Annotated in this window: 74 protein-coding genes, 1 tRNA gene and 2 pseudogenes (1 of these 77 running past the window's edge); 35 read left to right on the top strand and 42 right to left on the bottom strand. The window is 61.2% G+C overall.

Features of this window, described 5'->3' with window-relative positions:
* The 5 genes from J1G35_RS15705 to J1G35_RS15685 form a co-directional block, all read left to right on the top strand.
* Window positions 1-551, top strand: the 3' portion of a protein-coding gene (locus tag J1G35_RS15705; RefSeq protein ID WP_223015390.1) for a GNAT family N-acetyltransferase. The gene continues 43 nt to the left of window position 1, outside the view; 551 of the gene's 594 nt are visible here — the last part of the coding sequence; its start codon lies off the left edge, out of view; the stop codon is at window positions 549-551.
* Between the two features lie 490 nt (window positions 552-1041).
* On the top strand, window positions 1042-1758 hold the full coding sequence (locus J1G35_RS15700) for an MgtC/SapB family protein (protein ID WP_053139854.1): 717 nt from the start codon (window positions 1042-1044) through the stop codon (window positions 1756-1758).
* Window positions 1759-2027: 269 nt separating this feature from the next.
* On the top strand, window positions 2028-2657 hold the full coding sequence (locus tag J1G35_RS15695; RefSeq protein ID WP_053139853.1) for a response regulator transcription factor: 630 nt from the start codon (window positions 2028-2030) through the stop codon (window positions 2655-2657).
* Between the two features lies 1 nt (window position 2658).
* Window positions 2659-6273, top strand: a complete 3615-nt coding sequence (locus J1G35_RS15690; protein ID WP_223015389.1) for a transporter substrate-binding domain-containing protein — start codon at window positions 2659-2661, stop codon at window positions 6271-6273.
* A gap of 134 nt (window positions 6274-6407) precedes the next feature.
* Complete coding sequence (locus tag J1G35_RS15685) at window positions 6408-6830, top strand: chemotaxis protein CheY (RefSeq protein WP_223015388.1); 423 nt, start codon at window positions 6408-6410, stop codon at window positions 6828-6830.
* Here J1G35_RS15685 and dkgB read toward each other — a convergent pair.
* Complete coding sequence (gene dkgB / locus J1G35_RS15680) at window positions 6827-7645, bottom strand: 2,5-didehydrogluconate reductase DkgB (protein WP_223015387.1); 819 nt, start codon at window positions 7643-7645, stop codon at window positions 6827-6829. The two genes, J1G35_RS15685 and dkgB, sit on opposite strands and share 4 nt — an antisense overlap.
* A gap of 171 nt (window positions 7646-7816) precedes the next feature.
* A complete protein-coding gene (locus tag J1G35_RS15675) occupies window positions 7817-8893 on the bottom strand; it encodes a 3-deoxy-7-phosphoheptulonate synthase (protein WP_223015386.1) in 1077 nt (358 codons plus the stop codon).
* Between the two features lie 614 nt (window positions 8894-9507).
* Between J1G35_RS15675 and J1G35_RS15670 the strand changes: the two genes are divergently transcribed.
* Together J1G35_RS15670 and J1G35_RS15665 are read left to right on the top strand one after the other, a co-directional pair.
* Window positions 9508-10257, top strand: coding sequence for a carbon-nitrogen hydrolase family protein (locus J1G35_RS15670; RefSeq protein ID WP_223015385.1), 750 nt, complete (start codon window positions 9508-9510; stop codon window positions 10255-10257).
* Entirely contained in the window at window positions 10258-10689 is a 432-nt protein-coding gene (locus J1G35_RS15665; RefSeq protein WP_053139842.1) for a GNAT family N-acetyltransferase, read from the top strand.
* A 34-nt stretch (window positions 10690-10723) separates the two neighbouring features.
* On the opposite strand, the gene J1G35_RS15660 is transcribed toward J1G35_RS15665, so the two are convergent.
* On the bottom strand, window positions 10724-10963 hold the full coding sequence (locus J1G35_RS15660; protein WP_053139840.1) for a DNA-binding protein: 240 nt from the start codon (window positions 10961-10963) through the stop codon (window positions 10724-10726).
* 81 nt (window positions 10964-11044) lie between these two features.
* On the opposite strand from J1G35_RS15660, the gene J1G35_RS15655 reads away from it, so the two are divergent.
* The 5 genes from J1G35_RS15655 (at window position 11045) to J1G35_RS15635 (ending at window position 14757) form a co-directional block, all read left to right on the top strand.
* Window positions 11045-11410, top strand: coding sequence for a helix-turn-helix transcriptional regulator (locus J1G35_RS15655; protein WP_053139838.1), 366 nt, complete (start codon window positions 11045-11047; stop codon window positions 11408-11410).
* Window positions 11411-11561: 151 nt separating this feature from the next.
* Window positions 11562-12203 (top strand): UvrY/SirA/GacA family response regulator transcription factor, encoded by a 642-nt coding sequence (gene uvrY, locus J1G35_RS15650; RefSeq protein ID WP_032886613.1) that lies wholly within the window; start codon window positions 11562-11564, stop codon window positions 12201-12203.
* Between the two features lies 1 nt (window position 12204).
* Window positions 12205-14028 carry an excinuclease ABC subunit UvrC gene (gene uvrC / locus J1G35_RS15645; RefSeq protein WP_053139836.1) on the top strand — a complete coding sequence of 608 codons (1824 nt, stop codon included), beginning with the start codon at window positions 12205-12207 and terminating at the stop codon, window positions 14026-14028.
* Window positions 14029-14060: 32 nt separating this feature from the next.
* Window positions 14061-14621 carry a CDP-diacylglycerol--glycerol-3-phosphate 3-phosphatidyltransferase gene (pgsA, locus tag J1G35_RS15640; protein ID WP_027603207.1) on the top strand — a complete coding sequence of 187 codons (561 nt, stop codon included), beginning with the start codon at window positions 14061-14063 and terminating at the stop codon, window positions 14619-14621.
* 60 nt (window positions 14622-14681) lie between these two features.
* Window positions 14682-14757, top strand: a tRNA-Gly gene (locus J1G35_RS15635).
* A gap of 178 nt (window positions 14758-14935) precedes the next feature.
* On the opposite strand, the gene J1G35_RS15630 is transcribed toward J1G35_RS15635, so the two are convergent.
* The 6 genes from J1G35_RS15630 to J1G35_RS15605 form a co-directional block, all read right to left on the bottom strand.
* Complete coding sequence (locus tag J1G35_RS15630) at window positions 14936-16294, bottom strand: hypothetical protein (protein ID WP_262417304.1); 1359 nt, start codon at window positions 16292-16294, stop codon at window positions 14936-14938.
* Entirely contained in the window at window positions 16291-22599 is a 6309-nt protein-coding gene (locus J1G35_RS15625) for an AAA domain-containing protein (protein ID WP_223015384.1), read from the bottom strand. The genes J1G35_RS15630 and J1G35_RS15625 overlap by 4 nt, the downstream gene beginning before the upstream one ends.
* A gap of 14 nt (window positions 22600-22613) precedes the next feature.
* Window positions 22614-23258 carry a 4Fe-4S single cluster domain-containing protein gene (locus tag J1G35_RS15620; protein WP_223015383.1) on the bottom strand — a complete coding sequence of 215 codons (645 nt, stop codon included), beginning with the start codon at window positions 23256-23258 and terminating at the stop codon, window positions 22614-22616.
* 2 nt (window positions 23259-23260) lie between these two features.
* Entirely contained in the window at window positions 23261-25093 is a 1833-nt protein-coding gene (locus J1G35_RS15615; protein WP_223015382.1) for an AAA family ATPase, read from the bottom strand.
* Between the two features lie 398 nt (window positions 25094-25491).
* Window positions 25492-26439, bottom strand: a complete 948-nt coding sequence (locus J1G35_RS15610; protein ID WP_223015381.1) for a toll/interleukin-1 receptor domain-containing protein — start codon at window positions 26437-26439, stop codon at window positions 25492-25494.
* Between the two features lie 816 nt (window positions 26440-27255).
* A complete protein-coding gene (locus J1G35_RS15605; protein ID WP_347709456.1) occupies window positions 27256-27495 on the bottom strand; it encodes a hypothetical protein in 240 nt (79 codons plus the stop codon).
* 517 nt (window positions 27496-28012) lie between these two features.
* Between J1G35_RS15605 and J1G35_RS15600 the strand changes: the two genes are divergently transcribed.
* The gene (locus J1G35_RS15600; protein WP_053139834.1) at window positions 28013-28915 is read left to right on the top strand and encodes a LysR family transcriptional regulator; all 903 of its coding nucleotides are present in this window, start codon (window positions 28013-28015) and stop codon (window positions 28913-28915) included.
* A 25-nt stretch (window positions 28916-28940) separates the two neighbouring features.
* Here the strand turns inward: J1G35_RS15600 and J1G35_RS15595 are convergent, their stop codons facing one another.
* From J1G35_RS15595 to J1G35_RS15545, 11 genes are all read right to left on the bottom strand, one after another.
* A complete protein-coding gene (locus J1G35_RS15595) occupies window positions 28941-30296 on the bottom strand; it encodes a fatty acid--CoA ligase family protein (RefSeq protein ID WP_223015380.1) in 1356 nt (451 codons plus the stop codon).
* 24 nt (window positions 30297-30320) lie between these two features.
* Window positions 30321-31511 (bottom strand): cytochrome P450, encoded by a 1191-nt coding sequence (locus J1G35_RS15590; protein ID WP_223015379.1) that lies wholly within the window; start codon window positions 31509-31511, stop codon window positions 30321-30323.
* A 2-nt stretch (window positions 31512-31513) separates the two neighbouring features.
* A complete protein-coding gene (locus tag J1G35_RS15585; protein ID WP_053139828.1) occupies window positions 31514-32188 on the bottom strand; it encodes an HAD family phosphatase in 675 nt (224 codons plus the stop codon).
* Between the two features lie 24 nt (window positions 32189-32212).
* Window positions 32213-33232 (bottom strand): ketoacyl-ACP synthase III, encoded by a 1020-nt coding sequence (locus J1G35_RS15580; protein WP_223015378.1) that lies wholly within the window; start codon window positions 33230-33232, stop codon window positions 32213-32215.
* The gene (locus J1G35_RS15575) at window positions 33229-33483 is read right to left on the bottom strand and encodes a phosphopantetheine-binding protein (protein WP_053139823.1); all 255 of its coding nucleotides are present in this window, start codon (window positions 33481-33483) and stop codon (window positions 33229-33231) included. The genes J1G35_RS15580 and J1G35_RS15575 overlap by 4 nt, the downstream gene beginning before the upstream one ends.
* Window positions 33484-33512: 29 nt before the next feature.
* Window positions 33513-34217 carry an SDR family oxidoreductase gene (locus tag J1G35_RS15570; RefSeq protein WP_223015377.1) on the bottom strand — a complete coding sequence of 235 codons (705 nt, stop codon included), beginning with the start codon at window positions 34215-34217 and terminating at the stop codon, window positions 33513-33515.
* The gene (locus J1G35_RS15565; RefSeq protein WP_053139819.1) at window positions 34207-34512 is read right to left on the bottom strand and encodes a hypothetical protein; all 306 of its coding nucleotides are present in this window, start codon (window positions 34510-34512) and stop codon (window positions 34207-34209) included. Before J1G35_RS15565 ends, J1G35_RS15570 begins: the two co-directional genes overlap by 11 nt.
* Before the next feature lie 25 nt (window positions 34513-34537).
* Window positions 34538-35338: an AfsA-related hotdog domain-containing protein gene (locus J1G35_RS15560; RefSeq protein ID WP_053139817.1), complete on the bottom strand. Its 801-nt coding sequence runs from the start codon at window positions 35336-35338 to the stop codon at window positions 34538-34540.
* Window positions 35339-35343: 5 nt separating this feature from the next.
* Window positions 35344-36075, bottom strand: a complete 732-nt coding sequence (locus tag J1G35_RS15555; RefSeq protein WP_347709455.1) for an alpha/beta fold hydrolase — start codon at window positions 36073-36075, stop codon at window positions 35344-35346.
* Window positions 36076-36472: 397 nt separating this feature from the next.
* A complete protein-coding gene (locus J1G35_RS15550; protein ID WP_223015375.1) occupies window positions 36473-37666 on the bottom strand; it encodes an MFS transporter in 1194 nt (397 codons plus the stop codon).
* Window positions 37667-37689: 23 nt separating this feature from the next.
* The gene (locus tag J1G35_RS15545) at window positions 37690-39243 is read right to left on the bottom strand and encodes an MFS transporter (RefSeq protein ID WP_223015374.1); all 1554 of its coding nucleotides are present in this window, start codon (window positions 39241-39243) and stop codon (window positions 37690-37692) included.
* Window positions 39244-39386: 143 nt separating this feature from the next.
* Here J1G35_RS15545 and J1G35_RS15540 point away from each other — a divergent pair, with 143 nt between their 5' ends.
* From J1G35_RS15540 to J1G35_RS15530, 3 genes are all read left to right on the top strand, one after another.
* Complete coding sequence (locus J1G35_RS15540) at window positions 39387-40310, top strand: LysR substrate-binding domain-containing protein (protein WP_347709454.1); 924 nt, start codon at window positions 39387-39389, stop codon at window positions 40308-40310.
* Window positions 40311-40548: 238 nt separating this feature from the next.
* Window positions 40549-41067: an isochorismatase family protein gene (locus J1G35_RS15535; RefSeq protein ID WP_053139809.1), complete on the top strand. Its 519-nt coding sequence runs from the start codon at window positions 40549-40551 to the stop codon at window positions 41065-41067.
* Between the two features lie 117 nt (window positions 41068-41184).
* Window positions 41185-42369, top strand: coding sequence for an MFS transporter (locus J1G35_RS15530; protein WP_223015372.1), 1185 nt, complete (start codon window positions 41185-41187; stop codon window positions 42367-42369).
* A 69-nt stretch (window positions 42370-42438) separates the two neighbouring features.
* On the opposite strand, the gene J1G35_RS15525 is transcribed toward J1G35_RS15530, so the two are convergent.
* The 8 genes and pseudogenes from J1G35_RS15525 to J1G35_RS15490 all read right to left on the bottom strand — a co-directional run.
* Window positions 42439-43173 carry a UTRA domain-containing protein gene (locus tag J1G35_RS15525; protein WP_223015371.1) on the bottom strand — a complete coding sequence of 245 codons (735 nt, stop codon included), beginning with the start codon at window positions 43171-43173 and terminating at the stop codon, window positions 42439-42441.
* An 81-nt stretch (window positions 43174-43254) separates the two neighbouring features.
* Window positions 43255-44628, bottom strand: coding sequence for an LLM class flavin-dependent oxidoreductase (locus J1G35_RS15520; RefSeq protein WP_223015370.1), 1374 nt, complete (start codon window positions 44626-44628; stop codon window positions 43255-43257).
* Between the two features lie 114 nt (window positions 44629-44742).
* Entirely contained in the window at window positions 44743-45336 is a 594-nt protein-coding gene (gene pnuC, locus J1G35_RS15515) for a nicotinamide riboside transporter PnuC (protein WP_223015369.1), read from the bottom strand.
* A gap of 87 nt (window positions 45337-45423) precedes the next feature.
* Window positions 45424-47571 carry a TonB-dependent siderophore receptor gene (locus tag J1G35_RS15510; RefSeq protein ID WP_223015368.1) on the bottom strand — a complete coding sequence of 716 codons (2148 nt, stop codon included), beginning with the start codon at window positions 47569-47571 and terminating at the stop codon, window positions 45424-45426.
* A gap of 127 nt (window positions 47572-47698) precedes the next feature.
* Window positions 47699-48571 (bottom strand): rhodanese-like domain-containing protein, encoded by an 873-nt coding sequence (locus J1G35_RS15505; RefSeq protein WP_223015367.1) that lies wholly within the window; start codon window positions 48569-48571, stop codon window positions 47699-47701.
* The gene (locus J1G35_RS15500) at window positions 48568-49680 is read right to left on the bottom strand and encodes a phosphotransferase (protein ID WP_223015366.1); all 1113 of its coding nucleotides are present in this window, start codon (window positions 49678-49680) and stop codon (window positions 48568-48570) included. Before J1G35_RS15500 ends, J1G35_RS15505 begins: the two co-directional genes overlap by 4 nt.
* Window positions 49677-50597 carry an ABC transporter substrate-binding protein gene (locus J1G35_RS15495; protein WP_223015365.1) on the bottom strand — a complete coding sequence of 307 codons (921 nt, stop codon included), beginning with the start codon at window positions 50595-50597 and terminating at the stop codon, window positions 49677-49679. Before J1G35_RS15495 ends, J1G35_RS15500 begins: the two co-directional genes overlap by 4 nt.
* A gap of 176 nt (window positions 50598-50773) precedes the next feature.
* Window positions 50774-51010 (bottom strand): annotated as a pseudogene (locus tag J1G35_RS15490) (XRE family transcriptional regulator); the annotation flags it as partial.
* Window positions 51011-51393: 383 nt separating this feature from the next.
* On the opposite strand from J1G35_RS15490, the gene J1G35_RS15485 reads away from it, so the two are divergent.
* From J1G35_RS15485 to J1G35_RS15475, 3 genes are read left to right on the top strand one after another with little or no spacing between them, the layout of a single operon-like run.
* Window positions 51394-53394, top strand: a complete 2001-nt coding sequence (locus J1G35_RS15485; RefSeq protein ID WP_223015364.1) for an ATP-binding cassette domain-containing protein — start codon at window positions 51394-51396, stop codon at window positions 53392-53394.
* A gap of 14 nt (window positions 53395-53408) precedes the next feature.
* Window positions 53409-54458 (top strand): glycine betaine ABC transporter substrate-binding protein, encoded by a 1050-nt coding sequence (locus J1G35_RS15480; RefSeq protein ID WP_223015363.1) that lies wholly within the window; start codon window positions 53409-53411, stop codon window positions 54456-54458.
* Window positions 54455-55375 carry a homocysteine S-methyltransferase family protein gene (locus J1G35_RS15475; RefSeq protein ID WP_223015392.1) on the top strand — a complete coding sequence of 307 codons (921 nt, stop codon included), beginning with the start codon at window positions 54455-54457 and terminating at the stop codon, window positions 55373-55375. Before J1G35_RS15480 ends, J1G35_RS15475 begins: the two co-directional genes overlap by 4 nt.
* A 71-nt stretch (window positions 55376-55446) precedes the next feature.
* Here J1G35_RS15475 and J1G35_RS15470 read toward each other — a convergent pair whose 3' ends face one another.
* The gene (locus tag J1G35_RS15470; RefSeq protein ID WP_223015362.1) at window positions 55447-56031 is read right to left on the bottom strand and encodes a thioesterase family protein; all 585 of its coding nucleotides are present in this window, start codon (window positions 56029-56031) and stop codon (window positions 55447-55449) included.
* Between the two features lie 393 nt (window positions 56032-56424).
* Window positions 56425-57159 (bottom strand): SDR family oxidoreductase, encoded by a 735-nt coding sequence (locus tag J1G35_RS15465; RefSeq protein ID WP_223015361.1) that lies wholly within the window; start codon window positions 57157-57159, stop codon window positions 56425-56427.
* Window positions 57160-57373: 214 nt separating this feature from the next.
* Between J1G35_RS15465 and J1G35_RS15460 the strand changes: the two genes are divergently transcribed.
* The 6 genes from J1G35_RS15460 (at window position 57374) to J1G35_RS15435 (ending at window position 63531) form a co-directional block, all read left to right on the top strand.
* Window positions 57374-58291 (top strand): AraC family transcriptional regulator, encoded by a 918-nt coding sequence (locus J1G35_RS15460; protein WP_223015360.1) that lies wholly within the window; start codon window positions 57374-57376, stop codon window positions 58289-58291.
* Window positions 58292-58449: 158 nt separating this feature from the next.
* Complete coding sequence (locus J1G35_RS15455) at window positions 58450-59361, top strand: LysR family transcriptional regulator (protein WP_223015359.1); 912 nt, start codon at window positions 58450-58452, stop codon at window positions 59359-59361.
* 106 nt (window positions 59362-59467) lie between these two features.
* Window positions 59468-60397, top strand: coding sequence for a hydroxymethylglutaryl-CoA lyase (locus J1G35_RS15450; protein WP_223015358.1), 930 nt, complete (start codon window positions 59468-59470; stop codon window positions 60395-60397).
* Between the two features lie 24 nt (window positions 60398-60421).
* On the top strand, window positions 60422-61612 hold the full coding sequence (locus tag J1G35_RS15445; protein ID WP_223015357.1) for a CaiB/BaiF CoA-transferase family protein: 1191 nt from the start codon (window positions 60422-60424) through the stop codon (window positions 61610-61612).
* A gap of 12 nt (window positions 61613-61624) precedes the next feature.
* Window positions 61625-62149 (top strand): gamma carbonic anhydrase family protein, encoded by a 525-nt coding sequence (locus J1G35_RS15440; RefSeq protein WP_053139775.1) that lies wholly within the window; start codon window positions 61625-61627, stop codon window positions 62147-62149.
* Window positions 62150-62214: 65 nt separating this feature from the next.
* On the top strand, window positions 62215-63531 hold the full coding sequence (locus J1G35_RS15435; RefSeq protein WP_223015356.1) for an MFS transporter: 1317 nt from the start codon (window positions 62215-62217) through the stop codon (window positions 63529-63531).
* Window positions 63532-63643: 112 nt separating this feature from the next.
* Here J1G35_RS15435 and J1G35_RS15430 read toward each other — a convergent pair whose 3' ends face one another.
* Window positions 63644-65347: an ABC transporter ATP-binding protein/permease gene (locus J1G35_RS15430; protein WP_223015355.1), complete on the bottom strand. Its 1704-nt coding sequence runs from the start codon at window positions 65345-65347 to the stop codon at window positions 63644-63646.
* A 224-nt stretch (window positions 65348-65571) separates the two neighbouring features.
* Here J1G35_RS15430 and fhuF point away from each other — a divergent pair, with 224 nt between their 5' ends.
* A complete protein-coding gene (fhuF, locus tag J1G35_RS15425) occupies window positions 65572-66234 on the top strand; it encodes a siderophore-iron reductase FhuF (RefSeq protein ID WP_223015391.1) in 663 nt (220 codons plus the stop codon).
* On the opposite strand, the gene J1G35_RS15420 is transcribed toward fhuF, so the two are convergent.
* From J1G35_RS15420 to J1G35_RS15385, 8 genes are all read right to left on the bottom strand, one after another.
* Window positions 66222-67928: a cyclic peptide export ABC transporter gene (locus J1G35_RS15420; protein ID WP_262417303.1), complete on the bottom strand. Its 1707-nt coding sequence runs from the start codon at window positions 67926-67928 to the stop codon at window positions 66222-66224. The genes fhuF and J1G35_RS15420 overlap by 13 nt on opposite strands.
* Window positions 67925-71743, bottom strand: coding sequence for a non-ribosomal peptide synthetase (locus J1G35_RS15415; protein WP_223015354.1), 3819 nt, complete (start codon window positions 71741-71743; stop codon window positions 67925-67927). Before J1G35_RS15415 ends, J1G35_RS15420 begins: the two co-directional genes overlap by 4 nt.
* A 40-nt stretch (window positions 71744-71783) precedes the next feature.
* A complete protein-coding gene (locus J1G35_RS15410; RefSeq protein ID WP_223015353.1) occupies window positions 71784-80873 on the bottom strand; it encodes a non-ribosomal peptide synthetase in 9090 nt (3029 codons plus the stop codon).
* A gap of 87 nt (window positions 80874-80960) precedes the next feature.
* The gene (locus J1G35_RS15405) at window positions 80961-94895 is read right to left on the bottom strand and encodes a non-ribosomal peptide synthase/polyketide synthase (protein ID WP_223015352.1); all 13935 of its coding nucleotides are present in this window, start codon (window positions 94893-94895) and stop codon (window positions 80961-80963) included.
* Between the two features lie 58 nt (window positions 94896-94953).
* Window positions 94954-98016 carry an amino acid adenylation domain-containing protein gene (locus J1G35_RS15400; protein ID WP_223015351.1) on the bottom strand — a complete coding sequence of 1021 codons (3063 nt, stop codon included), beginning with the start codon at window positions 98014-98016 and terminating at the stop codon, window positions 94954-94956.
* 110 nt (window positions 98017-98126) lie between these two features.
* Window positions 98127-99173 carry a TauD/TfdA family dioxygenase gene (locus tag J1G35_RS15395; RefSeq protein ID WP_223015350.1) on the bottom strand — a complete coding sequence of 349 codons (1047 nt, stop codon included), beginning with the start codon at window positions 99171-99173 and terminating at the stop codon, window positions 98127-98129.
* Between the two features lie 17 nt (window positions 99174-99190).
* Window positions 99191-102619 carry a condensation domain-containing protein gene (locus J1G35_RS15390; protein ID WP_223015349.1) on the bottom strand — a complete coding sequence of 1143 codons (3429 nt, stop codon included), beginning with the start codon at window positions 102617-102619 and terminating at the stop codon, window positions 99191-99193.
* An 8-nt stretch (window positions 102620-102627) separates the two neighbouring features.
* Window positions 102628-103602 (bottom strand): TauD/TfdA family dioxygenase, encoded by a 975-nt coding sequence (locus J1G35_RS15385; protein ID WP_223015348.1) that lies wholly within the window; start codon window positions 103600-103602, stop codon window positions 102628-102630.
* 257 nt (window positions 103603-103859) lie between these two features.
* On the opposite strand from J1G35_RS15385, the gene J1G35_RS15380 reads away from it, so the two are divergent.
* Both J1G35_RS15380 and J1G35_RS15375 read left to right on the top strand, forming a co-directional pair.
* Window positions 103860-105920: a TonB-dependent receptor gene (locus J1G35_RS15380; protein WP_223015347.1), complete on the top strand. Its 2061-nt coding sequence runs from the start codon at window positions 103860-103862 to the stop codon at window positions 105918-105920.
* Window positions 105921-106037: 117 nt separating this feature from the next.
* The gene (locus J1G35_RS15375; RefSeq protein ID WP_223015346.1) at window positions 106038-107456 is read left to right on the top strand and encodes a diaminobutyrate--2-oxoglutarate transaminase; all 1419 of its coding nucleotides are present in this window, start codon (window positions 106038-106040) and stop codon (window positions 107454-107456) included.
* Window positions 107457-107575: 119 nt separating this feature from the next.
* On the opposite strand, the gene gspJ is transcribed toward J1G35_RS15375, so the two are convergent.
* A complete protein-coding gene (gene gspJ, locus J1G35_RS15370) occupies window positions 107576-108181 on the bottom strand; it encodes a type II secretion system minor pseudopilin GspJ (protein WP_223015345.1) in 606 nt (201 codons plus the stop codon).
* Window positions 108178-108639 (bottom strand): type II secretion system minor pseudopilin GspH, encoded by a 462-nt coding sequence (gene gspH / locus J1G35_RS15365; RefSeq protein WP_223015344.1) that lies wholly within the window; start codon window positions 108637-108639, stop codon window positions 108178-108180. The genes gspJ and gspH overlap by 4 nt, the downstream gene beginning before the upstream one ends.
* Before the next feature lie 68 nt (window positions 108640-108707).
* Here gspH and J1G35_RS15360 point away from each other — a divergent pair, with 68 nt between their 5' ends.
* Window positions 108708-109139 carry a type II secretion system protein N gene (locus J1G35_RS15360; protein ID WP_053139745.1) on the top strand — a complete coding sequence of 144 codons (432 nt, stop codon included), beginning with the start codon at window positions 108708-108710 and terminating at the stop codon, window positions 109137-109139.
* Between the two features lie 6 nt (window positions 109140-109145).
* Here J1G35_RS15360 and gspI read toward each other — a convergent pair whose 3' ends face one another.
* The gene (gene gspI, locus J1G35_RS15355) at window positions 109146-109532 is read right to left on the bottom strand and encodes a type II secretion system minor pseudopilin GspI (RefSeq protein WP_053139743.1); all 387 of its coding nucleotides are present in this window, start codon (window positions 109530-109532) and stop codon (window positions 109146-109148) included.
* Between the two features lie 137 nt (window positions 109533-109669).
* Here gspI and gspG point away from each other — a divergent pair, with 137 nt between their 5' ends.
* The 6 genes and pseudogenes from gspG to J1G35_RS15325 all read left to right on the top strand — a co-directional run.
* Window positions 109670-110119 (top strand): type II secretion system major pseudopilin GspG, encoded by a 450-nt coding sequence (gspG, locus tag J1G35_RS15350; protein ID WP_053139740.1) that lies wholly within the window; start codon window positions 109670-109672, stop codon window positions 110117-110119.
* An 8-nt stretch (window positions 110120-110127) separates the two neighbouring features.
* Window positions 110128-111051 carry a type II secretion system minor pseudopilin GspK gene (gene gspK / locus J1G35_RS15345; protein ID WP_223015343.1) on the top strand — a complete coding sequence of 308 codons (924 nt, stop codon included), beginning with the start codon at window positions 110128-110130 and terminating at the stop codon, window positions 111049-111051.
* Window positions 111048-112187 (top strand): type II secretion system protein GspL, encoded by a 1140-nt coding sequence (gspL, locus tag J1G35_RS15340; protein ID WP_223015342.1) that lies wholly within the window; start codon window positions 111048-111050, stop codon window positions 112185-112187. Before gspK ends, gspL begins: the two co-directional genes overlap by 4 nt.
* Window positions 112180-112689, top strand: coding sequence for a type II secretion system protein GspM (gene gspM, locus J1G35_RS15335; protein ID WP_223015341.1), 510 nt, complete (start codon window positions 112180-112182; stop codon window positions 112687-112689). The genes gspL and gspM overlap by 8 nt, the downstream gene beginning before the upstream one ends.
* Window positions 112686-115016 carry a type II secretion system secretin GspD gene (gspD, locus tag J1G35_RS15330; RefSeq protein ID WP_223015340.1) on the top strand — a complete coding sequence of 777 codons (2331 nt, stop codon included), beginning with the start codon at window positions 112686-112688 and terminating at the stop codon, window positions 115014-115016. Before gspM ends, gspD begins: the two co-directional genes overlap by 4 nt.
* A pseudogene (locus J1G35_RS15325) lies at window positions 115013-115343 on the top strand (type II secretion system protein GspE); the annotation flags it as partial. The gene gspD and the pseudogene J1G35_RS15325, both read left to right, overlap by 4 nt.

Genomic DNA, 115343 nt, shown 5'->3' with positions numbered 1-115343 from the left:
GTGTGGTTGAGCTGCACGCTACTGACGCGGACGAGTTGCAGCGGTTTTTTGAACGCGCGCCGGATTACTTCATGGCTGTCAACGGCGAACCGGCTACGCCGACCGAGGCTCGCGAGGAGTTGCAGGGGCAATTGCCCACGGGGTGGACGTGCAGCCGAATGTATTGGCTGGGCTATCGCGACGCTGAGGATCAACTCGTCGCGGTGGTGAATATCGCGGCAGACTTGCTGGCGGTCGGCGTCTGGCATATCGGTCTGCTGCTGGTTGATACGCGTCTGCATGGCTCCGGTTTGGCGCAACGACTGCATGCCGACCTTGAGGCGTGGGCGGCCAAAAACGGTGCCCGCTGGTTGCGGCTGACGGTGGTGATTGGCAACACCAAGGCTGAGCGCTTCTGGCCCAAGCTTGGGTATGTACCCGTGCGCACAAGGGGCGGGATCACGATGGGAAGGCAGGTCAACAGGGTATCGATTCAGGTCAAGGCGCTGGCGGGCGGGCAGGTTGATGATTACCTGAGATTGGTGGCACGGGATCGACCCGTGGCACCGTAGCCGCAGATGTGCACAGTCCATCTGTGGGAGTTCAAGCCCCCTCCCACATTCAAGCATCGGCGGCTTCAAGATTGGGGTTCCTGAACCCACCCTGAAGAATCGTCTTGTTCATCACGCGGAAACTTTCCTACGGTTTACTCTCCTTGCATCGGCGCGTAAGCTTCGCGCGTTTTTTTCAATAGCGGAGACCCTCAGTGGGTACTTGTTCGAGTGACAGTTGTCGGCCGGTCTCGGTAACCGGCACCTACTTGGCAAGATAACGCGCATCTATTCCGATGCCGTTGTCTCGCCACACAGCGAGAAACGGCATCCCGGCAGCGGCCAGTCCTGGCCCTTGCCTGATTCCTCTCATTGACGCTGACCAGCACCCGATTCAACTCGGGATGCTACTCACGCGCCTGCCTTTTGCGGTGGGCGCGCCACGTTCGACTGTGCCTGTTCGAGGGGCGCGGTGCGGGCGGGCAGTACCTGCAGGTCATGGAGACTTTTTATGCAAGCAATCAACAACATCAACCTCAATTCCCTGATCGACACCCTGGTCAGCCTTACTGCCGCGTTTATCCTCGGTGGCCTGATCGGCTTCGAGCGCCAGTACCGCCAACGCACGGCGGGCTTGCGCACCAACGTACTGGTGGCGGTGGGCGCGGCGATTTTTGTCGACATGGCCAACCGCCTCGGCGGTGCGGAAGGCGCGGTGCGGGTGGTGGCCTATGTGGTGTCGGGCATCGGCTTTCTGGGGGCCGGTGTGATCATGCGCGAAGAAGGCAATGTGCGCGGTCTCAACACCGCCGCCACGCTCTGGGCGTCGGCGGCGGTGGGGGCGTGCGCCGGTGCCGATCTGGTCCTCGAGGCGTTGCTGGGCACGCTGTTTGTGCTGGCGGCCAATACGCTGCTGCGACCTATCGTCAATAACATCAACCGCCAACCGCTGGATGTGGTGTCAGCGGAGGTCACCAACATCCTGTATGTGATTGCCCGGCGTACCCAGCAAACCGCAGTACTGGCGTTGCTGGAAGCCGAATTGGCGCGCTGCAACTACCCAGCCAGCGATGTCGATGTGCGCCCGTTCGGCACCGAGGAAGTTGAGATCGAAGCCACATTGGCGGTGACCTCGGTCGACGGTGACGAGTTGGACGCACTGGTGGCACGAATTTCCAAGTCGACCCTGGTGGTGCAGGCCTTCTGGAGCCCCAGTACCACGGACTAGCTTCTGGAGGGCTCCGAGGAAAAGTCCTACATTTAATCGAGATTATCCCTTCATTGGAAAAAACACGTGGTTGTTAAGGTTGCGCGCTTGCGCCTATTCAGGAATCAAGGCGTGGCTTCACATGTTTACTGTAGTTTTCAAAAGGAGGGGCCTGTACTGCCTGAGGCGTTTTACAGAGTCATCAGTACCGCTTGTCGGAACTGTTACTTTTCACAGGTAGTGGGGTCTCGCGTGATATGTAAGCGTACTGATCTTCCCAGGGGAGTCTTATGAGCAACAAAGCTTTAATCGTGGATGATCACCCTTTTATACGCGCCACCGTCAAGTATCTGTTGAAGCAGGAAGGCTTCGATACCATCTTTGAAGCGGGTAACGGTGCCGACGCCATGCAGATTGCTCGCGAAGAACGCCCGGACCTGATCATTCTCGACCTGGCGATGCCTAAACTCGGTGGGTTGGAGGTGATCAGCCGGATCAAGGCGCTGGAGTTGCCCTGCAGGATCCTGGTACTGACCTCGTATCTGGCGGTGTTTTTTTCCACTCGCTGCATGCGCGCCGGAGCGATGGGGTTTGTCGCCAAGACCGGTGAACTCGATGAACTGCAAAAGGCGATCAGGGCGATCCGGTCTGGTTACAGTTGCTTTCCCAGCCTGCCCACCAGTTCGGTGCGTCGCGACGACCTGCAGTCGACCGAGCAGGAGTTGGTGGAGGCGTTGTCTGATCGCGAATTGACCGTGCTGCAAAAGCTGGCCCTGGGTCTGGGCAACAAGGATATTGCCGAGGACATGCTGTTGAGCCACAAGACCATCAGTACCTACAAGACGCGACTCAAGGAGAAGTTGCGTATGTCGTCGGTGGTACATCTGTCCAAGTTCGCCCAACGCAATCATCTGATCTGAAATGATCACCCCCCGGCTGGTGAAACGCGCGGCCATCCTGCTGATGGGGCTGTTGCCCTGGGCGGCGATGGCCTTGGAGGAACCGAACAAGCTGAGGCTGCTGGGCCACTCCACCCTTGTGGACCCGTCGGTGGTATTGGACGAAGCCGACTGGCGCTGGCTGCGCGAGCGCCGCACGCTGTCGATGGGGGTGTCGGCTCCCGACTATGCGCCCTTTGACCTGAGCAACAGCGACGAGCTTGAAGGTATCACGGCCGATTTTGCGACGCTGGTCGCCCAGGCGCTGAATATCACCATCGACGTGAAGCGGTACGACACCCGCGATGAGGTAATCGAAGCCCTCAAGGCCGGTGCGGTGGACTTTGTGGGGTCTGCCAATGGGTTTGAGGCGGCCGATCCGGAGCTGGTGCTGTCCCGTTCCTACGCCAATGACCAACCCGCGTTGGTAACGCGCGCCGGGGAGAACCAGGCGTTGAAGGCTGACCTTGCGGGCAAGCGCCTGGCGATGCTCTACCACTACATGCAGCCCAAGGCCGTCGAGGCCTTTTACCCCGATGCGCAATTGCACTTGTTTGCCTCGACCTTCGAAGCCATTGGAGCCGTGGCGTTCGGCCAGGCGGATGTGTACCTGGGGGACGCCATCAGCACCCGCTACCTGATCAACAAGAATCACCTTAATAACGTGCGTATGGCGGACTTTTCCGCATTGGAGGTCAACCCTTTCGGGTTCGCCTTCGCCAAGGACAATACCCGCCTGTTGGGCATCGTCAACGCCGCGCTGGCTGCCGTACCCGCCAACCAGCAGATGGAAATCCTGCGCCGTTGGAGTGCCGGCGGCAGCGGTTTCCTGGAGGCCGAGCAACTGCGCTTGAGCGAAAGTGAACAGCGCTGGCTGGAGAAACACCCACGGGTGAAAGTGGCGGTGCTCGACAAATTCGTGCCGTTGTCTTTTTTCAACGAACAAGAGCAATTCGAAGGGCTTAGCTCCGAGGTGCTGTCACGCATCAGTTTGCGCACTGGCTTGAAGTTTGATGTGGAGCGGGGCAGTTCGCTGCCTCGGCAAGTTGAACAGGCCAGCGTCGGCCGGGTGGACATGCTGGCGGTCGTCACCCCGAGTGTCGAGCGGTCCGAAAAAATCCGCTTTACCCGACCCTATCTGTCCAGTCCCTATGTACTGGTGGTGCGTAGCGATGACGAGCATCTGGTGACCCTGGAAGATATGCCCGGCAAACGCCTGGCGATTATTCGCGGCAGCAGCCTGATCGCGCAAATCAGCCGGGACTACCCAAGCATCGAGTTTGTCGACGTGGAGAACCCGGAGCAGGCCATGGAATTGGTGGTCAAGGGCAGTGCCGATGCGACCGCGGTTTCACTGATCAGCGCGCGCTATATGATCGCCCGCAATTACCGCAAGCGCCTGCGCATCACCAGTACCGTCGGGAATGAGCCTGCACGCATTGCCTTTGGGGTCAATCGCAGCCAACTGGAGTTGTACTCGATCCTCGACAAGGCGTTGTTGAGCATTACCCCTGAAGAAATGGACGAGCTGACCAACCATTGGCGCAGCGAGATCATCATCGAAGACAATTATTGGATACGTCACCGCAACATCATCATCCAGGGGTTTGGCTTGGCCGCGCTGCTGCTGCTGGTCACCCTGGGATGGGTGTTCTATCTGCGTAGCCTGATTCGCAAGCGCACCCAGGCCGAGCGTGCCTTGAGCGACCAGATGCGGTTCATGAGTGTGCTGATCGATGGCACGCCGCACCCGATCTATGTGCGCGATCGCCTGGGGCGCTTGATGGCGTGCAATAACGCTTATCTGGATGTGTTCGGCTTCAAGTTGGAAGACGTCATCGGCAAGACCGTGGTGGAAACCGACACGGGTAACCCACCCCAGGCCCAGTCGTTCCATGCCGATTATTTGCGTTTGATGGAGTTGGGTGAGCCGCAGGTACATGACCGGGTGCTCAAGGTGCCCGGCGGCGAGGTGTTGACGATCTACCAATGGATGCTCCCCTACCGTGACAGCAATGGCAGCGTCGTCGGCATGATCGCCGGCTGGGTGGATGTCAGCGAGCGCCAGCGCTTGCTGGGGCAGTTGCAGGAAGCCAAGGAGGAGGCCGACGCCGCAAACCGTGCCAAGACTACCTTCCTGGCGACCATGAGCCATGAGATCCGTACCCCCATGAATGCGGTGATCGGCATGATCGAGCTGGCCCTGAAAAATGCCGAGCGGGGCTTGGCTGACCGCGATGCGCTGGAGGTCGCGTCGGTGGCGTCACGGAGCATGCTGGAATTGATCGGCGATATTCTCGACATTGCGCGAATTGAGTCCGGGCACCTGTCCTTGAGCCTGGAGCCAGCCAATCTGCACGAACTGCTGGCCTCAGTGGCGCGGGTGTTCGAGGGGCTTGCGCGGGACAAGGGCCTGGTGCTGCAGGTGGAACTCGACCCGCTGATCGACCGGCCGGTGCTGGTCGACCCGCTGCGCTTCAAGCAAGTGGTGTCCAATGTGCTGGGTAACGCGATCAAGTTCACCGCCTCCGGCCAGGTGCGCCTGGGCGCCCACTGTGCTGCGGGTCGGGTCGACGATCAGTTGAACCTGCGGTTGTGGGTGGAGGACACGGGCATTGGCATCAGCGCCGAAGATCAGCAGCGCTTGTTCAACCCCTTTATCCAGGGCAGCAATAACGAACAACCGGCGCGAAGCGGGTCGGGCCTGGGGTTGGTGATCAGTCGTAACCTGTGCGAGATGATGGGCGGTCAATTGCATTTGAGCAGTGTGCTGGGCAAGGGTACGCGGGTGGATGTGATCTTGGCGCTGGCGCTGACCACAGCCGTACCGGTCAGTGCACCGGTGCCGCACACTCCGCCGGCACACGGGTTGAACATTCTGGTGGTGGATGACTACCCGGCCAACCGTCTGTTGCTGAGTAGACAACTGAGTTTTCTCGGGCATCGCATCATCTTGGCCGCGGACGGCGCCCAAGGATTTTCGCTGTGGCAGGCCGGACATTTCGATGGCGTGATCACCGATTGCAATATGCCCTTCAAAGACGGTTACGCGTTGGCGCGTGATATTCGCGCACAAGAGCACCAACTGGGGCTGACGCCATGCCTGATCCTCGGGTTCACCGCCAATGCCTTGCCACAGGAAGCCGAACGCTGCCGGCAAGCAGGCATGGACGGTTGCCTGTTCAAGCCGACCGGGTTGGAGGACCTGCGCTTGGCCTTGGCCTCACGAACCGCCAGCGTTGTGGCGGATGAGGTTGGACTGGCGTTTGACTTGAGCCCGCTGATCACGCTGACGCAAGGTGATAACGACGCGCTCAAGGAGCTGCTGACACCGTTGCTCGGTAGCCTAAGGGAGGACTATGCGCTGTTGTCGCCGCTGAAATCCCAGGTGGACTTTGCCAGGCTCCATGACTTGGCTCATCGCGTCAAAGGGGGCGCGCGCATGGTCAAGGCCCAGGCGTTGATCACCTGTTGCGAGACCTTGGAACGCGTGTGTGAGCGGCGGGACAGCGATGCATTGGGCGCTGCGGTAGATGCGTTAGAAGTGGTCATCGAACAGTTGCATCAGAGCATGGGGCGGTACAGCAATCAGGTTTGACGGTGGAATGTGGTCATTCGGTTGATTTGGGAGAACTCCTACATGAAGGGGGAACATGCCTGATTTTGTCTTCGGGATATGTCTGGAAAATGGGCCTCGCTCACTGACGAGCGCTGACTGCCCAGGGGTTTGCCATGCCGAACAAAGCACTGACCATCCTGATTGCTGATGAACAACACCTGCAACGGTTGTACATCGAAAAAATGCTCAATCAGTTGGGGTATCACCGGATCGTTCCGGTACAAACCTTCGAAGAAGTCCAGATACTCACGGCCATCCCGGCCGAACCCTTCGACGTGCTGATCATCAATGCAGGGCTCACGGCCCATGCCTGCGGGCCCCAGCCCCAGGTGCGCCATGTACTGGTCTACGACCACCTGGATTTGGGCGCGCCCCCGGGTGTAGCGCCGGCGGTGCTGGTGCGGCTGCCCGGTGTGCCGGACAACGTCAATCTCGAACACTTCATGGACATTATCGACCCACCCGAGGCCACTGCCGGCCTGCGGGTGTTGCCGTGGCTGCGCGAATTATCCCGCGCACGGGCGGCCCGGGTTTAGTCCCACTTCGGCGCGATGCCCTTGGGGCTGGTCAGGCGGTGGCCCCGTTCCAGCCCGGCAATGTGCGCCATATCAGCAGCGCTCAGGGTCAGTTGCAGGGCCTTGAGGTTGCTTTGCAGGTTGGCACGCTGGGTTGACGATGGGATGACCGCATAACCCAATTGCATGGCCCAAGCCAGCGTCACTTGCGCCGGGGTGGCCTGATGACGCTCGGCGATCTGCTGGATCACCGGGTCCTTGAGCACTTCACCGTAGGCCAGGGTCATGTACGAGGTGATCTGGATACCGTTGGCGGTTGCGAAATCCACAACGCGCTGGTTTTGCAGGTAGGGGTGCAGTTCGATCTGGTTGGTGGCGATGTTCTCGGCACCCACGGCTGCGATGGCCTGCTTCATCAGGTCGATGGTGAAATTGGAAATACCGATCTGGCGTGTCAGTCCCAACTGCTTGGCTTCCAGCAACTGCCCCATGAACTCGGCCACAGGCACCTGGTCTTGTGGCGACGGCCAGTGGATCAGGGTCAGGTCCAGGTAATCGGTCTTGAGCTTGCGCAGGCTTTCCTTGAGGCTCGGGATCAGTTGGCCTTCAGCAAAGTTGGCGATCCAGATCTTGCTGGTGATAAACAGCTCATCCCGTGGGATACCGCTGTCGGCGATGGCCTGGCCGACGTCCGCTTCATTCTCGTAGATCTGCGCGGTGTCGATAACGCGGTAGCCCAGTTCCAGGCCAGTGCTGACGGAATTGATCACCACCTGGCCTTGCAGGCGAAAGGTGCCAAGGCCGAAGGCGGGGACTTTTTGCGCGAGGGTAGACATCAGTAACTCCAATAGGACTGTAGACAATGGCGTTGAGTATCCCCTCGTCGTTCCTTTGGAAACACCGTCGAATCCGAAAAGGACTCTTGACTGCAGGTCACGAATGGCACGAGTGCCGGACTGTGTCATAGGGCGCTGTACCCGTTGTAGCAGCGCCTTGATCGATCAGCCTTAAGCGCGCAGGCGTTCGGCAGCCGTGCGCAATGATTGCTCGGTGGTGGTCCAGCCCAGGCAGCCATCGGTCACCGACACGCCGTATTTCATCGACGCGCTCAACGGTTGGCAGCCTTCGAACAGGTGGCTTTCGAGCATCATGCCGATCAGCGAGGTGTCACCCTGCAAGCGTTGCTCCAGTACGTCGTTGAACACGGCCGGTTGGCGCAGCGGGTCCTTGCCGCTGTTGGCATGGCTGCAGTCGACCATTATCCGAGGGGTGACCTTGGACTTGGCCAGATCGTGTTTGACCCGCGCCACGCTCTGCGCATCGTAGTTCGGGCCCCGGTGACCGCCACGCAATACCAGGTGGGTGTCGGGGTTGCCTGGGGTCTGGATGATTGCCGGATGACCTTGGCTGTCGACGCCGAAGTGGCGGTGCGGGTGGGACGCCGAGCGCATGGCGTCACAAGCAATCGCGACGCCGCCATCGGTGCCGTTCTTGAAGCCCACGGGCATGCCCAGGCCGCTGGCCATTTCGCGGTGGATCTGCGACTCCGTGGTGCGCGCACCGATCGCCACCCAACTGAGCAGGTCATCGAAGTAGCCGGCGGCCATGGGTTGCAGCAGCTCGGTGGCGACTGGCAGGCCCAGGCGCAGCATTTCGCGCATCAGCTCGCGGGACAGGCTCAGGCCGGCGGCCATGTCATCGCTGCCATCCAGGTGAGGGTCGTAGGCCAGGCCTTTCCAGCCGACAGTCGTACGTGGTTTTTCGACGTAGGCGCGGATGACCAGCAGCATCTGGTCGCTGACGTCGAGGGCCAGCTTCTTCAGGTTGCGGGCGTATTCCATGGCCGATTCCGGGTCGTGGATCGAGCACGGTCCGACAATCACCAGCAAGCGTGAATCTTCGCCATTGAGGATGGCGCGCACGGCTTGGCGATGGGTGTGGATCTGTTCGGTCAGGAACGGGCTGAGGGGCAACTGGTGCTTGAGCTCAAGCGAGCTGGGCAGACGCTGGGTCAGCGCTTCATTGGCGCTGGTCAGGGTGCTGTTCAAGGCAGAGAGGGGCAGGGCGGCGACGGAGGAGTTCATATTCAAGGCTTCCTGGGCAAGCGGCGGGCTGTTCCCGCGCGCTTGGCCTACTGGGGTGTTCGACAATTGGCCGTTTCGGCTACGTGTGTTGGCTTGCCACCAAGAGGTGACCGATCGGAGGCGGCAGGCTGTCCCGAACGGAGCTGGCTAAATCGCCATGCAGTGCAAATGTCGTAGCGGTAATAAGTGGCGTAGTTCATGTCGTGATTCCTTTAAGTGTTCTTGCGAAATTTATGAGGGCCTGAAAAAACAAAACCCCCGGTCGGGGGGCCGACCGGGGGTTAAATTTCTCTGGTAGGCGACCCCTTGAGTAGTGGGCGCCGATTTCAGGTATCAGGCGCGCCAGTGGCTAAACCAATACCCAAAATAAAAGCTGACCAGTGTGCTCGAACCGTTCACACGGGTAGCCGACACCGAGCGCTGGGCGCTGGCAGCAGGGCAAACCTGAGGGTGGGTGAGTTGCAACATGGTGTGTCTCCAAATGATGGGGGGAGCTTACTAGAGGCACGCAGGCAGATTCAATCAGTAATTTCTATTGCGGTGGGGTACTTACGGCTATGGGGTGAGTGCCGATATGCTGGTTGCACTTTGCTACTGATTGCTTGGACGCGACCATGACTGCCTTCACCCTTGCTGCGGCTCAATCCATTTCTATCGCGGGCGATGTCCCTGCCAATATCGAACGGCACCTCGCATTTATGCGTGTGGCGGCGCAACAGGGTGTGCAATTACTGGTGTTCCCCGAATTGTCGTTGACGGGGTATGAGTCATCGCTGGCCGCTGAATTGGCGATTGCGCCAGAAGACAAGATGCTGGCGCCCTTGCGCGAGATGGCGCGAGAACTGCGAATGACAGCGGTGGTGGGGATGCCGATCCGACTCACCCCCCAGGCGGGTGTGTTGATCGGTGCGCTGGTGCTGGGTGCGGATGGCTCACTGGCGGTCTACACCAAGCAGCATTTGCATGCCGGCGAGGAGGTAGCATTCGTCGCGGGGCAGGGCGGTGCGGCCCTTGAGTGGGGAGATGACCGGATTGCACTGGCGGTGTGTGCCGATTTTTCCCACGCCAGTCATCCCCGTGCTGCGGCGCAAGCGGGCGCTACGGTGTATGCCGCCGGGGTGCTGATCAGTGAGGGCGGTTACGCCACGGACAGTGCGTTGCTCCAAGGCTACGCCGCTGAACATGGCCTGCTGGTGCTGATGGCCAATCATGGTGGCCCTTCGGGCGGTTGGACTTGCGCTGGCCGCAGTGCGATCTGGGCCGCCGATGGCAGTCTGCTTGCCGCTGTACCTGGCGTGGGCGATGCGTTGCTGATTGCCCGTCGCGAGGGTGGGCGTTGGGCTGGCCAAGTGATGGCTGTCTAAATGGCATTTCACCTACGCGCGGCGACGGACCAGGACCTGCCATTTGCGCGCAAGTTGACACACGAGGCCATGGCTCGCTACTACGTGCAGTACGGGTTGTGGTGGTCTAACGAGGGCTTCGATACTGCCTGGGCCGGTCGGGAAAACTGGCTGATTTGCCGCGACGACAGGGTCTTGGGTTTTATCAGTCTGAGTCGCGACAGCCGGGCTCTTTATATTCGCGAGTTGCATATGCTTGAGGCGTATCGCGGATTGGGCGCGGGTAGCTGGGTGCTGGAACAGATGGCGCTGAAGGCGCAAGCGTTGGGACTGTTGCGTTTGACCGTATTCAAGACTAACCCGGCCAGAAGGCTCTATCAGCGCATGGGGCTCAGCATTGTTGGTGAGGAAGACTGCTTCTGGCGAATGGAGCGTGTTTGTCGCTCAAGCTAAACAGGCATCACGTTCTTATAAGCGCATACTGGTTTCAGGAGCCTATCTCCTGATCCGTGTTCAGGCCTTTCGCCTCAGCAAGGATGATCCCTTCTTTCATGCCCAAAAGGACCGCTACCTTATGGGCCTCCCCACGCCGTCCCTTTTTGCGCCCAGCGAGCACTTGATAGGTGGTCGCCGGATCAACGCCGTGTTCGCGGGCGAACGCTTGAACTGACTTGCCTTGATGTTCCAGCCAGGCCTTGGCTTGTGCAGCGGTACGGATTCCGGGCATAGTTCAAAACCGTTCAAGTTTGTTTAATAAGAGATGAGTGTGTCACCTCTTGGGGTGTGCCAAATAGGATCATACATCCAAATGAGTGGAATCGGTTCGCGTTTACGGCAAGAAAGGGAGCGACTTGGCCTGTCGCAAAAAGTATTTGGTGAGATCGGAGGCGTTGAAGCCAACGCGCAAGGTAAATATGAAAGTGGAGGACGTGCGCCTAAAGCAGATTACTTGTCTCGTGTCGCCGAAAAAGGTGTAGATGTGTTGTACGTATTGACCGGCGCAGCCACGCCGATTCAACTGGAAAACCTGAGCCAGATCGAAGAAAAAGTCCTCGGGGACTACCGTGCAATGTTCAAGGAAGACCAGGCTGCAATCCGACGCCTGACCTCAACGTTAGCCGAGCATTCGGTTGCGATGAATGGAAAAGCCAAGCCACAGCCCCAGGATTCCTGACGCTTTGCCCAGCAAATTGGGCCATCCGCCGCCCGGCGGGTGGCTGTCGCTTAGTCAATCTCTCTATATATGACGCGTGCAATTAGGTCTGCGCCTCGGTTTTTTGCTAAGGTGTTCAGCAACCTATAAGACCATTTCGCGAGGTGTCTGCTTGATTAGGGTGCTAGTAGTCGATGACCATGATCTCGTTCGTACAGGCATTACACGAATGCTGGCTGACATCGATGGCCTGCAAGTAGTCGGTCAGGCCGAGTCAGGAGAGGAATCCCTGATCAAGGCCCGGGAGTTGAAACCCGATGTGGTGTTGATGGACGTCAAGATGCCTGGGATCGGCGGTCTTGGCGCGACGACCAAATTGCTGCGCAGCCATCCGGACATCAAAGTCGTGGTGGTGACCGTGTGCGAGGAAGACCCGTTTCCGACACGTCTGCTGCAGGCAGGGGCTGCGGGGTACCTCACTAAGGGGGCTGGCCTGGCGGAAATGGTTCAAGCCATTCGCCTGGTGTTTGCCGGCCAGCGATACATCAGCCCGCAGATTGCCCAGCAATTGGCCATCAAATCCTTCCAGCCAGTCAGTGACTCGCCGTTTGATGCCCTGTCTGAGCGGGAAATCCAGATCGCCTTGATGATTGTCGGTTGCCAGAAGGTGCAGACGATCTCCGACAAGCTGTGCCTGTCACCCAAGACCGTCAACACCTACCGCTATCGTATTTTCGAGAAGCTCGCCATCAGCAGTGATGTTGAATTGACCCTGCTCGCGGTGCGCCACGGCATGGTGGACGCCAGCGCCTGACATGAGCACACCGTTTGATCCGAGTGCCTTTCTCTCGACCTGCAGTGGCCGCCCTGGCGTGTACCGCATGTTCGACAGCGAGGCACGCCTGCTTTATGTCGGTAAAGCCAAAAACCTGAAGAGCCGTCTGGCGAGCTACTTTCGCAAGACCGGTCTCGCGCCGAAAACCGCCGCGCTGGTGGGGCGCATTGCCCAGGTCGAAACCACCATCACCGCCAATGAAACCGAAGCGCTGCTGCTTGAGCAGACGCTGATCAAGGAATGGCGGCCGCCCTACAACATTCTGCTGCGTGACGATAAATCCTATCCCTATGTGTTCTTATCCGACGGCAACTTCCCACGCCTGAGCATTCACCGTGGGGCAAAGAAGGCGAAGGGCAAGTACTTCGGTCCTTATCCCAGCGCCGGGGCCATTCGGGAAAGCCTGAGCCTGCTGCAAAAAACCTTTTTTGTGCGCCAGTGCGAAGACAGTTTCTACAAGAACCGCACACGGCCTTGCCTGCAGTATCAGATCAAACGCTGCAAGGCGCCTTGCGTGGGCTTGGTTGAGCCGGCGGAGTACGCCGAGGATGTGCGCCATTCGGTGATGTTCCTAGAAGGACGCAGCAATGCGCTCACCGATGAGCTCTCTGCAGCCATGGAGCAGGCTGCCAGCACCCTGGATTTTGAGCGGGCCGCCGAGCTACGCGACCAGATTTCGCTGCTGCGCCGTGTTCAGGACCAGCAAAGCATGGAAGGCGGCACTGGCGACGTCGATGTGATCGCGGCCTTCGTCAACCCAGGTGGTGCCTGTGTGCACCTGATCAGCGTGCGCGGTGGGCGGGTGCTGGGCAGCAAGAACTTCTTTCCGCAGACCGGTATTGATGAGGAAGTCGCCGAAGTCATGGCCGCTTTCCTGGGCCAGTACTACGTGAGCAGCCCCGAGCGCGACCTGCCGTCGGAGCTGATCGTCAACGTGGTGCACGAAGACTTCCCCACGTTGATCGAAGCGATCCACGAATTGCGCGGTCGCGAGCTGGACATCAGCCACCGCGTACGCGGCACCCGCGCACGCTGGCAGCAACTGGCGGTGACCAACGCCGAACAGGCCCTGAGCGCGCGCCTGGCTAACCGCCAGCACGTCGCCGCACGCTTTGACGCCCTGGCCGAAGTCCTTAACCTGGAAGAGCCGCCCCAGCGCCTGGAGTGCTACGACATCAGCCATTCCAGCGGCGAGGCCACGGTGGCCTCCTGCGTGGTGTTCGGGCCAGAAGGGCCGATCAAGTCCGATTATCGGCGCTACAACATCGAAGGCGTCACCGCGGGCGATGACTATGCCGCCATGCACCAGGCCCTCACGCGGCGCTTCAGCAAGTTGAAGGATGGGGAGGGCAAGTTGCCGGACATTCTCTTGGTCGACGGCGGCAAGGGCCAGCTGTCCATGGCCCGGGATGTGCTCAACGAGCTGGCGGTGCCTGACCTGATCCTGCTTGGCGTGGCCAAGGGCGCCACGCGCAAGGCCGGCTTCGAGACGTTGTACTTGAATGATGCCGCCCATGAGTTCACTTTGAAGGGCGACTCACCCGCGCTGCATTTGATCCAGCAGATTCGTGACGAAGCCCACCGTTTCGCCATTACCGGCCACCGCGCCCGCCGTGGTAAAACCCGGCGAACCTCAACCCTGGAAGGGGTGGCAGGGGTCGGTCCGACGCGACGTCGCGACTTGCTTAAACATTTTGGTGGCTTGCAGGAGCTGTCCCGTGCCAGCATTGACGAGATAGCCAAAGCACCGGGTATCAGTAAAAAGCTCGCTGAGTTGATTTATGCAAGCCTGCACAGCGAATAGAATGCCTTTCCACCTCGTAGCCAGTTGTGCCGATGAATATCCCTAATCTGATTACCGTTCTACGCGTCCTGCTTATCCCGATTTTCATTTTGTTGTTCTATTTACCGTACGAATGGAGTTATTTGGCCTCCAGTTCAGTGTTTGCCTTCGCGGCCGCCACCGACTGGCTCGACGGCTACCTGGCTCGTCGCCTGGAACAGAGCACGCCCTTCGGCGCGTTCCTAGACCCCGTGGCTGACAAACTGATGGTGGCCGTGGCCCTGGTTTTGCTGGTGCAGGAACATGGCAACCTGTGGCTGACCCTGCCGGCAGCGGTGATCATCGGTCGCGAGATCGTCGTCTCGGCCCTGCGCGAATGGATGGCCGAAATCGGCGCCCGTGCCCACGTGGCCGTGTCTAACATGGGTAAATGGAAGACCGCCGCGCAAATGCTTGCGCTGGTCATCCTGCTGGCCAACCCATCGGACTTCTCGTTCTGGGTCCTCACTGGCTACGCCTTGCTGCTGATCGCCGCAGGCCTGACCCTGTGGTCGATGCTCCAATATCTGCGCGCCGCCTGGCCGCATCTGCGCACCACCGTTGAAAAGAAATAAAACTTTTTTGAATCAAGGGGTTGACGGGTGCTGAGGATTCTATAGAATGCGCATCACCAAGCGGGAATAGCTCAGTTGGTAGAGCACGACCTTGCCAAGGTCGGGGTCGCGAGTTCGAGTCTCGTTTCCCGCTCCAAGATTCAGAAAAAGCCACTCAGATGAGTGGCTTTTTTTTGTGCCTGAGAAATACCCGCACTCATTTCGATAGGATGCTTTTGGCTAAAAACGGACCCTGTCTTGGACGTTCAGTTTCCAAGAAGGACACCCTCAAGGGCTGGAGTTCGATTGAGGTCAAGGCGCCTGTAGTTATCGGTTCATTTATGAAGTGTCTTTTGCTGAGCAGTAATTGTTTCTACGCCCGGCTCGGAAATATTCGTTTCTTTAAGTGGGACTTCGCCTACCGAAAGCGCACGCTCGATGAGTAACTCGCTGCCTTTGTCTTTCAATAAGTCCTGCAGTCGCTGGAATTCGCCGCACCAGATGGTTTCAATGTCGCGATCCCGTGCCCTATCGCGATCGCTGCTGAGGGCTACAGCGCGAACCTGCAGGCGGCCATTGTCGGCTTTTCCACCCACTTCCACTCCATAACCGGGGGTAGCGGCTTTGCGCAGTACGACCTTGCCGGTTTCTGCCCAGGCAGTCGCCATGCCTTCGCGCACTTCGTAGCCGAGGCTGGCCAAGCCGCTGAGCACGGCTTCGCGGCGGGCGAGGGCGGCCTGGTCCTGTAAGTGGGAAGCGATAAGCGCTTTACACTGCTCGATCAGTCCGGTAGTTATCGAAAGCTCGGTGTCGGTTGTAAAAGCGCCAATATGATCGAGCAGGGTCGCGTGTTCGATGCCTGTGTAGGTTTTGACTTCGCTGGCCAGATCCTGCAGTTGTTCGAGACACTCGCGTTGGCGTCGGAAGTTTCGGGTGGACGCGGCGAGGTCGAGTACTAGGCTGTCAAGCAGCAGGTTGCGTCGCTTAGCATCGGTTTCCGTTTCAGCTCTTTCCAGTGCCAAGAGGAACGGCGCGGCACATTCAGGGCCTTGCAACAGTTGCAGCTCCACGATGTGGCGGTCAATGCGTAGCAGCCGTACGTCGCGCGTTGCATCCGGTTCCCGGGCCGCAATCCATTCGCGCAGCGAAACCTCGGGTTCGTCGACCTTGAGTTGCTGCGCCAGGGCGCGTTGGGTATCGCTCAGGGTTGGCTCCTCGTTTGCCTTGCTCAAGTGGGCGAAACCCTCGGCCAGCAGACGTTCGGCATCTTCACGACTGGCGCCGCTGGCCAATCGTGAGAGGGGCTCCAGCAAGGCTTGATCGACGCTTTCGGGGTTGGTTTGCAAAGCGTCAAGCAGGGTTTTTGCGTTTTCCTGGACGCGTCGGTCGCGTTGGCGTCGCTCGGCGGCACGAATGATCGCGCGTTCTTCGCGGTTCTCCAGATCACGGCGCAGGTGCTCGATTTCCACTGGTACGGCCTTCTGCAGTTCCGCCAATTGGTCTTCTGCCAGCAGAGCGCGAAGGCGAGCGTGTCGCTCCAGGGAGGCGGAGCGCTCGTGTTCACTGAGCTCACCAAGCCTTGTGGCCTGTGTTTGCCAGCGATTGACAGCGCGCTCCAGGCGTTGCAGGTGGCCTTCACAAATGGCGATGATTTCTTCGCGGGTAACAATGCGAACGACCTTGGGACCACTCATTGGCAGATTTCCGTATCAACTGAAGTAGGGCTGGGTTGCAGCGGCTGCTCGACTTGCATGGCGTGTTTGATTGCTTCACGCAGTCGTGAGCGTTCGCTGTCGCCGCTGTGATACCAGGCTTGCGACGACACACGATGGATGTGCGGGATGGCGCGGTGCAGCACGGACGGGCGCCAAATTTCCCGGGCGCGGGCACGTTCCAACAGATTATGGCAAGGCGCATCGCACTCGATGCCTATTGCGTACAGGCCCGTGTCTGGATTCTCGATGGCGAAATCGAGCCCGAAAGCGTCGCCTTCACTGGCGGGAGCCGCCTGCCATCCCAGGGAATGAATGAATTCACCGACCAGCCTGACAAAACCATCACTTTGCTGACCTTGCTCACGACGCTGGCTGCTGCTGCGGTCGGTCTGCAGGCGCTCCAGCAACTTGGTGCTGTTGCTGAACTCGCCCGAGGAGAGCGCGCGAGCATATTCCAGATAGCCTTGCAGATAGTCTCTCGGGCTGTTGGGGGCGCGGTGCGTGTTTAGCATGTCCGAGATATCGGCGATTGGCATCGACGTGATCATCACCACCTTGCGCCGCGCGCGGGTCACCGCCACGTTCAGGCGTCGTTCGCCCCCCGTCTGCCCCAGTACGCCGAAGCTACGGCGGAATGTGCCTTGGCTGTTGCGCCCGAAGGTGGAGGAGAAGACGATGATGTCGCGTTCATCCCCCTGCACGTTCTCCACGTTCTTGACGAACACCGACATGTCCTCGCCGTCTTCGCTGCGCTCGCGCTCCTGGGCGTAGGCGGCGCGGAACAGTTCATCCTGCTCTGCACGCTGCTCCAAGTGCTCCTCGATGAGGTCAGCCTGCTTGCGGTTGAAGGTGACGACACCTACCGAAGGGCGCTGGTCGTAGGGCTTCTGCCACAATTCGCTCAGGTACTCGACGACCCGTTCGGCTTCCTGGGCATTACTCTGGTTCTGATACAGCCCGCCGACCTGGATCAGCTCCAGCGGCTTAATGCGCTGGATGTTCGCCTGCGGGTGACGGACCGGAACGTTCAGGCGATTGCCATAGAACGAGGCATTGGAAAAGCCGATCAGTTCACGGTAGGCCGAACGGTAGTGGATCTGCAATGTGGTGCTGGGCAGGGCGTTGCGCGCGAGTTGCAGCAGGTCGGGGCAATCCTTGATCTCACGACGGTTCCAAGTGTCTTCGAACGCTTCGCGCTGTTCCTCATCCGCGTCTTCATCAGGTTCGTCGCCGTCAAACACTTCGGCTTCGTCGCTTTCGATGCGACTGGAAAAGAATGCCGTCGGCGGCATTTGCTTCTCATCGCCGCTGACAACAGTGACCTGACCGCGGAACAGGGTCGGCAGGGCGAACTCAACCGGCATCTGCGAGGCTTCGTCATAGATGACAGTATCGAACAGGCCTGCCTTGAGCGGCAGTACACGACTGGCGACGTCCGGGTTCATCAGCCACACCGGACGCAGGCTCATCAAACCGAGGTTACTACCCAGTTCGATGAATTCACGCAGGCGCCGCGAGCGTTTGCCAGTCAGGCGGGTAACATCCTCCCATTGTTTGCGATTGCCCAGGTTATCGAGGTTGATGCCTTTGGCCAGCAGCTCACGATTGAGCAGCCGCATCTGTGCGTCGGCTTGCGCGAGGCTGCCGACTTTGGCGCGGGCTTCGTCCTGGCTGAGCAGCAGTTCGGGATTGGTTTGCTCTACGCGGTGTTTCCAGCCCAGTCGGGCTTCGCGGTTGAGTAGGCGCCGCACTTCGGCTTCAAGTTGCTCGGGTGCAATGCTGTCCAACTGCTCCTGGCGTTGGCGCAGCAGTGCGAGCAATTCTAGGTCGGCTGTCGTCAACTGACCGGCGCGCCCGCGGAATGATTGATAGGCTGCCAGGAAGGGCAGTGCCTCATGCAGACGATCAAGGCTCAGTTGATTGCTCAGGTTGTGTTCGACGGCGTGCTGCAGTTGTCGCACCAACTCATCCCCCAGCCAGTCGCTGAGAGTCTTGAGTTGTTCGAGGCTGGATTGGCGTACGCCATGGCGCATGAGCGAAGCATCAAGATCGCTGAGCAGCGCCTCGAGGTGCTGTTTGTCACCAGCGAGGGCCGCCTCGTCGGCCTGCCGGGAGCGAGGCGATTGCGCCAAGGCCAGCGCCAGTGCCTGGATTTCCAGCAGGTGGCGGATGTCGCTTTTCACGAAGCTGATCAATTCCAGGCAGGCCTGCTTACTCACGGCTTCCAGTTCCAACGCCTGGTGCAGGGTACTCAGCTCGGCGCGCAATGGTCGCCACTGGCTTTCAAGGTGTATGGCTGCCTGTAGGGTTGGTAGTGCTTCAATAACACGGCTTTCCCCCTGGCCCTGAAGGAAGTTGCGCAGTCGCTTGCGCCGCAGTAGGTGCAGCGGATTGATGTTCGCCAACCAGGATCGGGCAGCCATAACCTTGGTACAGTCTTGATCCAGATGCCTGAGGACCTTGTTTTCGAGCAGGCAGAGTGCCGGTGACAAGGCGGGGACGTAGTGGTCCTGATCCAGTTGGCCGAGTTGCTGATCCAGTTGCTGCAGTTCACCGAGAATCGACTCGCCCCGTGGGAGCAGGCCCTCTTCGCGACTACGGAATAGCGGCAGCCAGCGCGCAAGACGCAGACGTTGCTCTTGCTTCAGACCGAGCAGGGTCGTGACATGGGTCGTCATCCAGTGGCGGTACGGCGTGGGGTCGTCGATCTCGAAGCTGGCGGGGTGTGCTTGCAACGTGGCCTGACGGTTGTTTTCGGCCTGAGTGAAACTGCGCAGATTGTCGGTGAAGGTCTGCAAAGTCGCCCGGTCGGCGGCGAACGACTGTAACTGGGCCAATGGACTGCCTTCGTAGCGTGCGGGCAACCACAGGCGAATCAGAGGGGCGCAGCTTTCTTCCAAGCGGGTCAGGCTAGCGAGGTCCAGGGAGGCCAGGCGTTGGCGCAGGGCCGGAAACTCGAGCGGGGCAGGGCCGGATTCCAATTCAATCAGCTCGCCGAGCAGCCTGCGATAACTGAGGCCGGTATTTTCATCCAGGCGATGCAGGCTTTGGTGGAAGCGGTCGAGCTCACCCTCCAGGGCCTCGATGCGAGCCGCGACCTGTTCGCGCTGGCGCTGCCAGCCCTGCGCCTGGCTGCCGTTCGTGAACAGGCTTTCCAGTTGTTCTCGAATACCGCGGATGACGGGTTCTCGGTCGCGGTTGACGTCATTGAGCATGACGATGCGTTGGCCAAGGCCTTCGGCGACCAGGCGTTTGTACACCACTTCAAGCGCCGCATGCTTCTGGCAGACGATAAGCAAGCTGCGCTGGCGGCCGATGGCGTCGGCGACCATATTGACGATGGTCTGGCTCTTGCCGGTTCCGGGCGGTCCCTCGACCAGCAGTCCCGGGCTTTGTCGGGCCTGGATCACGGCCGCTTCCTGGGAGGGATCGCTGGCCACGGTGAAGTAGCGTTGCAGCTCGCCTGGCGGTGCCTCGGGCCCGGTTTCGTCGGCAGTCTTGAGGCGCAACGCCGTTTCCAGACCGGTACCGGCGGGGGACAGAGTTTTCAGTTGGCGCAGGTCTTCTCCGATGGCTTGCCCCATGAAGGTCACGTGAAACAGCACCGCCGCGCAGTCCAGCTCGTCTTGGTAGGGCGCGATCTCCACGGTGCTGGCGGGCAGGTTGCCAAGGGCGCGTGAGCGAATGGTGGCGAGCATGCCGAAGGCATCCATCACATCCGCCGCACGAATTGACGAGCGGCCCAGCAGTTCATCGGCGGTCTTGCGCCAGCGTTTGCATGTTTCGGCGCCGAGCACGCTTTCCAGCGCGGGGTTGAGCCGCACTTCCTCGCGCTCACTGTCGAACGCCAAGGCGGCGTGACCACGAGAGCCCAGCTCCAGTAGCAGCTTCACCGGCCACAGCAGCAGCGGGATAATACGCGTACGCGTGGTGCCGCGAGGGTCGCGATTGAGCAGGAAAGGGAAGCCCAGGTACAGGCCGTCGATGCCGGTGTCGCGTTTGTACAGCGCGCTTTGCCGGTACAGGGCATGCAGGCGCGATTCCAGCTGGCCGTTGAGCTGAAAACTCTCTGGGTCTAGGTTCACTGCCCGGGCATTACGTTGCAGCAGGTGATCGAGCAAAGCCGCGGCCGGACTGCGCTCGCTGTTCAGTTCACTGATGTCGACCCGTGCGGTGGTCTTGCCGATGCTCATACGCACCAGTGGCCCGCGCATCACTGCGGTCACCACCTTCTTCTCGAAGAAGTCGAGGATCTGTGAGACGTACTGCTGTTTCTGTGGTTCCAGCCAATGACTGGACGGAATCGCCAGCAACACCAGTGCCTGAGCCAACGGCATACGTCGCTCCAGGCGGAACTGCTCGGCCCACTCGTCCACTACCGGCACGCCACAACGGGCAAAGCCTTGGATGCGCTCATCGACACTTCGGTACAGCTCAAGTCGTGAATGCAACAGCAGTCGGGTTGCCGCTTCGGAGTCGAACCAACCGACATCGGCAGCCCTGGCCAGCTCGGCGGCGGCCTCTACGATTGAGGCCCCCGAACGGAACTGACTGATCGCCGCGCTGAGCAGCACGATCAGGTCTTCTTCGGCGATCACCCGGCGCTCCGACAGAGAGCTCAGTCCCGAATGGTCGGTGTCTGGAAACAGGCGTTGGCGCTCTTGCCATTGCGTGGACAGCTTGGCTCGCGAGGTCGATAGCAGGAATATCCGCAGTTGCTCTTCGACCAACTCGATGTGTTGGTGCAGGGCACGCTGACGTACGTTTTCGGCGCGAGACTTGAGACGCGACAGCCAGTTGTCGGTCTGCAATTGCTCAAGCAGGTCCGGGACCGACCCGCTGATCAGGCGATAGCCTTCCAGTGGGTGCTCCAGTAGCCATCCTGGTGTGACGATGTCGCCACGATGAATCAACGGGATTTCCGAATTCAGGATTCTCAGCGCCAGCATTAGACGGAAGTCGTCCTCAATCCCTTCGTGCTGAACGACCTGACGCAAGCCGGCGACCACAGAAGGGGCGAGACTGACCTGCTCGGCCCAGGTCACGATCACACCGCGCAGCAAATGGTCCAGAGCCTGTTGCCAATTATCCGCCTGGGCTGCCGCCAGGGCGAATACGCCGGGCTTGTGGAAGCGGCGATCGCCCAGCAGTAGGGTGGCGCCTTCACCGTCGTCCGTTTGCTGGACGGAAGAGGCCGGAGCCTCGACCGCAATTCCGTTGAGCCAGCCTTCGACCTGCTGCCATTGCCAGCGCTGATGACGGTCGCGTGCCAGCAGACCTCGCAGCAGCAGGTTCAGGCGCGGGTCGAGGTCGTCGGGGATCGGTACTCCGTTGGCCAGCACGTGAATAAGAAATGCATTGGCGTTGATGCCGTCGAAGCAGGCGCCCTGGGTCAGTTGCTCAAGCAGGATCATACCCAGGCTCCACCAGTCCGAGGCAGCCGCAACGCCGCCCGCGATGGCTTCGGGCGCCATGTAACGGCTGGTTTCCAGTGGCGACACGATGTCCAGGTCGAACTCGGACAGGCGTGCCGAGCCGAAGCCGCTGATGACCAGGTCCAGCGGTTCGCGGGAACGTACCAGCAGGCTGGCTGGGCGCAGGTCACGATGGCGCAGGCCGGCCTCGTTGAAAGCATGCAGCGCGAGGCCCAGTTCGTTGACCACATGGTGCACGCTGGCGCTGTCACGAATTACGCTGCCAAGTTCTGCCAGGGTCCCGCCGGTGAGTTCTTCAATGACCTCAAAGGCACGGTCATCCCAGCGGCCGGTGGCAATGATTTCGGGTACGTGTTCGCGTGGCAGTCGACGGATCACATCATAGATCGCCGGGTCCGGTTCGGCGCCGGGTCGATACAGGGTCAGGACCGCCTGTTGTGCGGTTTCCTCGTGCTCGGCGAGGTATCGTTCTCGCACACCGTCGGTGATGCTGATCTGACGGATCAGGCGCCAGCCATCGATCAGGGTCTGGGTGGGGGCCTCTGGTTCGCTGCTGTCTTGCTGGGCTTCGTACGTTGCTTGCGCAGGTGAGCTGCCACATTCAAGGCACATCAGGTCGCCATCGACCATCGGGTGACCATTTTCGCAGAGCAGATCAGGGGCATTCCCCTGAGTCGGGCTGACCTGCGGGAGGGGCTCCTCAGTGACGACAGCTTGCGGCCGCCAACCGGCGGCATGAATGGGTTCGCCAGCGAGGTCCCAGCCGCAGGGTCGTTCCTGAATGAGCCCTTCGCAGAACATTTCCTGGAGGGCGCGTTCGGTTTTGCAGTTGGGGCAGAAACGTATCATGAGGGTTGCTCCACTCAGCGGCGTCGCGACGCGTGTGCGCTGATCTGTAAATGATGGCCTTGTTCATGCAGCAGATCACGTAAGCGCAATAGGTCGTCACGTCGTGGGATGCCGGCCATCCAGACGCTGCCACTTTCGTCAAACATCAAATCGAGTGCCTTGTCGGTGGGTTCGAGCAGGCGTTCGTAATGACCCAAGCGTGCCCGGCCCAGCGGCGTGAGCAGACTCAGGCGTTGATTGTCACTGCCGCGCAAGGCCATGGTCTGACTGAGTGCTTCGATATAGGGGTCGCTGATCAAGGCATCTATCAAGCCCTCGGTCTGGAACAACGGCTCGTCGAGTTGCTCCAGGGAGTAGCCACTATAGACCAGGATGTCGAGTTCGCTGAGCCGACGCAGGCCTTCGAGCAGTGATCGCAGGGCGGCGAATTGGTCGAACGGTTCCCCTCCGGAAATGGTGATTCCTTCGGCCTCGTGCAGCCAGGGGGTTATATGTTCAAGCAGTTTTTCCAGCGACAATCGTCGGTGCCCGGTGCCCCAAGTATCGGCAGAGATGCAGCCTGGACAGCGGATGCTACAGCCTTGGAACCAGATACCAATACGCCGCCCCGGGCCGAGGGTAGTGACCGGAAAATGCATGCGCGACAGGCTAAGGTCCATGTTCAGCGGCGTTCCATTTTCAGTCCGGTGATGTCCAACTCGGTGATCGTGAAGTGCTCGCCCGGTTGCGCGTCCTGATCGAACAGTGCCCGCGACAGGGGATTGAGCAGGCGTGCCTCTAACTGGTTACGAATGCCCCGGCCACCGTTGGACAGGTCCTGCAGACAGAGGTCGTGCAGTGTCTGGCGTGCCTGGGGGGCCAATTCGATAAACAGGTTCTGTCCTTGAAGGTCGTCGAAGGTGGCGTTGACCATCTGTTCGAAGATCTGCACGGCAACGCCTTCTCGAATAAAGTCGAAGACGATGATGTTCTCGCCGATTCGATTGAGGATTTCCGGTCGGTTGAGCACCAGCTTGAAATACCGGTCGATCTCGCTGCTCACCTTGTCCTGGACTTGGTCGAAGGCTTCGCCCGGCAGGACGTTGGCAACGCGTTCGCCATTGTCGCCCTGGCGATAGATCCCCAGGTTGGAAGTGAACACGATCAGGGCCTCCGAAAAGTACACCCGATCACCGCGGCCTGAAGTCAGCACTCCGTCGTCGAGGATCTGCAGGAACTTGTCGAGAATCCGTGGGTGGGCTTTTTCGATTTCATCGAATAACACCACGCTGAACGGCTTTTCGCGGATCGCATTGGTCAGTTCACCGCCGACGTCATAGCCGACGTAGCCGGGCGGTGCGCCAATAAGTCGTTGATCGGCATGTTCGGTGCTGAACTCCGACATGTCGAAGCGGATATATGCACTTTCGTCGCCGAACAGCAGGCTGGTAATAGTTTTGGCGAGTTCGGTCTTGCCCACGCCGGTCGGCCCCGCGAGAAAGGCAACGCCCCGTGGACGGTTGCCCTTGCGACTGGCGCCGACGCCTGTCATCGCACGCTTGACGATGTCGAGCATGTGCGTCACTGCATGCTCCTGGCCTTTGACTCGCTGGTGGACGAGCGCATCCGCATGCCGTATACGCTGACGGTCGATCTTCAGCCACGGGTCCTCGGTGACACCGATCTTGTAGCGGCGCACCGCATCGGCAATCTGCTCCATGGCTACACCCTCGACCCGCGCCAGCTGCGCAATGGCGCTGAGATCAAGCAGCAGCAATCCCTCAGTGTTCTGAACGAAGGCTTCCACAGCCTGATGCATGACCACTTCGCTGGCGCCCTGGCTGCCACTGAGCCCTTTGAGCAATGCTGGTGCCAATGCACGGCGGGACAATTGATCGGGTTTGGACACGGGAATGTGACGCAGGCGCGGGTTATCGACTAGCAACCAGTCGGGCAAATCGCCTTCTTTTTCCACCAGCCATAGCACGGTGTTGAAGAACGGTTTGCGCAACTCTGTGGCCGGACGGCTGCGAGCCTGATGGGATTGCACCAGGGCCTGGGTGAAGAGCTGGTGTTCAGCAGCGCTGAGGGAGTCGTTGCGAACCACTAGGCGTGATGCGAAATCGATGATCAGCGCGATAGGTTCGCCAGCACGACCCACCAGCCGTGGTAGGGTGGCGCCCAGCAGATCGATACCTGCGGGTGCTGCGCCATTTACCGGCGTCAGGCCAAGTTCCTGAAGCAACGTCTGGCCGGCTTCAGGGGCGGAGCCGGGTTTGTCGACTGCCCGGAAACCGGACACGGGATCCCAGGCGATGACCTGGGTGTAGCCGGCATCGAGCAAGGCATTACAGAGAGTTTGGTTGAAGCTCTGCGCAGTCACCGTGCCGGGCGCGACTTCACTGGCCTGCAGGTCGCGGATGTTTCCTGACAGAACGAATTGGCTCTTCAGCGGCAAGAAGCGGAGAAGATCTCGTAGCCAACGTGGGCTTTCAAATATGGCAATCCCTGACATGTTTCAGCTCGTAACGTTGGGGCGGTACGGGCAGGGTATTGCTCAATGCGCCCATTTGCCAGTGCGCTGTTACGAAAAGTTGTGTTGAGAGAGCGCTTCTGACTAGGCGCTTGTTTCACTGGGTGCTTTATGCAACTTGATCGAGAGTCCGTCGGCGTACGAGCTGGGCGGGAAGGGTATCGACCCCCGGGATCAGCGTTGACTCGTGCGCAATGCCTGTTGCCCGGAAAAGCATCTTTCGCCTTTGAGACTTGGAGGTGCCTACGAACTAAGGGCGAGCTACGCTGTATTATCGCTTCGGGGCTTCCTTTAACGCGTTTAACGTTCGAACTCACGCTGGAGCCCGTACTGAACGTGAGTGTTTTGATGCAGTGCACACACTCCAATTCGTGTGCAAGTTACCGCTGCAGCGGTCCGATGAGTATTGACCAAAACAGTTCTGCACCGCCTTCCTGAGTCAGTTTTTGTGAGCGTGAGACATGCATAGCCATACCCAGTGACTTAAGAAATAGTGATTGATCATCATGATCCACCGAAAGCATCTCGTTAAAGCCACCACGAGCAGATGCACTGCTGGAGAATTCAATACTTCGTCCGCCCATGCCGCCAAGTGTTACGGAACATTCGCTGGCTTTGTTGCCCTGGCGATAGATCGCGCCGGTGAAGGTATTGCCGTCGATGCGGCGAAACTGACAGCTGATCCCGTCATTGCGAGCTTCCAGCTCCTGCAGCGAACCTTCGAAAAAGCGTGAGATGAAGTCAAACGATTCCTGCAAGTACCTATCAGCATCCAATTCACTGAATGTCTTTTTAAGGGCGAGGTTGCTGGAGCGAGAGGAGGCAACTACCGACGCTGAGAAATAGGGCGCAGTTGGAACGGCAAGCGGGGTAGGCGAGGTCACTGACGGTGACATGCGTGTCACCACAGCTCGGATCTGCCTCGCGACATCGGTGTAGGCCTCGTCGTAATTCGGCCACGTTGTGATGGCTTTGCCATCCTTGGGTGCAGCGAGCAGATTGCCCAGCGGGGTTGAATGCCAATCGCAGGGCCGGACGATCACTGGGATGATCTGTGCTTCTCCTGCGGCATTTCGCTCCAAGGCTCGTGCCATTTCGATGGAGTAGCAGTAGCGAGAATCGAGAAAGCTTGAGCTGACGAGCAACAGGATGACGTCGGCCGCATTGATTTGTTGGTCTATTTCATTTCCAAGATGCTGTCCAGCCAGAATTCGCCTGTCGTGCCATGACTCGATGAGCCTTTCATGGCGTAACGATGCCAGGTGTTTTTCTAACTGATCACGGTATTGCTCGTCATCGTGAGAATACGAAAAAAAGACCTTTGCCATTGTCACTCCTAACCTGCCCGTTGATGAGTATGCGCTTCCGAATTGTCGTGTCGAAATAGATCATGTGACTTGTGACGACTCAAGGCATATTCGCACAAGGCTGCGCCGGGCGCTCATACGCTTAACGCATCAAGGTGGTGACTGGAAGGCAGAACAACTGCAGCGTATGCCAGTAGCTGTCTTGACGCCCGAAATTTCGGTTATGCCACTTGAGCTGAGCACTCTGCCGGCTTTCGACCCAAGCAGGAGCTGCTGTGCTGTACCCTGTGCGGGAAGCCCTGTCGGGGAGGCGGATGGAAGTAAGCGTCAGGTTGGTTTATATGTTCATGGCTTCTGACAGAGTTTGACGCGCCCAGCCTTGGTCATTGAGTATCCGGCCAGGCAGTTCATCCAAGACCTCAGAGCCTCGCGGGGGCGCTTGCCCCACCAATAAATCATCTGCCCATCGACGTTACCTGGTTCATCTCTGGTGATTGGCAGAAGGCGCGAATTCCTCAGCTTGGAATAAATTCCCTCTTAATCCTTGAAACACTTCAAAAACAAGTTCAGGATTAAGTCATTTCCTGCATCGGAAAGAAAATAAAACCTTTAGATTTCAATGGGTCGGACACCAGGTGCGAGTCTCGTTTCCCGCTCCAAGATTCAGAAAAAGCCACTCAGATGAGTGGCTTTTTTTTGTGCCTGAGAAATACCCGCACTCATTTCGATAGGATGCTTTTGGCTAAAAACGGACCCTGTCTTGGACGTTCAGTTTCCAAGAAGGACACCCTCAAGGGCTGGAGTTCGATTGAGGTCAAGGCGCCTGTAGTTATCGGTTCATTTATGAAGTGTCTTTTGCTGAGCAGTAATTGTTTCTACGCCCGGCGAAGCATGAGCGTTCGCGCTAGCCTGTGCATCAACGACTAAAATTTCGGTGAAACCCTCGCTCAAGCGTGGAGGCTGAAGTGCTTTAAAAACGTTTCTAATGGCATTCTCAGGAACCATCTCATCATCAGGGCGCAATTGATTACGTGCCAAACAGTCTTCCAGCGAAGTAGTGAACCAAGTAGCTACCACATCTACCCCATGCTTCCTGGCAGCCTGTATAAGCGATTCACGCTCGGCTTGGGAGTCACTAGCAGAGCCTCTGATAGGGCAAGGTGAGCTCTCTGCCAAGCCAGTCTATTTAGCTCAGCATTAATAATGCGGCCATTCTCCGTCTGTAGGAAGTGATCAGGATTGATGTGCATGAAGACGGCCTGCCAGGAAAAGCGTGAATGTAGCATTTGAAAGCAGGGCTGGCCGGAAACTGTTTTTTACGCAGGAGTTCGGAAAGGTTAGCCCTAAGCCGTGAAAATCTACGGCTTACACAACAGCATCGAAGGTGTGTTAGCCAGATGCTTACGCAGCACCCACCGACAAAATAGTTGCTCTGAATGTGGCACCACGTCAGACTCAAAAGTCGACGACATCCGGGGAAAAGTGCTGCTCAAAGCCCAATAAAAAAGCAGCTGTGCCTACCTTTTGCCCCGTCGACTTTTGCAGCATCAAAAATTCTGCCTTTATCACCCCCCCCCCCCTGCGGACACGGAATATGGATAATCTGAGCGGGTTGATTGCTTTTGTGCGGGCAGCAGAAAATCAAAGTTTTACCCTTGCGGGCAGAGCGCTGGGTATCTCGTCTTCTGCCGTAGGGAAAAGTGTCAGCCGCCTTGAAGAGCGGATTGGCGTGCGCCTTTTCCATCGTAGTACCCGGCAAATCAGCCTGACCAGCGAAGGCTTGGACTTTTTTGGTCGTTGCCGCACTTTGCTGCAGCAATTACAGGATGCCGAGGCCGCGCTTTCCCACTCCAAGACCCGCCCTCGAGGGCGTCTGCGAATCAGTTTGCCAGCGGTGGGCTATCGGCTGATCTCGGGCATGTTGCGCGAGTTTTATCAGCGCTATCCGGAAATCGAACTGGACCTGGATTTCAGCGACCGGCTGGTCGATGTGGTCGATGAAGCCTTTGATGCGGTGATCCGAAGCGGCGAGCTGCCCGATTCCAGCCTTGCAGCAAAAAGAATCTGCACGTTCCGGTTCGTCTTGTGTGCAGCGCCCGATTATTTTCAGCGCTACGGCATGGCAAAGAGCATCGAGGACTTGCAGCATTACAAAGGCATCGCCTATAAATTCCCTTCGAATGGAAAACTCCAGCCCTGGTGGCTGAAGGTCAATGGCGATACCGTCAAGATCAGCCTGGAAACCACCATGGTCATGAACAGCGTGGAAGCGGTCCTCGCTGCGTGTCGCAATGGCCTGGGCCTCGCCTACCTGCCTGACTTCGTCATTCAGGAATACCTGGCCAGCCAGGAATTGATCAGGGTGCTGCCGGAATTGAGTCTGGAGGGTGATTTCTGGATTGTCTGGTCACCTAGCCGCTTGCTGTCACCCAAGACCCGCGCATTCATTGATTTTCTAGGTGAAGCGCAACTGATGAGCAGCCCTGAAGGCGGTTGATGGCGCCTTCAGGGCACGCCACTTCTCAGTCAATCAACAGCTTTTTGAACCGCGTCGAATACTGGATCGCCTCTACCGATTTCAAGCGTACCGGCACCTTATAGGCATCCATCAGTCGCCGGGCAAATTGCCGGATATCGCGCAGCACGGTCGCCGTTGCGTCTCCATAGTCGCTATCGAGGACGATGTGCGCAGCAACGAATTGCCCGGTCAAGGCATTGGCCTCGCCGTACGCCTTGCAGTCACGTACCTGCGGATGGCGTAGCAGCACGGATTCCACTTCTGCGGGGTAAACCTTCTCGCCACCGACGTTAATGATCTCTTTGCTGCGGCCGAGGATCTTCAGGTAGCCATCGGCATTGACCTCCACCAGGTCGCCGGTCTTGAACCAGCCATCCTCGGTGAAGCTGTCCATCGAGTGGTTCAGGTAGCCCATGACTTGCGTCGCACTGCGCAGCCAGAGCTCGCCGTCGACGACTTTGTGTTCACTGGAGCCTTCCTGAAAGCGCATATACAGGCTATCGGACGACAACGAACTGGTGTTGATGATACCCGTCTCGCTGGTGCCGAAGGTCTGCAAAAACTTCACCCTTGGCAGGTGCTCGCGAAGTTTGAGCAACAAACTCTCCGGCATCGGCTCCGTGCCATAGGTGATCATGCGCAGGCTACTAAGGTTGCAGGTATCGAATACCTGGTTGATCAACATCAGGTTCAGGAATGTCGGCGAGGTCGGAAGCACGGTAATGCGATGTTTTTCAATCAGCCGGGCAACGGTGTCTGGGGTTTTGCTGGCGGCAATCGTTGCCGTTCCGCCAATAGACAATATGTTCAACAGCGTATTGATGCCGCCGATATGGTCAAACAGCAAAAACAGAAAGATATCGAGGCGTCGAGAGCGTTTTTCAGAAAACTCGCCCACCAGTCGATCAAGGTCATGCAGCATCGCCTTGGGTGTGCCGGTGGTGCCACTGCTGAACAGGATCAGGCCGGCGTGCCCCTGCTTTTTAAGCTCGCCGATCATCGGGTTTTCCGGCGCTTGAGTAAGCATGCATGGGCGAATCTGGCGGGTCTGGATATTGATCACAAACTCAGGGTTTGCGGCTGCCTGCTTGTTTTGAATTTCCGCCGGGTTTTCAGCAGTGTTGAGCGCAATGATGTGGCCGTTCTGGTACAGCGCCAGAAAGAGCGCGATACCCGCGAACGAAAAATCGCCGCTCATGAATACGACCGCTTGCCTGGACACACCATTGGCGGCCAGCCAATCCAGTTGGGCACTGATCTCTTCGCTCAGTTGGGCGTAGGTGTAGGACTGTTCAGGGTCATTCAGAACGATCTGGTTCGAAAACTGCGCAAATCCGTTTATCAGCGGTTTAAAGATCATGGCTTATCCCTTATTGAAAAAGCATCAAAAACGCACGGGCAGTTCGTCGGGGCGGCGCAATACCGTGCCGTTGATCCAGCGGATCGACGCCGGGTCACAGGCCAGTTCCAGGTTGGGTAATGCCTGTACCAGGGTGGACAGCACAGTGGCGATTTCCAGGCGTGCCAGCGCCGGCCCCATGCAGCTGTGGATGCCGTGGCCGAACTGCATGTGCGCGACCTTATTCTGGCGCTCGGGGTTGATCAGCAGCGGCGCGTTGAACACGCTGGGGTCGCGATTGGCGAGGAATACGTTGGCGTACACCGTAGTGTTCGCCGCGATCACACCGCGGCTGGTGTGCAGCGCTTGGGTGGTCATGCGGGGGAACGCTGATAACTTGCCGATGGGAATCAGCCGAATGAGTTCTTCGATCAACTGCGGCGCTTGATCGGGCTTCTCTCGTACGTACTGCCACAGCGATGGCGCGCACAGCAACGTATAGAGACTCTTGGTCATGACGCTTAGAGCGTTATGGTCGCCCCCCAGCAGAATTCCCAACAGAACCCCTACAAACTCCCGATCGCTCAGTGGGTCTTCCAGGGTGTGGCGCTGGTCGACATATTGACGAATGAAGCCGTCCGGATGCGCCTGCCTGCGGCCCTGCACGAAGTCCATCATGTAATCGAAGCTGGCGTTGACCGCCGTTTCGATACCGACGATGTCATCCGGCGGTGCTGATTGGATCATTTGGCTCCAGGGCCGGAACAACTGCCGGTCTTCTTCGGGGATGCCGAGAATGTGACACACCGTCGAGGAAGTCAGGCGCTCCAGCACCGAGGCAAACAAGTCCGGCGGCGTTACACCGCTGCGCATCTGCTCGATGCTGTCGGCGGTCATAGTGGTCACGTGTTGGCGCACGCTTTCCAGGCCACGCTTGCTGAACGCACGCGCGACGGTCGCGCGCGAACGCATGTGCGCCGGGTTGTCCAGATTGAGCAACAGCTCCGGCTGCGTCGGGCCGGGGAGAAAGGTCGGGCCGTTTTCGACGTTACATAGGGTGCGACTGATGCTCGGGTCGGCCAGAAACGCCTTGCAATCGGCGTATCCGGTCAGATGGGTGGCGACGTGGCCGCTGGGCAACCTGATTTGCGGCAATTGATCCTGCCAGCCCACGGTTTGGTAATAGGGCGCGGCGTCGAGGTTGGGGATATCCAACACGCTGGGATGGACACGCATGTTCATCGGGCACCTGCCAGTGCACGGGGTTGCTCCGTGCCGATGAGTGCCCGCACAGCCTGCTGCGTCTCAAGGCTGTCGACAAATAAAATGGCGTGCCAACCGGCGGCTCGCGCGGCGTCGCAGTTTTCTTCGACATCGTCGATCAGCACGCAGGCGTCAGCGGGTACGCCGATCTGCTCGGCCGCCAGCGCGAAGATCTTCGGGTCAGGCTTGCGCAGTTTTACCTTGCAGGAATCGACGATGCTGTCAGCCACATCATCCAGGCCCACCATACGCCGCCAAGGCGTTTCCCACTCCACGACGTTATTGGTGAGGATGCACGCCTTCAGGCCGGCCGCTTTGACCTCATGAAACAGCTCGAACATGTGCTGGTTGACGTTGTGCGGGGAAAACCACTGCTCACCGTGGTTATCAAAATCGCAACGACTCAGGTCAATGCCCGGATACAGCTCGGACAATGCCTTGCTCATGCCCTGTCCCCATTCGACCTGAGTCATCATTGCCAACTCGATGGGCGCCTGGAATTGCACGTTCAGGGGCTTGGCCACGGCATGCATGGCGGCCTCCATCTGGCTGCGGCTGATGCCAGTATTTTGCTGGTAGACGCGGTACAGCTCATCTATGGAGGGCGACAGCACGCCGCCGAAGTCGAACCAGATTGCTTGGATTGTCATGGTCATCTTTCCTTGAAAGTAAGGTCAGTTAGGGAGGGCAGGTACTTCTACGGGCGCAATGATGTGGGCATCGCGCAGCGATAAATGGGCAATGCCGATCGACAACCCGACGCCAAAACCACAGGCAATCAGGTTGTCCTGGCGCACGTCTTCACTGCCGTGGCGCTTGCAGATCATCAGCGGTATCGACGAAGGGCCGGTGTTGCCCACGTCTGCCACTTCAATGGGGACTTTGGCCGGCGCAACACCGAGCTTTTTGGCCAGGTAATCGAGCATGAATTTGTTGGCCTGGTGCAGCAGATAAAACGGCACACGCTCAGGGTCGATGCCCTGGTCGCGAATGAAGGCGTTGATCGCCGCCGGTACCTTTTCCAGGGCAAAGTTCATCACTTGGCCGCCGTCCATATGCAGCCCACTGGCCTGTACCCGGCTGGTCACGCTGGACGTGTAATCCAGAGCAGTGTTGAGGTACTGCGCACCGGCGCCATCGGTATTGAAAGCAAACCCGAGTGCCTGCTCACCGCTTTCCAGCAGCGTGCAGGTCGCGGCATCACCAAAGACCAACCGCACATGCCGGTCCTCAGGGTTGAGCAATTTGCTGATCACATCGCCGGTACACACCATGACTCGGCGGCAGCCGCCGGCCTTGATCAGCATGGCCGCTTGAAACAGGCCATAGACGTAGCCGGAACAGCCAAAATTGAGGTCGAAGGCTGCAAGCGCTTTCTTCAACCCCAAGCGATCAGCCAGGAGTGCACTACTGGCGGGCATCAGGCTGTCGGGCGTTTGAGTGACAAGCACCAGGCCATCGATGCTGGCGGGGTCGATATCCGCCGCGTCGAACAAGGTCCGGGCAGCAGCGGCGCACAGATCCACGGTCGACAACCGATTGGCCACCCGCACCTGATGGATTCCGGTGCTTTTGGCGATCCGCTGAACCTCTTTTTCGCCGAACAACGTGGCGAAATCGGCCAGGGTCATCACGTCCTGAGGGATGGCCGCCGACAGTGCGCGGATCGACACCCCATCGATAGACAGGCTCATGAGGGTTCACTGATGCGAGCGCCAACCGCATCGGCCTGGATGGCGTCGAACAGCTCACCCATGGTTTCAACCTCATCGAGCACGGCAGGGCTCAAAGCGAAACCGAACTGGTCATTCAATACACCCAGCAGCGTGACCTTGGTCAATGAATCCCAATTGCTCAGCGGCTGCAGCAATACATCGGCTTGCAGTTCCGACTCGCGCAGTTCCAGAAGTTCTGCCAGTTCTTTCTTGATCGCGTCCAGGTTCATGGTGAGGTCCTTTTGCAAGAGCACGTGAGTTAGAGGCCGCCGAGGTACACGACTTGGCCAGTAATGAAATTGCTACGCGGCGACAGGAAAAAGTCCGCCACGTTGGTCACATCGTCGAAAGTGCCAAAGCGCTTGAGCGACTGTTGCGCCAGCAGGTCTTTCATTTTTTGTGCGGGTATGACCCGCGTCAGATCCGTATCGATTGGTGTCGGGCCTACGGCATTGACGGTGATGCCAAAGCTGGCGAGTTCCTTGGCCATCACGCAGGTCAGGGTTTCCACGGCGGCTTTGGACGCTGCGTACAGCGCTTCGCCTTCCAGCTTTAATGGCTTGGCCACCGTGGAAAAATTCACAATGCGTCCCTGCCGTCCGGCACGCATGAGCTTTGCCGCCTCCCGGCTGAGCAGGAAAGTGCCCAGCACGTTGGTTTGCATGATGTTTTGCGCGGTTTTGTAGGGCGTCAGCAACGAGTGATTCATGCTGGCGATCCCGGCATTGTTGATCAGGTGATCAAGCCGACCGCAGGTGCCGCGCACATGCCTCATCAGTTCGCTGATGGCCTGTTCATCGGCCACATCGGCGATAAAGTGGTGATAGGCCGGATGGCTCAGATCGCTGGATGAACGGCTACAGCCGATCACCCGATGCCCTTGCGCAAGGTAATGTTCGACAAGATGCCTGCCGATCCCCTTGCGCGTTCCCGTAATCAGCGTGACAGGCGTGTTATCGGGCATGAGACACCTGTGCATTGAGCTCGACAATGTAGTTGGCGAAGGTTTTTACCGACTGAAACGGGCTGCGCTTGGGGGACATGGCACTGTCGTTGACCAGCGTCAGCTTGACCCCCAGTTGCTCCTCGATCATCTGCTCGACGTCAATCACGATGGACACCAGACTCATCGAATCAAGGACACCGCCAACCCCATAGAGGGCAGTGTTTTCGCCTTCTTCCAGGCTGATGGGTTGGGCGAGACTGTGGTTTTCATTTTCAATCGCGCTATAAATGATGCCGAGAACTTGCTCTTTCATAAGGGTTCCTTCCTCTCAAAGTGGATCAGACGAGACGCTTGACGAATTGATGAATAAGTTGCGCTTCCTTGAGTTGAAAGTAGCGCGAGTCAATCACCGACAATTCAAAACCGAGTTCAACCTGGCACTGGCCTTGTTGTTTGAACTCAAGGCGGCAGCCAAACCGAAAATTCGAAGCACCCGAGCGACGTAATTCAAGCGGAATGCAGAGAATTTCCGTGTGTACCGGTAACAGGAAGTCCCTATAGTTGACGTCCATCTTGTGGGTAACAAAGTTGACTTTGCCTTTCGCTTGAGGCGCGACGTAATAAGCTTCCGCAACCGCGATGGTCATCTGGCGCGCCGCCTCAATAACCATCATGCCCGACACATGCTGGCCAGTTAGGTGATCGCTTAGTTCGGCATTGGCATCATCTATCATCAGCGAGGCCGAGTAAGTACCGTTGCCATTTTCGCCAGGCGCAGAGATGGCAATATTATGACTTTTCAACTTATGGGTGACGGTTGAAGAAGCACGCGTCCGGCGGTCTTCCGGCAGGATATTCAAGGCCGGCGACAGCACCTTCTTGAATCCATATAACGTGTTAAGTTGCTCATCGGTAACACCCTGGCCGACATGTAAGGTTAGTGATTCATCCCTATCAAGCCGGGTGACCATTTCTTCTGCGGCTGTCACCGAAATAAACATATTATCGCTGCACTGACTTTTGATTCGGTCCCCCACCACAATGTAATGCCTGGGTGGTTCCTGCGGCTGTGCGCTGAGCGAGGAAAGTCCGGCAAACGGGCACGAAGAAACGCTATTTGAGACACTGAGCTCTTCCATTTCTTTCACCTTATATGCGTGCTGAGATCCAGGTATCGGGATGAAACAGGCCGGCGTGCTATTGAGCCGACAGGCTCCATAATTGTTTTTGTAATGGCAGTGACATGCTGAGTGAGGAAAAAATGATCTCCCTCAAAAAACTCCATACATGCAAAATTTTGGCTATGCTCCTCCCAGGCCATTACGTCCTCAACCGGTGCGAAAGGGTCGTTACTGCCGCCCAGCACCGTCATGGGAACCTCCACCGGGTCACCGGCAACGTGACGATATAAAGCGGCGGCCTGGAAGTCCTTGATAAGAGAGGGCAGCATGCGGTGCTTGGCCGCCGAGTGCTGGAGTACGAAATCCGGAACGGCACCAAACTTGGAAAGTGTTTGAATAAATTCCTCTTCAGAACCGTCAAGCGTCAATTGCGCGCAACTGAAAATGCGCGGAGCACGACAGGCTGCGACTACCAGCTTGCTCAGTCGTGGTCCAAATTCATGTTGGCGACGAGCAACTTCGTAGGCAACAATCGCACCCAGGCTATAACCAAAAAGAATGACCTCACGCGCCGCCAGGCCGTCGATAAGTGCAATGACTTCGTTCACCATGGCCTCGACAGTACCGGGGGCCTGCGTTAGATCTTTTTGATAACGACTTTTATAAGTAACGCCCACGACCGGCATGTGAGCGCTTACCGCACGCCGCAGGGTTTCAAAAGACAAACCACTGCCCCCGGCAAAGGGGACAAACACACACTTTTTCAGAGTCGATGACAGTCATCGAAGACTCCTTGTTTGAGAGATCAAAAGAAGCCCAGAAACTAACGAACGCCCGGACCTTTCTGCCAAGTTGGAGCCTGCCTGATTTTTCCGAAAAATCTGTTTGCTGCGGGCAATTGTATTTCAGAGTATTTCAAAGCATTTGAGCGTTTTAGGCTCAACTGTCTGAACTATAAGTTCAAGGTCCAATCGTGCTAAATAAATCATTGCGCGCACGCCTCGGCGGGCGGACAGAAATACACATGACTTATTGAGTAAAAGGGAAGGAGCAGGCAGGACGAAACGAGTTGTACTGTGAACAACCAATACAACTAGTCAGTGCAGGAGGTGGATAACAAGTTACGAATGTGGCCGTTCAGTCATTCAATGATTAAACGGTGGCAAGTTGTTTGGGGCGAGGTCTAAGTATCGCCAACAAGGCGACCATTGCTAATACGGCGCACAGCAATCCCAGTAAGGCGCATCCGGTCCACCCGAAACGCTGCCAGAGATACCCTCCCATGGCACTGCCGAAGGCACCGCCACAAAAATTGCAGACCATATACACCGTGTTCAAACGGCTGCGACTGTCCGGGCTGAGGGAAAAAATACGCGTCTGGTTGGCCACCTGCCCCAACTGCAAGGCGAAGCTGAGCAGGTTGGCGCACGCCAGCAACACCAGAAAAGTGTTGGCCCAGGCCATCGACAAAGCGAAGCTCAGGCTACAGAGCACAATAGAGGTGAGGCTGATAGCGACTGTGCCGAAACGTTCACACAACTTACCGGCTGCGGGCGTCAGCAATGTGGCAAGAGCGCCCCATAAGCTGAACAGCCCGACATCGGCAGCATTCATGCTGTACGGCGACGCCATCAGCTTAAATGCGATGACCGACCAGAACGCACTGAATGCCGCAAACACTGCTGCGCCCAGGGCGCAGGACAAACGCAGCAGCGGCTCATGCCAAAACAGATGCAGCATCGAACTCAATAATCTGCCGTAGGCAACCGGCACTCCAGGCGCTTGGCGTCGGGGCAGAATGATCGGCAGTGCCAGCGCACACATAAGCATGGCAGCCGCTGCCACCCAATAGACCGACTGCCAGCCGAGGTGGTCGGCCAACCATCCGGCAATGGCGCGGGACAGCAGGATGCCGGTGACCAGTCCCGTTTGCACCCAGGCGATGACACGACTGCGTTCTCCGGCTGTGGCCAGCCCGGCCAGGTAGGGCAGTAACACCTGGGGAATGCAGGTGCCCATGCAGAGCAAGAAGCTGGCACCTGCCAGCATTGAAAGCTGGGTGGCCTGGCTGGCCAGCAGTAACAGGGCGGCCGTCCACACCAGCAATAAGCGACAGAGCCGCAAGGGCGCCACCCTGTCGCCCAACGGTACGATCAGCAATATTCCCAGGGCATACCCCATCTGCGATGCCGTAGCGATCCAACTGGTTTGCCCTGCATCCGCGTGTAAGGCCCCTGCAAAGACCGGCAGCAGCGCCTGGTTAAAGTAAACATTGGCCACCGACAAGCCGCACAGTAAAGCAATGCCCGCCAGAATCAGCGGCGTAAAGTGTGTATTGGGCGACATCAGGCATGGCTCCAGAGCGGCTCTCAGGTATCGGATGAAAAACGCACGGCATCGGGCGCGGATTCAACACCGGCCTCGCTTTGGCGCCCCAGGAACAGGAAGACCACGGCAGCAGTGAACAGCGTGAACATCGCCAATAGCTGCAACAAGGTGTTGAACCCTGAGGTATAAGCCGAGCGCAGCACCGCTAATGGAATTTGACCGGCGTCGGCGCTCGCGTGTTGGATATCACCCATTACCAGGCGTTGCGCGATACCCGAATAGTCGACAGCAGACAGTTTGACCGCGTCACTGAGACTCAGATGATGCGCCACCAGCGCCGTCAGCACCGCAACCGTAATTGCCAGGGCGACACCTTCGCTGGCCACCCGCGTCGTATTGAAAATACCCGCAGCCATCCCCGCTCGTTCCTTGGGAATAACACTGATCGACAAACCATCCATCAGGCCCCACGGCAAGCCGGTGCCGATACCGGTCAGCAGCATAGCCGCGATAATCTGCGCATGGGCGCCGACCGGAATCGTACTCAGCCAGTAGAGCCCGGCCGCCGCGATCACAAAGCCGATCGCGCAAAGTATCCCTGCCGACAGCCAGCGCGTCAGCGACGCGGCAGCCATCGGTACAATCAGCATTGGGGCAGAGAGTGCCAACATCATCAACCCCGCCTCAAACGCGCTGGCCCCTTCCACACCGATAAACCGAAATGGCAGCAAGACGATCAAGACGATGTAGCAGTAGCAGGTGCCGATCGGCAGGATCTGTACACCGACAAAGCGCGGAAACAGGAACAGCCCCAGTTCCAGCATCGGATGTTCCGCCCGATTTTCAACCATGATAAACAGCAGCAAAAACACCGCTGCCCCACCCAGCAACGTATGGATGATCGGCGAGCCCCACCCTTGCTCGGGTGCCAGGATCACCGCCGTGGTAAACAGGATCAGCAGGCCGGAAAACGTCAGCAAGCCGGGTGTATCCAGACGTCGTGCCTGCGGGTCGCGGCTTTCGCGCATTTTCGGCAGAGCAAAGATCAAGGAAAGGATGGCGATCAGGGCGGTGCAAAGGAAAATGGAGCGCCAGCCCATCAACTCGATCAATAACCCCGATAACAACGGACCGAAGGCCAGGCCAACCCCGAACGTGGTGCCCAAAAGGCTAAAAGCACGCGTGCGGTCATGCCCATCAAACTCCTGCGCCAGGGCCGCCGAACCACTGGCCAGGGCCGCGGCCGCAGCAATGCCCTGCACACCACGCAACAGGTCGAGCCAGATAATATCGGGGACCACCGCCAACAGGGTCGACACCAGTGCAAACAACGCCATCCCGCACATGAACAGACGCTTGCGTCCGTAGAGGTCAGCAAGCGTTCCCGCCGCCATCAAAAGGCTGCCGAAGCTCAGCATAAAAGCGTTAGTGATCCAGGCCAGTTCCGTGGGATGGGCAGCGAAGGTTTGGCCAATGAACGGCGTGGCCACTGCTCCGCCGGTAAAACTCATAGGCAACACCAAGGCTGCCAGGCAAATGGCAGCCAGGATGGAGTACCGGCCATGAGCCGGCAGCGGTTGGGTCGTTGCGTTCATTAGGTCATTCCCTGCATGTGTATGAAGTATCCGTGCCGGCCCGGCCGAGGCGCGCGAACGTTCACATACTCTAGTTAGGATACAATCGAAGATAAATGGGGTTTTATTCCACTTATAGTGAACCAAAAGGATGTAATAGATTTGTGGACAGTCTCAGTGGTGTGATCTCATTCGTAAAAACCGCCGAGGCGCTCAGTTTCATCAGCGCCTCCAGGACGTTGGGTATTTCTGCCTCGGCGGTGGGCAAAAACGTTGCCAAGCTCGAAGCTTCGCTGAATGTGCGGTTATTGCACCGCAGCACCCGCAAAGTCAGCCTGACCGCAGAGGGCCAGCTGTTTTATGAGCGCTGCCGAAAGGTCCTCGACGATCTTGAAGATGCCCGTGCAATGCTTTCCCATGCCACACAGCAACCCCGTGGAAAGTTACGCGTCAGCTTGCCTACCATCGGATATCGCTTTCTGTTGCCCCATATGGCGCGGTTCCGCAAAGCCTACCCGGAGATCGAACTGGAACTGGATTTCAACGACCAGTTGGTGGATGTGATCGATGAAGGCTTTGACGTGGTGATTCGCAGCGGCGGCCAGGTCGACTCCAAGCTGATGGCTCGAAAGTTGGGGCCTTTCAAGTTTGTCCTGTGCGCATCGCCCGACTATCTGCAGCGTAAGGGGCGCCCCGTCACGCTTATTGATCTTGAGCATCACGAGTGCCTGCGTTACCGATTCGTCACGACGGGTAAAATCATGGACTGGAGTATGTCTTCGGCGCCCCAGTTCACGCAGCTGCGCCTGCCCACCGCACTGACCTTGAACAACATGGAGGCCATGCTGATGGCCGTGGTGGATGGGCACGGCATCGCATTTGTCCCGGATTTCCTCGCGCGCGAAGCCATCGCCCAGGGGCGCCTGGAAACCGTGCTCGAGGGTTACAGTGAAGATCAGGGGCAGTTCTGGGCGCTGTGGCCGTCCAGTCGCCATCTTTCACCGAAAATTCGCGTATTCGTAGACTTTGCCGCCGAGCATCTATTTGCCACTCCTGGGGTCGACAATCCGGGAGCAACGCGTTCATGAAGCATTGTCGCCACCGTGCCGCCTAGGTCTCGGCCTTGTCAGCCCGCAACGATATTGCTAGTGTCGATTCATGACTCATTATTGCCTCACCTCGACAACCACCACCACGACCGCTGAAAGCGGAGCGTGCGAGGTGTCGTGAGCCAATAACAGACGAACACTTCAAAGGCCCGCCAGCGATGGACAGGGCCTTTTTTATGCCCTTGTGTCGCTGGTTCATACGCAAGGAGATGCACCTATGTACGCCCTGTTGATACTCGATATCCAAGTCGGACTCATCCACGGCCCGGAAAAACCATGGCGTTGCGACGAACTGTTGGAAACCCTGAATAGCCTGATGAACAAGGCACGCAGCGCAGGGGCACCGATTTTTATCGCACGCCACATCGGCCCCGCTGGCTCGCCAATCGAACAAGGCAGCCCGCTTACATTGGTTGCACAGGAACTGCAGTTGCTGGGTGGCGAAGTGGTGTTCGAAAAACGGCGGCCTAATGCGTTTGCGATGACCGACCTGGCTGACAATTTGCACGCCTGCGGCGCCACCGGCGTGGTAGTTACGGGGATGAAAACGCAATACTGCGTCGACAGCACCTGCCGTGCCGCGCGTGATCTTGGGTTCGATGCGGTGCTTATCGCCGACGGTCATACCTGTTCTGACACGCCCTTGATGAAAGCAGAGGCGATCGTGGCTCATCACAATGCCACGCTCAATGGGCCGTTCTGCCAGTTGGTTCGGGCTGAGGAGTGGAGCTTTTAGCAGCGTTTTCCGGCGTGTACCCAGGCATCATCTATGCCTTGTTTCACACGCCTGAAGGTGAGCTTTGCGCGTGGCAGTTCGAACACTTTACCGCTGTCCAACCAAGGTCGCTCACGAATGGAAGATCCGAGTATTGAGTACACCGACAAGCAACGCTGGTGTGCGCTCACCAAGATAAACACCCTCTCGGCCCTGTCGCAGATCGTGCAGATCGGTACAGTCACTCCGCTGCTGTCGCTTTCGCTTGAGCAGCAAGGGGTCGAACCGGCAAAGATCGGGGTGATTGTCAGCGCCTCGTGGTTGGCGATCTTGCTGCTCTACAAATGGGTTCCGCGTCTGCTGGCCCATCTGGGGCTGGTCAAGACGAATATCCTCAGCGCAACGCTGACGATTGCTGCGCTGATCGGTATGACCCTGACAACCCATTTGGCACTGATTTTTTCGCTGAACTTCGTGCTCGGTATCGGCTTGATCCTGCGCTGGATCGCCTGCGATACGTGGATTGTCGCGGTTGCCTCGAAAGACGAGCGCGGTCGGGCGATCGGCGTACATGAGACCTTGATGGGCCTGGGTATTGCTATCGGCCCGCTGCTGTTGGTTGTATTCGGCGTCGGGAGCGCCGCGCCTTACTACGCCTGTGCCGTGATCGTGGTGTTGTCCGGCGCGCTGGCCTTAACCCTCAGGGACTACGATACGCGACCGCAAACCCCGGCAGAAAAACGCCATGGCAAGTTGTTCAGCATCATTCCAACGGCACTGTGTGGCGCGTTTATCGCAGGCTTTTCGGAAACCTCATCCGTATCGTTCCTTGCAGGCTACAGCCTCTCGGCTGGTTATCTGTTGACCGCCGCCACCCTGCTGATATCGACGTTCGGAATTGGCGGCACCCTCCTGCAACTGCCAATCGGCTGGATGGCCGACCGCAGTTCGTACAAAGTCGGCCAATTAGTCTGCGGCTTGATACTGTTGCTGGGCACCCTGGCCATTCCGTTCAGCCAGCCGCTTCCTTGGCTGGCGACGATTGTCGTATTCCTCTGGGGCGGCGCCATTGGTGGCATGAACACCCTGGCTGTGATCGAGGCGGGAGACCGGGTCGGCGAACAGCAAGTGTCCACCGCCATGACGGCCATTGCGATGTTCTACACCTTTGGCAGCGTATTAGGTCCCATTGCCACGGGCGCCACAGTGTCCTATGTCAGCGAGCACGGATTGATGATCTCGGTGGGGATAGTTGGTGTGCTGTTCATCGCAATGTTGATTTTGCGCAGAGTCCCCATGCATGAACGTGCAGCACAGGATTGATGAGGGCTTGTGCGTGCACACGACCTGGCCCCTATCACGGGACTTGTCAGCGGCGTCTGTGTTGACGTCTCAGTGAGTTCCCGGATACCGAGTCTCCATCACAATCGACAACGCATCCGGGCGCCAGAATTCCTGGTCGAATTCCACCGGCCGGTTGTCCTCACCGAAATTCAAACGCTCCAAGTACACGCTGGTGGACCCTGGCGACAGTTGTAGCAGCTCGGCCTGTTCTTCATTCACTGTGCCGATGTGCATCTCCAGCTCGCAACGCGATTGCACCCGTGCAAACCGCTCGCGCAGCAGTTGGGTCAGCGAGTTATTGAGGTCGGCTTCCAGCAGGCCTGGGCACCAACTGGCGAGCAGCGCGTTGAACTCCAGCAGCACCGGGCGACGATCGATCCAGCGGCGGCGTTGCAGGAAAAACATCGGTTCGTCCACCGAAGCCAAACCCATGCGCTTGGCCAGCCACGGGCCAGCCGGGCGCAGTTCGGCGTGCAGGCACTCGGTGCGCGGTGTGCGACCCTGGGCAGTGACGTAATCCATAAACCCGCTGATGCGCGTCGGGTCGTAGCGGATGCGCTGCGGGCTGACAAACCAGCCCCGGCGATTTTCCCGATATACCAGGCCCTCGGCCTCCAGTTGCTGCAAAGCCTGGCGCAAGGTCACGCGAGTGCAGCCGAAGCGTTCGATCATGTCTCGTTCAGAGGGGAATTTCTCGTCGGCCTGGGGCCTACCTGCGGCGATGTCGTTGGCGATCTGTTCGCGGATACGCTGGTAGTGTGGGGAAATTGGGTCGAAAGGCATCCTGGGGTTCCATGTGCAGGCATGACGTGGGGGTGACTCTACCGTTCCTGTTGGCGCAGGTCACCTGGTCCCACGCAGGCTTCAGGCAAAGCGGAACGAAGCGCCATGGGCCGAGCTTGGCAGGCGATCGCTGCCATCAGCGCTGAGGCGCGAGCGCAGTGTGCCGCTTTGCGCGTTGGTGCGGTACAGCCCGCGTTTTTGCAGGGCCGGGATCACCAGTTCGACGAAGTCATTCAACGAACCTGGGCTGATCAGCGGGTTGAGCATGTAGCCGCTGGTGCCGGAGATGCGTGCGTGCTCCTCGATCTTTTCTGCGATCTGCTCCGGGGTGCCCACCAGGATCAGGTCGCTGCCACGGGTGACATTGGCAAAGCGTTGGCGCACCTCGCCTGCGGTCAATGGTTTGCCGCTGCCATCGGGTCGCATCACGTAAGAGGTCATGCCTTCGGTGTGGGTCGAGAGCGCTTCGTTGTCGGCGTAGCGGTTGATGTCGATGCCCGTGTCGCCGGCATAGCTCACCAACTGTGCTTGCAGGTGATAGTTGCTTTGCAGGGTGTCGTATTTTTTCTGTGCCTCGATGGCGGTGGGAGCGGTGACGATACGCAGCACGGTCAGCGACTTCACATCGGCGGCCTGACGTCCACGGGCTTCGGCCTGGCGCCAGATATCTTCAAGGCCCTGGCGGATATCCAGCGGGTTGGACTTGGCGATAAACACCAGTTCCGCGTGCTTGGCCGCGAACTCCCGGCCGCGTGCCGACCAGCCGGCCTGGATCAGCAACGGCGTGCGCTGTGGCGATGGCGAGCTGAGGTGCGGGCCGGCGACGCGGTAATGTTCACCCGCGTGCTGGATCGGGCGCACCCGCGCGCCATTGGCGTAGGTCTGCGAGCGTTTGTCGGCAACCACGGCGTCATCGGCCCAGCTGCCTTCCCAAAGCTTGTAGACCACCTCCAGGAACTCTTCGGCGCGCTCATAGCGGTCATCGTGCTTGATCATCTGCTCCAGGCCGAAATTGCGCGCGGCGCTGGACAGGTACGAGGTGACGATGTTCCAGCCGATGCGCCCATCGGACAAATGATCCAGCGTACTGAAGCGTCGGGCGTGGGTGAACGGGTGCTCGTAGCTGGTGGTGACGGTGACGCCAAACGCGAGTTTTTCGGTGAGGGCCACCAGCGCCGGAATGATTGTCAGCGGGTCGTTGGCAGGGGCTTCGACGGCCCATTTCAATGCCATCGCTTCAGAGCCGCCAAATACGTCGTAAAAGCCCAGCACATCGCCGAAGAACATCAAGTCCAGGTTGGCTTCATCCGCCGTGCGGGCCAGGTTCGACCAGTATTTGAGGGTGTTGATATTCAGCCGTTCATCGGCCGGGTGGGTCCACAGGCTGGGCGCGCCGCCGCAGCCGACACTGGCTTGTTCATAAAGGCCGAATAACAGCGGGGTGGGATCGGACATGGTGCTTCCTGCGGGCAAAAAGGTTGGGGACACGCGGGGGGCGGGTCTGCTGCCTAAGAACAGCCGGGCGTTTGTTTATATTTAAACGTGATAAACGCTTTATTTTTAATGATATTAAACGCTGTGAACCGACACTTTGGTTATATGCTCCTGCTGCTGCAGGTCACGTTGCCAGGCACGCAAACCGTAGGCGGCCAGCAGCACAAAACCGGCATACAGCGCAGCGGTCAGTTGCAGGTCCTTGTACAGGAACAAGCCTACGTAGGCCGCGTCCAGCACGATCCACAGCCACCAACTGACCACGTACTTGCGCGCCGCCCATAGGCTCGCGACCAGGCTGAAGGCCGTGAGCAGCGAATCCAGCCAGGGCAGGGCGGCGTCGGTGAAGTGGTGCATCACCGCACCCAGGGCCACGGCGCCGATCACGCCCGCGAGCACGTGCCGCCACGCTTCCTGAAGCGGCAGGCGTTCCACCCGCACCTTGCCGGCGTTAACGCGGCCGGTGCTCCAGCGCCACCATCCATAACCTTGCAGCACGGCAAAGACCAGTTGCAGGAGCATGTCCGAATACAGCTTCACCTCGAAGAAGATCCAGGCATACAACACCACCGCGACCACGCTGACGGGCCAGCACCAGCGCACCCGTTGTGCGGTGAGCCAGACCCCGGCGATGTTGAAGAGTACGGCGACGATTTCGAGTGGCGACATAGGGTTCTCTCAAAAACCAATTTTCCAGGTGCAACGCCTGTTGCTTGAGCTGGCGCTTGCGTTGGTCGGCCAGGGTAACGCTCGGCCTTAAAAATTGACGGTGGCTGACAGCCGCGCCGTGCGCGGCGCACCCAGGAACAGGTAGCCGTCGCCTGCGGATTCACCCACATCGCGCCAGTAGCGTTTGTCGAACAGGTTGTCGACAGTCAGGCGCAGCACAGTGGCGTAATCGCCCACCTTGGTGCTGTAGCGACCGCCCACATCGAACACCGCGTAGTCGTCGACCTTCACCGTGGCTTCGCGGTTGGCGTATTTGCTCGCGCTGTATTGCACCCCGCCGAGCAGCGCCAGCCCGGGGATGCCGGCAATGCTGTAGTCACCGTGGAGGCTGGCACGCAGCTTGGGGACGTTGATCGCCTGGTGACCGTCGTAGTCATCGGTGCCGCTGCCACTGACCCGGGCGCGGATCGCTGCAACGCTGGCCGACACTTGCAGGTCGGAGGTCACGTGGCCGTTGGCGGACAATTCGATGCCCACATTTTTCTGTTTGCCTTGCTGCACAAAGGTGGTGGTGCCGTCTTCGTTCGGTCGGTTGTATTGCAAATCCTGGGTGATCTGGAACAGCGCCGCGGTCAGGCTCAGGCGCTGGAAGTCACGCTTGATCCCGACCTCCAGCTGGCGCGAGGTGGTCGGCGGCAGCACCTCGTCGGCGTTGCTGCTGAACCACGCGGCCTCGCCACCCAGGGACAGGCCCTTGCTGTAGCTGGCGTACAACGAGGTGTCCGGGCGCGGTTTATAGATCAGCGCCACCTGGGGCAGGAACACGCTGCGTTGGGTGTGCCGGGTGGTCGTTCCGGCCTGGTTGTAAGTCTCTTCATCGAGGCGTACCTGGCGCCCGCCGAGGATGGTTTGCCACTGCTCGTTGAAGCTGATGCGGTCGCTGGCGAACAGGCCGTACTGGCGGCTGTCGAGGCGCCGGTAGGTGTGGCCAAGCGGGCCGTCGTAGGGTTCCAGTACCGGTGACGGCTGGTAGATATTGCCCTCGCCGATGTACGCGTTGACCGACGTGCGCCGGTCCACCAGGCGCCGGAACGCGGTGGTGCCGAAGGTCAGGTCATGCTTGAGGAAACCAGTGTCGAACTGACCATTGAGCGCAGCCTGGGCTTCTTCGTTGCTGCGGGTGTCGTCCGGGCTGCGGTAGTCGGAAATGTCGTAGTCGCCCTCTGCGCTGAAGTGGTTGGGCACGGCGGTGCCCGCGCAACTTGTGGCGCCGTAGCAACCCCAGGCGAAGGTGCTGTAGTCGTCGATCACCACGCGGCTGCGGGAGGCGCTGAAGCTGGCCTTCCAGGCGTCGTTGAAGCGGTATTCGAACAACCCGTCGAGGTTCAGGGAACGGATGCCCACCGGGTTCGACCAGCTCTGGTACGCCAGCAGGTCCTTGGGCGAAACGTGATGCGGCACGCCGGTGCCACCGAGCAATTGATAGCCCGGCACCGAGCGCTGCTCGCGGTCCTGGTACTCGGCGTTGAGTTGCAGCAGGGCGCTGGGGCTGATGTTCCAATCCAGCGCCAAGGAGGCGAAGTCGCGCTTGCCATCGGCGTGGTCGACGTAGGAGCGGATGTCTTCGTGGGCCAGGTTGATGCGTACGCCCACCTGCTGCTCGGTGCCGAGCCAGCCGCCGATATCGGTGGCCAGGTAGCGCTCGCCCTGTTCGTTGGTGGACACCGTCACCGAGCGCACATTTTCCGGGCGCTTGCTCACGTAGTTGACCAGGCCACCGGGCTCGGAGACGCCACTTTGCAAACCGGCCAGGCCCTTGAGTACCTCCACTTGCTGCTTGTTTTCCAGCGCGACGTTCTGCTCGCCGGTGATGGTGCGGCCGTTGATTTTGTAGCTGCTGGCCGGGTTGAGGGCGAAGCCACGGATCACGAAATTCTCGTAGTAGCCGACCGGCGCGTAGCTGTCACCCACCGAGGCGTCATTCTTCAACACCTCACTGAGCAGGCGCGCTTGCTGGTCTTTCAGGCGGGCTTCGGTGATCACTGCGACGGATGCCGGGGTGTCCAGCAACGGCGCGTTATCGAAGCCGGCCACGGCGGCTTTTTTTGCCTGATAGTCGGTGGTTTCCTGGCTGACGACGGTGACGGTGTCCAGCGTCGCCTCCTGGGCATGGGCCGCCGCAGCGGCAAGGGTGATGCTCAGGGCGAGCAGCGTGTGACGGTAAGGTGTAGCCATATAAAGAGCGCTCCAAAGGTCTGCCGGCCATTGCCGTACGCTTTTATCGGGCGCAAAGGGGCCCAGCGCTGCGCAACGGACGGGTTGCCAGTTCGTGATGAAAAAGCCGAATTCGCCGAAAGTGGCGTCAGGCCGGAGCTGCTCCGGTAGTCATTGGTAAACGTGCGTCGGCGGCCCATTCCTGCAAGGAGCCGTCGTAGATCGCGATGTCCTGGCGACCCAGCAGGGTCAGGGCCAGCGCATTGGCAGCCGCGGAGATACCGCCGCCGCAATACAGGATCAGTGGGCCTTCGCTGTGCAGCAGCGTGGGGCCAATCGCCAGGGCCAGGGCATCCTTGGGCAGGTAGCGGCCGTGGGCGTCGAACAGCAGGCGGGCCGGCAGGTTAAGGCTGCCGGGGATATGCCCGCGTCGGGCGTAGCGGGTGGCAGCGGTACCTTCAAAAAGGGCCGCGCCGAGGGCGCAGATCAGTTGTCCCCGTGCGTTGCCAGCGACGATTGCTTCTACGCCGCCGCGGTCAATCCACAGCTCTGGGCGTGGGTTGATTGACCAGGGTTGCACAGGCTTTATCGGCTTGGCAGGGCCGCTGTGTTCTGGCAGACCGGCTTCCCGCCAGGCGTTGAAACCGCCATCCAGCACCCTGGCGTCGATACCTGTTCCACGCAGCATCCACCACAATCGTGCGGCCCAGAAGCCGTCGGCGCGGTCATAGATGACCACGGCTTTTTCCTCGCCGGCGCCAAGGTTTGCCAGCGCGTTCACCAGTGCCTCGGGGCGCGGTAAGGCAAAGCTGAAACTGGCCTGGGTGTCCGCCAGTTGAGTCAATAGGTCGGCATGCCGCGAGCCTGGGATATGTGCCTGCAACCAGCCCTCGTAACCGCGCTCGACGCGGTAATCGCCATCGAACTCGGGTGACGGCAGCACGACGGTGGCATCCAGCACCACTACTCCAGGGGCGTCCAGATGCGCCTGCAGCCATTGGCTATCGACCAGAATACTCATACGGTTTTACGTCGGATATGGCCGAGCAGACGTTGCCCTTGCAGCCCGGAAAACCAGCGCAAATGGCCCAGCAGATAGGTGTAGTACGCCACATCTGCACTGGCCGTGGAGCCCACCACATCCTGGTAATACGCCACTTCGGACAGCGCGAAATCTACATGCACCAACGGCAGTAAAGCGCTGAGGGTATGTAAATCCTTCGCGCCCAGTGGGCGCACCTGGTGATAACCGGTAAGCAGGGCATCGACGCTGTCGAGATCGGCGCGAGCCGCACCGCCAGTGTCCAGTTCCAGCCACGGTACGGCGTTGCGTTCGATGGCAGTGGCCAGGTCGAAGAGGGCGAAGGTGCGGTCGGCCAGGCCGAAATCCAGCACGCTCGAAACGCTACCGTCAGCATTCCATAACAGGTTGGAGGCGTGCCAGTCGTTGTGAGTCCACAACGGTGGTTGTTCACGTAGCAACGGGTGCAACGCGTTATGCCACGGCAACAATAGTTCGCTGAGTTGGGCTCGCCAATCCTTGCCTGCCAGGTAAGGGCTGGCGATGTTGGCGATGGCTTCCAGGGGCGCAGACTGCCCGATCAGTCGTGCGTTGGCCAGAAGCACGTGGGTCTGGCGTTGGGGCGCGTCGTGGTGTTCGGCGGCCTGATGCAAACGGGCCAACGCCTGGCCGGCGGCGAAGGCATGCTGAAGATTCTGGAACGGCGACCACGACAGCGCATCGCGGTACAGGTCCAGGCCCTCGGCGACGTGGTGCACTTCATAGGTCCACTCACCTTGCACCGTGGCCGTCGCGCCATGTCGATTCGGTACTACCGCCGCCACCGGCGCGCCCCGGCGATGCAGGTGGGCGATCAGTTGGTGTTCTTCGTGCAGCCACGCGGCTTGGCGCACCCGTTGGTGATGTCGTTTGACGAACAGCGTCGCGTTACCGGTGGTGATCAATCCGGCGGCGGAAAACGGCCGTGGGCTGTGCCAATGCAGGCTATGCAGCGGACCCAGTTGCGGGTACTCCCGCAGCAGGTGTTCGATGTCGGTTTCGTGCAGGGCCGGCCAGTCGGCGGCAACCGGCTCCAGCCCCAGGCCGTGAGCGGTGCGTTGGGGATTCATGCGCTCACCTCGGGCAGATAAGCGTTGCTGGTTGCGCCTTTCCACACGTGCGGATTGTCGAGCACCGCATGCTCGTGCAGCCACTCGGCGTAGGGGGTCAGCAGCGTCTGGCGTTGCTCGCCCCAGCGGCCTTCATGCAGCCAGGTCGGGGCGATTTTATGCAGCGAGGCACTTAGCAATTCGGCCGGGAAATACGGCGTGGTGTGTTCGTAGGCGGCGAGGGCAATCGACGGATCCTGCGCCACGGCCAGGTAACCTCGGGCGGTGGCCGCGAGGAAGTCACGCACGACTTCAGGTTTGTCGGTCAGGGTGCGCTCATGGGTGCCGAGCAGGTAGCTGTGATAGGCCGGTGCGCCGATGTCGTCCACCCGCAACACCACGCGCCGCGCCGCTTCGATGGGGCTGTGCATCAACGCTTCCCAGGCCCAGTAACCGCCAAAACTGGCGTCGGCGATACCTTCGGCGAGCTGCTCGGGGCGCAGTTCGCGCACACCGCTGTCCACCAGGATCACCGCATCGAAGTCGCCTCCGTCGCGGCTCACCAAGTGGCGCACCATGGCAAGGCCACGTGGTGTCGGGTTGAGGGCCAGGCGCTTGCCGGCCAGGTCTCGCGGGCGACGGATGCCGGAATCGGTGAGGGTCTGGATCGACTCCAGGCCCGCATGGTTGATCGCCGCGATGCCTTGCAACGGTTGGCCCAGGGCACGGCGCACCAGCAGGCGGTTGCTGGGAAATACGCCAAAATCCGCAGCACCGGCCAGCAGGTGCTGCAGGGTGTCGCCACGGTAGGGGTCGTGCACCACCAATTCCACATCCAGGCCCAGCTCTTCATACCAGCCGCGCTCCCGCGCCAGGTACAAACCCGCCGAATTCGGCCAGGGATGGAAGTACTCGAGCATTACCTTTACCGACACCATCGCTTGCCACTCCAGTCCAACGTCTTTTGATGGAAGCGATTTATAAGGGAGTGATCTGGTATATACCAATATCCTTTGTTGCTATGGATATAACCGCACCGCGCGGTCTGAATTCGACGTTCTGGACCCTAGGGCGACAACCGAGGAGCGTCAATCATGTAGCTCAACGTCATCCGACTCAGTGCCCGGATCCCCACCGCCAGGCTCGGGTCATCCACCTGGAAGCCAGGCGAATGGGGAGGGCTCAGGCGCAGTTCATAGCGTTCCGATTGGCGCGTCACGTCGAAGGGCAACAGCGCGCGGCTGATAAATGCACCGTTGGCGCTGACCAGGCGTTTGCTCCGGCTCGCCGACAGCACGACCACGCCTTCGAAAGCCTGATGCTCGAGAAACGCGGCCATCGATATTTTTATAACGATAAATGCATATTTTGTATTTATTGATACCTTTTAGTTATTTTTGATTTCAATAATCAGACGCAGATAGCCGGGGCAAGAAGGCTTAAGTTAATTCCAAAAAGATATTTATTTGTTCTTTTTAAGATCGATTAGCTTTATGTCTCTGGAAAGCGCTGCGCTCCCTGCGCGGCGCTTTTTTGCTTCAGGCGACGGTGTTCGGATCATGGCCTGAGGCTCAGCCAATTTTCTACTCTGGGGCGAGCGCGTTGCCCGCATCCAGGGGTCGCTTGTCCGGAGCTCCTGTGACACTTATTCAAACCTCTTTGGCAACTGCCCGGATCGACTCATCTCAACAGCGTGCGCAACCCTCCAGCGATCACGCCAATGAGGCCGACGTTGTGCTTGAGTTGCGAGACGTCACCAAAGCCTATCTGCGCAAAGGTTCGTCAGTGCTGCCGGCCGTCAGCAATGTCAGTTTGAAGGTGCGGCGCGGTGAAGTTCTGTGCCTGATGGGCACATCAGGAAGCGGGAAATCCACGCTGCTGCGGCATATCAATCGCTTGATTGAGCCCTCGAGTGGCGAGGTCTTGATCGAAGGGCAGGCCATCAGCGGCTTGAGCCACAAAGCTTTGCGTGACTTGAGATCGCGCCGCATCGGGATGGTGTTCCAGCATTTTGGCCTGTTGCCCCATCGTACGGTGCTGGACAACGTCGCACTGCCCCTCGAGTTGCGTGGTGAACCCGAATCGATTCGTCATGCGGCGGCTACTCTGCAGTTGCAGGCGGTAGGTCTGGAGGGGTGGGGCGAGCATTATCCCCATGAATTGTCCGGTGGCATGCAGCAACGGGTCGGCCTGGCACGCGCATTGGTGACTGATCCGGACATTCTACTGATGGACGAGCCGTTCAGTGCGCTGGATCCGACCATTCGACGCGATCTGCAACGTCATTTCCTGGCACTTGTGCGTGAGCGCGGTATCAGCACATTGCTGGTCACCCATGACCCGGCCGAAGCCATACGCCTCGCTGACCGCATCGCAGTGCTGCGCCGAGGACGGCTGGTGCAATTGGGCACGCCCAAACAGTTGCTCGAGCATCCGGTTGACGCCGAAGTTGCCGACTTTTTCCGGGACTTCAGTCCAACCCCTACACCCCTGCACAGCGTCGACAGCGTTGGCCTTCAGCCCCCCGAAACCGCTCCTCGTGGGCCGCACGTCCGCCCCGGCTTGCGCGGGTGGCAGGCATTGTTGCTGGGGCCGGCAGCGCTTGCTGCGCGAGGCAAGGGCGGTTTGTTTTGGCTCGGCTTCGCCGTTGAACTCGCAGCGCTAGCGGCATTGGCCCAGGGCATTGCCAGTTCATCATGGCTGGCGATTCTGGCGGCGGTGTTGGTGTTCGCGGTCAGTCGTTTCACCGCGTTCTCGTTGAGCCGCCAGCCAGTGCTGCGCAACGTATCGGGTTGGGGGCTGCCTTTGGCTGTGCTGGTGGTCAGTCAGGCACTGGTGATCTGGCGCGTCGTCACACCTGACGCCACCGGTGTGCTGCTGCAGTTCCCGGCCAATCGCCAGGCCTTGCTGCTGGCGGCACAGAGCATTGATGAATTCATTGGCTGGTCGCAGGTGACGTTCGAGGGTGCATTCGTCGGCGTGATCGTTGCCGTTCGCACCGTCATCGAAGGCATTGAAAACCTCCTAGGTTGGTTGCCATGGCCGGTTTCGGCACTGGCGCTGGTGTTTCTGGCGTGGCGTTCAGCTGGCTTGGCGCTGGCACTGACCAGCAGCGCAGCCTTGTTGTACATCGGCCTGTTTGGCTTTTGGGAGCGAACCATTGCCACGCTGGCGCTGGTCGGTTCTTCGGTACTGATTGCCCTGGTCATTGGCGTACCCACCGGCATCCTGCTGGCGAAGCGTCCGCTTGTACGGCGGGTGATTACGCCCCTGCTGGACGTCATGCAGACCCTGCCGACGTTTGTGTACCTGATTCCTGCCGTGGCGTTCTTTTCTGTCGGCAAGACCCCCGCCGTGATCGCGACCGTGATTTTCGCCCTGGCGCCGATGATTCGTCTGACGTCGCTGGGTATCCAGGAAGTTGCGAAGGATGCTGTGGAAGCGGCGGTGGCACACGGTGCCAGTCCTTGGCAGACCCTGATCAAGGTGCAGCTGCCCTTGGCTCGCCGCTCGCTGTTATTGGGGATCAACCAGACCATCGTCATGAGCTTGTCGATGGTGGTGGTCGCTGCCCTGATCGGCGCCGGCGGCCTGGGTTATGACGTGATGACGGCGCTGCGCAACATCAAGGGCGGCGAAGGCGTGCTCGCCGGCGTGGCGATCGTCCTGTGTGCATTGATCCCTGACCGAATCATTCAATCGAGCTTGCGCAAGCAAGACCACCGGCACAACTAACTGAGAGATTTATCGTGAAGACACATCTGTCGCGTACCTTCGGTGCGGCCGCATTGCTGGCATCCTTGATTCTCCCGGCCACGGTCTTCGCCAAGGACAAAATTGTCATTGGCGAGCAGAACTGGACGGGGGCTATCGCCATTCAACACATCCTTGGTGAGGTAATCCAAAGCCGACTGGATGGCGATGTGTCGTATCTGGCCGGGGATGTCGCGGTGCTGTTCAGCGCAGCCGCCAAAGGCGACGGCTCGGTCGACGTACTGACCGATATCTGGCTGCCTAACCAGTCGGCTGCCTGGGCTAAATACGTCACGGGCGGCACCCGGTCATTGGTGCCGAACACTCATCCGTATGCGGGGGAACAAGGGTTTTACATTCCCGGTTATTTGCAGGACAAGTACGGGGTCAAATCCATCTACGACCTGAAAAAACCTGAAGTGGCCAAGCTCTTTGAGCCACTGGGCGGCGGTAAGGCGGAGTTGCTGGTGGGGCCGGCGGGCTGGGAGTCGACTTACATCGGCCAGATCAAGGCCAAGGATTACGGGTTTGCCGATAAATTCGAGTCGGTGTCCACCGAAGCCTCGGTGACCTACGCCAAACTTGCCTCGGCGTACAAGGCGCAACGTGGCGTGGTGTTCTATGCCTACACCCCGGACTGGATCTTTTCGGCTTTTGACCTGCGTCGCTTGGAAGAGCCGGCATTCGACGGTTACGCCCAGGACAATAAAAAAGATGACCCGCTGTACAAGGCTGATGGTTGCTGGAAATTCATCAGTCCGACCGTCGACCCGGACTGGCTGAACAAGAGTCAGATCACCTGCGCCTTCCCGGATGCCAAGGTGCATATCCTGGCCTCCGCTGCCTTGCAGAAACGCGCACCGAAAATTGCCGAGTTCCTGCGTAATGTCGCGATCGAACCTGCGCAACTCAATGAGCTGATCCTGAAGATTGAAAAGGAAAAACAGCCAGCGGACGTCGCGGCCAAGGCGTGGGTACAGGCGAACAGCGCCACGGTTGATCAATGGCTCGCCGCCTCGGCGCCGAAAGTGAGCGCGATCCAATGAGCCAGGCGTCCTTGCGTTTGCTCGATGGTGGCATGGGCCGCGAATTGCAGCGTATCGGGGCACCGTTTCGCCAGCCGGAATGGTCGGCCCTCGCGTTGATCGAGGCGCCTGACTATGTGCTGCAGGCTCATCAGGCATTTATTGAGGTCGGGGCGCGAATCGTCACCACTAACAGCTACGCGGTGGTGCCGTTTCACATCGGTGATGAGCGCTTTGCCGAGCAGGGCCGTGCGCTGGCCGAACGGGCCGGACGCCTGGCTCGTCAGGCAGCGGCCGGCAGCACCGAACCGGTCACGGTGGCCGGATCGTTGCCGCCGGCGCTCGGGTCTTATCGACCTGACTTGTTTGATCATCAACGTTCGGTCGTGATCCATCGCGAGCTCATCGCCGGATTGCAGGCGCACGTTGATGTGTGGCTGGCGGAAACCCAGAGTTCCATCGCTGAAGTCCGGGCGGTCGTCGAGGCGCTTGGCGCAGAATCGAAGCCGCTTTGGCTGTCGTTCACGCTGCTTGATGAAGCCGGCGAGCCACCGCGATTGCGTTCCTCGGAGTCAGTCGCCCAGGCGGTACATGTAGCGGTCGAATTGGGGGCGAGGGCGGTGCTGTTCAATTGCAGCCAGCCGGAAGTCATGGCGGCGGCGCTGGCGGTGGCGCGGGATGTCCTTCTGCACCTCGATCAAAGCATCGAGCTGGGGGTTTACGCAAACGCGTTTCCGCCTGTCAGCACCGAGGCAAAGGCCAACAGCACGCTGCTGGAGATTCGCCGCGACCTGGGCCCTGAAGCCTACCTGCACTGGTCCAGAACCTGGGTAGCGGCGGGTGCCAGTATTGTCGGTGGATGCTGCGGTATCGGGCCTGAACACATTGCGCAGTTGCATGAGCATCTGCTGCCAAACGAAGCGGTTGTCAGCGCATGACTGATTTTCGCCAAGACGTGATTGTTGATGGTCTGTCACTTACGGTGACTTCTGCCGGAAAAAATCGAGGGTTATTTCGTTTTTACTGGGCTGGCCGGCACGTCAAGTCGATCATTGGTGCTTTCTTCAGCTCTGAGTTGGCCGCTCATGGCATCGCAGCTCTGCGACCACGACATCAGCCAGTTCGGCATCTCGGGTGACTGTTCGGGCAGTCCCAGTTCTTGAACAAATTCGCTTGGCGGAATAATACCTTTCGCCGAGCGAAACAGACCTCGCATGACGACAACGCCGATCACCCTGCCTTTGCTCACAAACCGATGCTCCATGAAGCTCCACTTGTCGTCCCAGCCAAGCATCCTCGTGTGGATTTCAAAAGCTTCAAACAGTTTGAGTTCACGGCGAAATTTACCCCACGTGTCTCCGACGATGGGCAGCGCCTTTGCTCTAATAGCTACTCTGTAGGCGCCACTGCGCAAAACGAAATCCATGCGTCCGACATCTGCCAGTGTGAAGTATCGGCCGTTGGTGACGTGTCGATTGAAGTCGAGATCCAGTGGCCAGACGCGCATTCGGATGACGGTCGATTCCAGCGCTTTTACCGGTTTGCGCCACGGTCGACGAAGCAGCATGAGGAAAAGTCGAAACCAGAGATTCATAAAGACGCCGATAGTTGAATGATTGGCGTACTTTAAAGTGCTGAGGGCTGAGCCAGGTAGGTCCGTAAATGACTTAATTCTCCGTAAAAGTACATTCTGATCACTCGTTATAGGCTTTAAGTTTTTCTAGCGGGTTCTTGTAGGTCGCTATCGCGATATAGCCGGTTCAAACCATTTTTCGTTCCTATCAACCCTGCCTCAGGGGCCGGCAGCCAGTTATCTTGGAGGCTGGCCGATGATCCCGGGGAGCGATGCAGACGTGGTCGCTGAACCAGATTGTGTGCAAGGTCGCACCGGCTATTGCCGCCGGTGCACCGTGCTTTTGATATCCAGGATGATGAGCTCTTCGGGGAGGCGCTGTTCGAGCAGGTGCTCACCGTCCTCCCATGCCTCTCAATGTGGACTGGCCGTCGGACGCACCACAATCTCACTGACATCAACATCGTCGGGCTGTTCGATGGCATAGGCGAGCGCTCGTGCAATGGCGTCTGCGGTGATCGCCACACAACGGAAGGCTTTCATTGTCTCGCGCGCCACCTCATCGGAAATCGTATCGGCCAATTCAGACTCGACAACTCCCGGGCACACCACGGTGACCCGAATCTTGTCCGTTTCCTGCCGCAGGCCGTCGGAGATAGCCCTGACTGCGAATTTGGTCGCGCAGTACACGGCGGCTGTCGGAGAGACCGCGAGGCCGCCGATCGACGAAATATTGATGACCTGGCCGGATCCTTGCGCCTCCATGTCCGGCAAGACGGCGGCAATACCGTGCAGCACCCCGCGAACGTTGACATCGAGCATCTGGTTCCACTCGTTGACCTTTAACGCGGCCAAGGGAGACAACGGCATCACGCCTGCATTATTGATGATGACATCCACTTTGCCATGTTGCGCCTTGGCGAACGCCACGAACGCCTGCATGGACTCCAGAGCCGTGACGTCCAGCGCGCAGGCCGCTGCCGAGCCACCGTCGGCCTGGATTTCGCTCACCAGTTTTTCCAGGCGGTCGGTACGGCGGGCACCGAGTACCACATGGGCACCTTTGGCCGCGATCAGTCTGGCCGCCGCTTCGCCAATCCCGCTGCTTGCACCGGTAATCAGTACGACTTTATCTTTGATGTTCGACATATCCGTAGCTCCTGCTGTATGCATTGACGTTCAGCGTCTACCGCTGAAGACGCGGTATAGCTGTGGGGGTACGTCGCAAAGGTTAGGGGCACAGGCCGGGTCGACGCGTGCCAAAACCTGCACAACGTTTGCCTATTCGTGTCTGTATGCTCGGGACAATGTGCAATCGGATGATGTCGGGCGGATGCCTATCAACACGTGTGAGAGCCTTGGAATGGAACAGAGCGATGCTTGCGCCCTTCAAAACACAGCCCTATACCGTAACGAACTGGTTCGCTTACTGACACAACGGTTTACGACGCCCGGGATCTATGAAACCGCCATCGCGCCCCTGCATGTCATTCGTTTTGACGCGCCCTCAGAAATTATCCATACCGTCCACAAGCCGGCACTTTGCCTGATCGTGCAAGGGCAAAAAGAAATCGGCCTGGGTGACGACCGTTACCTGTACGACCCGCTCAGTTACCTGGTGGTATCGGTGACACTTCCGGTGTCCGGTCGCGTGCTGATCGCCAGCCCGGAGGCGCCGTACCTGTGTATCCGTGTTGATTTCGAGGTCACGGAAATTGCCCAGGTTATCGCCGATGCTCCCCCGATGGGGGTGCCGGACGAGCCGGAGCTTGGCCTGTTCCTCGAGAAGGTTGATGTGCCCCTGCTGGAAACGATACTGCGTCTGGTACGGCTGTTGGAGACGCCAAAGGATATCGGCATGCTGGCTCCGCTCGCCCTGCGAGAACTGCATTACCGCCTTCTGCGAGGCGTACACGGAAGCCGTCTGTATGAGCTTGCCCTCGGTGATTCGCTGACACGGCGGGTGACACGGGCAATCGATTGGTTGAATAGCCATTACACCCAACCCTTACGTATCGACGAACTGGCACGGGTAGCCAATGTGGGCAGCTCTACTTTGCATCACCGCTTCAAGGCAGTGACCGCAATGAGTCCGCTGCAATATCAGAAACAACTTCGTTTGCAGGAAGCCCGCCGATTGATATTCGGTGAAGGGCTGGATGTGGCGAGTGCATGTTATCGAGTGGGCTACGAAAGCCCATCGCAATTCAGCCGAGAATACAGTCGCCAGTTCGGGTATCCGCCCTCCAAGGATACCCGCCGGGCTCGCCGTCCTGAGTGAACGTCTGATTGCACTCACTACGCAGCAACGCAGTGATCGGTAGTAGGCCGCAGCCAGCACGCCATTGCGCATAGCCAGCGTATCTGCGAAAACCTCAAGGATATTAAAAGGCGAAGAACAATGTTCGGTTCGCGCCACGTTGCAACTGAGGGGGCGTAATGCAGCACCTGGATCACTTATCCCTGCACTTGTTTATTCTGGTCTGCGAAGAAGGCACGATTGCGCGCGCCAGCGAGCGAGCATTCATTGCGCCGTCGGCGGTCAGCAAACGTATTTCCGACATCGAGGCGCGGTTTGGTACGCCGCTGCTGAACCGCAGCAAGCGCGGGGTTGAACCGACGCCGGCGGGGTTAGCGCTACTGCGGCACGCTCGGTCTCTGACGCGGGCGATGGAACGGCTCGATAGCGAGCTCAGCGAATACGCTGAAGGCGCCCGAGGGCATGTACGGGTGTTGGCAAACATCTCGTCAATCATGGAGTTCCTACCGGAAGAACTGTCCGACTTCATGATCGAGCACCCAAGAATCCAGGTAGACATCGAAGAACGTTTCAGCCCGGACGTGGTGCGAGGAGTAGCCGAAAGCAATGCCGATTTGGGCATTTGTCGGCGCTCAATGGCCATCGGCGATCTCGAGTTCCTGCCCTACCGTCGGGACCATTTGGCCGTCGTCGTAGGGTCGAACCATTGCTTGGCTGATCGCCCCCGTATTGCGTTCGCCGAGACCCTGGCCTTTGATCACTTGGGGTTATCCGCCTTCGCCACGTTGAATAACTTCATGCGCAGTGAAGCGACGAAGGAGGGCCGTGAGCTGCGGTTTCGCTCCTATGTATCGTCGTTCGATGCGGCATTCCGCCTGGTGCAATTCGGCTTGGGGCTTGCTGTATTCCCACTGGAAGCCGTGGCGCGGTATGCCTCGTTGTTTGACTTGCGCATTATTCCCCTGACCGACGATTGGGCGTTGGGTGAGTTTGTTATCTGTGTCCGTGATCGGGATGCACTTTCGCTGTCGGCACGGCGACTGCTGGATCATCTGCTTTTGCGCGCAGCACCGCTTCAGTCCCAGCCCTGATTGCATCCGTCGCGGTTGACGATGGATCAACCCGTAAATCACGTCTTTTTACTCCCTCTATGGCTCTCTAATCTGCAGTGACGCTTGAGCCTGTGAGAGCTTTTTCATGACAACAATAACAATCAATGAAGTCGGCATGCGGGATGGCTTGCAAAGCCTGCAAGCCATAATGCCTACGTCTGCCAAACGACAATGGATCGATGCCGCCTATGCCGCTGGCGTGCGCTACATGGAAGTCGCGTCCTTTGTGCCCGCCAAACTGTTGCCGCAGATGGCCGATGCCAAAGAGGTCGTAGCCCATGCCTTGGGTTTTCCGGATTTGGTGGTCTCGGTCCTGGCGCCCAACCTGCGCGGCTGTCGCGATGCGCTGGAATCCGGGGCGCACCGGATCATTGCGCCTGTATCGGTCAGCGCGGCCCATAGCCTGGCCAATGTGCGCCGTACTCCGTTGGAAATGGTCGAAGAGCTGGCGCGAATGTGCCAACTGCGCACCGAGCTTGGCTTGCACAACGTTCAGGTGATTGCCGGGATGTCTGTGGCCTTCGGCTGCACCCGCCAAGGTGATGTGCCATTGAGCGATCTCTGCGCGTTAACCGGGCATGTGCTGCAAGCCGGCTGCGACCTGGTGTCCCTGGGGGACACCACGGGCTATGCCAATCCTGGCCAAGTGGCGACCACCTTGCAGGCGGTCCGCGCCATCGCGGGTGACAAGCTCAGGGCTGCGCACTTCCACGACACGCGAGGCCTGGCGCTTGCCAATAGCCTGGTCGCCGTTCTGCAAGGTATCACCGAGCTTGATTCGTCACTGGCCGGGTTGGGCGGTTGCCCGTTCGCACCGGGTGCATCCGGCAATACGGTCACAGAAGACCTGGTGTTCATGCTGCAGAGCATGGGCTACGAGACCGGCATCGACCTGGCAGCCCTGATCGCCTCTCGAAACGTGCTCAGCGAAGCACTGCCGCGCGAGACCCTCTACGGCTGCATTGCACGAGCTGGCCTGCCACTCAATTACGCATCCGTTGCCGCTCGCGTCTGAACCTACCCGATCAAGGAGAACCCTATGTCCAGGCTTCCATTGGACGGCATTCGTGTCGTTGAAATTTCTCACATGGTGATGGGCCCGACCTGCGGAATGATCCTGGGTGACCTCGGTGCCGAGGTGATCAAGATTGAACCGATCCGCGGAGACGGTACACGCCGTCTGCTGGGCGCCGGTGCCGGTTTTTTCCGCACGTTCAACCGCAACAAACAGTGCATCGCCATCGACGTCAATACTCAACAAGGACGAGATGCGGTACTGGAGCTGATCGATACCGCTGACGTATTCATCGAGAATTTCAAGCCCGGCCGCATGAGCGAGCTCGGCTTCGGCTACGACGCGATTCGTGAGCGTAACCCGCGCATCATCTATGCCTCGCACAAAGGCTTTCTCAACGGCCCCTACGACAATCGCCTGGCCCTGGACGAAGTGGTGCAAATGATGGCAGGCCTGGCCTATATGACCGGCCCGGTAGGCAGACCTCTGCGCGCCGGCAGTTCGGTGAACGACATCATGGGCGGTATGTTCGGGGCTATCGGTGTGCTTGCTGCGCTCAACGACCGTCATGTCAGCGGCGTCGGTCGTGAGGTGCAAAGCGCGCTTTACGAAAACTGCGTATTGCTCGCGGCTCAGCATATGCAGCAGTACGCCGTGACCGGCCAAGCAGCTGCTCCGATGCCAAACCGCATCAGTGCCTGGGCTATTTACGATGTATTCGAGTTCGCCAATGGCGAGCAGATGTTCGTCGCCGCCACGGGGGAGGGGCAGTGGACCGCCTTGTGTCAATTGCTGGGCCAGACCGCACTGCTGGACGACCAGACCCTCGCTACCAACAATGATCGTGTGCTGCAGCGGCCACGTCTGCTGGCTCACTTGGCGCAAGTCTTTGCCAGCATGGACGCTCAAGCGCTGGCCCTGGAACTTGAGGCCAACAGTATTCCGTTTGCGCCGATTCGACGGCCCGAGGAACTGTTCGAAGACCCTCATCTACTGCAAAGCGGCGGCCTGGCAAATCTTGAGCTCGAAGATGGATCGTTCACCGCCATGCCATTGCTGCCGTTGTCCCTGGATGGCGAGCGCCTGCAACCCCGTCGATCGATTCCACGCGTCGGCGAGCACACCCACACAGTCATGCGTGAACTGGGCTACAGCGACGAACACATTGCCGAGCTGTGTGCTGCCGGTGTTCTGAAAACCGATGCTCAGGCCTGAGGAGAAGTTGCCATGGCTATCTATCAATATGACGCGCTTATCCCCGCCATCCACGCCGAAACCTTCGTCGCGCAAGACGCTACCGTCATCGGCAATGTCACGCTGGCGCAGGGCGTCAGTGTCTGGCCCCAGGCGGTTCTGCGTGGTGATAACGAGCCGATTCGCATCGGTCAGCACAGCAATGTGCAGGAGGGGGCGGTGCTGCATGCCGACCCGGGATTTGCGCTGACGGTGGGCGAGGGCGTCACCATCGGCCACCAGGCGATGTTGCACGGCTGCACCATCGGCGACGGAGCGCTGATTGGGATTCAGGCCGTTGTGCTCAATGGTGCGGTCATCGGCAAGAACTGCCTGGTCGGTGCCGGAGCCATTGTCACCGAAGGCAAGGTGTTCCCGGACAACTCACTTATTCTCGGCGCCCCTGCCAAAGTCGTGCGCGAACTGACGCCTGAAGCGATTGCCAGCATGCACCGAAACGCCGCCGACTATGTCGTCAGAGGTCAGGCTTACAAGAACAAACTGATTCTAATCAGCTGAACCCGTTGAGCAGGGTTCCTGAGGACCTTGCCTCTCTCCAATAATTACAACAATGGAGAAACATCATGGTCGCCATGACGACTGATATCGCGCTTGCGCGCAGCGAAGAAACGATTAACGAGCTGTTGCTTTATCGGCGTGTGGCCTGGCGAATCATGCCGCTGGCCATTATCTGCTTTCTTTTTTCTTATTTTGACCGGATCAACATCAGCTTCGCCAAGACCCAGATGCAGCACGAATTGGGTTTGTCCGACGCGGCGTACGGCCTGGCCGCGAGCATGTTTTTCTTCGGCTATGTGCTATTCGAAGTCCCCAGCAGCCTGGGTCTGAAGCGCTACGGCGCACCTGCCTGGATCTGCCGGATCATGATCTCCTGGGGGTTGGCGACGGCGGCGTTGATGTTCGCCTACACGCAATACACCCTGTACTTCCTGCGTTTTCTGATCGGCGTCATGGAAGCCGGTTTTGGCCCCGCGATCCTGTTCTACCTGGCGTGCTGGTTTCCCAAGAAGCACTTGGCGAAAATGAATGGCCTCTGGTTCCTCGCAGTGCCTCTGGCAGGCGCCGTCGGCGGGCCAGCGGCGGGAATCCTGTTGGGCACGATGGATGGCGTATTCGGTTTGGCTGGCTGGCACTGGCTGTTCCTGATGTCCGGACTGCCCTGTGTGGTACTCGGCCTGCTGGTGCTATGGAAACTGGATCGAGACATCGAATCGGCCAAATGGTTAAGCCGCAGCGAGAAGGACCTGCTGGCGGCTAATCTGGCGCATGACAAAGTCAACCAGAAACCGGTACTGGGTTCCTTGTGGCGTGTGTTGCTGACCCGCGAAGTTGCAATCATGGCGTTTATCTACTTCGTGATTAAGACCGCTTCCTATGGCCTCAACTTCTGGATGCCACACCTGATCAAATCCTCTGGTGTGCAGAGTTTGTTCTGGGTCGGGATGCTTTGCGCGCTGCCGTACATCGTGGCGTGTATCGGCATGATAGGGATGACCCGGCGTTCCGATCGCACCGGTGAGCGTAAGACTTACCTTGTTCTGTGCCTGATGGCGGCGGCAGTCGGCTACCTGCTGGCCTGCCTGTTTTCCGACTCGTCATGGGCCATGATGGCAGCGCTCGTACTCGCTACTGCGGGCACCTTTATTGCGATCCCGATTTTCTGGACTATCCCGCAATCGACCTTCTCCGGGCTGGCAATCGCTACCGGGACTGCAGCCATCAACTCCATCGGTCAATTGAGCGGCATCGTTGCACCTGTGATGGTGGGCAAGATCAACGATCTGTCCGGCTCCACGTACATGGGAATGCTCTCCATCGCACCGCTGATTCTGATCGCCTGTTTTGTCGTCATGCGCTACGTCAAGAATCCCAGGCCCTGACGAGACCGGACTTATACCGAGGTGGTACTCAAGGCCACAACGGGTCGCGAGATGCTGTCGACGTCCCCTGGCTCCTAAGCCAGTGGACGCTGAACCCAACGCCCGAGCGACCTCATGTCGTTTGCCTTACCGTTCGATGCACCCACTGAGTCTCGCGCTGCAGCTCCAGGACTTGCCAATGGAAGCGCTCCAGCGACGTATTGTGGCCGACGCTGATCAGTATCGTGTCCGGCAGGGTCTGTTTCAGCAGTTGATAGCAGCGCGCCTCGTTTGTCGCATCCAGTGCCGAACTGGCCTCGTCGAGGAACAGTACGGCGGGGCGGGCCAGCAGGGCTCGGACGAATGCGCAGCGTTGTTGTTCGCCCACGCTCAGGATCTGCGCCCAGTCATGTTCCTGATCCAGTTGATCGCCCAGGTGCTGCAGGCCGACTTGCTGCATGGCCAGGTGCAGCGCCGTGTCTGAGTCATGGTCCGGTGGGCTGGGGTACCACAGGGCTTCACGTAGGCTGCCCAGCGGCAAGTAAGGTTTTTGCGAGAGGGTCAGGGTCCGCTCACGATCGTAACTGGCCGAGCCGCGGGCGTGCGGCCACAGGCCGGTGACCGTGCGGATAAACGTCGACTTGCCACAGCCCGAGGGGGCGCTGATCAACAGGCTGTCACCCGGCTTCAGTGAAAGGTTGAAGCCCTTGAGCAGGCTGCGGCCGTTGGGCAGCCAGATATCCAGGTCGTTGATCTGAAGGCCTTCAGTTTGCTGGCCAGCGACGACCTGCGACTGGACTTCGACAGTGTCCAGGCGCTCCTGGAAACCGATCAATCGGTCGATGACCGACTTCCATTCCGACAGCTCCGGGAACACCTCCACCAGGTAAGCAATCGCCGCGTGCACCTCACCGAAGGCAGCGCTGACCTGGGTCAGGCGCCCGAGGGGGAACATACCGGCGAAGAACTGGGGCGCCATGATGAACATCGGAATGACCGTGGCACTGCGCAGATAGAAGGTCGAGTAGCCCATGATCAGCTTCTGCTTTTTTACCAGCGCCCAGAAATTTTCCAGGGCCGCGTCCAGGCGTTGGGTGAAGCGGGCGTTCTCCACCGCTTCACCTTGGTATTGGGCCACCGAGTCGGCATTCTCCCGCAGGCGCATCAGGGCGAAACGAAAGTCGGCTTCGCGGCGCTGTTGCATAAAGTTGAGTCGTGGCAATGCACGCCCTAGCCAGAAGGCCACCCCAGTGCCCAGCACCGCGTAGACCAGAGCGATCCAAACCAGCAACCCAGGAATGACAATGGCTTCACCGGCGAACGGCACGCTCACCAGGGCAGAGGCCTGCCAGAGGATATGCAGGAAGGAAAACAGCGACACCACCGACGTCAGCAACCCCAGGCTCAACTTGAGGGATTTGATGATGAACAGGTCGATGTCCTCGGCGATCCGCTGGTCGGGGTTATCGACGTCGGTCTCGGTCAGCTTCAGCTTCTGGTAGCGTTGGTTGCCCAGCCATTGAGCGAGCAGGTTATGGGTGGCCCAACGGCGCCAGCGCAGCGTGAGTTTTTGCTGGAAGTGGAAAGCGGCCACGGTAAAGACCGCCGTCGCGATCTGCAGCGCGATAAATTGCACGCTGCCGAGGATAAAACCGGCGTAGTCCAAGGCCTGCAAGGCGTTGTAGAAATGCAGGTTCCAGAAGTTCGTGAGGATATTCACCCCTACCATGCACAGCGTCATCAGCACGGTGGCCACCAGCAACAGCAAAGCGGGGTACCTTTGCTCGCTGGCCCAGAAAGGCCCTGCGAGACGCCAGAAATTACGGAGAGTTTGCATGCGGTCTTGATGAGCCCCGTCGCTGACGACGTTGAGTTTGCAATGGAGGGGGGATAGGATCGGCCAATGCTAATCGTTTGCAATAATTAGGGAAAGTCGGGAGACCTGTTATCGAATTTCCACAATGGCTGAGTCAGGCTTGGCCGCCCATTCAGCGGGTCATCCGGACGGACGCCGGCGATCAAACCGCAATACCCTTGAACCGGGTGTGCGATCCTGCCGTGCTGCAACCCTTGCTGAACCGTTTTGCCCTGCTTTATCCAGGGGTGAATCGTGCGGCGGTGGTCTCGCAGTGGTCGATGAATTACATGGCTATCGTCCTGCCGGCCGCCCTGGCCTGTGGGCTGACCCTCGATTGCGCGATCGACTTCCAGGACCCGGAATCAGTGCTGCTCCACGACAACGGTGAACCTCAGGCGCTGTGCCTGGCCAAGCATCTGCCGACACTGGCTGCCGAAGATCGTGCAGCCTACTGGTCGCAGTTGGTCCACGGGCATCTGGCGCCGCTGATCGTCAGCCTGGCCGCTGCCGGTGGCCTGGCCCAGAAAGTCTTGTGGGGCAACATGGTTGCGATCTGGGACGGCGCGTTCACCCGAATGGATGCCGATCTGTCGAAAGATGGCTTTGCCCAAGCACATCAGTGGCTGGAACCGGTCCTCGTCAACAACGGGCGCCTGAAGCTGCGGGGCCTGCAACGCACGGTCGCGTCACCTGCGCCGCAGATTTGTTCCACGTTGCCGTTGCGCCGGCACTGCTGCCTGCATTACCAGTTGCACGCGCCCGTCGAAGGCGAGCCGCCGGTCCTCTGCGAATCATGCCCCAAGCTGCATCGATTGCCGTTTGCAGAGCAGGTGAGCTACCTGCATTACATCTATCAGGACAGTTGAGCGGCGCAACCGTCCCGTTCTTGCCCGGGCGCCGACGTTACGCCGTCGCATCGCGCATAGGCCGCATGGGCCTCGACTTGGGTAAGACGACCGTTTTCGACCTTCAATACCCGGTCGGCCTGCTGGAAGTAGGCATCGTCGTGAGTAATCACGATCACCGTCTTGCCACGGGCCTTCAGCTCCGGCAGCAGCTCCATGTAGAACACGCGCTTGAAGGTCGGATCCTGGTCCGCAGCCCATTCGTCAAACAGGTAAAACGGCTTGTCATCCAGATAGGCCGACACCAGCGCCAATCGCTTGCGCTGCCCGGTGGATAGCTCGACGGTCGAAAAGCGGTCGTCAACAATGCTGACCTTGTGTCCCAGGCCCAACGCTTTCACGTAGCGGGTCGCTTCGCTGGTGCGGTGTTCGGCGCCGGGCCCATCGTCGCCCAGCAAATGTTCGAACAAATGAAAGTCGGCAAACACGGCAGCAAAGTGCTGGCGGTACTGCTCGCGATTATCGTCGTCGACTTCCACGCCATTGAGTACGACGGCGCCGGACTCCGGTGAGTACAGGCCGAGCAACAGCATCGACAGGGTGGTTTTGCCACTGCCGTTGCCGCCGACCACGAACACCAACTCGCCCTGTTCCAGGTTCAGATCGACTGGCCCGAGCATGAAGGGATGATCTTCGTGTTCGCCGGGATAACGGTGACACACACCGTTCAGCACCAGGCGCATCGGCCCCTTGCTGGCGAACACATCGTGTGTCGGCGTCGCCACTTGGGCCTGGGCACTCAGCTCAGCGTCGAGTTGGCGAATGCGGTTCAGCGCGATACTGGCCTGACGCAGTGAGGGCAGGGCGATCATCAGGTCGGATATGGGCCGCACCAGATACAGCAGCGTCACGGTGAAGCTGGTCAGGACCGTGATCGATTGCGGCAGCCAGAACGGAACAATAAACAGCAGCACGCCAAGGTTGAGATAAAACAGCAGCGTGCCGAGGTTGGCGACCACCGAATACCCGGCCATGCCGCGCAGAAAACGCACACGAAACTCATCGGCGCCAGGACGGATAACCTTGTCGACAAAGGCCTCCCCACGGGCGTTGTTCAGTTGCAGCTCCTTGCTGCCTTCAATCAGGCTGCGAAAGTGCTGGTAGAGCACATCCTTTTGCTGGCGTACCCGTTCCAGATGGCTCAACGGGCCGCGTTCGGCCAAATGAAACGCCACCAGGCCGACCATCAGGAACAGCGCCAGAATCGCCAGCAACGACCATGATAACCAGGCCAGATAGGCGAAACAGGCCAGGGTCACCACGGCGTTGACGAACAGCAACGGCACCCACTCGAAGGCGGCGGTGAAGGTATGTACGTCATCGGTGAGGATTACCAGCAACCGGTGCTTGCCCATCGTTTGCAGACGCTTGAGCGGCGTAGCGAGCAGCTTGCGCGAAAGATCGATGCGCATCTGGAAGATCGCGCTCTGGGTCAGGTGCAGCAGCGACAGTTCCGAGCACAGCTTGCTCAGCAACATACCGGCACACAACCCGAAAAAACCCAGGGCCAGTTCCGGCAGTTGCTGCGGGTTGGCCAACCCGCGGTTGATCAGGATCACCAGCCCGGCACTGGCCAGGCCGCCCAGTGCGCCGGTGATCGAAGCCAGTGCCAACAGGCGGGCCGATTGGCGGTAGAGATACAAAATCAGGTTCATGCGAGGGTTTCCGTCGAGGGCGAGGCCAGCGACTTGCTGAGTTGTTCGTGGAAGGCAGTTTGACCCAGGATCGTGTCGTGATCACCTGCTACATGATAGTGGCGGGTTCGCTGGCTGGCCGCGTCCCACTGCACCGGCAGGCTCGGGCGCTCGATTATCGTCTGCTCGGCCCACCACAAGTGCAGCACGGTGTTCACCGCCGGCACCGAATATGCGCTGACCCAGCGTCGAGCATCGGCCATCACGTTCAAGGTCTGCTCGACATATGCCCTCGGCGCGCTGAGTTCGAGGCCATTGGCATCCACCCATTGCAACAGGGCGAAGCGCAATTGTTCCACCCGCCCGAACCCGGCAGTCGCCTTGCGTAATTGGGCCAGGCTCGGCGCCGTCAGGCGCGAGCGGCTGTCGCTGCTCAACTCCTGCTCAACCAGGGCGTACAGGGCTTCCCAATCCAGGCTTTCGTCTTCGGCGTGCAACGTGCTGTCGAACAGCCCCAGCCATTCGACGGCCTGCCCCTGTGCTTCCAGTTGGCGTGCCAGCTCCAGCGCGAGCAGACCGCCCATCGACCAGCCGCCGAGGCGATAGGGCCCTTGCGCCTGAATCTGGCGAATCTGCGGCACATACTCGCGGGCCAATGCTTCGATGTCCTGATCGCGCAGGGTGTCGGGCAGTGGAATGCCAAACACCGGCATCGCCTTCGGCAGCCCGGCAACCATCGGCATGTAGTGATGCACGGTGCCTGATGGTTGATGCAGGCAGAACAACGGCGTCTGTCCGGGCTCACCGGCCTGCAGGGTGATCACCGCCGTGCGGTCGTGCGGCCGGCTGATCTGGCCGGCGAGGGCGATCAGCGTCGGATGCTGGAAAATCACGTTGACGGGAACCTCAACGCCGAGGATGGCACGCAGTCTCGCCGTCATGCGCACCACCAGCAAGGAGTGGCCACCCAGGGCAAAAAAGTCGTCGTGACGACCGATCACTTGCGCGTCCAACAGCTCTTGCCACACCGCCACCAACACGTGTTCGACATGCCCTTCAGGCGCTTCATAGGCCGCAAGGCTGCGGCTTGGCGCTCGGGCCAGCAGGGCGCGATGGTCAATTTTGCCGTTGGCGGTGCGGGGCAATTGCGCCAGCCACTGGATATCGGCAGGCACCATGTGCGCCGGCAGCAGTGTCGCCAGCGACTCACGCACGGCACTGGCCTGAGGCGGCTCGGCGGACTCGATGAAGGCGCGCAGGCTCGGTTCGGCCTGCGAGGTATCGAGCAGCACCGATGCCAACGTGGCACCGCTGACCTTGCACAGTGCGGACTCGATCTCGCCCAGCTCGATGCGATAACCGCGCAGCTTGATCTGCGAATCGGTACGCCCCAGGAACAGCAGTTGCCCATCGATATCCTGCGAGACGAAGTCGCCGGTGCGGTACAGGCGTTGGCCGTCGAGAGAAGGGTGGCAAGCGGCGACGAACTTCTCGGCGCTCATCTGCGCAAGGCCCAGGTAACCTTGCGACAACCCCGGCCCGGCGATGTGCAGCTCACCTTTGAGGCCACGGCTTACGGGAGCGCCCTCACTGTTGAGTACGTACACCCGGGTATGCGCGATGGCGCGACCGATCGGCACGTAGCCGGGGTTTTGATCGGCCTGGCACAGCGCGACGGTGCTCCACACCGAGGCTTCGGTCGGGCCGTATTCGTTGTAGAGCTGTGCCTGCGGCTGCCGGCGGTGATGGCTGGCGACCAGGGCTGGCGGGCAGCTTTCCCCGGCGACAATCGCCGTGTTCAGGCTACTCGGAATATCGCCCAACTCGTCGAGAATCAAGGCGTACAGCGAAGGCAGCGCCAGCAGGTGCGATACACCCTGTTCGCGAATCACGCGAGCCAGTTGCACCGGGTCTTTCTGTTCGGTTTCGCTGGCCAGGTGCAGGCAGCCACCCTGCGCCAGGCTCCAGAACAGCCCGGCGATGGAACTGTCGAAGGCAAACGACGACAGCAGCAGGAAACGTTGTACCGGATGCGGATACCCCGCCAGCCGCGCCGCCAAGGAATGCAGAGCGTTGGCGTGGTTGATCACCACGCCTTTGGGCTGGCCGGTGCTGCCGGAGGTGTAGATCAGATAAGCCGGTTGATCACGTGCCACGCTCGGTTCGCGGCGTAACGGCACCGCGGGCAGTGCCTGATCCATCGCCAGCGCGCTTGACTGCCAATCAGCAGGCAGCTCAGCGATGCGCGCCTGATGGGTCAGTACCAGGCGCGCCTGGCTGTCGCGCAGAATGTGTTCGATGCGTTCGCTCGGGTAGCTCGGGTCAATCGGCACATAGCAGGCCCCGGCCCGCAGGATCGCCACCAGCGCCACCACCGCATCGCTATCACGCGGCAGGAAATGGGCGATGCGTGCACCGGGCTCCAGCTGTTGGGCGAGCAGTTGCTGGGTGAGCGCGCTGACCCGTTGTTCCAGTTCGGCGTGGCTCAACGTGCCGCCAGGGCCGGTGACTGCCGGGCGCTGGCCGTTGGCGCTCGATCCCTGGGCAAAACAGGCTGCCAGGTTGGGCAGGGCAAACGTGCTGGCGTACTGCTGTTCTTGCTGCGCACTCAATACCGGCGACTGCGCGAGTGCACCCGTGACCCGCTGTTGTTCGGCGACGTTGCAGGTCGTCATTCGGCCCAGGCTGGTGGACGGCTCACGCAGGCTATGCTCGATCACGCTCAGCAATTGCCCGGCGAGGACCTCGATGTGCGCGGCGGTGTAACGCGCAGCATCAAAGTGCAGCGTCAACGCCGTGGCCGAACACGGCGCGTATTGCAGCAACAGCGCGCAAGCGGCGCTGGAACTGTCAGCCAGAGTGATGTGCCAGTCAGCATCGTTCAGTGCGCTGTCGGGTGCCGTGCCCAGTTCACGAAAGCCCACGCCCGCCAGTACGGGGGTATTGCTCAGGTGGCTCGGATAGGTGTCGCGTGCATCGTCGAGCACGCTGGCACGTTCATGCACCTGCTGGCAAAGCGCGGTGAAAGACTGCTCTGCAGAAGTATCGAGCGTGAGCGGCAGCGGTTCGCAGAACAAACCGAGGGCATCGCCCAGCACCTCTGCACGCGTCTGGTTGTCGTACGCCAACGTCAGGCGCTCGGCTTCGCTGTAGCGTTGCCACACGGTGACCCAGGCGGCGAGGACCAGCGTCGCCGGGCTGACACCCAGGTTCAGCGCCTGCTGTTCCAGGCGTTGCAGGGTGGTGGCGTCCAGCGTCAGGGCAATCTGGTCCGGTTCCAGCGGGCCGCTCGGTGCAGGCGTTTGCCGCTGCCAGGGCAACGGCACGTCAGCGATCATCGCGTTGAACTGTTCGGCCCAGAACTGGCGCGTCTGATCGTCCATCGATTCCAGGCGCCATGCCGCGTAGTCCGCGTATTGCAGCGGCGGTTCCCCAGGCGCGGCTTGCAGGTAGGCGGCGGCCCACTCCTGTGCCAGATACCGCAGGCTGGTGCTGTCCAGGTGCAACGCCGGCAGGCGCAAGGCTGCCGAATGAGCGTCGGTGTGCAATTCGATGTCCAGCGCTTGCCAATCCGTGCTCGACGCCTCGATCACCTGCATCGGCAGGGACAACCCCGGCAGTTGCTGATAGCGGGTGCGCAGAATCTCGTGACGCTCGATCAGTGTCAGCAAGCTGTTTTTCAACCGCACCGCGTCCAGCGGCTGCCCGCTACGAATATGCAGGCTGGCGAGCTGGGCAGTCGGCGCCAGGCGCGTATGTTGCAGTCGCCACAACTGCGCCTGCTGCGGGGACAGTTCGAAGCCTTCAAACGGTGTGTCTTCGTGAGTCTGAGTCATGCTGAGACCTGTACAAAAAAGTGAGACGTGAGGGCGAGCATCATTGGCCGGCATCCGGTACAACACTGCGCCGACGGGCCTGGCCAAGTGCGCTTTGACGCGCACTGCCGGCTTCACGCAGCGCCGTTTGTGCCTGCTCACGGCGAACCTGTTGCAGTTGATTGAGCGCGGCCAGCAACGCGGCAACCGAGACGTCGGCATTCAGGGCCAGTTGTTCCAGCAGGCAGACGAAGAGGCTGTCGAGCAGTTCGATGTAGCTACTGGCATAACGCCCGGTGTCATAGTCGTACACCACCAACAGGCCGTCGCCGTCATCCACCACGTTGATCAGCAGGTCCACGTCCGAGGCTTGTGGCTCAAGTTCGCGCTCGCTGATCGCCAGCCCTGGCAAATGCAAGTCTTGCTGACGGGTGTTCTGCACCACCAGCTTGACCTGGAAAAACGGCGTGTAACGCGCATCCCGTTGTGGCAACAGATCAGCCACCAGGGCGTCGAAGGGCAGGTCCTGGTGAGCAAAGGCGTCCAGTGCCACGCGCCGGGCTTCGCTGAGCTGTTCGCTGAAGGTCTGTTGCGGCGTGACTCGGCAGCGCAGCACCAACTGATTGACGAAAAAGCCGACCATGTCTTCGGTCTGTTGCTGGTGACGGTTGGCGATGTCGGTGCCCACCAGCAGGTCTTCGCGACCCGTCTGTTGATGCAGCAGCACGTTCAACGCGCTGTGCAGCACCATGAACGGCGACGCTTCACGGGCAGTCGCCAGCGCGCCAATGGCGTGTGCCAGCGTCACCGGCAGGCGGCGGCGATGACGTGCGACACCGGCGTGCTCGCGGGTCTGTGCACCGGGCAACAACAGCGGCGCGGGGCTGGCGTGCAACTGTTGACGCCAGTAAGCCAGTTGCTGCTGCCAGACCGGCCCCGGCAGGTGCGTGCGCTGCCACACCGCAAAGTCGGCGTATTGCAGGGCAGGGGCTTCAATACGCGGTGCGTCAGTGCCGAAGCCGATGTAATCGTTCGCCAGTTGCTCGACCAGTTGCGCAATCGACCAGGCATCCACCGCGATATGGTGCAGGGCGATGGCCAGCACATGGGTCTGCGCGTCCAGTTGCAACACGCGTGCACGGATCAGTGGCGCGCGGGTCAGGTCGAACGGCTCGCCGAACACCTGCGCCAGTTGCAGCCCAATGGCCGCTTCCTGCTCTGGCGTCGGGACCTGCCGCAGGTCAGCGACCGGCAAGGCAAATGCCTGCGGTGCTTCGATTCGCTGCCATGGCTCGCCATGGGCGCTGTGCACGGTACTGCGTAGCACCTCGTGACGGGCGATCAGTTGCTCGAAAGCCAGGCGCAGGGCTTCGACATTCAGCGCACCGGTCAGGGTCAGGGCGAACGGAATGTTGAAGCCGCTGGAGCCCGGATTCAGCTGCTCAAGGAACCACAAGCGTTGCTGGGCAAACGACAACGGCAAGGGTTGCGAACGCGAGGCCTGGGCGATCGCCGGCAAGCCCACCGGGGTGGCCTGCAAGCGAGCGTTATCGATGGCGCGCGCCAGATTTTCCAGCACCGGGTGATCGAACACCGCACGCAGCGGCAGCTCCACCGCCAGTTGGCTGCGAATGCGTGAAACCACCAGCGTCGCCAGCAACGAGTGTCCGCCGAGGGCGAAGAAGTTGTCGTCGGCGCCAAGGGCCGTCACGTTGAGTATCTGTGCCCAGATCGCGCCCAATTGCTGCTCGGTGTCGCTGTTCAGCGGTTGCCGTTCGGTGACCCCGTTGCTGTCCAGCGCTCGCGCTGTCAGGTGCTTGCGGTCGACTTTGCCGTTCGCGTTCAACGGCAATGCCTCCAGCTGTTGCCAGTGGGCCGGCACCATGTACGACGGCAGCCGCTTCGCCAGCCACTCGCGCAGCTCGGCCACCGGCGTATCGGCGCCGGTCCAGTAGGCGATCAGTTGCAGCTCGCCGCGTGGGTCGGCGTTGACAATCACCGCCACCGATTGCAAGGCGGGATGACGACCCAGATGATCTTCGATTTCCCCCAATTCGATGCGGTGGCCACGGATTTTCACTTGCTGATCGCGACGCCCCAGGAACTCGATCACCCCGTCCGCACGCCAGCAACCCAGGTCACCGGTGCGGTAGAAGCGGGCACCGGGTTCGAATGGATGCGCGACGAAGGCTGCACGGGTTTTCTCTGGATCATTGAGGTAGCCGCGACCCACGCCGACACCACCGACGCAGATTTCCCCTGGCACACCCACCGGCACCGAGCGCAGCGCGGCATCCAGCAGGTACAACTGATTGTTCGCCGTCGGACGGCCAATCGGCATGGCGTTGCCGCTTTCGTCGGACACCGTGGTCAGCGGGTGGAACGCCACATCATCGGAGCATTCCGCAGGGCCGTAGGCGTTCATCAGCGGTATGTGGGCAAAGCGGCTCAGCCAGGCGTGGGCCAGTGCTGGAGGCAGGGCTTCACCGGTCGGCAGCAACCAGCGCAAGGCCGACAGGCGCGTGTTGGCAGTGGCAAGGTCGAGCAGGGCACGGATCATGGTGGGCACGGCTTCAAGTACCGATAACTGCTGATCCTCCAGTGCTTGCAGCAGGCGTTCCGGGTCGTGGGCAATCACGTCCGGCAGAATGTGCACAGTGGCGCCCAGGAGCGGGGCCGCGAGGAACTGCCAGACCGAAATATCGAATGCCGGGGACGCGGTCTGGGCGATGCGGTCTTCGCTGCACAGGCCCAACGTCGGCACTTTGCCGAAGATGTTATTGAGCATGCCGCGTTGCTCGACCATCGCGCCTTTCGGCGTGCCGGTGGAGCCGGACGTGAAGATCACATAGGCCAGGTCATCCGGGCTGGCGGCACTCTCCAGCGGCGACGCGTCGCCGGCCAGCCACAGGCTTTCGCAGCGCAGACGATAGGGCTGGGCCGAACTGGCCGCCAATGCCTGCTCGATCACCGCGTCGGCGCTGTCACTGCTCATCAGGAGGGTGGCGCCGGACAGTTCGAGGATTTCACCCAAGCGCTGCGGCGGATGTTTGATGTCCAGCGGCAAGTACGCGGCGCCGGCCTTAAGCACGGCAATCATCATGCTCAACAACGGCAGGCCACGCTCGCCGGCCAACGCTACCAAGGTATCGCGCCCGGCGCCGGTTTCCACCAGTGCACGGGCCAGACGGTTTGAACGCTGATCCAGTTCGGTGTAGCTCAGGCTGTCAGCGCCACACACCGCCGCGATCCGCTGCGGATGCTCGGCCACTTGCCGTGAGAACAGTGCGGCGTAGGACTGGTCCAGCGGGAACTCCAACGTGCTGCGGTTCCAGTCCACCAGCATCGTCTGGCGCTCTTGCGGCGTCAGCAATGACAGCGAGGCCAGGGGGGCGTGAGGTTCGGCCACCATCTGTGTGAGCAACTGGCGCAGGTGCCCGAGCATGCGCTCGACGGTGTCGGCGTCGAAGCGCGCGGCATCGTAGGTCAGGCGAATGCCCAGCCGGTCACCCGGGTACAGCACGACGGTCATCGGGTAGTTGGTGTGCACGCGGTCTTCATATATGTCGATGCTGAAGTCCACCTGGCGATCCGACAGGCCGGCGTCGAACGGTGCGTTTTCGAACACCACCAGGCTGTCGAACAGCGAGCGACCGTGCTCGATTTCACTCCAGCGTTGAATATCCACCAGCGGCGCGTGCTCATAGGCGCGCAACTCGAAGTTGTGCGCGAACAAGGCTTGCAGCCACGGCACCACTGTTTGCGCATCATCGACCTTGACCCGCAGCGGCAGGCTGTTGATGAACAGGCCGACAATGTCTTCCACACCCGGCAAATCGGTTGGACGTCCTGACACGGTGACACCGAACAGCACGTCATCGCTGCCGCTGTAGCGCGACAGCAACAAGGCCCAGGCGCCCTGAATCCAAGTGTTGGGTGTGAGCTGGTGTTGTTGGCACAACGCAGTCAAGGCGCGGGTGTCGGCAATTGACAGGGTGACGTCGAGGTTGGCCACGGTTTCGACTGCTTGCTCGGCCAGGGCCGGGCGGTCCACCACCAGCGGCGTCGGCGCGCTGAAACCGGCCAGTTCGCGGGTCCAGAATTGCTCGGTGATCGCGCTGTCCTGGCATTGCAGCCAATGAATGTAGTTGCTGAACGACGGCAGCAACGGGCGTGCTGCCGGCTGGTCAAGGACGCGGGCCTGATAGTGAGCGAACAGATCCGCCATCAGCAGGCCAAAGCACCAGGCATCGGTCAGGATGTGATGGAAGCTGCGCACGATCAGGAACTCCTGATCAGCCACCTGGAACACCCGCAGGAACGTCAGCGGTGGGCGGCGCATGTCAAAGCCCTGGCGGCATTCGGCGGCCAGTACGGCGTCAAGCTGACGCTGGCGGCTGGCTTCATCGAGGTGACGCCAGTCGTACCAGGCGAACGCCGCATCGGTGGCGTGGTAGACGCATTGCAGTGCGGCTTTGCCATCCTGCCACCAGAACCCGGTGCGCAGCATTGGATGCCGGGCCAATTGTTGCGCCCAGGCATATTCGATGGCGTTGCGGTCAAGGTCGCCGTCCCAGCGATAACGTTGCTGCATCAGATAGATACCGCTGTTGGGACGCAGCAGGGTATGCAGCAACATGCCTTCCTGCATGGGCGACAGCGGCAGCAAATCGTCGATGCCTGCCCAGTCGAAGCCAGCCCCCAGTGCGGCGAGGTCATGACCCGCCGCGCGGCACAGCGGGAACGCATGGGCGCCCGGTGTGGCGTGCTCGGCGTCGGCCGCCAGCAGGTCCAGGCGCTGCGCCAGTGCGGTGGCCCAGTGTTCAGCGCCATTGCCCCGGCACTCAATGTGCAATTGCCCCCTGCGCAGGCTGACGGCGATGGTCAGCCCGCTGGCATCGACAGGCGTGTTGCTGGCGATGACGTCGCCCAGCGGCCCTTCATGAACCGACCAGACACCGGCCATGACGATGTGCACGTCAGGCTGCGGCAGGCTCAGCAGCGGCTCGCGCAGATAGTCGTTATCCGCCAGATAACGCAGCACGCCGTAGTCGTCACCGGTGTTCGGCGCGGCGGCAAGTTGTGCGTCCACCCGGGCAAGCCACTGCGCTGGGCGGGTGGCGGGGGCGATGCTCAGGCGTAGCGGTACGGCATGGCTCAGTGCGCCCAGCACGGTGGCCGGGTCGAAATCGGTGCGGCTCAGGGGGCTGGACAGCGGCAAGCGGGCGCGCTCGCAGCGACCGCGATCAAGGCTCAGCCACACGTCGTGTACGCCACTGTGCTCTGCCAACTGCGCGGCAACCGCCGTGGTCACCAATGACGCCCAAGGTGCATGGCTGCGGCGTTGCAGCAGCACCAGCCGTTCGTTCAGCGCTGGCGAAATCGGCACCTGGCTCGCTGCCGCCGGGCCTTGTGCGTTGCTCGGCAGGGTTTCGCCGGCGTACTGCAGCCAGTACTCCCAGGCGGGCTCCAGGCCATCCTCATCACGTGCGCGCTCGTTTTGCAGCTCGGCCCATTCATCCACGTGCCCACCGTGGCGCGGCAGCTCGATGGTGCGCGCGTATTGCGCCTGGGCAATGGCCAGTCCCAGGTCCGTCATCAGCAATGCCCAGGATGCCGCGTCCAGGCGCAATGCATGGCTGACCAGCAGCACTGCATCACCGGCTGCCGACAGGCACGCGTGCCAGCCTTCGCCCGCGGCGTGATCCATGGCTGCTGCGACGGTCGCGGCCAGGGTGGCTGCATTGTCCGGGTTGAAAACCTGTTGGCTGGCACTCGCCGGCTTGGGCGTGGTGGGCAGGGTTTGCGCCCACGTGCCATCGGCGTGTTGAACGAGGCCCAGCTGCAGCGCCCGGTGCTGTTGTTGCAGGGCGAGCACCGCGCGGCTCAATACCTCCAGGCTGATGGGCGTGGTCAGGGCCACGTGATACCAGTCTGCGCTCAACGGGCCGGCTTGCAGGCGCGCATGTTGACCGGCGGTCAGCGGCACTTGCCGCGCTGTGCCGGTGGTCGTGCGGCTGTACCCTGCGCCTTGGCTGATCACCGCCGAGATGTCGGCGATGGTACGGTTCTCGAACAGCTGCTTGGGCGTCAGTTTCATCCCGCGCTGGTGGGCGCGCGCGATGATTTGCAGGTTCAGAATCGAGTCGCCGCCCAAGGCAAAGAAATTGTCATGGATGCCTACCCGCTCGATCTGCAGCACGTCCTGCCAGATCTCGGCGAACGCCGCTTCCACCGCATCGCGGGGGGCTTGGTAGGTGTCCTGGCGGGTCGGCGCGTCGGGCAATGGCAGGCGGGCAATGTCCGGTTTGCCATTGGCGTTCAGCGGGATCGCATCCAGCGCGATGAAGTCGGACGGCACCATGTAATCCGGCACGCGCAGCGCCAGGTCATAGCGCAGCTTGTCGGCCGACATCGAGGTACTGGCCACCAGCCAGGCGATCAGGCGCGGTGTTTCGTTGGCCGGTTGCACCACGCGCACCAGCACCTGGTGGATGTTGTTCGACAGGCGCTTGATCTGCGCCTCGACTTCGCCCAGTTCGATGCGATAGCCGCGCAGTTTGATTTGGTTGTCCACGCGTCCGAGGAACGCCAGCTCACCGGATTCCAGCCAGCGCACGCGGTCGCCGGTACGGTAGGCGCGGGGCAGGTCGGCAACGGCGGTGAAACGCGCAGCGGTTTGCGCCGGGTCGCCCAAATAGTCTATGGCCAGACCTTCACCGCCGACCCACAGCTCACCCGGTACGCCGACCGGCACGGCATGACCGTGGCTATCGAGGACGCGCAGTTGCCGGTTCGGCTGTGCGTGCCCCAGCGGTTGTACGCCAGCCAGGGGCTGCTCGATGCGGGACAGGCAGATACCCACCGCACTTTCGGTCGGGCCGTAGTGGTTGTAGACCGCCAGTTGCGGACTCAGCCCGCGAATCGTCTCCAACAGCGCACCTGGCAAGGCTTCACCACCGAGCAACAACGCACCACGTGGCAACAGGCTGGCGTCGGGGTGGGCGGCGAGCAAACCGTGCAGGTGGTTCGGTGTGAGTTTGACCAGGTCAGGCGTGAAGTGCGCAAAGCACTGCGCCAGGGCGTTCGGGTCGGCGCGGGTGTCGTCGTCCACCAGTAACAGACTGCCACCGCTGGTGAGTGCACCGAACAATTGGCTGTAGCCCAGGTCTGCCGCCAGGGTCGACAGCAGCGCGTGGCGCCATGGCTGCGGCGCTTCGGCGCAGCCCAATTCGGCGAGAATGCCGCTGATGTAAGCGACGATGGCGCGATGTGACACCCGCACACCTTTAGGCACGCCCGTGGAGCCGGAGGTGTAAATCACATAAGCGCAGGCCTGTTGATCCACGCTGGGCAGGTCGATGCCGTTGGCGCGAGCGGCCGCGTCGATCACCTGCGCCGAAGCCGTATCGAACGTCGGCGCACCAATGATGAAGTCCACGTCGGCACTGGCGATCAGTGCACTCAGGCGCGAGGCGGGTTGGCCGAGGTCCAGCGGCAGGAAACAGCCGCCCGCCTGCATCACCGCCAGCAATGAGATCACCGCGTCGTTATTGCGCGGCAGGGCCAGGGCGACACGATCACCCGCTTGCAGGCCGCGCAGGCGCAGGGCGCCGGCCAGTCCCGTCGAGGCTTCCAGCAACTGGCCGTAGCTCAACGCACCGAGGCTGTCGCGGACGGCTTCGCGTTCGGGGTGACGACGCGCCTGCCGGGCGATCAGCTCATGCAACGTCTCGTCCGGCACTGCCAGCGTGACGCCGTTACCCCAGGTGCGGGTCAGGTTCAGCTCGTGGGCCGTGCACAGCGGCACATCCGCGAGTGCGCGGTTGGCGTCGTGGCTGAGCGCGTCGAGCAGCGTGATCAATTGTTCGAGCAGGCGTGCGCCAGCGGCATCGCTCAGGCGTTTGCGCTGATGCACCAGATGCAAATGCAGGGTGTCGCTTTCCATCGACGCGATCAGCGACATCGGATAGTTGTTGCGCCCGCCGGTGTGGCGCAACGCGGCAGCGTGTTCGGCGTCGGGCAAACCGACGAGGCCGTCGTCGATCTGGTCGAGTTCTTTCGGGAACGGGAAGTTTTCAAACACCATGATCGCTTCGAACAGCTCGCCACCGGGCGGCAGCGCGGTCAGGGCGCGCAGGCTGGCCAAGGGCGTGTGCTCGTGTTCGCGCATTTCGGCGTTCCAGTCCTGAACACCGGCCAACCACTGGCCTACGGTCGGCGCATCATCCCAGCGCACGCGCAGCGGCAAGGTATTGATGAACAGGCCAACCATCCGTTCGACACCGCCAAGGCGTTGCGGGCGGCCAGCCACGGTGACGCCGATCAGCGCCTCATCGCTGCCGTTATGGCGACCCAGCAGATACGCATAAGCCGCTTGCAGCAACGTGTTAAGGGTGAGGTTGTGGTCACGGGCGAACGTGCTCAGGCGCGCCGTGGTGGTGGCGTCCAGCACGCGCAGATGCTCGGTGCACGGCAGGCTTGCATCGACCGTGGCGGCGAGCAGGCCGCGCGGGTCCGATTCGGGCACGCGGGTGGTGCTGGCAAAGTCAGCCAGGCGACTGCGCCAGAACGCCTCGGCGCTGGGGCGCTCACCGAGATAAGCCACATAGTCCTGGAACGGCCGCACGGTTTCCAGGGCGGCAGGCTGTCCACGGCGGGCCGCGCGGTACAACTCACGCCAGTCGGCCAGCAGTGAACCCACGCTCCAGCCATCGAGCAGCAGGTGATGATGGGTCCACACCAGCGACCAGTGAGCCTGGCCGTTGACGTCGTCCAGGCGCGCCAAGGTCAATCGCATCAGCGGCGCGGCGCCCAGTTCGAAGGCGCGTGCATGATCTTCTGCCGCCACGCTCGCCAGCCCTTGCGGATTGCCGCGCAGATCGACTTCGCGCAGTGGCAGATCGACGGCCTTGAGGACGACCTGAAAAGCGTCGTCCAGTTCTTCCCACAGAAACGCCGTGCGCAGCACCGCATGACGCTGTATCAGAGCAGTCCAGGCCTGGCGGAAGGCGTCCAGGTCGAGTTCACCGGCAAGCGCGATGCGCATTTGCTGGTAGTAGACCCGGGATTCGGGCGCATAGGCCTCGTGGTACAGCAGGCCTTTTTGCAGTGGCGTCAGCGAATAGATGTTTTCGATTTGGTCATGCATGGCGGCAGTGTTCAATCCAGAAAAACCCAGAGGCACGTGCGCCGCGAGCGGCGCACTCCGAAGTCAGATAGCGGTCGAGGGCGGGGCTCATTTCTTCGGCCCCAGGCGTTTGAGCAAGGTGTCGAGGGTCGCCTGATTCATGCCCTTGGCCAGCGGGAAGTCCGACGGCATCAGCGTCCCGGCCTGCGGATCGAGGCAGTGTTCGACCAGCGCTTGCAGGTGTTCCAGCAAGCGCGCAGGCAAGCGGCTGTCGGCATCCGGCGTGACGCTGTGCCACTCGATGCGCAGCTCGCCGTCTTCCAGCCAGACCACCACTTCACGGCCGTGGGTCACACGGTTGCCCGTCGCCACGTCCGGCGGTGGCGTCAGGCGGCTGGCGCGCAACCATCCCGGTGGCGTCTGCGCATGGCCCAGATAGTTGAACAACACGTCGCCACGGCTCGGCGGCAGTTCGCCGCGCTGGCGCAACAGCCCAAAGCCGAGGCCTTGGCCCGGTACGCCGCGCAAGGCTTCCTTGGCGTTGCGCACGCGGTCGCCCGGCGCGCCACTGGAGTTCACGCGCAGCGGGAACAGGGTGGTGAACCAACCGACGGTGCGGCTGACATCCAGCCCTTCAAACGGCGCATCGCGGCCATGGCGCTCCAGATCGACGACGATGTCGGCGCGGCTCTCGGCTTGCGCCAAGGTTGCGGCAAGGGCCGCGATCAGCAGTTCTTCCGGTTGCGTGCGATAGGCCGCGTGAGACTCGGTCAGCCATTGATGGGTGCGGTGAGCGTCCCAACGTGCGGCCAGTGTCTGCCGCTCGGCAACCGTGGCCAGCGGTTGGGCAGTGGCCGCAGCCTGGGCATTCCAGTAGCGCCGTTCGGCACTGACGCTGGCCGCATGGGCGTCCAGGTGTTCGGCCCATTGACGGTAGGACGTGGTTTTTGCCGGCAGAGTCGGGTTCTCACCGCGCTCCAGCGCTTCATAGACCTGTTGGAAGTCTTCCAGCAGTGGCGTCCACGACACGGCATCGATCACCAGGTGGTGCGCCACCAGGTACAGACGCTGTGGTTCGCCTTCGAGCAATGCGGCCGCGAACAGCGGGCCGTTTTGCAGGTCCAGGCTTTGCGCGACGTTGTCCAGTTGCTCCAAGCGCTCGCAGCGGACCAACCGCGCCGGTTCGACGGCGGCGATCTGCGCTTGCCAGGCGCCGTCGACTTGATTGAAGCGCAGGCGCAAGGCGTCGTGATGGGCCACCAGTCGGTCCAGCGCCGCTTGCACCTGATCCGCGTGCAGTCGGCGCTCACTGTCGGCCAGCACCGATTGGTTCCAATGTGCGGCGTGCGGTTGCTGTTGATCGAAGAACCACTGATGCAGCGGCATCAGCGGCATCGCGCCGATGACATCGCCCTGTTCGGCCAGGGTCAGCAGTGGGCTCGCTACTTGTGCCAACGCCGCCGGTGTCGGCGAGCGGAACAGGTCCTTCGGCGTGAGCGAGTAACCCTGTTCGCGCAGGTGTGAAATCAGCTTAAGGCCGAGAATGGAATCGCCCCCCAGTGCGAAGAAACTGTCCGAGGTGCCGACTTCACGGCCAGCGCTGAGGTTTTCGCCGAGCAGTTCGCCGAACAACCGGCAGAGCAAGGTTTCCAGCGCATTGCGCGGCGCAACGTAGTCTTCGTGAGACTGCGGCAACGGCAGGGCGGCCAGGGCTTTGCGGTCGATCTTGCCGTTGCTGGTCAGTGGCAGCGCCGGCACCTGGACCCAAACCGCGGGCACCATGTAGGCCGGCAATTGCGCGGCGAGGGAGGTGTCGAGGCCGTTCACTGCGGCGCTGCTGCTGTAGAACGCCACCAGACGGTTGTCGATCACCAGGGTGCAGGCGCCGGTAACGGCGGGCAGATTCAACAGCGCCGCATCGATCTCACCCAGTTCAATACGCTGGCCGCGCAGTTTCACCTGATGGTCGAGCCGCCCGAGGTATTCGATGTTGCCATCGGCGAGGAAGCGGCAGCGGTCGCCGGTACGGTACAGGCGATCCCCCTCGACAAACGGGCTGGCGAGGAAACGTTCCTCGGTCAGGTCCGCACGCTTGAGGTAACCACGCGCGACGCCGACACCGCCGATGTACAGCTCGCCGATGCTGCCGATGGGCAGCGCCTGCATGGCCTCGTCGAGGATGTACAGGCGCAGGTTGGCAATCGGTTTGCCGATCGGCACGATCACGTCGTCCACCGCGCAGCGCCAGACGGACACGTCAATGGCGGCTTCGGTCGGGCCGTACAGGTTGACCAGCGCGGCCGGGTGTTGGCTCATGAAACGGCGCACCAGGTCCACCGGCAGCGCTTCGCCGCTGGCGAACACCTGGCGCAGTGTCGTGCAATTGGCAAGGCTTGGCTCGTCGACAAATACACGCAGCATCGACGGCACGAAGTGCAGGGTGGTGACCTGCTCCTGCTGGATCAACTGGCTGAGGTAGGCCGGGTCGCGATGGCCGTCCGGGCGTGCCACCACCAGCGTCGCACCGGTGATCAGCGGCCAGAAGAACTCCCACACCGAGACGTCGAAGCTGTACGGGGTTTTCTGCAACACGCGGTCGTTCGGGCCAATCGGGAAGGCGTCCTGCATCCAGTGCAAACGGTTCATCAAGGCGCCGTGTTCGTTCATCACCCCTTTGGGCTGGCCGGTGGAACCGGAGGTGTAGAGCACGTAGGCGAGGTCATTGGCGCTGACGCTGATCGGCTCGCCCGTCGGGGCGTTCGGCAGCGTGTCGAGAGTCCAGGCGCGGTGCCCGGCGGGCAAGTGTTGCAGCCACTGCGCTTGCGTCAGGGTGACGTGGGCGTCGGCATCGCCGATCAGGAAGGCCAGGCGCGCGGGCGGCAACTGTGGATCGAGCGGCAGCCAAGCCGCGCCGGCATGCACGATACCGAGCAGGGCAACCACCATCTCGACCGAGCGCTCCATGCACACCGGCACGATGGCGCCGCAGCCGATCCCGGCGCCGCGCAGGGCGCGGGCGACAGTCTGCGCACGCTGATCCAGCTCGGCGTAGCTCAGGCGCTGGCCTTCGAACACCAGCGCCGGAGCGTGGGGCGTCAGCGCGGCTTGTTGGCTCAGGGCCGTGTGCAGGTTGGTCGGGCCGCTGTAGGTCCGTTCGGTGGCGTTCCAGCGCTCCAGTTGCTGTTGATCCTGCTGCTGCGGGAACAACTCGACCAAGGCGCGCGCCGGGTTTGCCACCAGGGCATCCAACAGTTCACACCACTGCGTACTCCAGCGCTGCATTGTCCTTTCGTCAAACAGCGCCGCCTGATATTCCAGCGCCAGGGTCATGTCGCTGCCGTCATCCTGAACTTCCCAGCTCTGTTCGAATTTGGCGTCGATCAGTGGTGGCGCCTGTTCCTCAAGGGTCAGCCCGGGCCATTGACTGCTGTCCATGCGGCCATGATTGAGGGAGAACAACACCTGGAACAGCGGCGTGCGATTCAGGTCGCGGCGCTGGGCCACGGCGCCCACCAGTGTGGCGAACGGCAGGTCGGCGTGGGCCTGGGCGGCGCGCAGGTCGGCTTCAAGGTCGGCGAGCAATTGCTCGGCCGGCGCTTGTTGATCGACTTCGCTGCGAATCACCAAGGTGTTCACCAGACATGCCAGCAGCGCCTGGGACTGCGGCTGGTCGCGCTGATCGGCCGGCGTGCCGAGGCGAATTTCACGCTGGCCGCTGTAGCGCGCCAGCAAGGCACTCAACGCGGTTGCCAGCACCACATACGGCGTGGTCCCGCGTTGACGGGCGAACTGGCGGATCGCTTCGGCGCGCGTGGCACCGAGGCTGACGCTCAGCAGGTGCGCGCGACGATCCGCCTCGGCGCCGCGTGGGCGGTCGAGCGGCAGGTCGAGTTGGTAATCGTCCGGGCCGAGGTGGTTTTTCCAGTAATCCAGGCTGTCGTTGCGACGGGCCAGGGTCTGTGGGTGCTGTTGCCACAGCGCGAAGTCCACATAGTCGATGTCCAGCGCTGCCCAGTCCGGGGATTGGCCATTGAGGCCGGCGCCATAGGCTTGCGCCAGTTCATCAATGAGCAATTGCATCGCCCAACCGTCGGTGGCGCTGTGGTGCAGGCACACCAGTAGCAGGTGTTCATCACTGCCCTGACGTTGCAGCAGGTGCGCGCGCCAAGGTGCGGCGAGCGCCAGATTGAACGGCGACATCAGCGCGGCCTGCGCCTCGCTGCACGCCGAGGCCCAGTCGTGTGCCGCCACCGAGGTGACTGTCAATGCGGGGCCATGATCGTCGATCAGCAACTGCGGCTCGCCGTCGACTTCGATGATGCGGCTGCGCAGCACCAAATGGCGCTCGCTGACCAGCTCAAAGGCTTCACGCAAGGCGTGTACCTTCAGCTCACCACGCAGGCTCAGGGCAAACGGCATGTGGTATTCGCGAGAGTCCGGCACCAGACGGCTGAGCATCCAGAACCGCTGCTGCGCCAGACCCAACGGCAACACCGTCGGACGTGGTTGTGTCGTGATCAGCTCGCCTGGCGTTGCTGCGCGCAAGTGATCGGCCAAGGCCGCCACGGTCGGTTGCGCGAACACCAGCGCCAGCGGCAGGCTTGCACCCAGGCGTTCACGCACCCTCGCCACCAGGCGGGTGGCCAGCAACGAGTGACCGCCAAGTTGAAAGAAGTGATCGTCGATCCCGACAGTCGGGCAATCCAGCAATTCGGCGAACACTTCGCACAGCACGGCTTGCGTCGCATTGCGCGGCGCGCTAGGCGGTTTGTCGTGGTGTGCATCGGGTAATGGCAGGGCGGCGAGTGCCTTGCGGTCGAGCTTGCCGTTGCTGTTGAGCGGAAGGCTGTCGAGTTGCACCAACAGGCTGGGCAGCATGTGTCCCGGCAGGGTGTCGCTCAGGTGTGTGCGCAGCGAGGCTTCTTCGGCGTTGCCGCACCAGAAACTCACCAGGCGCTCATTAAGCAACAGCGTTGCCGCGTCACGCACAGCGGAATGCGCCAGCAGTTCGGCGTCGATCTCACCCAGTTCAATACGCTGTCCACGCAATTTCACCTGATGGTCGAGCCGCCCGAGGTATTCGATGTTGCCATCGGCGAGGAAGCGGCAGCGGTCGCCGGTACGGTACAGGCGATCCCCCTCGACAAACGGGCTGGCGAGGAAACGTTCCTCGGTCAGGTCCGCACGCTTGAGGTAACCACGCGCGACGCCGACACCGCCGATGTACAGCTCGCCGATGCTGCCGATGGGCAGCGCCTGCATGGCCTCGTCGAGGATGTACAGGCGCAGGTTGGCAATCGGTTTGCCGATCGGCACGATCACGTCGTCCACCGCGCAGCGCCAGACGGACACGTCAATGGCGGCTTCGGTCGGGCCGTACAGGTTGACCAGCGCGGCCGGGTGTTGGCTCATGAAACGGCGCACCAGGTCCACCGGCAGCGCTTCGCCGCTGGCGAACACCTGGCGCAGTGTCGTGCAATTGGCAAGGCTTGGCTCGTCGACAAATACACGCAGCATCGACGGCACGAAGTGCAGGGTGGTGACCTGCTCCTGCTGGATCAACTGGCTGAGGTAGGCCGGGTCGCGATGGCCGTCCGGGCGTGCCACCACCAGCGTCGCACCGGTGATCAGCGGCCAGAAGAACTCCCACACCGAGACGTCGAAGCTGTACGGGGTTTTCTGCAACACGCGGTCGTTCGGGCCAATCGGGAAGGCGTCCTGCATCCAGTGCAAACGGTTCATCAAGGCGCCGTGTTCGTTCATCACCCCTTTGGGCTGGCCGGTGGAACCGGAGGTGTAGAGCACGTAGGCGAGGTCATTGGCGCTGACGCTGATCGGCTCGCCCGTCGGGGCGTTCGGCAGCGTGTCGAGAGTCCAGGCGCGGTGCCCGGCGGGCAAGTGTTGCAGCCACTGCGCTTGCGTCAGGGTGACGTGGGCGTCGGCATCGCCGATCAGGAAGGCCAGGCGCGCGGGCGGCAACTGTGGATCGAGCGGCAGCCAAGCCGCGCCGGCATGCACGATACCGAGCAGGGCAACCACCATCTCGACCGAGCGCTCCATGCACACCGGCACGATGGCGCCGCAGCCGATCCCGGCGCCGCGCAGGGCGCGGGCGACAGTCTGCGCACGCTGATCCAGCTCGGCGTAGCTCAGGCGCTGGCCTTCGAACACCAGCGCCGGAGCGTGGGGCGTCAGCGCGGCTTGTTGGCTCAGGGCCGTGTGCAGGTTGGTCGGGCCGCTGTAGGCCCGTTCGGTGGCGTTCCACTCGACCAATTGGCGCTGGCGTTCCGGCACGGTCAACGGTGACCAGTCGCCAAGGCGAGCCTGGGGAGCGTCGAGCATGGTCTCCAGCAGTTGCTGCCATTGCGTGAGCCAACGCCGCGCCGTGGCTTCGCTGAACAGCGAAGCCCGATACTCAAGCAGTACCGACAGCACGTCGCCGTCATGCACTTCCCAGTTCAGGTCGTACTTGGTGGATTGCGCCGTGACGGCCCGCTCGCGCACCTGCACCTGTGGCCAATCACTGGTCGAGGTCTGTGCGTTCTGCATCACGAACAGCACTTGGAACAGTGGCGTCTGGTGGAGGTTGCGTTCCGGTGCGAGGTGTTCGACGACCTGGTCGAACGGCACATCCTGACGCTGCTGGGCATCCAGTACGGTATTGCGCACCTGTTGCAGCAGGCCTTCGAAATCCAGTTGTGGATCAAGGTCGGCGCGCATGACCAGGGTGTTGATGAAGCAACCGATCAAGGGTTGCAGCTCAGCCAGAGGCCGTTGGGCCACCGGGCTGCCGAAGCGCACATCGCGCTGGTTGGCGTAACGACCCAGCAGCAACTGCGCGGCGCCGAGCATCAGCATGTACAGCGTCGCGCCACGTTGCCGGGCGAACTCACGCAAGCGCCCGACCAATTGCGCCGGCAGTTGCACCTGCACGGCGCCGGCAATGGGATCGAGCTGAGTGGGGCGGCCTTGCTCGGTGGGCAGGTCCAACAGGTAATTGCCATCCTCCAGTTGTGCGCGCCAGTACTCCAGCTGACTGGCGAACAGCGCTTGCTGGGCGGGTTCACGCTGCCAGAGCGCGTAGTCCGGGTATTGCAGCGCCAGGTCCGGCAGTGTCGCCACAGTGCCCTGGCATTGCGCGGTATAGAGCTTCGCCAGTTCGTCCAGCAGGTTCTGGCTGGACGCATCGTCGATGGCGCAGTGGTGCACGGTCAGCAACAGCAGCGCCTGGGCATGCTGATGGCGCTGAATCAGCGTGGCACGCACCGGCGTCTGGGCCGCGAGATCGAAACGGTGCCCGGTTTCCGCGTAGATGGCCTCGTCGGTCAGTTGTTGCCAGGCTTCGTCGCTGCTGGCGTCGAGCGTAGTTTCACGCACGATGAGGTTGGCGTTGGCTTCGATCACCAGCGACAACTCGCCGCCGGATTCGCGCACGATGCGGCTGCGCAGGATCTCGTGGCGTTGGATCACGCGGTTAAGCGCCGCTTGCAAGGCAATGGTATTCAGCGCGCCGTCGAACTGCACGGCACTCACCACGTTGTATTCGCCTGCGCCGGTGCTCAATTGTTCGAGGAACCACAGGCGTTGCTGTTCGAACGACAACGGCAAACGGCTTGGGCGCATGGCCGCAACAAAGGTCGCTGCCGGCGTTTTCAGCGGCTGCCCCAGGAGGGCGGCCAAGGCGCTGAGGGTCGAGTGTTCGAACACCGCGCGCAGAGGCGGCACCGTGGCGAATTGTTGGCGCAGACGCGCAAACAGCACCGCCGCCAGCAACGAATGCCCGCCGAGGTAGAAGAAGTGACTGTCGCGCCCGATCTGCGCCAACGGCACATTCAGCAGCTCGGCCCACAAGGCCGCGAGTTGCTGTTCGGCAACGCCGCGTGGCGGGTCTTGCGCGTCCGGTTCGGCCTGGATGTCCGGCGCCGGCAAGGCCTTGCGATTGAGCTTGCCGTTGTCGGTCAATGGCAATTCGTCCAGCAGCACGAACGCCGATGGCACCATGTAATCGGGCAGGGCGGCGCCAATGGTTTTGCGCCAGGCATTGAGGTCTGCGGGTTGATCGCAGGTGACGTACGCCACCAGGCGTTTGTCGCCGGGCACGTCTTCACGGGCCAGCACCACGGCTTGACGCACACCCGGCTGGGCGCCGATCAAGGCTTCGATTTCCCCCAGTTCTACGCGGAAACCGCGGATTTTCACCTGATGGTCCATGCGCCCGAGGTATTCGAGCTGGCCATCCGGCAGCCAGCGCACCAGGTCACCGGACTTGTACATCCGCGCACCGGCCTGAGGCGAAAACGGATCGTTGATGAACACCTTGGCGGTCTGTTCGGCGCGGTTCAGATAACCCCGCGTCACGCCGGCGCCGCCAATGTGCAGTTCCCCTGGAACGCCCACCGGCATCGGATTGAGGAAGGCATCGAGGACGTAGGTCCGTACGTTGGCTATCGGGCGGCCAATGATCGGGCGGGCCGGGAAGTCATCCACCGCGCAAGCGGTCGCATCCACCGTGCATTCGGTCGGGCCGTAGGTGTTGAAAAAGCGGCTGCCGGCAATCGCTGGCAGTCGTTGCCAGAGCTGCGCGTCCACGGCGTCGCCGCCGAACAGCACAAAGCGCGGCAAGTACACTTCGCCACGGCGCACGCCATCGCTTTCCAGCAACGCCTTGAGTTGCGCCGGGGTGCATTCGAAGGCCTCCAGGCGGGTTTCGTGGAAAAACGCGGCCAGGGCGTCAGGGTCGTAGCGCACCGCTTCCGGGGTCAGATACAGGCTGTGGCCGTCGAGCAGCAGAATCAGCTCGGCCACCGAACTGTCGAATGCGAACGAGTAGTTGAAACTGGTGCGCATCGGCTGATCGGTATAGCGGCGGTACAACCCATGAATTCGCGCCCACGCCAGGTTGACCACCGACCCCTGGGTGACGAGGGTACCTTTGGGCTTCCCGGTCGAACCGGAGGTGTACATGATGTAGGCGAGGTCGTCCGGCCCGGCCAGCGGCACGGGGTTGGCATCCGGTTGATCGGCGAACAGGTTCGCGTCGCTGTCCAGGCGCAAGCGTGGCAGTGCGGCGCCCAGGTGCTCCAGCAAACCGTGCTGGCCGAGGAAAAACGCCGGTTGCGCGTCTTCGAGCATGTAGGCCAGGCGGTCCACCGGGTAGCTCGGGTCCAGTGGCACATACGCGCCACCAGCCTTGAGAATGCCCAGCAGACCGATCAATAGCTCCAGCGAACGTTCGACACACAGTGCCACCGGACTGTTGGCCACGACGCCGCGGCTGCGCAGGTAATGTGCGACCTGGTTGGCGCGGCGGTTCAGTTCGGCGTAGCTCAGGCGCTGCCCTTCGAAGCACAACGCATCGCGTTCTGGCGTGCGTTCGGCCTGTTGCTCAAACAATTGGGCGAACGTCAGGTGCCGGGGCACCTGCATGTCGGTGCGGTTCCACTCGACCACGGTGCGCTGCCATTCCGCTGCCATCAGCAGCGGCAAGGCGGCCACCGGACGTTGCGGTTCGGCGAGCATCTGTTCGAGCAGGTGTTCCAGGCGCGCAAGGGTCTGGCGCGCACTGTCGGCGGCGAACAGATCGAGGGCGAACATCAGCTCCAGTTGAATAGGGGCATTGGCCGGACAGAGCACGTGCAAGTCCAGATCGCATTCGCTGTGGCGTAGCGGCGTGTCGAGGGCGTTGAAATCCAGCCCGGGGAAGCGCAGCTGCGACTCCATCGCCAGTTGCTGCGCAACCATCACCTGGTAAAGCGGTGCATGGCTGAGGCTGCGTGGCAGTTGCAGGCTATCGACCAATTGCTCGAAGGGCAGGTCCTGATGTTGCAGACCTTCGCCCAAGCGTTTGGCCACTTGACCGACCACTGCGGTGAAGTCGGCTTGGGCTTCGAAGTCGGCGCGGATCGCCAGGTTGTTCAGCAAAATGCCAAGCAAGCCTTCGGTGCCCGCTTGTTCGCGGTGGGTGACCGGGGTGCCGATCAACACGGTGGCATCGCCGCTCAACCGGTGCATCAACACGGCAAAACCGGCAAACAGCACAGTGAACGGCGTCGTGCCCAAACGGCTGGCAAAGGCTTGCACCCGGCCACTGAGCTCGGCGCTGAGCTCACGTTGCACGAGGCCGGCGCGGTAGGTTTGCACCGATGGCCGCGGGTAGTCGGTCGGCAGGGCCAGCAACGGGCTGCCTTCGCTGTCGCGGCGCTCCAGCGTGGTGGTCCAGTAATCGAGTTGACGCGCGAGCTCGGCACCTTGCAGGTGTTCGCGCTGCCACAGGGCGAAGTCAGCGTATTGCACCGGCAGGGGGGCAAGATCGGCAGGTTTTCCAGCGCAGCGGGCTTGGTAACCCAGCGCCAGTTCGCGCAGGGCAATGGTGGCTGACCAAGCGTCCGACACCATGTGATGCAGGGCGATGCCCAACACGTGCTCCCCTGGCGCCAGGCGCAACAGGCGTGCGCGCAGCAGTGGTGGCTGGGTCAGGTCGAAAGGCTGCTCGAAGATGTCTTGCAGCGCCTTGAACTGCGCGCCTTCGCGAGCGGTGCTCGCCAGGGCGGACAAATCCTCGAACGGCAGCGCAATGCTCAGCGCATCGCTGATGTGCTGGCACGGCACACCGTCGTTGCTGCGAATGCCGGTGCGCAGGATTTCATGGCGCACCAGCAAGTCATTGAGGCTGGCGTGCAGCGCGTCGACGTTGAGTTCACCGTTGAGGTGCAGGGCGAACGGAATGTTGAACAGCGTCGTCCCCGGCGTCAGTTGCTCGATGAACCAGAGGCGTTGCTGTGAAAAGGACAGTGGCAGCAGCGCAGGGCGATTGTGGGCTTTCAGCGCGTGGGAGGCGCTGGCGGGCGGCGTTGAAGCTGCGGCCTGGCGTGCGGCGATGGCCACGGCCAGCAACGCGACCGTCGGTTGCTCGAACAACACGCGCAACGGCAGGTCGAGTTTGAAGTGCGCACGCAGGCGCGCCACGATCTGGGTGGCCAACAGCGAGTGGCCGCCCAGGGTAAAGAAGTTGTCTTCCACGCCCACGCTGTCGCGCCCAAGCACTTGAGCCCAGACGTTCGCCACGGCAGCTTCCAGTTCGTTTCGCGGTGCAATGCTTTCCCGGGTGTCGGCTTCCCAGTGCAGTTCCTGGGCCGCGAGTGCCTTGCGATCGACCTTGCCGTTGTTGTTGAGCGGCAAGCGCTCCAAGCACACGAAGGCCGCTGGCACCATGTAGGGCGGTAATTGCGCGCGCAGGTGCTCGGTCAGCCCTTCGTTGCCCAGTGTCGCGTCATGCGCCGACCAGTAGGCGACCAGCCAGGCTTCGCCCGAGGCGTTTTCGCGGAGCAGCACAGCGGCTTCGCGCACATTCGGGTGTTGCGCCAGACGGTGTTCGATTTCGGTCAGTTCGATGCGGTGGCCGCGCAGTTTCACTTGTTGGTCACGCCGCCCCAGGTATTCGATCACGCCGTCCGCACGCCAGCGGCCGAGGTCGCCCGTGCGATAGATGCGGTCTTGCAGTTGCGGGTGGTCGATGAACGCCTCGGCGGTGCGCTGTGGATCGTGCAGGTAGCCACGGCCCACGCCCACGCCCCCGACACAGATTTCCCCGGCCACACCGAGCGGTACCGCACGCAGGTACTCATCCAGGACGTACAGGCGGTTGTTAGCGGTTGGCCGGCCGATCGGCATGTGGCTGACGTCGGCGTGCGGCGCTTGGAAGATCGGTTGGAATGCCACGTCGTCGGCGCACTCGGCCGGGCCGTAGGCGTTCATCAGGGCGATATCGGGGAAACGTGCGAACCAGTCCCGGGCCACGGTCGGCGGCAGGGCTTCACCGGTTGGCAGTACCCAGCGCAGATCCGGTAAGTGCAGATCGCAGGGGCACAGGGCGAGCAGGGTGCGCATCAGGCTCGGCACAATTTCCAGCACACTCAGGCGTTCGCTGGCGAGTACATGCAGCAGGCGTTGCGGGTCGTGCGCGACTTCGTCCGGGAGGATGTGGACGGTGGCGCCGAGCACCGGCGCGGCGAGGAACTGCCACACGCAAATGTCGAAGGCCACCGATGCGGTCTGTGGAATCCGCGCCTCGGCGTTCAGTCCCAGGGACGGCACCTTGCCGAAGATATTATTGAGCATGCCGCGCTGCTCGATCATCACGCCTTTGGGCGTCCCCGTCGAACCGGAGGTGAACAGCACGTAGGCCAGGCTGTCCGGGCGACCGAGCCATGGCAGCGGTGCATCGTTGCCGGAGGCGAAACACGCTTCGGCGAACAACGCCTCGGGCGCCTGGTCGAGACCGCCGAGCACCTGATCAAGCAACGCATTGCACGCGTCGCTGGCGACCAGCAACGGCGCGCGGGACAGGCCAATGATCTCGCGCAGACGCTCCGGCGGATGATTGATCTCAAGCGGCAGCATCGCACTGCCGGTCTTGAACACGGCGATCATCATGCTCAACAGCGTAAGGCCGCGCGGCGCCAGCAGCGCGACCAGTTGGCCTTCGCCGGCACCGGCTTCGCGCAAGGCGTGGGCCAGTCGCGTGGCGCGCTGATCCAGTTCGCGGTAAGTCAGTGACTCACCGTTGCAAACGGCGGCAACCTGGTCCCCGCGCTCGGCCACTTGCGCGGCAAACAGCTCGGCGTAGCTTTTATCCAGGGGGAAGTCGTGTGGGTTGACCGCCCATTCGTCGAGCAACTGCTGACGCTCATCGGCCGCCAGCAGCTCGAAGCTGCCCAACTGAGCGTCAGGCGCGGCGAGCATGTCGCGCACGAGGCTGGCGATATGGCCGAGCAGGCGTTGTACGGCGGGTGCGTCGAAACGTTCACGGTCGTAAGACACGCGAATGCCCAGTTGCTCGCCGGGCAGAATCACCACGGTCAGGCCGTAGTGCGTATGCACGCTGTGGTCCATGCCGTCGAGGCTGAACTGGAAACCGCCTTCGAGAATCTGTTCATCGATGGGGGCGTTTTCGAACACCAGAATGCTGTCGAACAGGGTTTCGCCGCGAGGGAAATCGCTCCAGCCCTGGATATCGGTGAGCGGCGTGTGTTCAAAGTCGCGCATATAGACGTTCACGCCTTGCAATGCGCTGAGCCAGTCGCCCAGCGATGCATCGGGATCAACCGAAACGCGCAACGGCAAGGTGTTGATGAACAGGCCGATCATTTCTGCGACGCCGGACAGTTCTGCCGGACGCCCGGCGACCGTGACACCGAAGATGACCTCACGTTGGCCGCTGTAACGCGACAGCAGCAGCGACCAGACGCCCTGGAAGAACGTGTTCGGGGTGATGCGCTGGGCGCGACAGAATGCGCCCAGCGCCTGGGTTTGCGATTCAGTCAGGTGAATCAGTTGGTCGTCCACCAGGACCGCGTCTGTGTAGCGGTCACGGGCCACGCCGTTGTCCACGGTCAGTGGGGTCGGCGCATTGAGGCCCTGTAGCTGGCGGCGCCAGAAGTGCTCGGCCTTGCCGGCGTCCTGGCGTTGCAGCCACTGGATGTAGTCGCGAAACGGCCGTGGGCTCTTGAGTTCCGGCGTGCGGTCATTACACAGTGCTTCGTAGACGTTGAGGAAGTCCACGGTCACCAGGGAAATGCACCACGCGTCCATCAGAATGTGGTGGAAGCTGCGAATGAACTCGTAGGTTTCGTCGGCCAGGCGCACCAGCCGGAAGCGAATCAGCGGCGGTTTCGACAGGTTGAAACCGACTTTCTGTTCCTCTTCAAGCAACGTGCGGATTCGCGCTTGCTGTTCGTGTGCCGCGAGGCCGCGCAGGTCGAGGGTGTCGAGCGGCACCTTGACCTCGCGATGGATCACCTGCACCGGTTGCTTCTGGGTTTTCCACTGGAAACTGGCGCGCAGGGAAGGGTGCAGCGCCACGACCTGGCGCCACGATTCGAGGAACGCAACCTCATCAATGGCGCCGCCGATGCGGTAGCGATCCTGCATCAGATACACGCCGGAGTCTTCGTGCAGCAGCGAGTGGAACAACATCCCTTGCTGCAACGGCGACAGTGGATAGATGTCTTCAATCGGGTTGGCAGTGGTTTTTTCGGTGGTCATTGAAAGCGTCCTGCAAAAATAGGGGCTGCGGCAACGGCATGACGACGAGGGCAATCCATCACAGGTCGGACTCGTTCAATTCGGCCATCAACGCCTGCATTTCGTCATCGGACAGGCCTGACGCGCTGAACTCGGTGCTCTCGGGCTGCGTTTCTGCCGCGCCCGCGACCAGTGGCTGCGCGACTTCGGCCATGGCGGCGATGGTCTGGCGTTCGAAAACGTGTTTGGCCGATAGCGCGATGCCTTGCTCATGGGCCTGCGCCACGACTTGCAGGCTGAGAATCGAGTCGCCGCCGATGGCAAAGAAGTTCTCGGTGACGCTCACGTTCGACAGCTTCAGGACTTTGCCGACGATGGCTTGCAAGGTGGTTTCCATGGCATTGCGCGGGGCCACATGGCTGTTCTCGTCGAGCTGGTCCGGGTCGGGCAATTGGCGGGTGTCGAGCTTGCCGTTGGGGGTGCGCGGGAAGGTCGCCAGGGTCAGCACCTTCGCCGGCACCATGTAGGACGGCAGGCGTTCGGCGAGGAAGCCCTTGATCGCTTCGGAGTCCGGCGCGTAGCCATGAGCTGCGAGGATGTAGGCGAGCAGGCGTTTGCCGGCAGCGTGTTCCTGCACGATCACCGCCGCTTCGCGCACGTCGCTGTGGCTGCACAGTTGGCGTTCGATTTCGCCGAGCTCGATGCGGTAGCCGCGCAACTTGACCTGGTGGTCCTTGCGGCCGAGGAACGCCAGGCGTCCATCCGCCAGCCAGCAGGCGAGGTCGCCCGTGCGGTAGGCGCGGGTGCCGTCGGCCAGAGTGACGAAGGCTTTGGCGGTTTCTTCAGGTTTATTTCGATAACCGCGCGCCAGCGTCGGGCCGGCGAGGACGATTTCGCCGGTTTCGCCGATGCCGCTGGCGATGCCGTGCTCGTTCAGCACGCGCAGGTCCATGCCGGCAATCGGTCGGCCAATGGTCAGCGTACGGTTGGGCTCCAGTACCTCATAAGTGGCCCAGACCGTGGCTTCGGTGGGGCCGTATTCGTTGACCAGGCGCGCCTGCGGCAGCGTTTTACGGTGTTGCGCGACCAGTGAAGGCGGGCAGGCTTCGCCGGCCACGATCCAGCACTCGAAACTGTCGGCGCCGTGGGTGCGCTGCAACTGGTCGAGCAGCGCCTGGTAGAGCGAGGGCAACGACAGTCCGTGGCTGACTTGATACTGGCCGATCAGGTGGGCCAGGCGTGGCATGTCCAGCTCTTCGCCGGGGGCGGGCAAGACCAGGCGCCCGCCTTGGGCCAGGGTCCAGAAAATCCCGGCTACCGAGCTGTCGAAGGCAAACGAGGACAGCAGTAGATACGCGCGCACCGGTGCGTCATAGGCCGCCATGCGGACCTGGGTCGAGTAGCTCAGTGCGCCGTGGCTGATTTCCACGGCCTTGGGTGCGCCGGTGGAGCCCGAGGTGTAAATCAGGTAAGCCAGGTCATCCGCGCCTGGCATCGGCAGTTGCGGCAGGTCGTGGCTGCTCGGCGGTGTTAGGTCGTCGAGGACGAATCGGCGCAGGCTGGCCGGCACACTGTCGGCCAGCCCGGCGCTGACCACGATGTGCGCAATGGCGCTGTCGGCGAGCATGTAGGCGCGGCGATCTGCGGGGTAGGCAGGATCAACGGGGACATAAGCACCACCGGCCTTGAGCACCGCAAGCATGGCGACAATGGCCGCGTTGCTGCGCGCAAACAGAATGCCGACCGGTACGCCGGCGCCGATGCCGGCCGCCACCAACTGACGCGCCAGATGCGTTGCACAGGCATCCAGGTCGGCATAGCTGAGGTCGCCATCCTGGTCGCTCAGGGCAATCGCATCGGGCTGTTGCGCGACCTTGCGGGCAATCAGCTCAACCAGGGTCACTTGTTCGATGACCGGCGACTCCGCTTGCGTCGCGATGATCTGTGTTTGCAGCGGGCCGCTCAACGGCAGCTGTGCCCAGTCCTGTTGCGGGTTGGCCAGCGCGCTCTGAAGCAGTTGCAACCATTGCTCGGCGAGGCACGTGGCGGCCTCGTGGCTCAGCAGGTGTTGGTCGAACACCACGTGGGCCTGTAGGCGGTCGGGCAATTGGCGGATGTTCAGGCACGCCTTGACCGGGGCCATCACCGCACTGGCATGGTGTTCGCGGGCATCGCCCACACGCCAGGCGAAGGCATAGCCGCCGTCCAGGTTCAGGGTGTAATAGTCCTGCCAGCCCACCGCGCGCTCGATCATGTCGCCGACGTGCCGGCTTTGCTCCAGCAGGGTCGACTGCGCAGCGAGCTCAATGCGCAGCGGCAGGCATTGTTCGAACAGGCCCAGGGCGAATTCCAGTTCTGCACCACGGCTCTCATGGATCAGCGTCAGCGGGACTTGCTGCTGGCCGGCAAGACGTCCGAGCACCGTCGCCCAGGCCGTCAGCATCAGGTTGGCCGACAGAGCCGGGTTTTGCGCAAGCTCAAGGGGCAGCGGCAAGTGCACGAGGGCTGGGGCAAAGCCTTGGCCGCTGACGGACTCAAGGGACAGCTGCAAAGCCGGTTGTTCGGTTTCGCTCAGGGGCTTCCAGAAACTCACGCCCGGATGATCCGGGGCGTCTTCCACCAGGCTCCAGCGCCACTCGGCGTAGTCGGCGTATTGCAGGGCTTCGCTGACATCCTCTGGGGTGTCCTGCAACAACAGATTGGCCAAGTGTTCCAGGCTGAGCAGGTCGAAGTGGCTGCTCGCAGCGGCGAGGTCCAGCAGGCATTGTTCATCCGACAACTGCACCAGCGTGACGGCCAGTGGTTCGGACCACTCGCGCGATTCGGTGGCGAGACGCTTCAATACAGCCGCTTGATCGGCGGCGTTCAACTGACGCAGGTCCTGCACGGTGACGGTCGGTGCACCGCTGTCGTGGATCACCTGGACCGGATGCCGCAGGCCCGGCACGGGCGTCAGCCGCGTGCGCAGGATTTCACTGGCGCTGGTCAGGGCCTGGAGACGCTGACTCAGCCTGTCGGCGTGCAGTGGCCGCGAAACGCACCACTGCAAATGGCAACAGAACGGATGTTCGGTGGCGCCGTTGATGTGCGGGTACACAGAAGCCTGCTGCGGCGAAATTCGAAAACCTTGGAGTCCGCTCATGTTCAACTCGACTGGAAATTGGGCTTGAAAGCGGGGCACGCCAGCGGCGCCATGGCGTGCCCGTCAATAAAGGACACGCCACCGGCCAATCACCGGAGCACCCGTTGAAATCAGACGGCGACGTCGCTCTGCAGCAAGGCTTCCGCCATGCCGGTCATGATGGCGCGCTTGCCGGTAAAGGGTTCGCGACCGTGCACGGCGAGCATGTTGTCGATAAACAACACGTCGCCTTGCTGCCAGCTGAACTTCACCAGTGAGTCGAGGTAAGCGGCGCGCAACGACTCCAGCACATCGGCTTCGATGGCCTCGCCGTCGCCGTAGAAGGTGTTGGTCGGCAGGTCAAGATCGGTGAAGTTGCTTTGCAGCGAGTCGCGAATCGACGGCGGCAGGGTGCTGATGTGAAAGAACGTCGCGTGGTTGAACCAGACCTCTTCGCCGGTGCGCGGATGGCGCACCACTGCCGGGCCACGCTGACGAGTGCGCAGGCGGTTGTTGTCTTTCCATTCCACTTCGATACCAACGCTGGCGCAGTAGGCCTCGACTTCCTGGCGGTCTTCGGACTGGAACACGGTTTGCCATGGCAGGCCGAAACCATCGCCGTAGTTGCGTACGTACAGCACGCCTTTTTCACGGAAGCGCGCTTGGATTTCAGGGCTGATCCGCGACTTCACTGCACGGGTCGAGCCGATTGGCGTTTCGCCACCGGTCTCGGACGGAAGATGGCAATAGAAGAACAGGCGCAGCGGGAAACGCGGCGAATAGGAGTGTTCGTTGTGCGCAAAGATCATCTGGTCGGCCGGGTAGTCGGTCGAGGTGTAGATGTTGCCGCCGACCCGGGTGCGCGGCGAGGCGCGGAACATGTATTCCAGTGCGCCGGGGGAGAGCGCGGCGATCACCTGGTCGAACTGCTCCACGGACCCTACCGAAAAACCGCGGAACAGTACGGCGCCGTACTGCAGCAGCTTCTGTTCGATGCTTTCGCGCTCGCGGGTGGCCCAGGCAACCAGATCGACACCACTGACGGCGGGTTCGATCACCAGTGGCAGGGCGTGGTCCGGGCTGAGCAGACGCTCGCTGACCAGTTGCTGTTCCGAGACGTTCATGGCTTTGCGACGCACGGCGCCGAGGGCGCGAGGCGATGGGGGCACGATAGACATAAAGGCATCCAACTCGGTTAAAGGGGCAGGGAGCGACGTTTGGTTTGCATCAACTGGCCGCGACCGGCCTGGGCCTGGGCCTGCTGGCGTTCGCGTTGGAAAGTCTGGTCCCAGTTATTGATGCATTGCGTGATGACCGACAGGGGTTCGTCCAGAAGCGGGCGGGTTTCGTCGAGCAGGCGTGTCCACACATGTTGCAGGCGCAATGCCCGGTCCTGGTCGAAGTACTCGCCGCGATACTTGAGGTTCGCCTCGATACCCGCGCTGCCGTGCACCAGGTCGAGCACCAGATGGAAGTCGCCCGGCGCTTGTGCGACGTCCAGCGCCGACAATTGGGCGCCGGCGATAACGCTCGGCGCCACGCGTGACGGTTGGTAGTTCAACTTGACCTGGAACAGCGGCGAGTGACCCGCGCGGCGTTCCGGCGCGAGTGCCGAGACCACCAGGTCGAAGGGCAGGCCCTGGTGCGCGTAGGCCAGTCGGGCCTGATCGCGAACCCGTGCGAGGAAGCCGGCCAGTGTCAGCTCACCCTGGAGGTCGCAGCGCAAGGTCAACTGGTTGACGAAGAAACCGATGACGTCGTGGTGTTCCGCCAATGGGCGACCACTGACGTCGGTGCCCAGCAGGAACTGCGACTGGCCGCCCAATTGCCGGATGACCAGTTGATAGCTGGCCAGCAACAGCATGAACAGGGTCATGCCGTGCTCGCGGGCCAACGTCGCAAGCAGCTGGCACGTGGTCTCGGGCAGGGTGAAATTCACACTGTGCTCACCGTGGCTCTGGCCTGGCCCACCCAGCGCCAGGGTTTGCGGGATGTGCGCCAGATGCTCACGCCAGAAGTCCTGTTGTTCAGCGATCCGCTGCGGGCTCCAGTAGTTGGCTTCCCATCGGGCAAAGTCCAGATATTGCACGGGCAGTTCAGCGCGGGCGCTGCCGGCCAGTTCTGCCAGCAGTATCTGCGCCGAGCGGCCATCGAACGCGATGTGGTGCAGGGTCAGGAGCAGGTCGTGCTGTTGATCACTGCGGCTGAGCAGTTGTGCACGCAATACGGGCCCGGCTTGCAGGTCGAGCGGCGTGGCGTGTTCCCTGGCCAGGCAGGCGTTGAGCGTTTGCAGCGACTGAGGCTCGGCCTGGCTGCGCAGATCGTGCCAGTCCAGCGCGACCGGGCTTGCTGGCAGGACCTGCTGCTGCGGTGCGGTGGCGCTCTCGCGATAGACCGTGCGCAACACGCCATGACGTTCGACCAGGGTATTGAGCCGCAGCGCCAGGGTTTCGATGTCCAGTGGACCGTGCAATTTCAGCTGCAGTACCAGGTTGTGCCGGGTGTCGTCCGGGTTCAACTGGCGCAGGAACCACAGTCGGCTTTGGGCGAACGATTGGCGGTGGTTGCTCGATGGCATGTGCGCCGCAGGTGCCTCGAGGGTGGCGCGCGGTTGCTGGAGGAAATGCTGCAGCGCATGTGCCCATTCGGCCAGGGTCTGCTCGCCGAACAGGCTCTGGGTATCGAGGCTCCAGCCAAGGTCCTGTTGCAGGCGGGCGGCGAAGTCCGCCACGCTGATGGAGTCGAGACCCAGCCCGATCAAGCTCGATTCGACCTCCACGGCGATGTAAGGGTTGACCTCGCGCAGGGTCTGTTCAAGCCATTGCTTGCAAGCGGCGTACGCCGATGCGGGCGCTTGGCTCGCCCGTTGTTTGAGTTCGCTGAGGCTTATGGTGTCGAAGGGGACGGCACTCTGGCCACCGCTCTGGGCGATGATGCTCAGCGTGCCGGCGGCGAGTTGTTTGCGCGCGCCCTGGCGGGCGATCTTGCCGCTGGTGGTCATCGGGATGGTGCCGGCCTCGACCAGCACGATCTGGTCAATGCCACAGTCGGCGGCTTCGCGCACGGCGTTTTGCAGCGACGCAAACAGCGCCGGATGATGCTGCGGGTCGACGAACTTGCGTTGTGGTTCAGCCACGATTACCAGCTTCTCGCGGCCCAGCAGCGGGTCCATCTGCGAAAACGCGGCGATGCGCCCGGTGCGAATACCCGGCTCGCTGTCGGTAATGGCAAATTCAATGTCGTGGGGATACAGGTTGCGTCCATTGAGGATCAACAGATCCTTCAAGCGTCCGCAGATCACCACCTGGCCTTCATGCATGAAGCCCAGGTCGCCGGAACGCAGGTAATGGCCCGGCTCGCCGACGATTTGCGCGGCGAACGCTTCGCGACTGGCTTCGGGGTTTTTCCAGTAGGCTTCGGCGTTGCTGGGGCCTTGCAGCCACACTTCACCCACCTGGTCGGGCGCGCAGCGTTCAAAGGTCTGCGGATTGGCGATGGCGATGCTGTGCAGCGCCTGGGGGAAACCGCAGGCCACGAACTCCACCGCCGGCGTATCCGCCAGTGCCAGGGCCACGCGCCCAGTTTCGAGGACGGCTTTGTCCAGGCGCAGTACCACGGGCAAGGCATCGGCCGGTGTGGCACTCACACAGAGCGTGGCTTCAGCCTGCCCATAGCCTGGGCTGATCGCCAGTGGATTGAGGCCGCACGCGGCGAAACGCTGGGCAAATGCGTCCAGCGTGCCCGGATGAATCGGCTCGGCGCCATTGATCGCGTGCTGCCAGGCGCTCAGGTCGAGCTGGGCGATCAGGGTGTCGCTGACCACGCGATTGCACAGGGCATAAGCGAAGTTGGGGGCGAAACTGGCGGTGGCGCGGTATCGGCTTAACGCTTGCAGCCAGGTAGAGGGGGCGTTGACGAAGGTCTGCGACGCCATCAGGTAGCACGGCATGCCGCTGTAAAGTGGGGCGAGCAGGCCGCCGATCAAGCCCATGTCGTGGTACAGCGGCAGCCAGTTGACCATGCCGCCGTGCTCGTCAAAGCCGTAGGCCTGGCGCATCAGCTCGACGTTGGCGATCAGGTTGCGCTGGCGCACCTCAACGCCTTTTGGGGTGCCGGTCGAGCCCGAGGTGTATTGCAGGAACGCCACGCTCGCGCTATCCGTCGGCGGGCGCTGCCATGCACTGGCCGGCGGCGTGCCGAGGTCCTGAACCGTCATGACCTCCACGCGATGCTCGACCAGTTCCAGCAAGCCCTGGCAATGATCGGCGGGCGCGATGATCAGTGCCGGCGCGGCATCCACCACCACATTGCGCACACGCTCCAGATGTCGAGGCTTGCGCGACGGCGGCGCAAACAGCGGCACGGCGATCAGCCCGGCGTACAGGCAGGCGCAAAACGCGCGGGCATAATCGAGGCTGCTCGGCAGCATCAACAGCACGCGGTCGCCTGGCGCGTAACGCGATTGCAGCGCCGCCGCGAGCGACTGCGACTGTTCGTGCAATTGGGCAAAGGTCAGGGTTTCGCCGATCTCGACGCCGTCCGGCAGAAAATGCAGGGCAGCACGCTGCGGGAAGTGCAGGGCGTTGGCCTCCAGCACTTCGATCCAGTGATTGAATGAGGACATGGTGGGATTCACGCCATGGCAACGATGACTTTGCGGTCACCGGTGAAAGGATTACGGCCGTGTGCGACCAGCCGGTTGTCGAGCATCAGGATGTCGCCGGGCTGCCAGGGGAAGCTGATGGCGGTTTGGCGATATACCTCGCGCACGGTGTCGAGCAGCTCATCGGGAATCGCCGAGCCGTCGCCGAAGTAGACGTGGCGAGGCAGGTTCTCTTCGCCGACGGCGGCAAGCAGGCTGGCGCGCACGCCGGGTTCGATCGCCGAGACGTGAAACAGGTGTGCCTGATTGAACCAGACCCACTCACCGGTCTCGGGATGCTGCAGCACGGCGGCGCAACGCTGGCGTGTGCGCAGGTCACCGTCGGCTTTCCATTCCCATTCGATGTCGTTGTCCTGGCAATAGCGCTCCACCTGGGCGCGATCTTCGGTGTTGAACACCTTCTGCCACGGCAGGTCCAGCGCACCGCTGTAATTGCGCACATAAAGCAGCTCGCGACTGGCGAACTGTTCACGGATTTCGGCGGGGATGCGCTGGTAGATCAGGCGGCTGTCGGCAATCGGTGTTTCGCCCCCGGTTTCGCTGGCCTTGATGCAGTGGAACCAGATGTGCGAAGGCCACGGCCGGGTGTAGGCCTGTTCGTTGTGCAATGGGATGAATTGGTGCGCCGGGTACTCGGTGGAGCTGTAGACGCCGGCGAACACCTTGCTGCGCGGTGTGGACCCGAACTCATAGCTGGCCAGCGGCGCGCCGAAACTGGCGGCAAAGCGCTTGAAATCAATCGGAGTGGGGACGCTGAAACCGCGAAACAGCACGCCGCCTGCCGTCGTCAGCGCATTGGGCAGCGCGTCGCGGACCGCCGCATCGAGATGATGAATCGACTGTCCCGGGGTCGCTTGCACCAGCACGGGCAGCGACTGCTCGCCGTCCGTTTCAGCCAGGCAGAAAGACTCGGAACGCCCGCTCAGGTGTTCGATTGAGATCATTCTTTGCACATCCTTTTTATCTTTATTCGTTCAATCGAGCAGCGTGGACGGGCCTTGTAAGCAGGGCAGAGGCTACCGGCGCAGTGCGCGATTGAAATGTATGCGCTCTGTTACATGGCGACATGTTAGTCGTGAATGAGAGCCATTATCAATCTTATTCCTTTAACTTTTTTTTTCGATTAGACTCCGCCACGCTGGGCCGAAAGAGCGTCTGGCCGGTCGAAAAACAACAAATATCTGTCGCATGGGAGCGGGGCGTGAATTTCAAAAAAAATACAATTGCGTTGGCTGTAGGGTCGGCCGTGTGCCTGGCTAACAGCGCGTGGGCTGCCGAACCGTCGAGCGCCATGGAGATCGCTCCGATCACGGTGACAGGCGAAAAGATCAACCGCACCCTTGAGCAGACCCAATCGAGTGTCGTGGTGGTCACCGAGCAGCAACTGCGCGATAAGGCCGATCACAGCCTGGTCGATGTATTCGCTCGCACCCCTGGCGTGTATAGCCAGGCCGGCAACGAAAACTGGGGCATTCGTGGTGTGCCGGTTTCCGGTTTCGATGACCAGGGGCCGGCAACCATGAACGGTGCCGTATCGGTGTACGTCGATGGGGCCGTACAGCCTAACCGTGCATTGACCCTGAGCCCGAACCCTTTGTGGGATACGGAACAGGTCGAAGTGTTCCTTGGTCCGCAGTCCACCACCCAGGGGCGCAATTCCCTGGCGGGTGCCGTGGTTATCCAGACCAAGAACCCGACGTTCCAACCCAGCTTCTCTGCACAAACCAACGTGGGCAGCTATGGCGAGAAAGGCTTGGCGGTAGCCGGCGGCGGGGCGATCGTCGAGGACAAGATTGCCGGGCGTATTGCACTGGATCGGCAAGATGGCGACGGCTATATCGATAACGTTGCCCTGGGTAAGGACGCCAACCCGCACCGCACCAGCAATGCACGCGGCAAATTGCTGATCCTGCCTAACGATGATGTCGACGTATTACTGACTTACGCCCACAGCGAACACCGGCAGGGCGACAACTCGGTGATGCGCGTCAACGACAAGGTCCGCTATTACAAGATTTCGTCCGACACCCAGGCGTTCGACAACCTCAAGCAGGACACCGTCAGCGCCAAGGTCGACTATCGCCTGAACGATGCATGGTCCCTGACCAGCATGACGGTCAACACCCAGTCCGACTACAGCAACCGCCTGGACTTCGACCAGACGGCAGACGCCAACGAAGTCATTCTGCGCAGGCAGGACGGCAACCTGTTCAGCCAGGAACTGCGCCTGAACTACGCCTCCGATGATGTCAAAAGTTTTGTGGGCGCCTACTACGGCCACAACACCAACAATTTTCACGACCGGTTGTTATTCGACGATGTGCTGGCGGTGACGGTCAAGGGCGACACGACCATCGAAAACAAGGCGCTTTTCGGTGAGGTCAACTGGACGTTCGCCCCGCGCTGGACACTGGTCACCGGCCTGCGCTACGACCACGAAACCAACGACACCGACATCAAGGAGGACGACCTTTCCGAACCCGCGAAGGTCAACAAGTCGTTTGCCGCCTTGCTGCCAAAACTGGGGATCAACTACGAACTCGCCGCCGGGCAATACCTGGGCTTCATGGTGCAGAAAGGCTATCGCGGCGGCGGCGTGAATGTGCGCTCCGGCACCGGTCACGAAGCGTACGACCCTGAATACACCACCAACTATGAGCTGTCGTACCGCGGCTCATTCTTCGACGACAGCCTGCGCGCCCGCGCCAACCTGTATTACACCGACTGGAAAGACCAGCAGGTCAGCGTGCGGCAAGGCAACAGCAACATCATCAACGTGTACAACGCGGGCCGCAGTGACATCAAGGGCTTGGAAGTCTTTGTCGAGAAAGACCTCAGTGAGCAACTGACGCTGACCGTGGGTGGCGCGATCACCGATGGCAAGTACAAGGATTTCGTCGCAGGCAATGGCGAGGACCGCAGCGGCGAAGCGTTCCTGTATTCGCCCAAGTACAAGATGTCGGTGGGCGGTATTTACCGTTGGAACGATCGCCTGACGTTCAACACGGACGTCACTTACCAGAGCGCAGCACCGTCGGAATACGAGTTTGATGCCGCCGGCAAGGTCAACGGCGAGCGCAGGAGCGACAACTACGTGCTGGCCAACTTCAGCACCGAATACAAAGTCACCAAGAACATTGCCGTATCCGGCTTCCTGAAAAATGCCTTCGACAAGGAATACGTCACCAACAACCGTGGTGGCGACATCATCGACGCCGGCGCGCCACGCACGATGGGTCTGGCGCTGCGCTACGACCTGTAACCCCATGGGCGCGGGGAGGCTGACTCCCCGCGTTCGGTTTCAAGGTTGACGCGGCCCAGGGCATCCGCCGGCAGGCCGCTCCGTTTCCTTCCAAGCCCAGCCTCCCTGGAGGACATCATGAGTGTTTTTCCGAATGCCACAGCAGGTGGTGCGCTACAACTACGCCTGCTGCACACCGGTCTATCGGCGCCTTACTGCCTCGATCCCACGCCGATGCTGGAGCGCCAGCAACAGCAGGAGTCCAACGCGCGCAGTTATCCGCGGCGTATTCCGCTGGTGCTGGAGCGTGCTTACGGCATTTACGTGCAGGACAGTCGCGGGCAGGTGTTCGTCGATTGCCTGGCCGGCGCTGGCACGTTGGCGCTGGGTCACAACCACCCGCTCATTATCGAAGCCATCACCCAGACCATGGCAGCAGGTGTGCCCATGCACACGCTGGACCTGATGACGCCAGTCAAGGATGCCTTCGTACAAGAGATTTTCGGCAGCCTGCCGACAGCATTCGCCCGCAACGCACGCATCCAGTTTTGCGGCCCGAGTGGCGCAGATGCCGTCGAGGCCGCGCTGAAACTGACCCGCACTGCCACCGGTCGTCACTCGATACTGGCGTTTGAAGGGGCTTATCACGGCATGACCCTGGGGACGCTGGCGATCAGCGGCAACCTGTCGCCGAAAAACGCCCTTGGTGCCCTGATGCCCGGCGTCCAGCGCCTGCCATTCCCGCACGATTACCGCTGCCCGTTCGGTGTCGCCGGAGACCAGGGCGTCACGCTGAATGTGCGTTACCTTGAGCACCTGCTCAATGATCCTGAAAGTGGTGTGACCGCACCCGCCGCGATGATTCTTGAACCCATCCAGGGGGAAGGAGGGGTGATTGCTGCACCTGATCGCTGGCTGCAAGAGTTGCGACGCCTGACCCAGGCTCACGGCATTCCGTTGATTGTCGATGAAATCCAGTGTGGCATTGCCCGCAGTGGCCGGATGTTCGGGTTCGAGCAGTCGGGCATCACGCCAGACGTGATCACCTTGTCCAAAGCCATCGGCGGTGGCCTGCCGCTGTCGGTGATGGTCTACAACGACTCGCTGGATGTGTGGCAGCCGGGCGCTCACGCGGGCACGTTCAGGGGTAACCAACTGGCCATGGCCGCCGGTACGGCGACGTTGCGTTTTATCCGCGAACAAGGCCTGGCAGCACACGCCGAAACAGTGGGTGCCCACCTGCGCAAGCACTTGCTGGCCCTGCAGAGCGAGTTTGCCTGGGTGGGCGACGTGCGCGGTCGCGGCCTGATGCTCGGCATGGAGATTGTCGATCCGCAAGGCCCGCTCGATGTCCAGGGTCACCCGCCGGTGGACACGGCTCGGGCCAAGGCATTCCAGCAGGCGTGTCTGAAGCACGGCCTGATCGTCGAACTCGGTGGGCGTCACGGGGCGACGGTGCGGTTCCTGCCACCACTGATCATCACAGCAGAGGAAGTCGATTTCGTCGCACAAATCCTGTTCCAGGCGGCGACCACGACCAACCAGCCGGCCCATTGATCGCGGGATTGCGGGCGACGAGCTGCAGGGGATTTGGGCTTGGTGTTCGGTCGGCAGACGCTGGGGACACCGCCGCGATAAGACCTTTGGTGCCAAACGCGACGGTGTAATGAAGGCTTTTAGTGCAGGGGGCCCGAGACTTGCCGATAACGTTCTTCGCCCTGCGGCGTCTGGCGGGTCAGGTTGATTTCCAGGCCAAGGGGATCGGCTTTGCGGTTGCCGGCGAGCTGGCGCCAGCCCTGGCCCGGTTCCCAGATACGTACCTGCAGGTCACTGATGCCGGACAAGACGGCCAGCGCTTTTTTGGGGGCCGGGAGCGGGTATCGATCACTGGCCGCTGATATGGCGCGGTACAGCGTGTCACCCTCCAGCCACCAGCGCACCCGTTGCAAACCGTTTTCGGGAAGCGCTGCGCTACGAATGATATTCAGCTGAAAATCACGCCTGTCGGCGCTGCGCACGTTGATTGCGGAGAGACCGTCGGGCTGCTCGTCATCGTTCAGGCTTGGCGTTCGCAGTTCGATGCTGGCGCGCAAATCCAGGTCGCGGTCCAACTGGTTGAGTGTGCGCAACAACGCCTCGGTCTGCTCAGTGCTGGCCTGCAGATGGCTGTCGGCCCGGCTCACGCTGTCGAGGCCGCGCCAGGCAATCAGGCTGACAATGGCCATCAGCATGATCGCCACCATGACCTCAATGAGGGTAAAGCCGTGCTGGTCTGTTTTCATGGTTGGTTCGCCACGCGTATTTGTCCGGTCGCCGTGCGCTCAAGGGTGAGGCGATGCTGGCCATCCGAAAGTTGCAGTCGCAAGGGGGAGGCCAACCATTCGGCAGTCAGTATCACCGTTTGCCTGGGGATTACGCGCACGCTCATCGAGGGGGTTTCCCAGGCACGGGGACGCAGTTGCGGGTCGTTGATAAAGTGATCCCGGCCCTGGCCCGACGCGTTGCGCCGACTGAAGCGAAACCCTTTATTGTCGGCCTGCCAAGTGATCGGGCGGCCATCGGCCCGGGCTTCGGCCTGGGCGATTTGCAGCATCTGGACCACGCGGTTGGCGTCCTTGCGCAGCAACTGCAACGGGTCGGGTTTGATGCTCAGGCTGATCGCCGCTGAGGCGATGCCGATGATCACCAGGACCACCATCAACTCGATCAGGGTGAAGCCTTGCTGATTGGCCTTGCTCATGACACAACGCTCCTTCGTCGTGGGTCTCTCCTGTAGACTGCCCGGCAGGACAACAAGGAGGTTTTGTCTTGGTCGCTATTTTTCGTTTGACCGCGCCGCGTGTGGTGCAGGCAGTGGCATTGGCCACGGCATTCGCGGGTGTGTTGGTCTGGTCTTCAGTGTTGCTGACGTCGGCCGAGTCCCAGGTGCCGCAGGTCGAGCCGCCCGCTTTGGCCGCTCGCCCGGATACCCCGGCATTACAGTGGTTTTCCAACCAGCCGGCGACGGTGGACATCAAGGTCTCCGGCCTGATGGCGGGCGCGCGCGGGGCGGTGGCGATCCTGAGCCTGAACGAGGGGCCGCCGCGCAGTTTCCTGGTGGGCGAGTCGTTGGCCCAGGGTGTGCGCCTGGCGGCGATCGAGGGCGATGCGGTGGTGATTGAGCGGGGCACCCAGCACACCCGGATTAAGGTCAGCACGCTGCCGGACTCGGTGGTTCTACCGCGACTGACCCAGCCCTGAGCACGCTCACGGTGACGTTTGCTTCGGCGGGTTGAGCAGCGTTTCCACCCGCGCCAGCGGCGGCGCCTCGCGCTTGCGCTCCGACACCTGCACGGTGACGCGCATCAGGCGTCCATCGGCGCTCGGTGCGATGCTCTGCTCGCAGCGCAATTGCAAACGCCCCTGATCACAGTCAAACGCTTTGTGCCCCCTGGGCAGTTGCCCCTCCAGGCGCAGTTCGGCGAGCCGGCTTTGAGCCGACAGCAGCGCCATCGAACGGTCGCGCAGCAACCCATTGCTCTGGGTCATCAAGCCTGCCACGCGGACCGCCGCCGCCATCGCCACGGCAATGATCGCCAAGGCCACGAGCACCTCGATCAACGTAAAACCTTGCTCCTTGCGCGACAGCTCCATGGGTCACTCTTGGCGTAAAAACACGCCGTAGAGTAGCACTCAGAGCGCAGCGGGCAGCGGCCAATTATTTTTGCTATCCAGATAGTTAGTTTTGTTACACTGCGCGCCGAATTAGGATCAAGCCAAGGATGGTGGATATGGATTTCGCGCGCATCAAATATGGGCATCGCGCCCGCCACGCTCAGCAAGGATTCACGCTGATCGAGATCATGGTGGTGGTGGTCATCCTCGGCATTCTGGCGGCGATTGTCGTGCCTAAAGTGCTGGACCGCCCGGACCAGGCCAGGGCGATTGCGGCCAAGCAAGACGTCGCCGGCCTGATGCAGGCGCTCAAGCTTTATCGTCTCGACCATGGCACCTATCCGAACATGAACCAGGGCCTCAAGGTATTGGTCGAGCGCCCGGCAGATGCAAAAAATACCAACTGGCGTTCTTATCTGGAGCGCCTGCCCAACGACCCCTGGGGCCGTCCTTACCATTACCTGAATCCCGGCGCGAACGGCGAAGTCGACATCTTCTCCCTCGGTGCCGATGGCCAGCCTGACGGCGACGGTGTGAATGCCGATATCGGATCCTGGCAGCTCTAAGCGCCGCCATGAAATTCCACTCGCCGACAGTGGCGAAACAGCGCGGCATGGCGATTATCAGCGCCATGCTGATCGCGGCGGTGGTCGCCGTGCTCGCCGCCGGCATGCTCACCCGCCAGAGCGTTTTTACCCGTTCACTTGAGGCCGAACAGGCGCGAGTGCAGGGCAGTGCCGCACTGCTGGGCGGCCTGGAAGTCAGCCGGCGACTGCTCCGGGACGCCCGCGAGCAGGATGTGCTGACGCGGCTTGATCAGCCTTGGGCCCGGCCGATCAGCACCGCTCAGGACGGCGAATTCGAAGGTCGCCTTGAGGACCTGCAAGGCAAGTTCAATCTGCGCAATTTAATCGCCCAGGAGCATGTTGATCTCGGGCAGATGCGCAGCTTTGAGCGGTTGTGCGAAATGATCGGTGTCGAGGCACGCCTGGCGCAGCGCATCAGCCAGCGCGTAATTGCGGCCTACCCACATAGTCCGGTTGCCTCAACAGTGGGACAGCCGCCCCCGCCATTACCCGCCACCCAGCCAATGCTGCGCAGTCTTGATCAGTTAAGCGGTATCGAAGGCGTCAATGAGCAGCTCTTGGCGCGGCTAGATCGCTACGTCAGCATTATTCCGGTCAACACTTGGGTCAACAGCAATACCGCCAGCGCTGAAGTGCTGGCTGCGGTGGTGCCGGGTTTGTCCTTGGCGCAGGCCAAGGCGCTGGTCGCCGAGCGTGATCGCGGCCAGTGGTTTATCAATCGCGGCGACTTCGTTAACCGCGCGCGCTTGCCCAACCTGAACGTGGATCAGCTCAACGTCGGGATCACCAGTGAATGGTTCCTGCTCCAAGGTCAGGCCCGCCGCAATCAGCGCCGTGTTCACATGGCTGCGCTGCTGCATCGTCCCGAAGACGCAATGCCCAGGGTCATCTGGTCGAGGTTGGGCGTATGACGCGCCTGCGCCTGGCCTTGCCGCCACTGGAGAACTTGACGTCAGACGCCGAGCTGGAGTTTGCGCAACTGGACCGCAAGGGGCGTGTCAGCCAGACCGGCATCAGCACCCTTGCTCAGTTGGGCCAGCAGGCCAAGTCTCAGGCCGTCGAGTGTTTCCTTCACCCCATGGACACGGTACTCACGCGCATAGAGCTTCCGCCTCTTTCACCCGCCCGTATCGATGCGGCCGTTGCCTGCGCCGCGCAGGCGTTGATCCTGGGGCGCAGCGAGCAGATGCATGTGGCGCACAGCGCCCGGCATGCCGACGGGCAGGTGTATTTGAGCTGGCTGCCCCAGGTTGGACTGGATCGCCTCGGTCAGTTGTTGATGCAGCACCGGCTGAAACTGAGTGGCCTGTATCCCGCGCCTTACCGGTTAGCCGTGCCACCGGCCGGGCAGGTCAACGCGTGTGTGGTGGCGGGCCAGTTACTGCTGCGTTTCTCCCGCGAACATGGCGCGGTGGAGCCGTTGGTTGAGGCCCGTCTGGAGGCACTCGCCGCCACGGGCGCAACAGTGCTGTGGCCGACGGAGCACCAGCGTTGGGACGGTGCCACCCCAGGCTGGGGCTTGCACGGCGGCCTTGGTAAGCACGCTGCACAGGCGGCGGGGTGGGGGCGGGCGTTGGGTTGTAGTGCGTTGGCCGTGGGCGTCTGGGTAGCCGGACTCAACCTTTACGCCGCCCGCGAGGTTGCGCAGGGCCAGCAGCTCAAGCAGCAGATGAGCCAGCGTGTGAAGCGCGCATTTCCCGAGCTGCCGGTGATTCTCAATCCCCTGCAACAGGCTCGCCAGCAATTGGCGATCCGGCAAGGAGGCGGCCCCGCGCAGGCCAGTCACGACTTTGCTTACCTGGTGCAGCAAGCCGCCATTGCGCTGCCGTTCATGGCCGGCGGCGTCCAGCAGTTGACCTTCAGCCAGCGCCAGTTGCAGGTGCAGATGACCGCCGAAGCCACTCCCGCTGCCGACAGCGCTGTGCACGCGGCCTTGAGCCAGGCGGGACTTTCTGCCAACCGTAATGAGCGCATCTGGACGCTGAGCGCGCTGGCCGAACCGACGTCGGCTGAGGGTGATTCCAGCATGGAAAACGACGATGAATAATCAGATATGGATGCTCTTGAGAGGGCGCTGGAAAGCGTTGGCCCCGCGCGAAAAAGCCATGGTCAGCGGCGCGGCGGTGTTTCTCGCCGGTCTGCTGGTCTGGCTGTCGCTGATCCAGCCGGCGCTCAAGAACATTGACTATTGGCACGCCGAAACCCCGAAATTGCGCGCCCAGAGCCAGGCACTGGCGCTGTTGCTTCGCGAGGTCACCACGCCTGTCGGGCTGGACCTTGAACACTCATTGCGGCAATCCCTCGACGCCGCCGGACTGACGGGGCACTACCGGTTGCAGGCCCAGGATCTGTCCTGGCGACTGACACTGGACGCGGCCCCCGCCGATGCGGTACTCGGCTGGTTATTGAGTGACCCACGGCAATTTTCGCTGGAGGTGGTCGAGGCAAGTCTGCAACGCACAGGCGAAGCCTCGACCGATGACACGGCAGGCACTCTTTCAGGAATCGTCCGTATGGATCAGGTGAACGGCGCTAAGGAAGCATCATGAAGTGGTCAGGTTCCCATTATGGACGTACGGCTGCGCCGTTTCTGTTGCTCGCACTGAGTGCGTGCAGCTCGCAGCCCACAGCGGATGTGCCGCTGGACAGTGAACTCGGGCTGCCCCTCGCCACCACCCAGCGCAGCGGCGATGCACTGGTAGACAGGCAGCGTGCGCAGGTGCAGATCGAACGGCAGGCGCGGCCGTTGCATAAGGTCACCAACCCAGCGCGCGCCAGCAGTGCCGGTCACAGCGGCGCGGCGCCGAGTGCGCCACTGGGCAATCAACCGGTCACGCTGAATTTCGTCGAGGCCGACATTCAAGCCGTGGTGCGGGCGTTGTCCCGCGCGACGGGGCAGCAGTTCCTGGTCGACCCGCGCGTCAAGGGTTCCCTCACGCTGGTTTCCGAAGGGCAGGTGCCGGCGCATCAGGCCTACGACATGCTGCTGGCGGCATTGCGCATGCAGGGCTTCAGTGTGGTGGACGTGGGCGGTATCGCGCACGTGGTGCCCGAGGCCGATGCCAAGCTGCTCGGCGGGCCGATCTACAGTGCCGACAAGCCGAGCGGCAACGGCATGCTCACGCGCACCTTCCGCCTGCAATACGAAAACGCGGTGAACCTGATCCCGGTACTGCGGCCCATCGTTTCGCCAAACAACCCGATCAACGCCTATCCGGGCAACAACACCATCGTTGTCACCGACTACGCCGAGAACCTGGCGCGGGTGGCGCAGCTTATCGACGGCATCGATACACCGAGCGCCATCGACACCGACGTGGTGCAGGTTCAAAACGGGATCGCCGTGGATATTGCCGAGATGGTCTCGCAACTGCTGGAGCAGCCGGGCAGTGACCCTACCCAGAAAATCACCGTGGTCGGAGACCCGCGCTCCAACGCGATTGTGATCCGCGCGGGCAGCCCGGAGCGGACCGAGCTGGCGCGCAACTTGATCTACAAGCTCGATAACGCCCAAGCCAACCCAAGTAATTTGCACGTGGTGTACCTGCGCAACGCCCAGGCCGCGAAACTGGCGCAGTCGTTACGCGGGTTGCTCACCGGTGAAAGCGACAGCGGTGGCGGTGACAATGCGCGGTCGGTGCTCAGCGCAATGGGCGCCAATACCTCCGGCAGCCAGACCGGACAGGGCAGTGGCCAAAGCAGTACCACCAGCGCCAATGAGTCGGCGCAGACGACCAGCAGCTCGAGCAGCCAGCCCGGCGGGCAGTCGAATGAGCAAAACGTTGCCTTCACCGCCGGTGGCGTGACCCTCCAGGCTGACTCGACCACCAACACCCTGCTGATTTCCGCCCCGGAGCCGCTGTACCGCAACCTGCGTGAAGTCATCGACATGCTCGACCAGCGCCGCGCCCAAGTGGTGATTGAAAGCCTCATCGTGGAAGTCGGCGAGGACGATGCCAACGAGTTCGGCGTGCAGTGGCAGAGCGGCGACCTGGCCGGCAAAGGTGTGGTTGGCGGTACTAACCTGGGTGGTGCGGGGTTCAACCTGAATGGCAAGACCAGCGTTGATGTGCTGCCTGGCGGGCTCAGCCTCGGCTTCATCAACGGTACCGTGGATGTGCCCGGCATTGGCAAGGTCATGGACCTCAAGGTGTTGGCCCGCGCGCTTAAAAGCAAAGGCGGCAGCAACGTACTGTCGACGCCGAACCTGCTGACCCTGGACAACGAGGCGGCGAGTATTTTTGTTGGTCAGACTATCCCGTTTGTCAGTGGCAGCTACGTGACCGGTGGCGGCGGTACCAGCAATAACCCCTTCCAGACGGTCACCCGTGAAGAGGTCGGCTTGAAGCTGAATGTGCGGCCACAGATCTCGGAGGGTGGCACGGTCAAACTCGATATTTACCAGGAAGTGAGCAGTATCGATGAGCGTGCGTCCAGCAGCGCGGCGTCGGCCGGTATCGTCACCAACAAGCGCGCGATCGATACCAGTATTTTGCTCGACGACGGGCAGATCATGGTGCTTGGCGGGCTGCTGCAGGACGGTTACAGCCAGAGCAATGAAGCGGTGCCGTGGCTCTCGAGTATTCCAGGGCTGGGCGCGTTGTTTCGCAATGAGCGCCGGGCGGTCACCAAGACCAACCTGATGGTGTTCCTGCGCCCTTATATCATCCGCGACAGTGGTGCCGGGCGCGCGATCACCCTGAATCGGTATGACTACATGCGCCGTGTTCAGGGGCACTCCCAGCCGGAACACAGCTGGGCGATGCCGGATGTACAGGCGCCGCAATTGCCGTCGGTGGAGAAGGCGATTCCGGGCGGGCCGCAGCCGGGGCCGAGGGCGGTCATCCGCGCGGTGCCTGTAGGTGCACGACCATGAGCCTGCTCCCCTACGCCTGGGCCAAATCCCAACGCATCCTCCTGCGCCCCGGCGCCGACGGCATGCTGCTCACCGTCTGCCCCTCGACCCCCGGCTGGTCGATCAGCGAAGTGCAGCGCCAGTTCGGTCAGTCGCGGGTTGAGCAGATACGCGACGACGAGCTCGACGGTCTGCTGGCCAGCGCCTACGCCGACACCGGCAGCGCCGCCGCTGTGGTGGGTGCGGCGGAAAACGAAGTCGACCTCGACCGCCTGATGCAGGACATGCCCGAGATCACCGACCTGCTCGACACCCAGGACGGCGCGCCGGTGATTCGTATGATCAACG

The organism is Pseudomonas sp. SH10-3B (genome assembly GCF_019891415.1).
In the GTDB taxonomy this organism is placed as follows: domain Bacteria; phylum Pseudomonadota; class Gammaproteobacteria; order Pseudomonadales; family Pseudomonadaceae; genus Aquipseudomonas.
Note: the sequence above shows the minus strand (reverse complement) of the source record. Positions and strands in the feature narration are given on the sequence as shown.

What these genes read in the sequence shown, in the direction of transcription:
- J1G35_RS15700 (WP_053139854.1), top strand. Translation starts at nt 1,042, where the DNA reads ATGCAAGCAATCAACAACATCAACCTCAATTCCCTGATCGACACCCTG.
- J1G35_RS15695 (WP_053139853.1), top strand. Translation starts at nt 2,028, where the DNA reads ATGAGCAACAAAGCTTTAATCGTGGATGATCACCCTTTTATACGCGCC.
- J1G35_RS15690 (WP_223015389.1), top strand. Translation starts at nt 2,659, where the DNA reads ATGATCACCCCCCGGCTGGTGAAACGCGCGGCCATCCTGCTGATGGGG.
- J1G35_RS15685 (WP_223015388.1), top strand. Translation starts at nt 6,408, where the DNA reads ATGCCGAACAAAGCACTGACCATCCTGATTGCTGATGAACAACACCTG.
- dkgB (WP_223015387.1), bottom strand. Translation starts at nt 7,645, where the DNA reads ATGTCTACCCTCGCGCAAAAAGTCCCCGCCTTCGGCCTTGGCACCTTT.
- J1G35_RS15675 (WP_223015386.1), bottom strand. Translation starts at nt 8,893, where the DNA reads ATGAACTCCTCCGTCGCCGCCCTGCCCCTCTCTGCCTTGAACAGCACC.
- J1G35_RS15670 (WP_223015385.1), top strand. Translation starts at nt 9,508, where the DNA reads ATGACTGCCTTCACCCTTGCTGCGGCTCAATCCATTTCTATCGCGGGC.
- J1G35_RS15665 (WP_053139842.1), top strand. Translation starts at nt 10,258, where the DNA reads ATGGCATTTCACCTACGCGCGGCGACGGACCAGGACCTGCCATTTGCG.
- J1G35_RS15660 (WP_053139840.1), bottom strand. Translation starts at nt 10,963, where the DNA reads ATGCCCGGAATCCGTACCGCTGCACAAGCCAAGGCCTGGCTGGAACAT.
- J1G35_RS15655 (WP_053139838.1), top strand. Translation starts at nt 11,045, where the DNA reads ATGAGTGGAATCGGTTCGCGTTTACGGCAAGAAAGGGAGCGACTTGGC.
- uvrC (WP_053139836.1), top strand. Translation starts at nt 12,205, where the DNA reads ATGAGCACACCGTTTGATCCGAGTGCCTTTCTCTCGACCTGCAGTGGC.
- pgsA (WP_027603207.1), top strand. Translation starts at nt 14,061, where the DNA reads ATGAATATCCCTAATCTGATTACCGTTCTACGCGTCCTGCTTATCCCG.
- J1G35_RS15630 (WP_262417304.1), bottom strand. Translation starts at nt 16,294, where the DNA reads ATGAGTGGTCCCAAGGTCGTTCGCATTGTTACCCGCGAAGAAATCATC.
- J1G35_RS15625 (WP_223015384.1), bottom strand. Translation starts at nt 22,599, where the DNA reads ATGATACGTTTCTGCCCCAACTGCAAAACCGAACGCGCCCTCCAGGAA.
- J1G35_RS15620 (WP_223015383.1), bottom strand. Translation starts at nt 23,258, where the DNA reads ATGGACCTTAGCCTGTCGCGCATGCATTTTCCGGTCACTACCCTCGGC.
- J1G35_RS15615 (WP_223015382.1), bottom strand. Translation starts at nt 25,093, where the DNA reads ATGTCAGGGATTGCCATATTTGAAAGCCCACGTTGGCTACGAGATCTT.
- J1G35_RS15610 (WP_223015381.1), bottom strand. Translation starts at nt 26,439, where the DNA reads ATGGCAAAGGTCTTTTTTTCGTATTCTCACGATGACGAGCAATACCGT.
- J1G35_RS15600 (WP_053139834.1), top strand. Translation starts at nt 28,013, where the DNA reads ATGGATAATCTGAGCGGGTTGATTGCTTTTGTGCGGGCAGCAGAAAAT.
- J1G35_RS15595 (WP_223015380.1), bottom strand. Translation starts at nt 30,296, where the DNA reads ATGATCTTTAAACCGCTGATAAACGGATTTGCGCAGTTTTCGAACCAG.
- J1G35_RS15590 (WP_223015379.1), bottom strand. Translation starts at nt 31,511, where the DNA reads ATGCGTGTCCATCCCAGCGTGTTGGATATCCCCAACCTCGACGCCGCG.
- J1G35_RS15585 (WP_053139828.1), bottom strand. Translation starts at nt 32,188, where the DNA reads ATGACAATCCAAGCAATCTGGTTCGACTTCGGCGGCGTGCTGTCGCCC.
- J1G35_RS15580 (WP_223015378.1), bottom strand. Translation starts at nt 33,232, where the DNA reads ATGAGCCTGTCTATCGATGGGGTGTCGATCCGCGCACTGTCGGCGGCC.
- J1G35_RS15575 (WP_053139823.1), bottom strand. Translation starts at nt 33,483, where the DNA reads ATGAACCTGGACGCGATCAAGAAAGAACTGGCAGAACTTCTGGAACTG.
- J1G35_RS15570 (WP_223015377.1), bottom strand. Translation starts at nt 34,217, where the DNA reads ATGCCCGATAACACGCCTGTCACGCTGATTACGGGAACGCGCAAGGGG.
- J1G35_RS15565 (WP_053139819.1), bottom strand. Translation starts at nt 34,512, where the DNA reads ATGAAAGAGCAAGTTCTCGGCATCATTTATAGCGCGATTGAAAATGAA.
- J1G35_RS15560 (WP_053139817.1), bottom strand. Translation starts at nt 35,338, where the DNA reads ATGGAAGAGCTCAGTGTCTCAAATAGCGTTTCTTCGTGCCCGTTTGCC.
- J1G35_RS15550 (WP_223015375.1), bottom strand. Translation starts at nt 37,666, where the DNA reads ATGTCGCCCAATACACACTTTACGCCGCTGATTCTGGCGGGCATTGCT.
- J1G35_RS15545 (WP_223015374.1), bottom strand. Translation starts at nt 39,243, where the DNA reads ATGAACGCAACGACCCAACCGCTGCCGGCTCATGGCCGGTACTCCATC.
- J1G35_RS15535 (WP_053139809.1), top strand. Translation starts at nt 40,549, where the DNA reads ATGTACGCCCTGTTGATACTCGATATCCAAGTCGGACTCATCCACGGC.
- J1G35_RS15530 (WP_223015372.1), top strand. Translation starts at nt 41,185, where the DNA reads ATGGAAGATCCGAGTATTGAGTACACCGACAAGCAACGCTGGTGTGCG.
- J1G35_RS15525 (WP_223015371.1), bottom strand. Translation starts at nt 43,173, where the DNA reads ATGCCTTTCGACCCAATTTCCCCACACTACCAGCGTATCCGCGAACAG.
- J1G35_RS15520 (WP_223015370.1), bottom strand. Translation starts at nt 44,628, where the DNA reads ATGTCCGATCCCACCCCGCTGTTATTCGGCCTTTATGAACAAGCCAGT.
- pnuC (WP_223015369.1), bottom strand. Translation starts at nt 45,336, where the DNA reads ATGTCGCCACTCGAAATCGTCGCCGTACTCTTCAACATCGCCGGGGTC.
- J1G35_RS15510 (WP_223015368.1), bottom strand. Translation starts at nt 47,571, where the DNA reads ATGGCTACACCTTACCGTCACACGCTGCTCGCCCTGAGCATCACCCTT.
- J1G35_RS15505 (WP_223015367.1), bottom strand. Translation starts at nt 48,571, where the DNA reads ATGAGTATTCTGGTCGATAGCCAATGGCTGCAGGCGCATCTGGACGCC.
- J1G35_RS15500 (WP_223015366.1), bottom strand. Translation starts at nt 49,680, where the DNA reads ATGAATCCCCAACGCACCGCTCACGGCCTGGGGCTGGAGCCGGTTGCC.
- J1G35_RS15495 (WP_223015365.1), bottom strand. Translation starts at nt 50,597, where the DNA reads ATGGTGTCGGTAAAGGTAATGCTCGAGTACTTCCATCCCTGGCCGAAT.
- J1G35_RS15475 (WP_223015392.1), top strand. Translation starts at nt 54,455, where the DNA reads ATGAGCCAGGCGTCCTTGCGTTTGCTCGATGGTGGCATGGGCCGCGAA.
- J1G35_RS15470 (WP_223015362.1), bottom strand. Translation starts at nt 56,031, where the DNA reads ATGAATCTCTGGTTTCGACTTTTCCTCATGCTGCTTCGTCGACCGTGG.
- J1G35_RS15465 (WP_223015361.1), bottom strand. Translation starts at nt 57,159, where the DNA reads ATGTCGAACATCAAAGATAAAGTCGTACTGATTACCGGTGCAAGCAGC.
- J1G35_RS15460 (WP_223015360.1), top strand. Translation starts at nt 57,374, where the DNA reads ATGGAACAGAGCGATGCTTGCGCCCTTCAAAACACAGCCCTATACCGT.
- J1G35_RS15455 (WP_223015359.1), top strand. Translation starts at nt 58,450, where the DNA reads ATGCAGCACCTGGATCACTTATCCCTGCACTTGTTTATTCTGGTCTGC.
- J1G35_RS15450 (WP_223015358.1), top strand. Translation starts at nt 59,468, where the DNA reads ATGACAACAATAACAATCAATGAAGTCGGCATGCGGGATGGCTTGCAA.
- J1G35_RS15445 (WP_223015357.1), top strand. Translation starts at nt 60,422, where the DNA reads ATGTCCAGGCTTCCATTGGACGGCATTCGTGTCGTTGAAATTTCTCAC.
- J1G35_RS15440 (WP_053139775.1), top strand. Translation starts at nt 61,625, where the DNA reads ATGGCTATCTATCAATATGACGCGCTTATCCCCGCCATCCACGCCGAA.
- J1G35_RS15435 (WP_223015356.1), top strand. Translation starts at nt 62,215, where the DNA reads ATGGTCGCCATGACGACTGATATCGCGCTTGCGCGCAGCGAAGAAACG.
- J1G35_RS15430 (WP_223015355.1), bottom strand. Translation starts at nt 65,347, where the DNA reads ATGCAAACTCTCCGTAATTTCTGGCGTCTCGCAGGGCCTTTCTGGGCC.
- J1G35_RS15420 (WP_262417303.1), bottom strand. Translation starts at nt 67,928, where the DNA reads ATGAACCTGATTTTGTATCTCTACCGCCAATCGGCCCGCCTGTTGGCA.
- J1G35_RS15415 (WP_223015354.1), bottom strand. Translation starts at nt 71,743, where the DNA reads ATGACTCAGACTCACGAAGACACACCGTTTGAAGGCTTCGAACTGTCC.
- J1G35_RS15410 (WP_223015353.1), bottom strand. Translation starts at nt 80,873, where the DNA reads ATGCATGACCAAATCGAAAACATCTATTCGCTGACGCCACTGCAAAAA.
- J1G35_RS15405 (WP_223015352.1), bottom strand. Translation starts at nt 94,895, where the DNA reads ATGACCACCGAAAAAACCACTGCCAACCCGATTGAAGACATCTATCCA.
- J1G35_RS15400 (WP_223015351.1), bottom strand. Translation starts at nt 98,016, where the DNA reads ATGAGCGGACTCCAAGGTTTTCGAATTTCGCCGCAGCAGGCTTCTGTG.
- J1G35_RS15395 (WP_223015350.1), bottom strand. Translation starts at nt 99,173, where the DNA reads ATGTCTATCGTGCCCCCATCGCCTCGCGCCCTCGGCGCCGTGCGTCGC.
- J1G35_RS15390 (WP_223015349.1), bottom strand. Translation starts at nt 102,619, where the DNA reads ATGTCCTCATTCAATCACTGGATCGAAGTGCTGGAGGCCAACGCCCTG.
- J1G35_RS15385 (WP_223015348.1), bottom strand. Translation starts at nt 103,602, where the DNA reads ATGATCTCAATCGAACACCTGAGCGGGCGTTCCGAGTCTTTCTGCCTG.
- J1G35_RS15375 (WP_223015346.1), top strand. Translation starts at nt 106,038, where the DNA reads ATGAGTGTTTTTCCGAATGCCACAGCAGGTGGTGCGCTACAACTACGC.
- gspJ (WP_223015345.1), bottom strand. Translation starts at nt 108,181, where the DNA reads ATGAAAACAGACCAGCACGGCTTTACCCTCATTGAGGTCATGGTGGCG.
- gspH (WP_223015344.1), bottom strand. Translation starts at nt 108,639, where the DNA reads ATGAGCAAGGCCAATCAGCAAGGCTTCACCCTGATCGAGTTGATGGTG.
- gspI (WP_053139743.1), bottom strand. Translation starts at nt 109,532, where the DNA reads ATGGAGCTGTCGCGCAAGGAGCAAGGTTTTACGTTGATCGAGGTGCTC.
- gspG (WP_053139740.1), top strand. Translation starts at nt 109,670, where the DNA reads ATGGATTTCGCGCGCATCAAATATGGGCATCGCGCCCGCCACGCTCAG.
- gspK (WP_223015343.1), top strand. Translation starts at nt 110,128, where the DNA reads ATGAAATTCCACTCGCCGACAGTGGCGAAACAGCGCGGCATGGCGATT.
- gspL (WP_223015342.1), top strand. Translation starts at nt 111,048, where the DNA reads ATGACGCGCCTGCGCCTGGCCTTGCCGCCACTGGAGAACTTGACGTCA.
- gspM (WP_223015341.1), top strand. Translation starts at nt 112,180, where the DNA reads ATGAATAATCAGATATGGATGCTCTTGAGAGGGCGCTGGAAAGCGTTG.
- gspD (WP_223015340.1), top strand. Translation starts at nt 112,686, where the DNA reads ATGAAGTGGTCAGGTTCCCATTATGGACGTACGGCTGCGCCGTTTCTG.